The 115343-nt window shown below is 60.7% G+C and carries 102 protein-coding genes and 2 pseudogenes (1 of these 104 only partly in view); 63 read left to right on the top strand and 41 right to left on the bottom strand.

The features are described from left to right. Nucleotides 1-578: the 5' portion of a GNAT family N-acetyltransferase gene (locus tag N2601_RS11900; protein WP_260303096.1), read on the bottom strand. The gene continues 277 nt to the left of window position 1, outside the view; only the first 578 of its 855 coding nucleotides appear in the window; the start codon lies at nt 576-578; its stop codon lies off the left edge, out of view. A 115-nt stretch (nt 579-693) separates the two neighbouring features. Continuing rightward, nucleotides 694-1992, bottom strand: coding sequence for an amidohydrolase family protein (locus N2601_RS11905; RefSeq protein WP_104824030.1), 1299 nt, complete (start codon nt 1990-1992; stop codon nt 694-696). A 245-nt stretch (nt 1993-2237) separates the two neighbouring features. Between N2601_RS11905 and N2601_RS11910 the strand changes: the two genes are divergently transcribed. Both N2601_RS11910 and N2601_RS11915 read left to right on the top strand, forming a co-directional pair. After that, nucleotides 2238-3560, top strand: a complete 1323-nt coding sequence (locus tag N2601_RS11910; RefSeq protein ID WP_260303097.1) for a UDP-glucose dehydrogenase family protein — start codon at nt 2238-2240, stop codon at nt 3558-3560. Between the two features lie 71 nt (nt 3561-3631). Then, complete coding sequence (locus tag N2601_RS11915; RefSeq protein WP_104824032.1) at nt 3632-4636, top strand: NAD-dependent epimerase; 1005 nt, start codon at nt 3632-3634, stop codon at nt 4634-4636. A 48-nt stretch (nt 4637-4684) separates the two neighbouring features. Here the strand turns inward: N2601_RS11915 and N2601_RS11920 are convergent, their stop codons facing one another. Beyond that, the gene (locus N2601_RS11920) at nt 4685-5143 is read right to left on the bottom strand and encodes an Lrp/AsnC family transcriptional regulator (RefSeq protein ID WP_104824033.1); all 459 of its coding nucleotides are present in this window, start codon (nt 5141-5143) and stop codon (nt 4685-4687) included. 40 nt (nt 5144-5183) lie between these two features. Between N2601_RS11920 and N2601_RS11925 the strand changes: the two genes are divergently transcribed. From N2601_RS11925 to N2601_RS11935, 3 genes are read left to right on the top strand one after another with little or no spacing between them, the layout of a single operon-like run. Beyond that, nucleotides 5184-6029 (top strand): AzlC family ABC transporter permease, encoded by an 846-nt coding sequence (locus tag N2601_RS11925; protein ID WP_104824034.1) that lies wholly within the window; start codon nt 5184-5186, stop codon nt 6027-6029. After that, nucleotides 6022-6321: an AzlD family protein gene (locus N2601_RS11930; protein WP_104824035.1), complete on the top strand. Its 300-nt coding sequence runs from the start codon at nt 6022-6024 to the stop codon at nt 6319-6321. The genes N2601_RS11925 and N2601_RS11930 overlap by 8 nt, the downstream gene beginning before the upstream one ends. A gap of 28 nt (nt 6322-6349) precedes the next feature. Next, complete coding sequence (locus N2601_RS11935) at nt 6350-7162, top strand: alpha/beta fold hydrolase (protein WP_104824036.1); 813 nt, start codon at nt 6350-6352, stop codon at nt 7160-7162. Here N2601_RS11935 and N2601_RS11940 read toward each other — a convergent pair. Then, complete coding sequence (locus N2601_RS11940) at nt 7125-7655, bottom strand: flavin reductase (RefSeq protein WP_104824037.1); 531 nt, start codon at nt 7653-7655, stop codon at nt 7125-7127. The genes N2601_RS11935 and N2601_RS11940 overlap by 38 nt on opposite strands. A gap of 319 nt (nt 7656-7974) precedes the next feature. Here N2601_RS11940 and N2601_RS11945 point away from each other — a divergent pair, with 319 nt between their 5' ends. Further along, nucleotides 7975-8772, top strand: a complete 798-nt coding sequence (locus N2601_RS11945; RefSeq protein WP_104824038.1) for a creatininase family protein — start codon at nt 7975-7977, stop codon at nt 8770-8772. On the opposite strand, the gene N2601_RS11950 is transcribed toward N2601_RS11945, so the two are convergent. Next, on the bottom strand, nt 8760-9728 hold the full coding sequence (locus N2601_RS11950; protein WP_104824039.1) for a LysR substrate-binding domain-containing protein: 969 nt from the start codon (nt 9726-9728) through the stop codon (nt 8760-8762). The genes N2601_RS11945 and N2601_RS11950 overlap by 13 nt on opposite strands. A 184-nt stretch (nt 9729-9912) precedes the next feature. Between N2601_RS11950 and N2601_RS11955 the strand changes: the two genes are divergently transcribed. From N2601_RS11955 to N2601_RS11980, 6 genes are all read left to right on the top strand, one after another. Then, nucleotides 9913-10929 carry an ABC transporter substrate-binding protein gene (locus tag N2601_RS11955; protein ID WP_104824040.1) on the top strand — a complete coding sequence of 339 codons (1017 nt, stop codon included), beginning with the start codon at nt 9913-9915 and terminating at the stop codon, nt 10927-10929. A gap of 103 nt (nt 10930-11032) precedes the next feature. Then, nucleotides 11033-11857: an ABC transporter ATP-binding protein gene (locus N2601_RS11960; RefSeq protein WP_104824041.1), complete on the top strand. Its 825-nt coding sequence runs from the start codon at nt 11033-11035 to the stop codon at nt 11855-11857. After that, on the top strand, nt 11857-12723 hold the full coding sequence (locus N2601_RS11965; RefSeq protein ID WP_104824042.1) for an ABC transporter permease: 867 nt from the start codon (nt 11857-11859) through the stop codon (nt 12721-12723). The genes N2601_RS11960 and N2601_RS11965 overlap by 1 nt, the downstream gene beginning before the upstream one ends. Then, nucleotides 12723-14036 carry a cytosine deaminase gene (locus N2601_RS11970; RefSeq protein ID WP_104824043.1) on the top strand — a complete coding sequence of 438 codons (1314 nt, stop codon included), beginning with the start codon at nt 12723-12725 and terminating at the stop codon, nt 14034-14036. The genes N2601_RS11965 and N2601_RS11970 overlap by 1 nt, the downstream gene beginning before the upstream one ends. A gap of 1 nt (nt 14037) precedes the next feature. Beyond that, nucleotides 14038-15447: an FAD-binding oxidoreductase gene (locus N2601_RS11975; RefSeq protein ID WP_104824044.1), complete on the top strand. Its 1410-nt coding sequence runs from the start codon at nt 14038-14040 to the stop codon at nt 15445-15447. Further along, nucleotides 15444-16025, top strand: a complete 582-nt coding sequence (locus N2601_RS11980; protein ID WP_104824045.1) for an NAD(P)H-dependent oxidoreductase — start codon at nt 15444-15446, stop codon at nt 16023-16025. Before N2601_RS11975 ends, N2601_RS11980 begins: the two co-directional genes overlap by 4 nt. A gap of 43 nt (nt 16026-16068) precedes the next feature. On the opposite strand, the gene N2601_RS11985 is transcribed toward N2601_RS11980, so the two are convergent. Together N2601_RS11985 and N2601_RS11990 are read right to left on the bottom strand one after the other, a co-directional pair. Continuing rightward, the gene (locus N2601_RS11985; RefSeq protein ID WP_104825181.1) at nt 16069-16458 is read right to left on the bottom strand and encodes a RidA family protein; all 390 of its coding nucleotides are present in this window, start codon (nt 16456-16458) and stop codon (nt 16069-16071) included. 112 nt (nt 16459-16570) lie between these two features. Further along, nucleotides 16571-17467: a DMT family transporter gene (locus N2601_RS11990; RefSeq protein WP_104824046.1), complete on the bottom strand. Its 897-nt coding sequence runs from the start codon at nt 17465-17467 to the stop codon at nt 16571-16573. Between the two features lie 199 nt (nt 17468-17666). Between N2601_RS11990 and N2601_RS11995 the strand changes: the two genes are divergently transcribed. After that, nucleotides 17667-18104, top strand: a complete 438-nt coding sequence (locus N2601_RS11995; protein ID WP_260303098.1) for a hypothetical protein — start codon at nt 17667-17669, stop codon at nt 18102-18104. Nucleotides 18105-18135: 31 nt separating this feature from the next. On the opposite strand, the gene N2601_RS12000 is transcribed toward N2601_RS11995, so the two are convergent. After that, a complete protein-coding gene (locus N2601_RS12000; RefSeq protein WP_260303099.1) occupies nt 18136-18753 on the bottom strand; it encodes an alpha/beta hydrolase in 618 nt (205 codons plus the stop codon). A gap of 13 nt (nt 18754-18766) precedes the next feature. After that, on the bottom strand, nt 18767-19699 hold the full coding sequence (locus tag N2601_RS12005; protein WP_260303100.1) for a VOC family protein: 933 nt from the start codon (nt 19697-19699) through the stop codon (nt 18767-18769). 232 nt (nt 19700-19931) lie between these two features. On the opposite strand from N2601_RS12005, the gene N2601_RS12010 reads away from it, so the two are divergent. Continuing rightward, nucleotides 19932-20186, top strand: a complete 255-nt coding sequence (locus N2601_RS12010) for a type II toxin-antitoxin system Phd/YefM family antitoxin (RefSeq protein WP_260303101.1) — start codon at nt 19932-19934, stop codon at nt 20184-20186. After that, complete coding sequence (locus N2601_RS12015) at nt 20186-20596, top strand: type II toxin-antitoxin system VapC family toxin (RefSeq protein ID WP_260303102.1); 411 nt, start codon at nt 20186-20188, stop codon at nt 20594-20596. Before N2601_RS12010 ends, N2601_RS12015 begins: the two co-directional genes overlap by 1 nt. Here N2601_RS12015 and ung read toward each other — a convergent pair. The 4 genes from ung to N2601_RS12035 all read right to left on the bottom strand — a co-directional run bounded on the left by ung (nt 20590) and on the right by N2601_RS12035 (nt 25445). Next, nucleotides 20590-21291 (bottom strand): uracil-DNA glycosylase, encoded by a 702-nt coding sequence (gene ung / locus N2601_RS12020; RefSeq protein WP_260303103.1) that lies wholly within the window; start codon nt 21289-21291, stop codon nt 20590-20592. The two genes, N2601_RS12015 and ung, sit on opposite strands and share 7 nt — an antisense overlap. A gap of 89 nt (nt 21292-21380) precedes the next feature. Next, entirely contained in the window at nt 21381-21995 is a 615-nt protein-coding gene (locus tag N2601_RS12025) for an inner membrane-spanning protein YciB (protein WP_260303104.1), read from the bottom strand. 114 nt (nt 21996-22109) lie between these two features. Further along, entirely contained in the window at nt 22110-24557 is a 2448-nt protein-coding gene (locus N2601_RS12030; protein ID WP_260303105.1) for a GcvT family protein, read from the bottom strand. A gap of 9 nt (nt 24558-24566) precedes the next feature. After that, the gene (locus N2601_RS12035; protein ID WP_104824055.1) at nt 24567-25445 is read right to left on the bottom strand and encodes a choline kinase family protein; all 879 of its coding nucleotides are present in this window, start codon (nt 25443-25445) and stop codon (nt 24567-24569) included. 333 nt (nt 25446-25778) lie between these two features. Here N2601_RS12035 and N2601_RS12040 point away from each other — a divergent pair, with 333 nt between their 5' ends. Beyond that, nucleotides 25779-26588 carry a DeoR/GlpR family DNA-binding transcription regulator gene (locus tag N2601_RS12040; RefSeq protein ID WP_104824056.1) on the top strand — a complete coding sequence of 270 codons (810 nt, stop codon included), beginning with the start codon at nt 25779-25781 and terminating at the stop codon, nt 26586-26588. 63 nt (nt 26589-26651) lie between these two features. Here N2601_RS12040 and N2601_RS12045 read toward each other — a convergent pair whose 3' ends face one another. After that, the gene (locus N2601_RS12045) at nt 26652-27533 is read right to left on the bottom strand and encodes a LysR substrate-binding domain-containing protein (RefSeq protein WP_104824057.1); all 882 of its coding nucleotides are present in this window, start codon (nt 27531-27533) and stop codon (nt 26652-26654) included. A 116-nt stretch (nt 27534-27649) separates the two neighbouring features. Between N2601_RS12045 and N2601_RS12050 the strand changes: the two genes are divergently transcribed. Further along, nucleotides 27650-28672, top strand: coding sequence for a YeiH family protein (locus N2601_RS12050; protein WP_104824058.1), 1023 nt, complete (start codon nt 27650-27652; stop codon nt 28670-28672). Here N2601_RS12050 and N2601_RS12055 read toward each other — a convergent pair. The 6 genes from N2601_RS12055 to N2601_RS12080 all read right to left on the bottom strand — a co-directional run bounded on the left by N2601_RS12055 (nt 28635) and on the right by N2601_RS12080 (nt 38903). Then, a complete protein-coding gene (locus N2601_RS12055; protein WP_104824059.1) occupies nt 28635-30473 on the bottom strand; it encodes a putative bifunctional diguanylate cyclase/phosphodiesterase in 1839 nt (612 codons plus the stop codon). The two genes, N2601_RS12050 and N2601_RS12055, sit on opposite strands and share 38 nt — an antisense overlap. Before the next feature lie 139 nt (nt 30474-30612). After that, nucleotides 30613-32397 (bottom strand): IlvD/Edd family dehydratase, encoded by a 1785-nt coding sequence (locus N2601_RS12060; protein ID WP_104825182.1) that lies wholly within the window; start codon nt 32395-32397, stop codon nt 30613-30615. Between the two features lie 7 nt (nt 32398-32404). Then, complete coding sequence (locus tag N2601_RS12065) at nt 32405-33289, bottom strand: NAD(P)-dependent oxidoreductase (RefSeq protein WP_104824060.1); 885 nt, start codon at nt 33287-33289, stop codon at nt 32405-32407. Nucleotides 33290-33496: 207 nt separating this feature from the next. Next, nucleotides 33497-36694, bottom strand: a complete 3198-nt coding sequence (locus N2601_RS12070) for an efflux RND transporter permease subunit (protein ID WP_260303106.1) — start codon at nt 36692-36694, stop codon at nt 33497-33499. Nucleotides 36695-36820: 126 nt separating this feature from the next. Beyond that, nucleotides 36821-38011: an efflux RND transporter periplasmic adaptor subunit gene (locus N2601_RS12075; protein ID WP_104824062.1), complete on the bottom strand. Its 1191-nt coding sequence runs from the start codon at nt 38009-38011 to the stop codon at nt 36821-36823. Between the two features lie 79 nt (nt 38012-38090). Then, a complete protein-coding gene (locus N2601_RS12080; protein WP_104824063.1) occupies nt 38091-38903 on the bottom strand; it encodes an alpha/beta hydrolase fold domain-containing protein in 813 nt (270 codons plus the stop codon). Between the two features lie 231 nt (nt 38904-39134). Here N2601_RS12080 and N2601_RS12085 point away from each other — a divergent pair, with 231 nt between their 5' ends. Then, nucleotides 39135-40046 carry a LysR family transcriptional regulator gene (locus tag N2601_RS12085; protein WP_104824064.1) on the top strand — a complete coding sequence of 304 codons (912 nt, stop codon included), beginning with the start codon at nt 39135-39137 and terminating at the stop codon, nt 40044-40046. Between the two features lie 40 nt (nt 40047-40086). On the opposite strand, the gene N2601_RS12090 is transcribed toward N2601_RS12085, so the two are convergent. Beyond that, the gene (locus N2601_RS12090; RefSeq protein ID WP_104824065.1) at nt 40087-40545 is read right to left on the bottom strand and encodes a carboxymuconolactone decarboxylase family protein; all 459 of its coding nucleotides are present in this window, start codon (nt 40543-40545) and stop codon (nt 40087-40089) included. A 139-nt stretch (nt 40546-40684) separates the two neighbouring features. Here N2601_RS12090 and N2601_RS12095 point away from each other — a divergent pair, with 139 nt between their 5' ends. Next, nucleotides 40685-41569, top strand: coding sequence for a sigma-70 family RNA polymerase sigma factor (locus N2601_RS12095; protein WP_104824066.1), 885 nt, complete (start codon nt 40685-40687; stop codon nt 41567-41569). A 5-nt stretch (nt 41570-41574) separates the two neighbouring features. Here N2601_RS12095 and N2601_RS12100 read toward each other — a convergent pair whose 3' ends face one another. Then, entirely contained in the window at nt 41575-42336 is a 762-nt protein-coding gene (locus N2601_RS12100) for an AraC family transcriptional regulator (RefSeq protein ID WP_104824067.1), read from the bottom strand. A 123-nt stretch (nt 42337-42459) separates the two neighbouring features. Here N2601_RS12100 and N2601_RS12105 point away from each other — a divergent pair, with 123 nt between their 5' ends. From N2601_RS12105 to N2601_RS12120, 4 genes are all read left to right on the top strand, one after another. Next, on the top strand, nt 42460-43431 hold the full coding sequence (locus N2601_RS12105) for a DMT family transporter (RefSeq protein WP_104824068.1): 972 nt from the start codon (nt 42460-42462) through the stop codon (nt 43429-43431). Between the two features lie 97 nt (nt 43432-43528). Next, entirely contained in the window at nt 43529-44257 is a 729-nt protein-coding gene (locus N2601_RS12110; RefSeq protein ID WP_260303107.1) for a GntR family transcriptional regulator, read from the top strand. 101 nt (nt 44258-44358) lie between these two features. Next, a complete protein-coding gene (locus N2601_RS12115) occupies nt 44359-45639 on the top strand; it encodes a cysteine desulfurase-like protein (protein WP_104824070.1) in 1281 nt (426 codons plus the stop codon). Nucleotides 45640-45706: 67 nt separating this feature from the next. Continuing rightward, on the top strand, nt 45707-46477 hold the full coding sequence (locus tag N2601_RS12120; RefSeq protein WP_104824071.1) for an HpcH/HpaI aldolase family protein: 771 nt from the start codon (nt 45707-45709) through the stop codon (nt 46475-46477). Nucleotides 46478-46491: 14 nt separating this feature from the next. Here the strand turns inward: N2601_RS12120 and N2601_RS12125 are convergent, their stop codons facing one another. After that, complete coding sequence (locus N2601_RS12125; RefSeq protein ID WP_104825183.1) at nt 46492-47292, bottom strand: anti-sigma factor family protein; 801 nt, start codon at nt 47290-47292, stop codon at nt 46492-46494. Beyond that, complete coding sequence (locus N2601_RS12130) at nt 47292-47987, bottom strand: sigma-70 family RNA polymerase sigma factor (RefSeq protein ID WP_104825184.1); 696 nt, start codon at nt 47985-47987, stop codon at nt 47292-47294. The genes N2601_RS12125 and N2601_RS12130 overlap by 1 nt, the downstream gene beginning before the upstream one ends. Nucleotides 47988-48047: 60 nt before the next feature. On the opposite strand from N2601_RS12130, the gene N2601_RS12135 reads away from it, so the two are divergent. The 7 genes from N2601_RS12135 to N2601_RS12165 all read left to right on the top strand — a co-directional run bounded on the left by N2601_RS12135 (nt 48048) and on the right by N2601_RS12165 (nt 53465). Next, nucleotides 48048-48350 (top strand): hypothetical protein, encoded by a 303-nt coding sequence (locus N2601_RS12135; RefSeq protein WP_158704488.1) that lies wholly within the window; start codon nt 48048-48050, stop codon nt 48348-48350. Between the two features lie 51 nt (nt 48351-48401). Continuing rightward, a complete protein-coding gene (locus tag N2601_RS12140) occupies nt 48402-49379 on the top strand; it encodes an MBL fold metallo-hydrolase (RefSeq protein WP_104824072.1) in 978 nt (325 codons plus the stop codon). A 19-nt stretch (nt 49380-49398) separates the two neighbouring features. Next, on the top strand, nt 49399-49860 hold the full coding sequence (locus tag N2601_RS12145; protein ID WP_104824073.1) for a tetratricopeptide repeat protein: 462 nt from the start codon (nt 49399-49401) through the stop codon (nt 49858-49860). Between the two features lie 63 nt (nt 49861-49923). Next, nucleotides 49924-50400, top strand: a complete 477-nt coding sequence (locus N2601_RS12150; RefSeq protein WP_104824074.1) for a DoxX family protein — start codon at nt 49924-49926, stop codon at nt 50398-50400. A 210-nt stretch (nt 50401-50610) separates the two neighbouring features. Further along, a complete protein-coding gene (locus N2601_RS12155) occupies nt 50611-51819 on the top strand; it encodes a pyridoxal phosphate-dependent aminotransferase (RefSeq protein WP_245463887.1) in 1209 nt (402 codons plus the stop codon). A gap of 79 nt (nt 51820-51898) precedes the next feature. After that, nucleotides 51899-52696, top strand: coding sequence for an ABC transporter substrate-binding protein (locus N2601_RS12160; RefSeq protein ID WP_104824076.1), 798 nt, complete (start codon nt 51899-51901; stop codon nt 52694-52696). Between the two features lie 94 nt (nt 52697-52790). Next, nucleotides 52791-53465 (top strand): amino acid ABC transporter permease, encoded by a 675-nt coding sequence (locus tag N2601_RS12165; RefSeq protein WP_104824077.1) that lies wholly within the window; start codon nt 52791-52793, stop codon nt 53463-53465. 113 nt (nt 53466-53578) lie between these two features. Here the strand turns inward: N2601_RS12165 and N2601_RS12170 are convergent, their stop codons facing one another. Both N2601_RS12170 and N2601_RS12175 read right to left on the bottom strand, forming a co-directional pair. After that, entirely contained in the window at nt 53579-54094 is a 516-nt protein-coding gene (locus N2601_RS12170; RefSeq protein ID WP_104824078.1) for a MarR family winged helix-turn-helix transcriptional regulator, read from the bottom strand. A 98-nt stretch (nt 54095-54192) separates the two neighbouring features. Further along, nucleotides 54193-55761: a phytoene desaturase family protein gene (locus N2601_RS12175; RefSeq protein WP_260303108.1), complete on the bottom strand. Its 1569-nt coding sequence runs from the start codon at nt 55759-55761 to the stop codon at nt 54193-54195. Between the two features lie 403 nt (nt 55762-56164). Here N2601_RS12175 and N2601_RS12180 point away from each other — a divergent pair, with 403 nt between their 5' ends. The 3 genes from N2601_RS12180 (at nt 56165) to N2601_RS12190 (ending at nt 59145) form a co-directional block, all read left to right on the top strand. Next, nucleotides 56165-56947: a cyclase family protein gene (locus N2601_RS12180; protein ID WP_104824080.1), complete on the top strand. Its 783-nt coding sequence runs from the start codon at nt 56165-56167 to the stop codon at nt 56945-56947. A 74-nt stretch (nt 56948-57021) separates the two neighbouring features. Then, complete coding sequence (locus tag N2601_RS12185; protein ID WP_104824081.1) at nt 57022-58611, top strand: phytoene desaturase family protein; 1590 nt, start codon at nt 57022-57024, stop codon at nt 58609-58611. 27 nt (nt 58612-58638) lie between these two features. Continuing rightward, nucleotides 58639-59145: a MarR family winged helix-turn-helix transcriptional regulator gene (locus tag N2601_RS12190; RefSeq protein WP_104824082.1), complete on the top strand. Its 507-nt coding sequence runs from the start codon at nt 58639-58641 to the stop codon at nt 59143-59145. A gap of 188 nt (nt 59146-59333) precedes the next feature. Here N2601_RS12190 and N2601_RS12195 read toward each other — a convergent pair whose 3' ends face one another. Continuing rightward, nucleotides 59334-60893, bottom strand: a complete 1560-nt coding sequence (locus N2601_RS12195; RefSeq protein ID WP_104824083.1) for an indolepyruvate oxidoreductase subunit beta family protein — start codon at nt 60891-60893, stop codon at nt 59334-59336. 9 nt (nt 60894-60902) lie between these two features. Beyond that, nucleotides 60903-63055 (bottom strand): annotated as a pseudogene (locus N2601_RS12200) (thiamine pyrophosphate-dependent enzyme). A gap of 378 nt (nt 63056-63433) precedes the next feature. On the opposite strand from N2601_RS12200, the gene N2601_RS12205 reads away from it, so the two are divergent. The 5 genes from N2601_RS12205 to N2601_RS12225 all read left to right on the top strand — a co-directional run bounded on the left by N2601_RS12205 (nt 63434) and on the right by N2601_RS12225 (nt 68802). Continuing rightward, nucleotides 63434-64969 carry an ABC transporter substrate-binding protein gene (locus tag N2601_RS12205; RefSeq protein WP_104824085.1) on the top strand — a complete coding sequence of 512 codons (1536 nt, stop codon included), beginning with the start codon at nt 63434-63436 and terminating at the stop codon, nt 64967-64969. A gap of 228 nt (nt 64970-65197) precedes the next feature. Further along, nucleotides 65198-66205 carry an ABC transporter permease gene (locus N2601_RS12210; RefSeq protein WP_104824086.1) on the top strand — a complete coding sequence of 336 codons (1008 nt, stop codon included), beginning with the start codon at nt 65198-65200 and terminating at the stop codon, nt 66203-66205. Beyond that, nucleotides 66198-67088: an ABC transporter permease gene (locus N2601_RS12215; protein WP_104824087.1), complete on the top strand. Its 891-nt coding sequence runs from the start codon at nt 66198-66200 to the stop codon at nt 67086-67088. The genes N2601_RS12210 and N2601_RS12215 overlap by 8 nt, the downstream gene beginning before the upstream one ends. Continuing rightward, complete coding sequence (locus N2601_RS12220; protein WP_104824088.1) at nt 67085-67957, top strand: ABC transporter ATP-binding protein; 873 nt, start codon at nt 67085-67087, stop codon at nt 67955-67957. The genes N2601_RS12215 and N2601_RS12220 overlap by 4 nt, the downstream gene beginning before the upstream one ends. After that, nucleotides 67954-68802 carry an ATP-binding cassette domain-containing protein gene (locus N2601_RS12225; protein WP_104824089.1) on the top strand — a complete coding sequence of 283 codons (849 nt, stop codon included), beginning with the start codon at nt 67954-67956 and terminating at the stop codon, nt 68800-68802. The genes N2601_RS12220 and N2601_RS12225 overlap by 4 nt, the downstream gene beginning before the upstream one ends. 5 nt (nt 68803-68807) lie before the next feature. Here N2601_RS12225 and N2601_RS12230 read toward each other — a convergent pair whose 3' ends face one another. After that, on the bottom strand, nt 68808-70418 hold the full coding sequence (locus N2601_RS12230; protein ID WP_104824090.1) for an AMP-binding protein: 1611 nt from the start codon (nt 70416-70418) through the stop codon (nt 68808-68810). Between the two features lie 301 nt (nt 70419-70719). Between N2601_RS12230 and N2601_RS12235 the strand changes: the two genes are divergently transcribed. The 8 genes from N2601_RS12235 to N2601_RS12270 are packed head-to-tail and all read left to right on the top strand — an operon-like array spanning nt 70720 to nt 79857. Beyond that, nucleotides 70720-73038 (top strand): bifunctional salicylyl-CoA 5-hydroxylase/oxidoreductase, encoded by a 2319-nt coding sequence (locus N2601_RS12235; protein WP_104824091.1) that lies wholly within the window; start codon nt 70720-70722, stop codon nt 73036-73038. A 7-nt stretch (nt 73039-73045) separates the two neighbouring features. Beyond that, entirely contained in the window at nt 73046-73834 is a 789-nt protein-coding gene (locus tag N2601_RS12240) for an SDR family NAD(P)-dependent oxidoreductase (protein ID WP_104824092.1), read from the top strand. Continuing rightward, nucleotides 73831-74682: an enoyl-CoA hydratase family protein gene (locus N2601_RS12245; RefSeq protein ID WP_104824093.1), complete on the top strand. Its 852-nt coding sequence runs from the start codon at nt 73831-73833 to the stop codon at nt 74680-74682. The genes N2601_RS12240 and N2601_RS12245 overlap by 4 nt, the downstream gene beginning before the upstream one ends. Before the next feature lie 4 nt (nt 74683-74686). Next, the gene (locus N2601_RS12250) at nt 74687-75868 is read left to right on the top strand and encodes an acyl-CoA dehydrogenase family protein (protein WP_104824094.1); all 1182 of its coding nucleotides are present in this window, start codon (nt 74687-74689) and stop codon (nt 75866-75868) included. A gap of 14 nt (nt 75869-75882) precedes the next feature. Next, nucleotides 75883-77064 (top strand): acyl-CoA dehydrogenase, encoded by a 1182-nt coding sequence (locus tag N2601_RS12255; RefSeq protein ID WP_104825185.1) that lies wholly within the window; start codon nt 75883-75885, stop codon nt 77062-77064. A gap of 8 nt (nt 77065-77072) precedes the next feature. Further along, nucleotides 77073-77504, top strand: coding sequence for an acyl-CoA thioesterase (locus N2601_RS12260; RefSeq protein ID WP_104824095.1), 432 nt, complete (start codon nt 77073-77075; stop codon nt 77502-77504). Further along, nucleotides 77482-77877: a RidA family protein gene (locus N2601_RS12265; protein ID WP_104824096.1), complete on the top strand. Its 396-nt coding sequence runs from the start codon at nt 77482-77484 to the stop codon at nt 77875-77877. Before N2601_RS12260 ends, N2601_RS12265 begins: the two co-directional genes overlap by 23 nt. Nucleotides 77878-77889: 12 nt before the next feature. Beyond that, nucleotides 77890-79857, top strand: a complete 1968-nt coding sequence (locus N2601_RS12270) for a 3-hydroxyacyl-CoA dehydrogenase NAD-binding domain-containing protein (RefSeq protein WP_104824097.1) — start codon at nt 77890-77892, stop codon at nt 79855-79857. A gap of 6 nt (nt 79858-79863) precedes the next feature. On the opposite strand, the gene N2601_RS12275 is transcribed toward N2601_RS12270, so the two are convergent. The 3 genes from N2601_RS12275 to N2601_RS12285 form a co-directional block, all read right to left on the bottom strand. After that, complete coding sequence (locus tag N2601_RS12275) at nt 79864-81075, bottom strand: adenylate/guanylate cyclase domain-containing protein (protein WP_104824098.1); 1212 nt, start codon at nt 81073-81075, stop codon at nt 79864-79866. A gap of 159 nt (nt 81076-81234) precedes the next feature. Continuing rightward, nucleotides 81235-82137 carry an SDR family oxidoreductase gene (locus N2601_RS12280; protein ID WP_104824099.1) on the bottom strand — a complete coding sequence of 301 codons (903 nt, stop codon included), beginning with the start codon at nt 82135-82137 and terminating at the stop codon, nt 81235-81237. Between the two features lie 44 nt (nt 82138-82181). Next, nucleotides 82182-82922, bottom strand: a complete 741-nt coding sequence (locus tag N2601_RS12285) for an SDR family oxidoreductase (RefSeq protein ID WP_104824100.1) — start codon at nt 82920-82922, stop codon at nt 82182-82184. 124 nt (nt 82923-83046) lie between these two features. On the opposite strand from N2601_RS12285, the gene N2601_RS12290 reads away from it, so the two are divergent. The 3 genes from N2601_RS12290 (at nt 83047) to N2601_RS12300 (ending at nt 85984) form a co-directional block, all read left to right on the top strand. Continuing rightward, on the top strand, nt 83047-83958 hold the full coding sequence (locus N2601_RS12290; protein WP_104824101.1) for a LysR family transcriptional regulator: 912 nt from the start codon (nt 83047-83049) through the stop codon (nt 83956-83958). A gap of 132 nt (nt 83959-84090) precedes the next feature. Continuing rightward, nucleotides 84091-85428 (top strand): LLM class flavin-dependent oxidoreductase, encoded by a 1338-nt coding sequence (locus tag N2601_RS12295; RefSeq protein WP_104825186.1) that lies wholly within the window; start codon nt 84091-84093, stop codon nt 85426-85428. A 13-nt stretch (nt 85429-85441) separates the two neighbouring features. Continuing rightward, a complete protein-coding gene (locus tag N2601_RS12300; protein ID WP_104824102.1) occupies nt 85442-85984 on the top strand; it encodes a carboxymuconolactone decarboxylase family protein in 543 nt (180 codons plus the stop codon). A 22-nt stretch (nt 85985-86006) separates the two neighbouring features. Here N2601_RS12300 and N2601_RS12305 read toward each other — a convergent pair whose 3' ends face one another. Beyond that, entirely contained in the window at nt 86007-86435 is a 429-nt protein-coding gene (locus N2601_RS12305; protein ID WP_104824103.1) for an OsmC family protein, read from the bottom strand. 153 nt (nt 86436-86588) lie between these two features. Here N2601_RS12305 and N2601_RS12310 point away from each other — a divergent pair, with 153 nt between their 5' ends. Together N2601_RS12310 and ggt are read left to right on the top strand one after the other, a co-directional pair. Continuing rightward, entirely contained in the window at nt 86589-87854 is a 1266-nt protein-coding gene (locus N2601_RS12310) for a glycerate kinase type-2 family protein (protein WP_104824104.1), read from the top strand. A 540-nt stretch (nt 87855-88394) separates the two neighbouring features. Further along, nucleotides 88395-90140 (top strand): gamma-glutamyltransferase, encoded by a 1746-nt coding sequence (gene ggt, locus N2601_RS12315; protein ID WP_104824105.1) that lies wholly within the window; start codon nt 88395-88397, stop codon nt 90138-90140. A gap of 3 nt (nt 90141-90143) precedes the next feature. Here the strand turns inward: ggt and N2601_RS12320 are convergent, their stop codons facing one another. Then, nucleotides 90144-91013 carry an NmrA family NAD(P)-binding protein gene (locus N2601_RS12320; RefSeq protein WP_104824106.1) on the bottom strand — a complete coding sequence of 290 codons (870 nt, stop codon included), beginning with the start codon at nt 91011-91013 and terminating at the stop codon, nt 90144-90146. Between the two features lie 486 nt (nt 91014-91499). On the opposite strand from N2601_RS12320, the gene N2601_RS12325 reads away from it, so the two are divergent. Beyond that, entirely contained in the window at nt 91500-92954 is a 1455-nt protein-coding gene (locus N2601_RS12325; RefSeq protein ID WP_104824107.1) for an MFS transporter, read from the top strand. A gap of 126 nt (nt 92955-93080) precedes the next feature. On the opposite strand, the gene N2601_RS12330 is transcribed toward N2601_RS12325, so the two are convergent. Next, nucleotides 93081-93290: a cold-shock protein gene (locus N2601_RS12330; RefSeq protein ID WP_104824108.1), complete on the bottom strand. Its 210-nt coding sequence runs from the start codon at nt 93288-93290 to the stop codon at nt 93081-93083. Nucleotides 93291-93796: 506 nt separating this feature from the next. Between N2601_RS12330 and N2601_RS12335 the strand changes: the two genes are divergently transcribed. Together N2601_RS12335 and N2601_RS12340 are read left to right on the top strand one after the other, a co-directional pair. Next, entirely contained in the window at nt 93797-94024 is a 228-nt protein-coding gene (locus N2601_RS12335) for a hypothetical protein (RefSeq protein WP_199773483.1), read from the top strand. Nucleotides 94025-94167: 143 nt separating this feature from the next. Then, nucleotides 94168-95721 carry a VOC family protein gene (locus N2601_RS12340; RefSeq protein ID WP_104824110.1) on the top strand — a complete coding sequence of 518 codons (1554 nt, stop codon included), beginning with the start codon at nt 94168-94170 and terminating at the stop codon, nt 95719-95721. Nucleotides 95722-95760: 39 nt separating this feature from the next. Here N2601_RS12340 and N2601_RS12345 read toward each other — a convergent pair whose 3' ends face one another. Both N2601_RS12345 and N2601_RS12350 read right to left on the bottom strand, forming a co-directional pair. Next, a complete protein-coding gene (locus N2601_RS12345) occupies nt 95761-97038 on the bottom strand; it encodes an L-fuconate dehydratase (RefSeq protein WP_104824111.1) in 1278 nt (425 codons plus the stop codon). A 42-nt stretch (nt 97039-97080) separates the two neighbouring features. After that, nucleotides 97081-98241: a CaiB/BaiF CoA transferase family protein gene (locus N2601_RS12350; RefSeq protein ID WP_104824112.1), complete on the bottom strand. Its 1161-nt coding sequence runs from the start codon at nt 98239-98241 to the stop codon at nt 97081-97083. Nucleotides 98242-98483: 242 nt separating this feature from the next. On the opposite strand from N2601_RS12350, the gene N2601_RS12355 reads away from it, so the two are divergent. Beyond that, nucleotides 98484-98897, top strand: coding sequence for a carboxymuconolactone decarboxylase family protein (locus N2601_RS12355; protein ID WP_104824113.1), 414 nt, complete (start codon nt 98484-98486; stop codon nt 98895-98897). A gap of 63 nt (nt 98898-98960) precedes the next feature. Here the strand turns inward: N2601_RS12355 and N2601_RS12360 are convergent, their stop codons facing one another. After that, a complete protein-coding gene (locus N2601_RS12360) occupies nt 98961-99353 on the bottom strand; it encodes a hypothetical protein (RefSeq protein ID WP_104824114.1) in 393 nt (130 codons plus the stop codon). A 343-nt stretch (nt 99354-99696) separates the two neighbouring features. Here N2601_RS12360 and N2601_RS12365 point away from each other — a divergent pair, with 343 nt between their 5' ends. The 4 genes and pseudogenes from N2601_RS12365 to N2601_RS12380 all read left to right on the top strand — a co-directional run bounded on the left by N2601_RS12365 (nt 99697) and on the right by N2601_RS12380 (nt 103099). Continuing rightward, entirely contained in the window at nt 99697-100188 is a 492-nt protein-coding gene (locus N2601_RS12365; RefSeq protein WP_104824115.1) for a cupin domain-containing protein, read from the top strand. A gap of 213 nt (nt 100189-100401) precedes the next feature. Next, nucleotides 100402-101246, top strand: a pseudogene (locus tag N2601_RS12370) (MetQ/NlpA family lipoprotein). Nucleotides 101247-101367: 121 nt separating this feature from the next. Further along, nucleotides 101368-102453, top strand: a complete 1086-nt coding sequence (locus N2601_RS12375) for a methionine ABC transporter ATP-binding protein (protein WP_104824117.1) — start codon at nt 101368-101370, stop codon at nt 102451-102453. Beyond that, nucleotides 102443-103099: a methionine ABC transporter permease gene (locus N2601_RS12380; protein WP_104824118.1), complete on the top strand. Its 657-nt coding sequence runs from the start codon at nt 102443-102445 to the stop codon at nt 103097-103099. Before N2601_RS12375 ends, N2601_RS12380 begins: the two co-directional genes overlap by 11 nt. Before the next feature lie 155 nt (nt 103100-103254). On the opposite strand, the gene N2601_RS12385 is transcribed toward N2601_RS12380, so the two are convergent. The 3 genes from N2601_RS12385 to N2601_RS12395 all read right to left on the bottom strand — a co-directional run bounded on the left by N2601_RS12385 (nt 103255) and on the right by N2601_RS12395 (nt 106373). After that, nucleotides 103255-104286, bottom strand: coding sequence for a hydroxyacid dehydrogenase (locus N2601_RS12385; RefSeq protein WP_104824119.1), 1032 nt, complete (start codon nt 104284-104286; stop codon nt 103255-103257). 56 nt (nt 104287-104342) lie between these two features. Continuing rightward, nucleotides 104343-105038, bottom strand: a complete 696-nt coding sequence (locus N2601_RS12390) for a DNA-3-methyladenine glycosylase I (RefSeq protein ID WP_104824120.1) — start codon at nt 105036-105038, stop codon at nt 104343-104345. Nucleotides 105039-105170: 132 nt separating this feature from the next. Then, nucleotides 105171-106373 carry a multidrug effflux MFS transporter gene (locus tag N2601_RS12395; RefSeq protein WP_104824121.1) on the bottom strand — a complete coding sequence of 401 codons (1203 nt, stop codon included), beginning with the start codon at nt 106371-106373 and terminating at the stop codon, nt 105171-105173. A gap of 321 nt (nt 106374-106694) precedes the next feature. Here N2601_RS12395 and N2601_RS12400 point away from each other — a divergent pair, with 321 nt between their 5' ends. The 4 genes from N2601_RS12400 (at nt 106695) to N2601_RS12415 (ending at nt 115059) form a co-directional block, all read left to right on the top strand. Then, entirely contained in the window at nt 106695-107363 is a 669-nt protein-coding gene (locus N2601_RS12400) for a TetR/AcrR family transcriptional regulator (protein WP_104825188.1), read from the top strand. Between the two features lie 141 nt (nt 107364-107504). Next, nucleotides 107505-107765, top strand: coding sequence for a DUF982 domain-containing protein (locus N2601_RS12405; protein ID WP_104824122.1), 261 nt, complete (start codon nt 107505-107507; stop codon nt 107763-107765). A 114-nt stretch (nt 107766-107879) separates the two neighbouring features. Beyond that, on the top strand, nt 107880-108122 hold the full coding sequence (locus tag N2601_RS12410; protein WP_104824123.1) for a DUF982 domain-containing protein: 243 nt from the start codon (nt 107880-107882) through the stop codon (nt 108120-108122). Nucleotides 108123-108600: 478 nt separating this feature from the next. After that, nucleotides 108601-115059: a beta strand repeat-containing protein gene (locus N2601_RS12415; RefSeq protein WP_260303110.1), complete on the top strand. Its 6459-nt coding sequence runs from the start codon at nt 108601-108603 to the stop codon at nt 115057-115059. Nucleotides 115060-115343 lie beyond the last annotated feature (284 nt).

Here is a 115343-nt window from a genome sequence, read left to right on the forward strand (position 1 = left end):
CCGCGAATCTTGCTGCCGCTGCCGACCATGACGGATTTTCGTTTTTCCGGCGCGCCGCACCAGGCCGTGAGGAAGGAGTAGCGCAGCCCTGGAAAGATGGCGGCATCATATCGCAGCAAGCCTTCGAGCTTGTCCTGCGTGACCGGAACGACGTCCACCTTTGCTTCGCCTATATCAGGCATTCTCGGGACACCGCCATAGCGCACGGTGCGATAGGCCATTTCAAAGCCGCTGCTGCGGTAGTTTTCCTGCTGCGCAACGACGCCGTCGAGACCGATGGTACGATTGCCCGCAAACGCCATGCCCTTCTTCCACAGCGCCTTGCCATAACCCTTGCCGCGAAATTCGGGGTGGACGATGTAGAGGCCGAGAAAGGCGAAGCTTTCGCCATAACGCACGACGGAAATACAGCCGACCGGCACTTCGCCGATCGCGCCTATAAAGAAGCCGGAAGGATCCGCCTCCCAAAATGCCAGGGCATCATCGACACCGGGATTCCATCCCTCCTGCCGCGCCCATTCGAGAGCGAGCTCCAATTCCCCAGCCCGCATTGTACGCACGGCAAAATTTGACTTCATGCACCAGCCCTGAACCGCCCCTTATGCATCATCCCCGCCGGAACGATTGCACCCAATTCATCATGCTGCAACGCGATAGCAATCACAAGCGATAAGCGATGCTATGCCTAATGGGTTAAATTCTTGGTGGCATTGGCGCGTAGGCGGCTGGATCGACCGATTGCGGCCGGCCTTCGAGCGACAGTTTCGCGATCCGCGCCGGCGTCTCGCTGATCACCTTGCCGTGCCGAACAACAAAAAGCCTCGCCGCACGCAATCGCACCGCTTCGATCGGATCGCGCGCCTGCAGCACGACGAGATCGCCGTTGCAGCCGACCTCCAGCCCGTAACCGTCGAGCCCCATCACTTTGGCCGGATTGACGGTGACCGCGTCGAAACAGAACCGCATCGCTTCGCGCGACGTCAATTGACCGACATGCAGTCCCATATGGGCGACATCCAGCATGTCGGCGCCGCCGAGCGAATACCATGGGTCCATGCAGCAATCCTGACCGAAGGCGATATTGATGCCGAATTCGCGCATCTCCTTGACCCGGGTCAGTCCGCGCCGCTTCGGATAGGTATCGTGCCGGCCCTGAAGCACGATGTTGATCAACGGATTGGGGATCGCGTGCACGCCCGCCTCAGCAATCAGCGGCAGGAGCTTGGAGACATAATAATTGTCCATCGAATGCATCGACGTCAGATGCGAGCCGGCCACCCTGCCCTGAAGCCCGAGCCTCACCGTCTCGGCGACCAGCGTCTCGATGTGGCGCGACAGCGGATCGTCGGTCTCGTCGCAATGCATGTCGACCATCAAACCGCGCTTTTCGGCGATCTCGCAGAGCGCACGCACCGAATGCGCGCCCTCGTCCATCGTCCGCTCGAAATGCGGGATACCGCCAACAATATCGACACCGAGATCCAGCGCGCGTTCCAGGTTCTGCGCCGCCGTCGGCGAGCGGTAATAGCCGTCCTGCGGAAAGGCGACGAGCTGCAGATCGAGATAAGGTGCGACTTTTCTCTTCACATCCAGCAGCGCTTCGACGGCAAGCAACCGGTCGTCGCAGATATCGACGTGGGTCCGCACGGCGAGCAACCCTTGCGACACGGCAAGATCGCAATAACGCAATGCCCGCTCTGCCACCGCCTCATGCGTCAGCAGCGGCTTCAACTCCCCCCAGAGCCCGATACCTTCGAGCAGCGTCCCCGATGTATTCAGCCGCGGCAGGCCAAGCGACAGCGTCGCATCCATGTGAAAATGGCAGTCGATGAACGGCGGCGAAACCAGTTGCCCATCGGCATCGATCACGCGCTCCGCCTCCCCTTCCATGCCCGGCTGAACAGCCACGATCTTGCCGCCGGCAATGGCGATATCCTGCCCCTCGCGGCCATCGGGAAGGCTGGCATTGCGGACGATGAGATCGAGCACCATGGGAGTTGCCTTTGGATTGGAAGGTCTATGCGGAATGTCTAGCACGACGCGGTGGGCAGGCAAGCCGCTCGTCCGGTGCGCCGGCGGGGTACCCGTCTTTATGACACTTCTGTCTCAACCGCCTGGATAAGCACCGCAACGTATAGGAGTCACCGACGATCCTGTGTATATAAGCGCAGATGGCCGCCAAAGACGGGCGTGCGTTCCGACGCTGAGTCCTGCGCTAGCAAAAGGATTGAAGTTTCATGCACATCACGATGATCGGTTCCGGTTATGTGGGTTTGGTGTCCGGCGTCTGCTTTGCCGATTTCGGTCATGACGTGATTTGTGTCGACAAGGACGCCGGCAAGATCGAGGCGTTGCGCAAGGGTGAAATCCCGATCTTCGAACCCGGCCTTGAACAATTGGTTGCCGACAATGTCCGCGCCGGTCGCCTCTCCTTTTCGACCGAGGTTGAAAGCAGCGTTACCGCAAGTGACGTCGTCTTTATCGCCGTCGGCACGCCGTCGCGTCGCGGTGACGGCCACGCCGATCTCTCCTACGTCTATGCCGCCGCCCGCGAAATCGCCCAGCACGTCAAGGGCTTTACCGTCATCGTCACCAAATCGACCGTGCCCGTCGGCACCGGCGACGAAGTCGAGCGAATCGTGCGTGAGACCAATCCGGATGCCGATGTCGCAGTCGTCTCCAATCCAGAATTCCTGCGCGAAGGCGCTGCCATCGAAGACTTCAAGCGTCCCGACCGCATCGTCATCGGCCTCAACGACGAGCGCGCCCGCGGCGTCATGACCGAAGTCTATCGGCCGCTCTACCTCAACCAGGCGCCGCTGCTCTTTACCTCCCGCCGCACGTCGGAGCTGATCAAATACGCCGCCAATGCCTTCCTTGCGATGAAGATCACTTTCATCAACGAGATGGCCGATCTCTGCGAGAAGGTCGGCGCCAATGTGCAGGAAGTCTCGCGCGGTATCGGTCTCGACGGCCGCATCGGCTCGAAATTCCTGCATGCCGGCCCCGGCTATGGCGGCTCCTGCTTCCCGAAGGACACGCTGGCGCTCGCCAAAACCGCACAGGATTACGACAGCCCCGTGCGCCTGATCGAGACGACGGTTTCGATCAACGACAACCGCAAGCGCGCCATGGGCCGCAAGGTGATCGCGGCCATGGGCGGCGATATCAGGGGCAAGACCATTGCCGTCCTCGGCCTGACCTTCAAGCCGAATACCGACGACATGCGCGACAGCCCTTCGATCTCGATCATCCAGGCGCTGCAGGATGCCGGTGCCTCGGTAGCGGGCTACGATCCGGAGGGTATGGATAATGCTCGCCAGTTGATCGAAAACATCACCTATGCAGACGATGCCTATAGCGCCGCACGCGGCGCCGACGCGCTCGTTATCATCACGGAATGGAACCAGTTCCGCGCACTCGATTTCGGCCGGCTCAAATCCGTTATGAATGCCCCGGTTCTCGTCGACCTCAGAAACATCTATCGCCATGACGAGGTCACAAAGCACGGCTTTGCCTATACAAGCGTCGGCAGACCCTCCAGCGACGACACACTTTAGAGCGTTTACGCATTCCGAACGGAAAACCGCTACGCACTTTTCCTGGAAATGCTTTAAGCAAAGGCCGATCAATGCGTTATCTCATCACCGGCACCGCCGGCTTCATCGGATTCCATCTTGCCAAGCGCCTGCTCGACGAAGGTCATTTCGTCGTCGGCTTCGACGGCATGACGCCCTATTACGACGTCAAGCTCAAGGAGAAGCGCACCGCGATTCTCGCCCGCTCCAATGGCTTCAAGGCGGTCACGGGCATGCTGGAAGACAAGGCGGCGCTGGATCACGCGGCGGAACTGGCGGAACCTGACGTCATCGTCCATCTCGCCGCCCAGGCAGGCGTGCGTTACAGCCTGGAAAATCCGCGATCCTACGTGGATTCCAACGTCACCGGTTCGTTCAATGTGTTGGAGCTGGCGAAAAGCCTGCAGCCGAAACACCTGCTGCTTGCCTCCACCTCCTCGGTCTACGGCGCCAACGAGAAGATCCCCTTTGCGGAAAGCGACAAGGCCGACGAGCAGATGACGATCTACGCGGCGACGAAGAAGAGCATGGAGCTGATGGCGCATAGCTATGCCCACCTCTTCCGCATTCCGACGACCGCCTTCCGTTTCTTCACCGTCTACGGTCCCTGGGGCCGTCCCGATATGGCATTGTTCAAGTTCGTCGATGCCATCAGGAACGACCGGCCTATCGAGATCTACGGCGAAGGCAAGATGAGCCGCGATTTCACCTATATTGACGATCTCGTCGAAGGCATTGTCCGCCTTATCGGCGTCGTACCCTTAGAGGAAAACCGCGTCGTTTCCGAAACGGTCACCGATACGCTGTCGAAACACGCGCCCTTCCGCGTCGTCAATATCGGTGGCGGCCAGCCGGTCGGGCTGATGACCTTTGTTGAGACCATCGAAGCGATGCTCGGCAAGAAGGCGATCCGGCACATGCTGCCGATGCAGCCCGGCGACGTGCACAATACCTATGCCGTGCCGGACCTGCTGGTGGCGCTGACCGGCTTCAAGCCGCAGATCGAAGTCGAAGAAGGCGTGCGCCGTTTCGTCGAATGGTATCAGGAAAACTATTGAGCCGATGCCGCCAAAGGCGGCTCCTTGCCGGAAATCGATACTGCGGCATCAGATTGGCACTTGCCACGACTGCTTGATTTTCTGCATCGGAATTTCGGTCTTGATGTTTCTGACCCCCTTGATGCGGCCAAGATGCTCCATCTGGAACCGTCTGTATCCCTCCAAATCCGATGCTACGACCCGAAGGAGGAAATCGCAGTCGCCCGCCATGAGGTGGCACTCGACCACCTGCGGAAGCTTTTCGGCCGCCTCATAGAAAGCTGTCGTTGTCTCTTCGTCCTGACTTGAAAGCCATATTCGCACAAAAACCGTAAAGCCCATATCGAGCTTTGCGGGGTCCAGGATGGCGACATATTGCTTGATGATACCGGCCTCTTCCAACAATTTGACTCGCCTTAGACATGGAGACGGAGACAGTCCCACCTTTGCAGCCAACTCGGTGTTCTGGATTTTCCCATCCTGCTGCAGGACGCGGAGTATCGCGCGATCTAAGGAATCAAGTTTCATTGGAGTTTTCCGCCGGGAAGTACACAATATTTGGCATAGCATGCCAATTTTTGAAGATTTCAGCCGCAAAACGCAACCAAAATCGCAGACGACTGCGCTATTATCTCACTCCTATGTCGCGCAAGGTGTTGGCAATTTAAGACGAGAAGAGGTTGTGCAGGTGACGGACTGCGTTTCAGGTGATGTCAGCGTCCGGTCGCAGGCACGCTCGGAAGGATGGCGAGGCCTCAAGGATTCGATACCGGTGATGTTGGGCTTCGTGCCTTTTGCACTGGTGCTCGGGGCAAGGGCGACCGCTAAAGGATTCAGTCTCGGGGAAGTGCCCTTGATGACGGGGCTGAACTTCGGTGGCGGATCGGAGTTCGCGGCTGTCGAGCTTTGGACGTCTCCTCCGCACGTTCTCCTCATTGTCGCCATCACGTTTCTGGTCAACAGCCGCCACCTCCTGATGGGCGCGGCGCTAGCTCCCTTTATTCTGCATCTGTCGAAGAAAAAGGCGTTCATGGCGCTGTTCTTCATGTGTGATGAAAGCTGGGCAATAGGTCTCGCCGACGCAAAGAAGTCGAATACGACCTTGAGTCTCGGTTATTTCTTCGGCGTCGCTCTCGGCCTCTATTTCAGTTGGGTCATCTTCACGACGATAGGAGCATTCGTCGGACCTGTTCTTGGCGATGTCACACGATATGGCTTTGACATGGCATTCCCCGCGGTATTTTTCGTAATGCTGGCCGGAATGTGGAAAGGCGCAAAGGCGGCACTTCCCTGGCTGGTCAGTTTGCTCGTCGCAGCAACCACATACCTGGTGTTTCCTGGGGCTTGGTATGTTCCCGCCGGGGCTGTCTCCGGTGTATTCTCTGCATTCCTGCTGGCACGGACCGATGTTTGATCCTTCATTTGTTATTGCCATCATCTGCATGGCGGCGGCCACCTATCTGACGCGTATCGGAGGATACGTCTTCTTGCGCAACCGCACGCTAAGTCCCCGTTTGCGGACTGTAATGGAGAACGCCCCGGGTTGCGTATTGATCACGGTCATCGCGCCAGGCTTCGCCACCGGACGGCCAGCCGATCTCATCACCCTCGCGCTCACCATGTTGGCGGCGACCCGACTACCGGTGCTTCCCACGGTGCTGATCGCAATCGCTTCGGCTGGTATTCTGCGCCACATTCTGGCGTGAATCCCCACTCTCCAGGTAGGCTGGAAAAATGACAGAAATCGTGGAAGCAGAGTACTGGATAGAGAGCCCCGCCGGGCGCCTCTATGCCAAATCATGGGCGCCGCGCGATCTGAATTCCAAATCTCCGATCATCCTGTTTCACGACTCTCTCGGATGCGTCGCACTCTGGAAAGATTTCCCGCAGTTGTTGGCTCGTTCTCTCGGCCGACGTGTGATCGCCTATGATCGATTGGGCTTTGGTCGTTCCGATGCTCGTACGGACATTTTGGAGCGAGACTTCATTGCCCAGGAAGCGGAACACTTCGTTCCCCTCCTGTGCGAGCAATTGGCGGTTGGGGAATTTATCGCCTGTGGGCATAGCGTGGGTGGCGGCATGGCGGTGGAAACGGGGGCCAGGTTTGCCGGCTGCAATGCCGTGATTACCATCGCCGCCCAGGCTTTCGTGGAAGATAGAACCGTGCAGGGTATTAGGACCTCGCAACAGGAATTTGCGTCGGTCGACAATATTGCCCGGCTCGCCAAATATCACGGTGAGAAAGCTGATTGGGTGCTGCGCGCGTGGATCGAAACCTGGTTGGCTCCGGAATTCGCCGAATGGAACCTCGATGCCGCACTTGAGAAACTGGGTTGTCCGGTGATTGCCATTCACGGCGACCGGGATGAATATGGTTCACTTGCCCATCCACGTCGGATCGCGGCTGGGCGCGGATCATTCCATATTTTGCCGGACACCGGACATTCGCCGCATCGTGAACATCCCGCCCTGGTCATCAAGGTAATCGAAGACCTCTTGCTGATCCGGCCTATCCGGCCGGATGATAGGCCCGGTCGAAATAAATGAGCCCCTGCCCTCCGTCGCGCAGACGGATGGCATCGACTTCGCACATCAGAATATCGTGCGTGCCGCCATTGGCGCGGTGCACGATGCGGCAGTCGAACGAGACGAGCGCATCCTCCAATGCCGGCGAGCCGGTCGATAGTTCCGACCATGCGGCGGCGGCAAAACGCTCCGCTACCGGCGTCTTGCCGCCGAAGAGACGCGACAGGTCCTGATGCCCCTCGGAAAGCACATTGACGCAAAGCACGCCGTTTTGCGTGACAGCAGGATGAACCGAAGCGGTGCGATTGAGGCAGACAAGCAGCGTCGGCGGACTGTCGGAGACGCTGCAGACGGCGGTCGCGGCAAAACCGGCAAGTCCCGCCGGCCCATCGGTCGTCACGATGCTGACGGCCGCCGCCATCCGCGCCATGGCGTTGCGGAACTCGGATTTGACCACATCGGGATCGGCGACGGGTACCGCCTTCTCGATCGCCACGGATGTCTTCATGTTCATTCCCATCATCCCCACCGTTTGTGCCGGACCCTGGCAAACTTAGTGGGTCGAGACCTCTGTCTCAAGCAACGATGTTGCTCGCAAACCGTACTTAAGGAGCAATAAGTTCTCTATAAAATCTATATACAAAAAGAAAAACAATTTCCTCCCTGCGTTTCGCGCCTCTCTCCTCCTACCGCACGCCAAGTTCGCCACGCACAGCGGCCAACATCGTAGGTGCACACAAAAAGGCAGCGGCACGCCCGCAAATTGATGCTTTCCCCCGCTATCGTCCTTGCCTTATCCGTTACGGAAGAGAAGCGCATGAGAGGAAATGGCGATGGCGAAGCCCTTCTACTGGAACGAACTGACGACCTACGATTTCGCCGGTCTTTCGCCCGACACCACCATTGCCGTTCTGCCGATCGCCTCGACCGAGCAGCACGGCCCGCATCTGCCGATCGCCACAGACGTGGCTATTGCCAACGGCATGCTGGCCGAACTGAAGGCGCAGCGTCCTGACGATCTCGACTTCCTGGTGTTGCCGACCCAGGAAATCGGCAAGGCCAACGAACATATCTACGGCCCCGGCACGCTCTCACTCGGCGCGGAACTGCTGATCCCCGTCTGGACGGCGATCGGCGCCAAGGTTGCCGAAGCCGGCCTCCGCAAGATGGTTATCGTCAATTCCCATGGCGGCAATCTCGATATCATGGGCATCGTTGCGCGCGAATTGCGCGTACGCCACCAGATGGCGGTCGTTGCCACGCAATGGACGCGCTTCGGCACGCCGGACGGCATGATCAGCGACCATGAACAGCGCTATGGCATCCATGGCGGCGACGTAGAGACCTCGCTGATGCTGCATTTCCGCCCCGAACTGGTCCGCATGGACAAGGCCGAGAATTTCGTCTCCAAGGCGGAATGGATGAAGGAGCAGTCCAACTATCTGCAGCCGCTGCCGCCGCATTCGCTCGCCTGGATCGCCCACGATCTCAATCCGAACGGCGTCGTGGGCAATGCCGCCAACGGCACGGCGGAAAAGGGCTCCCTCATCTGCCGTCATCAGGTGCAGGGCTTCATTGAATTGCTGCGCGATCTCCGGGACTATCCCCTGTCGAACCTCTATTCGAAATAGGCGTCCGGCCGGCGGCGTTCCGGCACCGCCAGAATATGTCCCTTGGCCTGCAGTTCCTCCACCAAGCCGGCCAGTTCGGCGAGCAGATATTCCACGAACAGGCTGGTCGCTGCATCGAGCGGCGCCCGCGTGCGGGCAAAGAGCTTCATTGGCTGATGCCGCGAATGCGGCTCGGCGATCGGCCGGAACACCAGTTCGCCGCGCCGGCATTCGGCGATGACGTCGAGCGGGTTCAACAGCGTCAGCCCTGCCCCGCATTTGACCAATTGCTTCAGCATCTCCGACGCGTTGCTTTCCAGCACCGGCTCGACCTGCACCGATAGCCGCGCCAGCGTCAGATTGATGATCTCGCGCAGGCTGGTGCCCGGCTGCGCCAGCAGCAGCCGCTCTTCCACGACATCGGCGAGATTGATCGGCCCAGATCCGATCAGCGGATGCCCCGGCGGCAGCACGACGCCGATCGGAATGTCGAAATTGCCGAGCGAACGGATGCCGGGTGTCGCCGGGATGTTGAAACCCAGGCCGATATCGACTTCGCCTGACAGCACCGGCGCCATGGTCGTGGAACCGGCATCATTGCGCAATTGGATGAAGACGCGTGGATGTTCCGACAGGAAACGCGCGATGATCTCCGGCAAAGGTCCGGAGGCGAGCCCGACCGTCGTGACGATCCTGACCTTGCCGGCCTGCTGCATCTTGAGACTGCGGATGCGCCCCTCCAGCCGGTCGTAGTTCTTCAGCACCTCGCGGATATGCTCGATGCAGAGCTCGCCTGCCGCCGTCAGCCTGAGCCCGCGCGGCAACCGTTCGAACAGCGGCGCTCCCATCTCTTCTTCCAGCGCCAGGATCTGCCTGTTGATCGCCGAGGATGCCACATTGAGCCTCGCCGCCGCCTTGCGGATCGAACCGCAGCGGGCGATCTCGTTGATATAAAGAAGTCGCCTCGAGTGCAGCATTCGCATCCCCATTGCATAAATTTTGCCCAGGCCGCACAATTTAGGCACGGGCGCAGGCTGAGATGCCTAAAAGGCATCAATGCGCACGAATTTTGATGCTTTTCAAAGCGCAACGCAATCGCTCAAATGCGGAAAATGGGCGTCGCTGGTGGCGTCCCATGGCAGATAAGGGGAACAACCGGCCATGTCCAATGCATTGAAGACCAAAGCATTTCTCGCCGTCATGGGCTTGGTGGCCGCCGTCGCCGCTGCTCAGCCGGCAAACGCCCTCGACAAAGTGACCTATGGAACCAACTGGCTGGCCGAGGCGGAACATGGCGGCTTCTATCAGGCGATCGCCGACGGAACCTACAAAAAATACGGCCTGGATGTTGAAATCGTCCAGGGTGGCCCGAACGCTGCCAACCAGGCGCTGCTGATTTCCGGCAAGATCGACTTCTATATGGGCAGCCCGCAGCAGGAAATCGATGCGGTCAAACAAGGCATCCCGATTGTCGACGTTGCCGCCATCTTCCAGAAGGACCCGCAGGTGCTGATCGCCCATCCGGACGCCGGCGTCGACAAATTCGAGGACCTCGCCAAGCTGCCGACGATCTTCCTCGGCAAGGACGGTTACGTCACGTTCTTCGAATGGATGAAAGCGAATTTCCCGGGCTTCAAGGACGAGCAATACAAGCCTTACAATTTCAGCCCGGCGCCGTTCCTGGCCGACAAGCAATCGGCGCAGCAAGGCTATTTGACCTCGGAACCCTATGAAATCCAGAAGCAGACCGGCTGGGAACCGAAGGTCTTCCTCCTCGCTGACAACGGCTATTCGCCCTATTCGACGATGATCACCACGCAGACATCGCTCGTTCAAAAGAACCCCGACCTCGTGCAGCGTTTCGTCAGCGCCTCGATCGAAGGCTGGTACAACTATCTCTACGGCGACAACAAAGCGGCCAACGATCTGATCAAGAAAGACAATCCCGATATGACGGATGGCCAGATCGCCTATTCCATCGCCAAGATGAAGGAATACGGCATCGTCGAATCCGGCGACGCGCTGGACAAGGGCATCGGCTGCATCACCGACGCGCACTATAAGAAATTCTTCGACGAAATGGTGCAGATCAAGGTGTTTACCGCCGATACGGACTACAAGAAAGCTTTTGACCCGCAATTCGCCTGCAAGGGCGTCGGGATGACGCTGAAGAAGTGACGGCAAGCAGAGCAGCCCCTCTCCCCGCTTGCGGGGAGAGGGTTAGGGTGAGGGGCAATTCTTGCTCCAAAGCCGATTGCTGACATCGACAGAGAGCCGAACTATGAGCATACCCAATGCAACCGCTGTCTCCTCGACAGAAGCGCATAAGCGGCCGCTGGTCGTCATGGAGCAGGTCTCCAAAGTCTTTTCCAACGGCACGCTGGCGCTCTCCGGCATGTCGATGAACGTTCAAAGCGGCGAGTTCATCAGCCTGCTCGGCCCCTCCGGCTGCGGCAAGTCGACGGCGCTGCGCATCATCGCCGGTCTCGGCGGCACTTCCAGCGGCACGATCGACTGGCCGAGTTCACGCATCAACTCCAAGGGCTTGCCGGAGGGCGATATCGGTTTCGTCTTCCAGGAGCCGACACTGCTGCCCTGGAAGACGGTCTTCGGCAATGTCCACCTGCCATTGAAACTGCGCGGCGTTTCCAAAGTGGCCGCCTACGACCAGATCATGGGAACACTGGCGACCGTCGGCCTGCAGGATTTCGCCGACGCCTATCCGCGCGAATTGTCCGGCGGCATGAAGATGCGTGTCTCCATTGCCCGCGCGCTGGTCACCAAGCCGAAGCTGCTGCTGATGGACGAGCCCTTTGCGGCCCTCGACGAGATCACTCGCCAAAAGCTCAACGACGATGTGCTGCGGCTGTGGAAGTCCACCGGTATCACGGTGATCTTCGTCACCCATTCCGTCTACGAGTCCGCCTATCTCTCAAACCGCATCGTCGTGATGAAGGCGCGCCCTGGCCGTGTCCACGCCGACTTTCCACTGGATACCCGCAGCGAACGCGACATTCTCTACCGGTCTTCCGAGGAATACCGACAGGTTTGTGAAAAAGTGTCTCGCTCCCTGATCGAGGCCATTGGTTGGCTGGAGGCCCATTGATGAGCGACAGCACCAGCCTGCCCGCCAACCTCTCCGCAGAGACGACCGAAAAGCCGGCGGAATCGGCCGTGCGCGCGGGAATTACCGAGCGACTCCTCGGAATTTTCGTACCGCTGCTGACCGTCTTCGTCTTGGTCGTCCTCTGGCAGCTTCTCGTCGTCGGCGCCAGCATTCCGCAATATATTCTGCCAAGCCCTCTCGCCGTCGCGAAAGCGCTGGTGTCCGATTGGGGCATCCTCTCGCCGGCGCTCTGGGTAACGACCGAGATCACCTTCATCTCGCTGGCGCTGGCGCTGATCGGCGGCGTCGGCATTGCGATCTTCCTCGTGCAATCGCGCTGGATCGAACTCGCCTTCTATCCGCTGGCCGTCATCCTACAGGTAACGCCGATCGTGGCGATCGCGCCGCTGATCCTGATCTATGCGCCGACCCGCGAAGCCGCGCTGCTGATCTGCGGCTTCCTCGTCGCCTTCTTTCCAATCCTCTCCAACATGGTGCAGGGACTGAAGAGCGTCGACCATAACCTCCTGAATCTCTTCGATCTCTATGGCGCCTCGCGCTGGCAGACGCTGTGGCATCTGAAGCTACCGGCAGCCCAGCCCTATTTCATGACGGGCCTCAGGATTGGCGGCGGCCTGTCGCTGATCGCCTCCGTGGTCGCGGAATTCGCCGCAGGCTCCGGCGGTCCCAATTCCGGCCTCGCCTTCCGCCTGCTCGAAGCGCAATATCGTCAGAACATGCCGCGCCTGTTCGCCGCCCTGCTGCTGCTCTCGGCACTCGGCGTCGCCATCTTCGCCCTCACCTCGTTCATCTCATGGCTGAGCCTGCATCGCTGGCACGAAAGCAGCCTCAAGCGGGAAAACTGATGTCCTATTCCTTCATGTCCCCGCCGAACGCCGCGCGCTTCGTGCTGAGCAACGCCACCGTCCCCGCCGTGACGCTCGTCGGGTTTACCGGTCAGGCAAGCGAAGGTCTTGTCAAGGCCGACATCGTCGTTGCGGACGGCCTCATCAAGGATATCCTGCCGGCGGACAGCGCGCCGGCAGAATTCGCCAAGGCCGACGTGAGGGACGGCATGGTCTGGCCGACCTTCGCCGATATGCATACCCATATCGACAAGGGCCATATTTGGGAGCGCCGCGCCAATCCGGACGGCAGTTTCGTGGGCGCTCTCGACGCCGTGCGCGCCGACCGCGAAGCCAACTGGTCGGCTGCCGATGTCAGGAAGCGCATGGAATTTTCGCTGCGCTCGGCCTATGCCCACGGCACCAGCTTGATCCGCACGCATCTCGACTCGCTGGCGCCGCAGCACCGCATTTCCTTCGAGGTGTTCTCGGAGGTGCGCGAGGCCTGGAAAGACAAGATCGCGCTGCAGGCCGTCGCCCTTTTCCCACTCGATGCCATGGCGGAGGACGCGTTCTTCGCCGATCTCCTGATGGTCATCCGCGATGCCGGCGGCCTCATCGGCGGCGTCACGCAGATGACCCCCGATATCGATCGTCAGCTTGACAAGCTGATCCGAGCCGCGATGGACAACGGCCTCGATATCGACCTGCATGTCGATGAAACAGAAGACAAGCAGGTGCTGACGCTGAAGGCGATTGCCGAGGCCGTACTGCGCAACGGCTTCACCGGCAAGGTCACCGCCGGCCATTGCTGCTCGCTTTCCCGCCAGGATGAGGATGTTGCCGCCGCCACTATCGACCTTGTCGCCAAAGCCGGGATCTCCGTCGTTTCCTTGCCGATGTGCAACATGTATTTGCAGGACCGCCATGCGGGCCGGACGCCCCGCTGGCGCGGAGTCACCCTATTCCATGAGCTGGCAGCCGCCGGCGTGCCAACCGCCGTTGCCTCCGACAACACACGCGATCCCTTCTACGCCTACGGCGACCTCGACCCCGTCGAAGTCTTCCGCGAGGCAGTCCGCATCCTGCATCTCGATCATCCGCTGGATACGGCTGCCCGCGTCGTCACCACCTCGCCTGCCGATATTCTCGGCCGCCCCGATATTGGCCGTATCGTCGTGGGCGGCCCTGCCGATCTCGTCCTCTTCAGCGCCAGACGCTGGAGCGAATTCCTCTCCCGTCCGCAGTCCGACCGCGTCGTCCTTCGCAAAGGCAAAGTGATCGACCGCAGCCTGCCGGATTACCGCGAACTAGATACCGTTATTGGAGCCTGACATGCCGGATTATCAGCTCATCAAGAAAGAACTCGAAGGCATCGCCGTCGAAGACAATCCGGCGCTGGTGCGCCAGAAGAGCCGCGATTTCTACTGGTATTCGCCAATCCTGAAGGCACAGCTCGACAATGTCATCGCCGACCTCGTTGTCACACCGAAGACCGAGGAAGAGGTTATCCGAACGCTGAAGGTGGCCTATGCCCATGATGTGCCGGTCACCCCGCGCGGCGCCGGCACTGGCAATTACGGCCAGGCCATGCCGCTCTCCGGCGGCATCGTGCTGAACCTTGCGGCCATGAACAAGGTCAAGGAAATCCACCCCGGCCGCGTCATCTGCGAGCCGGGCATCGTCATTGCCGAGCTCGACCGCCAGACCAAAGCGCATTCCGGCCAGGAGCTGCGCTTCCACCCCTCCACCGCGCAGACGGCGACCATCGGCGGCTTCATCGCCGGCGGCTCCGGCGGCGTCGGCTCGATCACCTGGGGTGGCTTGCGCGATATCGGCAATATCCTGCGACTACGCGTCGTCACCATGGAATCCGAGCCGCGCGTCCTCGACCTCACCGGCTGGGACCTGACCAAGGTCAGCCACGCCTACGGCACCAACGGCATCATCACCGAGATCGAAATGCCGCTCGCCCCGGCCTATGACTGGGTGGACGTGCTGGTCGGCTACGACGATTTCATGGATGCCGTGCGCTTCTCGGACGCGCTCGCCAAATGCAACGGCATCCTGGTCAAGGAGATCGCGCCGATTGCGGCACCCATCCCTTACGAATATTTCGCCCGCCACAAGCCCTATATCCGCCAGGGCCAATCGATCGTGGCGCTGATGATCGCGCCGCATTCCATGGACCCGTTCCTGGCCTTCGCTAGCCAGCAGAAGGGCGAGATCACCTTCCGCTCCGACAAAGTCGAGAGCATGAAGGGCATTCCGCATGCCTATGAACTCGCCTGGAACCACACGACGTTGCGCGCCATCAAGATCGACCCGACCATAACCTATCTACAGGTACAGTATCCCAGCCCGGATCACGTCGCCAAGGTCCAGAAGATGGTCGAGATCTTCGGCGACGAAGTGCCGGGCCATCTCGAATTCATCAAGTTCGACGGCCAGATCCAGTGCTCCGGCCTGCCGCTGGTGCGCTACACGTCGGAGGCGCGGCTGGAAGAGATCATCCGCATCCATCAGGATCACGGCTGCCCGATCTTCAATCCGCATCGCTACACGCTGGAAGAAGGCGGCATGAAGCAGACGGATACCGTCCAGCTCGCCTTCAAGAAGGAGACCGATCCGAAAGGCCTGCTGAACCCCGGCAAGATGATCGCCTGGGACAATCCCGACTTCGATTTCACGGCCGGCCAGAACTATCTCTTCCCCGGTCTTGCGGCGCTGATGGAGGCCTCATGAGGGTTCTCGTCCTCCATTCGCATCCGGTCGAGGAAAGCTACGGCGCAGCCCTACATCGGCAGACGATCGAGAGCCTGAAAGCGGCCGGCCATGAGGTCGACGACTGCAATCTCTACGCAGAGGGCTTCGACCCCGTAATGTCGCGCCACGATAGGATGATCTATCACGACTATCCGGAGAACACCGAGGCCGTGAAACCCTATGTCGATCGCCTGCAATGGGCAGAAGCGCTTGTCATCGTCACGCCGGTCTGGAACTTCGGCTTTCCGGCGATCCTAAAAGGCTATTTCGACCGCGTCTGGCTGCCGGGTGTCACGTTTGAGCTGGTGAATGGCAAGGTGACCTCGAAACTGCGGCATATCCGCAAGCTCGGAGCTGTGATGACCTACGGCGCCGATCCCTTCCGCGCCTTCATCGTCGGCAACCCGCCGAAGAAGATTATCAAGCGCATGCTCCGCGCCATGATCAAACCTTTCGCTCCGGTAGTCTTCCTCGCCCATTACGACATGAACCGCTCCACCGACGAGACGAGAAAGCGGTTTCTGGAAAGGGTGAAACGGGAAATGGAGCGGTTCTGACCGGCGCAGTCGACAGAGCCACGCTTCGCAGCGAAGACACCACTCACATCACCTTCGCCGCGGTCACCTCGACCTCCACCAGAAACTCCGGCCGCGTAAACCCGTTGACGATGATCAGCGTCGAGGCCGGCTTCGGATCAAGCGTGTAGCGGTCGCGCACGGCCATATAGGCTGGGAAATCCTCGCGTTTGGTGACGAAGCCGGAAATGCGGATGACGTCGGCGAAGCTCATGCCCGCCTCCTCGAGGATCGCCTTGATCGCCTCGAAGCAGAGTTCCGCCTGGCTGGTGATGTCTGGTGGAATGCTGTCGTCGAGGGCAATTCCGAGTTGGCCGGAGGTGACCAGCAGGCTTGCGCCCGGCGGTACGAGCAGCCCGTGATTATAGTTGCCGAAGGGGCCGCGAACGGAGGGCGGGTTGAATGTTTTCTTCATCGGCATCGGTTCCCTATGGTCACGCCGATTTCAGCATTTCACCGTCAGCCGGGCAAGCCGCTTAGAGCATGTCGCGCAAAAGTGTGCAGCGGCTGCGATAACGACACGCGCTTTAGAGCGCTTGCGCCGGCTCTACCGCCCGGTTTCGCCGCACTTCCAGCAGGATATGTCCGAAGAGCGCGGCAAGCACGATCGGGCCGCCGATCAGCGTCGCCTGCGACGGCCGCTCGGCGAGGAACATCCAGACCCACAGCGGCGTCAGCGGCACTTCGAGCGATGTCAGCAGGCTGGCATCGGCTGCCGGTATCAACCGCGAACCGAAGGTATAAAGGCTAAGACCCATCGCGTTCTGGACGATGCCGAAGGCGATGATCAGGCCGAGATCATGTCCCGACACCATCGTCGGCGACGCGAACCAGAAGGTGATGAAGGAGCAGAGCCAGGCAGACAAGGCCATCGCCGGCAGCATTGGCACGTCCCGGTGCTGGCGCATGACGACGGCGAGACCGGCAACTGTGAACGTCATGACGCCGGCCAGGACCTTGCCGAGCCAACCACCGCTGCCAACCGCCTCACCGGAGAGCATGACGATCACGCCGAGGAGTGCCACGGCGCTGGCGACGAGCGTCGCCATGCTTGGACGCTCCTTGATGAAGACATAGGCGACGCCGGCGGTAACGAAGGGCACCGTCGCATAGATGACCATCGCATCGGCGACGGAGGTGTAATAGATCGAGCCGATGCCGCTGATCATGGAGGCGGTGGAAAACACCGTTGCTGCCAGCGACGGCCAACGCATGGAGCGAAGAATGCGCCAGGCCCTGCCGCGCTCGATATAGAAAAACAGCGTAAAGACGCCGAGGCCGGAGACGATGCCCCGACAGAAGAGGATGGTCATCAGATCGGCGTGAATCAAGCGCACGAACAGACCGGACGTCGACCAGGCCAGCGCCGAAAACGCCACATAGATCACACCCAGCCGATATTGCTGCTGCTCCGCCAGCGTCACGACGAATCCTCCCCCAACCTTTTAGGCTTCGACTATTAGCGAGCGCCGGGAGAGCCTACAAGCGAAGCCAGCGGCGCATGATGTCGTTGGTGCAAGAAGTTGCAGAACCGCCACGCCTGCCCAGCCCAAACCAGCTTCCCAGTCTTGCAGATATTCCGGATGCGTTTAGGGTACCAAATATTCGGCAGAGGGAGAATCAATGCAGCTACTGCTGGCAGGCTTGTTTGCATGCGGCTGTGTGAGCTTGGTCGACGGCCCGCTATGGCCGCGTGCCGAAAGCTACATCGATACGACGATGGACTGCAGCCGAAGCGCCGATCCAGGCAATTGCCAGCACGCGCGGGATACGTGGAAGACCGAATATGACGCCGCGACCGCCGGACAGTATCAGAGCCAGCGAAATGTCGCGTTCTGCCTGAGCACAGGCTGCGACAATGCTGTTCAGCCCGACAAGATGCTCGGCTGCGCCTGGCGCATCGTCATCGTGAATTCGAGACACGCGGAACTGGACAACACCGACACCGTGAATCTCAAGCAGTTCTGCGGGTCCACTTATATCGATCAAGCCGGACGGCACGCAGCCGAAGCGCAGGCGCAGAGAATGGTGGAACTCATCGGAAAAGGACTGGGCGCGTAGCGGCCGATAGTCGCCACGCGCCCGATTTCATTTACATTTCAGCATATGGCGCGAAGAAACCTCGGATCGCCTCGATCTCGTTCTGGCGGATATCATGGCCGCCTAGATGCCAATCGAGCGTCACCTCGGCCTTCTGCCGCGTGAAATAATCCGCCAGCGCTTTGGTCACCGGCGCCGGCGAGATCGGGTCGCGTTCACCGGCGGTGATCAACACCCGGCGGCCGTCGAGCCTGGCATTGTCGCGCGGCTGGAACGGAATGAGCGGATGCATCAGCACGGCGGCGTCGAAGAGATCGCCATGCTCGATCAGCACATTGGCGAGAATATTCGCGCCATTGGAGAAACCGAGGCCAAGCACCTGCGAGGCACCGTGGTCGACCGCCAGGCTTTTGACATAGGCCGCCATCTTTTCCGTTGCGCGGGCAAGGTCCGCCATGTCGTAGACGCCCTCGCCCGTGCGCCGGAAAAAGCGCGCCGCACCATGTTCCGAAACATCGCCACGCGGCGAGACGATGGTCGCTTCCGGCAGCAGGCGGCTGCCGAAATCGAAGAACTGGTTCTCGTCACCGCCCGTACCGTGGAAGGTGAATAGAATAGGTTTGCCAGGTGCACCGGGCTTTACCCGGTGCACATAAGTCGTATCCGTCATGATTCCCCCCGCATTAAGCATCCAGCGGTTCGAGATGCTGCTCGAGCAGCGCCCGCAGATGAGCGTGCTGTTCCGGCAGCTTCAGTGCCTCGCCAAGATGGGCCGTATCTTCGTCACGATTGAAACCAGGTTCGTTCGTGGCGACCTCGAATAGCACGCCGCCTGGCGTGCGAAAATAGATCGCCCAGAAGTAGTCACGATCGATGACGGGCGTCACCTGATATCCCGTGTCCAACAGCGCCTTGCGTACTTCGAGCTGCTTTGCGCGGTTTTCGACGGCAAAGGCGACGTGGTGGACCGAGCCCGCACCGGGAAGCGCGCGGCCGATGTTCGGCATGGTTTCAAGATCGACAAAATCGGCACCATTGCCGCCGGGAATGGCGAGCCGCTTGACGCCTTCATGCGTGTCGACCACTTCATAGCCCATATATTTCAACAGCTCAGCCGTGGCGCCCTCGTCCCGCAGCCGCATGGCGACGGAATGAAAGCCTCTGATGGCATGCTCGGCATCGACGCCGCCATGCGTCCAGGGCTCACGACGATCGTCCTTGACCTCGACAAGCGCGAAACCGTCGCCATCCGGGCCGGCGAAATGGAGGCGCTTCTGGCCGAAGGACTCATCGACCTTCAGAGCCTCGACGCCCTGCTTGCCAAGCCGGTCCGTCCAATAGCCGATCGCGCCTTCCGGAACGGAGAAAACCGTATTGCCGACTTCGCCGGTGCCCGGACGGCCGCGAGCCATCTTCGGGAACGGGAAATAGGTCATGATCGTACCGGGCGTGCCGATCTCGTCACCGTAATACAGGTGATAGACATCGGGTGCGTCGAAATTGACCGTCTTCTTGACGCGGCGCAGACCGAGCGTATCCGTAAAGAACTTGTTGTTGGTGCGGGCATCTTCGGCCATCGAGGTAACGTGGTGAAGACCCTTGATCTGATTGAGCATCTCTAACCCCTTGTCTCGCCCGCAACGGCAGGCGTTTCTCATGAGCAGAAGATGGTCCCAGAGGCCGCTTTTCGATAGCCCCCAATAGCCAAACGGATTGTCTCCGATTGTTGAACGATAAATTGCGATCGTTCAATGAAGCCGCTTTGCTCAATGTCCAGCCTGTAGCCTATTGCCTAAGGCGAGCACGCATACTAACTTAATCTAGACAGTCTAGCCAGGAGATCGGTCGATGGATTGGCCATTGCAAGACGCCAAGAATCAATTCTCGAAAGTCGTGCAGAAGGCACGCAGCGAAGGTCCGCAAACTGTGACACTGCGCGGCGAGCGCGCGGCCGTTGTTCTCTCCGCGGAAGACTATGACGCCTTGCGCGCGGGAAAGCCGAGCCTGGTGGACGATCTGCTATCGGGGCCAGCCTGGGATGATGAACTGGCCGACGCGGTGATAACGCGAGACAAGACCCCAAGCCGGGATGTCGCCTTCTGATGTATCTGATCGATACCAATATCATTTCTGAAGCGCGTCGCGGCACTATCGAAGCGATATCCTGGCTGCGCATAGCCGACCCATCGACCGTCTATCTCAGCGTCATCACACTCGGCGAAGTCATGCGCGGGATCGCCCTTAAGCGAAGGACCGATCCACGCGCCGCCGCACATCTGGAAGAATGGCTGCGCAAGCTTCGCCACGATCACAGCGGCCGCATCCTGCCCATCACGGACCAAATCGCCGTCGAATGGGGCCGCATCTCCGCGCTGCGCCCTCGCGGCGATGCCGACGGGCTGATCGCGGCCACTGCAATCGTCCATGATCTGATTATCGTTACGCGCAATGTCAGCGATTTTGACGATGCCGGCGTGTCGGTGATCAATCCTTGGGATCAGGCATCTTACTGACGGCCCGGATCACTCGGCAGGGACCAGTCGATCGGATCCTTGCCATGCTCGGCAAGATAGGCATTCGCCTTGGAGAAATGCCGGCAGCCGAGGAAGCCGTTATGGGCCGAAAGCGGCGACGGATGCGCGGCTTTCAGCACGAGATGCCGCTCTGTATCGACGAAGGCAGCCTTCTTCTGCGCATAGGAGCCCCAAAGCATGAAGACCACGCCGTCGCATTCGTCGTTGACGCGGCGGATGACGGCATCGGTGAAGCGCTCCCAGCCCTTGCCCTGATGCGAGGCGGCTTGGGATTCCTCGACCGTGAGCACGCTGTTGAGCAGAAGCACGCCCTGCTTCGCCCAGCTTTCGAGAAAGCCATGACGCGCCGGCGGGATGCCGAGATCGGTCTCCAGTTCCTTGTAGATATTGACCAGCGACGGCGGGATACGTACGCCGGGGCGAACGCTGAAGCAAAGCCCATGCGCCTGGCCGATGCCATGATAGGGGTCCTGCCCAAGGATCACGACCTGCACTTCATCGAGCGGTGTCAGGTCCAAGGCTCGAAAATATTCGCTGCCCAGCGGAAAGATCACCTTGCCGCGCTGTTTCTCTTCGACGAGAAAGGATTTGAGCTGCTGCATATAGGGGCTGACAAATTCCTGCGACAGCGCCTCTTTCCAGCTTTCCTCCAGCTTGATGCCCGCTTCCGCCATCGTCTCTTGCCTCCATCCTTTGTCAGCATGTCGATTGAGGATGAAAGGGACGGCGTGTCAAGGAAAGGACTTCCATTAGGGTAGGCAGATCACAGCTTTCCGGCGGTGGACGTCGCCAGAGACGGCGATTGCATTCTCTCCCCCGTCGAGATCAGCAAGGCTTCGCGTTCGGCCTCAGGCATGGCACGTACTCGTCGCCTCACCGTGAGGCGGATCGCAGCAAATCCGGCCAGCATCAGCACCACTTTGCTGCCGATCCCGAAGGCCGGCATGACGACCGCCCATATGGATAGATCAAAGGCGATGGCAACGAACATATTGAGCGCAGCGGACAGGAACATCAGGCCAGCCCAGGCAAAGCCCACATAAATAGCGACATCGGGCGCGACTGTGCGGGCGATAGCCGGCAGATACCGATTCATCCAGCCCGGCTTAAGCATCGCCACGCCGACAATCGAGTAGATAATGCTCGGCTTGAATAGCGCGAAACGCGGATCGCCCGTCAGCAGCGTTGCCGCGCCCGCAGCAATGACCAGAAGGAGGCTCAGCCACTCCATGGTATCGATTGGCTTCCGTCGGAGGTATTGAATCCCGATTTGGGCAAGGCCAAACGCTATCGCCGAGCAAGCCGAAAGGGTCGCATTATGCGTGAGGGAAAGCAGAACGACGAAAAATAGGCTGGAGGCCAAATCGGCGAGCAGCAATCTGACCGCATCGAAAAAGCTTTTCACCGCACTTCGGCCCTTGTCGCGACTTCTGTAAGGGTCATAAAGCCACCAGCTATCGCCATCAAGAGATGGCACTCAATCTTTCCGTAATCACCCCTTAACCCGCGCCATCTGCGGATCATAGAGCGGCTCCAATGAAACCTGGCAAGGCACACGGCGTTGGGCAACGTCCAGCTCATATCGGCCGCCAAGCACGAAATCCTCGGTCACGCCATCCGGATCGCGGATATAGCCGTAGCCGATCGGCTTGCCGATCGTGTGGCCATAGCCGCCGCTCGACAACCAACCGACACGCTGGCCGTCACGATAGATCGTTTCGCGGCCAAGCAGCACGGTTTCCGGATCATCAGGCACGAAGCAGGCGAACAGCTTCTTCACCCCCGAAGCCAATTGCCGCTCGATGGCCTCCCGGCCGCGGAAGGCGATATTCTTTTTCATCTTCACCGCCCAGCTCAACCCGGCCTCGACCGGTGTGTGGTCGGGGCCGATGTCGGAGCCCCAGGCGCGATAGCCCTTTTCCAGCCGGCAACTTTCGATCGCGCGGTAGCCGGCATTGACGAGCCCATGGTTGCGACCGGCGGCCATCAGCGTATCGTAGACCGTGGCCGCATATTCCACCGGCACATGCAGCTCGTAGCCAAGCTCGCCGACATAGGTCATGCGCAGCGCTCGCACCGGGCAGCCGGCAATGCCGATGGTCTTCACCCGCAGGAAAGGAAACGCGGCGTTCGAAACATCGTTCGAGGTGACGGATTCCAGCACTCTGCGCGAATGCGGTCCCATCAACGACAGCACGGAATAGGCGGAGGTGACATCCACCAGTTCGGCATGCATGTCGGCCGGAATATTCCGGGCGATCCAGTCGAAATCATGCGTGGCAAAGCCTGTGCCTGTCGTGATGTAGAATTCGTTCTCGGCGACGCGCGCCACGGTGACATCGCATTCGATGCCGCCCCTGTCATTCAGCATCTGCGTATAGGTCAGGGCGCCGACCGGCTTGGCGACGTCGTTGGAGGCGATCCACGAGATCGCCGCTTCGGCGTCTCGTCCCTTCAGCACGAATTTTGCAAAAGACGTCTGATCGAAGATCACGGCTGCCTCGCGCACCGCTCGGTGCTCGCGACCGACCGCATCGAACCAGTTCTGGCGGCCATAGGTATAGATATCCTTCGGCTCCTCGCCGGCAAAAAGATCGGCAAACCAGTTTGGCCGTTCCCAGCCGAGCTTTTCGCCGAAACAAGCGCCTTGCGCCTTCAACCGGTCGTAGAGCGGCGACTTGCGGCAAGGGCGACCGCTTGAATGCTCTTCGAACGGCCAGGCCATGGTGTAATGCTTGCCATAGGCCTCGAGCGTGCGGGTGCGCACCCAATCCGTATCGAAATGCGGGCGGCCGAAGCGCCTGATGTCGACGGGCCAGAGATCGTAGGGCGGCTCGCCCTTCGCGACCCACTCGGCGAGCGCCATGCCGGCCCCGCCGGCCGACGCGATGCCGAAGGCGTTGAAGCCGGCGCCGACGAAGAAGTTCCGGAGTTCCGGCGCTTCTCCGAGGATGAAATTGCCGTCGGGCGTAAAGCTCTCAGGCCCGTTCAGAAGCTGCTTGATGCCCGCCGTCTGCAGCGCCGGCACACGCATCAGGGCCTGCTCCATGATCTGCTCGAAGTGATTGAAATTGCTGTCGAGCAGCGTGTAGTGAAACTCCTTGGGAATGCCGTCGACCGCCCAGGGGATCGGATTGGGTTCATAACCGCCCATCACCAACCCGCCGACCTCCTCCTTGTAATAGGTCAACCTGTCGGGATCGCGCAGCGTCGGCAGGTTGGAGGGGACCCCGAAGGATTCGGTGATGAGATACTGGTGCTCGACGGAGACGAGCGGCACGTTGACACCGAAGCGCGCCGCAAAGCTCCGTGTCCACTGCCCGGCGCAGACCACGACACGCTCACATTCGATGCGGCCCTTGTCGGTGATAACGGCACGAATCCTGCCCTTGTCGATCTCCAGATCGAGAACTTCGGTATCCTCGAAAATCGAAACGCCGGCCATGCGGGCGCCCTTCGCCAGCGCCTGGGTGATATCGGAGGGATTGGCCTGCCCGTCGGTCGGCAGATAGGCGGCACCGACGAGATCGTCTGTATCCATCAGCGGCCAGAGATCGAAGGCCTCCTTAGGCGTCAGCAGATGCATCTGCAGCCCGAAGGATTGCGCCGTCGTTGCCTGCCGCTTCACCTCCGTCCAGCGTTCCTCATTGCAGGCGAGGCGCAGGCCGCCGTTCATCTTCCAGCCGGTAGCAAGCCCGGTCTCGGCCTCCAGCCTCCTGTAAAGATCGACGGAATAGCCGAGCATCTGCGTGATATTGGCGCTGGTCCGCAATTGTCCGACAAGACCGGCCGCATGGAACGTAGTTCCCGAGGTCAGCTTCTTTCGCTCCAGCAAGACCGTGTCTGTCAAGCCGAGCTTGGCAAGGTGATAGGCTGTTGAACAGCCGACGATCCCTCCGCCGATGACGACCGCCTTTGCTGTATGTGGCAGTTCCCTCATCGCATCACCTCAAGAATTCCGGAATGATTGATAGGCACGTTGAAATCGCGCCAGATTTTCGCTCGTATAGGCTGAATAATCGAAATCGATATGGGAATGGATTTCGGAAACCATGCTCCACATCGTCTCGCGCAACAGCGAAGCGCATTTCATCGCCTGGTAGCGCCGACACAGATCCTCGCTCACCGGCGCCTCGAAATAGGCCTCCAACATCGCCGTTTCCTGGCGTTCGGAGAATTCATTGTTGGAGGCAAGCCCCCCGAGATCGAAGAGCGGCGTGTTGAATCCCGCATAATCCCAATCGATCAGCCAGAGCCTTGTCCCATCGTCGAGAAAATTGCCGGCCAGCAGATCATTGTGGCCGAAAGCGATGTCAAAAGGCCCAGCAGCCTGCTCCAATCGCTCGGCAATTTCGAGGAAGGAAGGCAGCAATGCTTCATGCCGGCTGCCGCCTTCTTTGAGAACGGCGGCATAGTCGCGCACGACATGAAAAACCCAGAAGATCATCGCGGCGCCACGAAAATGTTTCGCGACATTCTGGTGGCAGGAACGGACAAGCGGTACAATGCGCTCCAGCATCAAAGGGCCGCGAATATCCTCCGCTGCAAGCGGTTTTCCATCGATGTAGTCCAGCACAAGGATGCCTGGTTCATGGTGAATGACAGCAGGCGACAACCCCGCCGCATGCGCGGCCTTGCTCGCGGCCAGTTCGTTGGCGCGGCTGATATGGTGCACCGGAATGTCCGTCCCGAGCCGGACGACGAAACGTCGGCCGCTATCGGTGACCAGATAATTACGATTGGTGATGCCGCCCACGAGCGGAGCGATCTCGATCGATCCGCGCCAGATACCAAGAGCCTGGATCTTGTCTTCGGGCGTGACGACCATCCCTCCTCCAGCGCAATAATCGCGCGTCTTTTAGATGCAAAAGGTTCCTCACAAAAGGAGAACTGTCAAGAACTACCCACAAAATGAAACGCCCATTTGGTTTTTTGTTGGATTATGCGGGGAATAAGGTCTAATCCGTATTGGGCTATGGATATTTGCAACAGAAAGCTTCACCGTAAGTGAGATTTGACTTAAAAATTCAATCTCGAGGTGATTGGAACGAGATGACTTGCGTTTGAGTCGTTATCCCGCTCTAGATGTTTGATCAGGTATGGTCTTATCCGCAAGCCGCTTCGCACGTTTTGGGACCATGCCTTAGATAGGATCGATACCATGTCGGACATCTCGCAGGTGCCGCTTCATTCGAACCATCGGGAACGCGAGATCCTGGAGGAGCTTCGGCTCGCCGGCGGCGCAAGCCGCATTCAGTTTCTCGCCGAGCGGCTGGCGGTTTCGGAGGAGACCATCCGCCGCAATATCCGCAGCCTGGAGGCCAATGGTCTCGTCACCAAGGTTCATGGCGGTGTCCATATCAAGGACTCCATCATCGAGCAGCCGCTGCATTTCCGGATGAACGAGAATGCCGAGGCCAAACGCATGATCGCGGCCCGCGTCGCGGCAATGATCCAGAACGGCGATACGCTCTTCCTCGACATAGGTTCCACGACGGCCTTCATCGCCGTTGCGCTGCAGAAGCATCAAAACCTGTTCATCGTCACCAATGCCGTCTCGGTCGCCCATGCGCTTGCGACCCGCAACGGCAATCGCGTTTTCTTTGCCGGCGGCGAACTGCGCAGCCACGACGGCGGCGCCTTTGGCATGGAAGCGACCAACTTCCTGCGCCGCTTCAATGTTCGCCATGCCATATTGTCCGTGGGCGCCGTCAACGCCGTCTCCGGCTTCATGCTGCATGATCTGGAGGAGGCGGAATATTCCCGCGAAGCAGCGCGACGGGCCGAAAACCGCATCATCGTCGCCGACAGCGCCAAATTTGGGCGCAGCGCCCCAATCGTCATTGATGATCCCGGCATCTATGACATGATGGTCACCGACGAGCTGCCGCCTCCCGATATCCGTGCCATGCTCGACCGCAACGAGATCGACCTCGTCGTCGCCAGCCAGCGCCGGATGGAGCAGTTCTGACGAGAGCGGTTCAGCCTTCGCGATTCCCAATGGAAAAGCGCTTCCACTATTCGTGTTATTGCTTCAGCTCCGGCACATGGCCTCCAGGGTCAGCGCCGCCTTGCTGGCATGGCGCTCTTTGTGGCGCAGCAGACGGAAGCTGCGGACCGGCAGGTCGAAGGCCGCGCGCACCAGCAATCCCTGCTGTAGATAAGCCATGGCCGCCGCGCTGGAAATCGCCGCCGCGCTCTGCCCGGAGCAGACCGCCGACAGCACGGCCTCGTTCGACGGCAGCACCAGCGCCACACTGAGATCATGCGGTGAAGTGCCGAGCTTGATGATGGCGTTTTCAAATTCGGACCGCGTACCCGAACCTTCCTCCCGCATCACCCACGATGTACCGGTGTCAAGGTCGGCAACAGTCAGCCTCCGGCCATCGGCCCAGCGATGACTTGGCGGCACGACGATGACAAGCGCATCCTGCGCCACGACTTTCATCGACAGAACCGGCGCATCCACCTCCCCTTCGACAAAACCTAATTCAGCAGTGCCTTCGATGACCGCCTCGGTGACCGTACGCGTGTTGCCGATGGTCAAATCGAGCTCGATGCCGGGATAGTCGCGGTGAAAGCGCATCAGCACGGGCGGCAGCCAATAGCTAGCGATGGTCTGGCTGGCGCGCAGGCTGAGCCGGCCGCGCTGCAGTCCGCCGAGTTCGGAAAGCATGAGCTCTGCCGAACGCACGCGGGCCAGCGTCGCCTTCGCTTCGCCGAGAAAGGTCCGGCCGGTTTCCGTAAGCTCGATCCGCCGGCCGACACGATGAAACAGCTCGACGCCGTAATAGGCTTCGAGGTTCTTGATGGCCGCACTGACGGCAGACGGCGTCAGATGAATAGCCTCTGCCGCATGGGTCAGATGCTCCCGCTCGGCGACGGCGACGAAGATAGCGAGTTGCTCGAAAGTCATAGGAAATCATTCTAATTTATCGAATGAAACATAGGATAATATTCGATGGATGTCGACGTCAGGAGGTGAGACTTTCTCGTCATAGCAAAGTCTCTTTATCCGAATGGCGGTTCTGCATGCCCCTTTTCCACCGAGCCAATATGATCCTCCCGGGCCTTGCCCTGACGAGTACCGTCGCCCTTCTCGCCTATGCCGGCGAGCGCATCGAGATCGGTATTCTCGGCGGCAGATGGATCGAGAGCCTGGTGCTCGCCATTGCGCTCGGTATCGTCGTCTGCACCGTAAAGCCACTGAAACCCACCTTGCGCCCCGGGATCGATTTCAGCGCCAAGATCCTGCTGGAAATCGCCATTGTCCTGCTCGGCGCCTCGATCAGCCTCTCGGCGATCAGCGGCGCCGGTGTCTGGTTGATCGCCGGCATCGCCATCGTCGTCGTGCTGTCGATCGTAGCGACCTATGCGATCGGCCGGCTGCTTGGCCTGCCGCCGAAACTGGCGACGCTGATTGCCTGCGGCAACTCCATCTGCGGCAACTCGGCCATCGTTGCCGTTGCCCCGGTCATCGAGGCCGGCTCTGAAGAGATCGCCGCCGCCCTCGCCTTTACTGCCGTGCTCGGCATCGCCGCCGTCTTCCTGCTGCCGCTTCTCTATTTCCACGCCGGCATGAGCGTGCCGCAATATGGCGTGCTGGCGGGATTGACCGTCTATGCCGTGCCCCAGGTGCTTGCCGCCACCGCACCTGTCAGCATGCTTGCTGTGCAGACCGGCACCCTGGTCAAGCTGGTGCGCGTATTGATGCTCGGGCCCGTCATCTTCCTGCTCGGGATCATCACCAAGACCGAAACGGCGGGGATGGACGGCCGCACGGGCCACCGCCACTCGCTGGTTCCCTGGTTCATCTGCGGCTTTCTGGGACTGATGGCCCTACGCTCTTTCGGCCTGATCCCGGACGCACTGGTCGCGCCGATGGCCCTGACCTCCAACATCCTGACGGTGATTGCGATGGCCGCACTTGGCCTGTCGGTGAACATCCGCTCCGTTGCGCATGCCGGCGGCCGGGTGATTACGGCTGCTACGCTGTCGCTACTGACGCTCGGCGTCGTCAGCTATGGGCTGATTGCCGCCCTGCAAATCCAGTAGGCCCGGCATCGCCTTGGGAATTGCCCGAAGCCGGGTGCTGATCTGGCCTCTGTACCGATGTCAACAGCACCGCGATCTCGTTGCCCGGCGAGGGATAACCGATCGCATACCCCTGAAGTCCGTCACAACCGGCGCGCGCCAGGAGCCGCGCATGGTCCTCGGTTTCGACACCCTCGGCGATGACTTCGACGCTGAGCGCCCTCGCAATTTCCACGATCGAGCCAACAAGGCGGCGCTGTTCGTCCGAGACGGTAATTGCGGTCACCAACTGCCGGTCGATCTTCAGCCGCTTCGGTTTCAGCTTCACGAGGCCAATCAGTGAAGCATGGCCAGAGCCGAAATCGTCGATCTCGATCTCGATGCCCATCTGTTTGATCGCGTCGATATTGGCGAGCGTTTTGTCGTCGGGATCGTCGAGGAAGATCGTTTCGATCAGCTCGAAGGTGATGGTGTGAGGCGGTATGTTCAGAGCCCGCAGCCGTTCGATCAGGTTTGGATCGGCCAGGCGGCTCCCCGAGATGTTAACGGCAATGCGCGGCGGCGTCAGGCTCTGCATGGCCCAGTTGGCGCGGTCGAACAATACGCGGTTCAGGATGGCCGCATCGATCTCGGCCGTCAGCCCATATTCCTCGGCCACTTTGAGGAAACCTGCCGGCGCCAGCAGCCCCTTCTCCGGGTGCCACCATCGGGCCAGAGCTTCCAGCCCCACGATCCGTCGGCTGCGCGCGTCCACCTGGATTTGATAGAAGGGCACGATTTCGTGCCGTATCAGCGCCAGTCGCAATTCCTCTGCCAATTGCCGTTCGGCCTGCAGATCGGATTGCAGTTTCGGCGTGAAGAATTCGACGCGGTTTCGGCCGAATTTCTTTGCCTGATAGAGGGCGATGTCGGATTCCGCCAGTAGATTGCCGGCCTCGCCAACGACGCTCCAGGCTGCGCCTATCGAGGCGCCCACCGGCAGCATCTCATGATGGAAGCGGATGTCGCGCCGCAGCCGCCATAAAATATCCTCGGCAATGGTTTTGAGGTCGTCGGCACCATCGATGTCGACCAGCACCACGACGAATTCATCGCCGCCAATGCGGGCGACCATGTCTTTAGCCGTAATCGACCCGGAAATCCGTACCGCCGCATTCTGCAGCGTCACGTCACCGGCTGCGTGCCCCCATTTGTCATTGATCTGCTTGAAGCAGTCGAGATCGATGTGGAGGACGGCCAGCGTCTTGACCGCCGGATCGGCGCGCAGCTCCGCCAAGCGGCGATCGAAGTAGCGACGGTTGGGGAGGCCGGTAAGATAGTCGTGGTCGGCGGCATGTTCGATGCGGGCGCGGCTCTGCTCCAGCGCGATTGCGCGGGCTTCCGCGACCGCCTTCTGATTGGTAAGCTCGCGGTTAAGCAGGACATCGGCCGTGACATCCCACTCCGCGCCGATGAAGGACGGCTCGCCGTCAGGCCCCTCATAGAAATGGGCGCGCGAGCGCAGATAACGTATCTCTCCTTCGGGCAGGATGATGCGAAATTGCGAGTTGTAGAAACCCTTTTCCGCAGTGGCTGCCTCGAACTCGGCGATTGCCCGCTCGACATCGTCGGGATGAAGAGCGTTCAGCCAGACCGCCGAGGACACTTTGCGATCGGTGGCGCCGGTCTGGTAGAGCTTGTGCATCTGCAGATCCCAGAGGATTTCCTCCTGGTTCAGGCTATGCTCCCAGACGCCGATTTGAGACGTCTCCAGTGCCAATTCCAACCTCCTCAAGAGGTCTTGGAACTCCTGTTCGGATCGCCCTGACACCGTCTCTTCCACCGAGTTCGAACCCCTCCTGATATATGGAAAGTTTGCAAGATTTCGGCGGCATCTTTGCACCAGTGCCTTTAGCGATATTTAATAGGCCCTCAATAGTTGCGGGCTTTTGCCCGCAACTCCCGTCGCAATCCATTTGTGGTTAATGATTGTGGCGCGGCGGATTGGCCGCGAGGTCACGGAAATCGGCAGCGCCATCGAGCACCGCGCCATCGGAAAGTTGCGTGACCGAACGGCGATAGATGCGCTGCCACGGCGTCGCGTCCGGCGGAACCGCCGGAATGCCGTCACCCTTGCGCCGCTCGATTTCCGCCTCGTCGACAAGCATGTCACAGCGGCCCTGATTGAAATCAATGCGAATGGTGTCGCCAGTCCTGAGCCATGCCAGGCCACCGCCAGCGGCACTTTCCGGTGAGGCGTTGAGGATCGACGGGCTGTCGGCGGTCCCAGATTGGCGGCCGTCACCGATCGTCGGCAGGCTGCGGATGCCCCGCTTCAGCAACGCATCCGGCGGCTGCATGTTGACCACCTCGGCAGAGCCCGGCCAACCGATCGGCCCTGCCCCGCGAATGACGAGGATCGTATTCTCATCGATACCGAGATCCGCATCGTTGATGCGCTTGTGATAGTCCTCTGATCCGTCGAACACTACCGCCCTGCCTTCGAATACGCCCTTCCTGCCCGGCTCCTGCAGATAGCGGCTGCGGAAATCCTCCGAAACGACGCTCATCTTCATGATAGCAAAATCGAAGAGATTGCCCTTCAGCACCAGGAATCCCGCCCGCTCCTTCAGTGGCTCAGCGAAAGGACGGATAACCTCGCGGTCCGTCGCTTCCCTCCCCTTCAGGTTCTCCGCCATGGTCTTACCGGTGACGGTCGGACAGTCGCCATCGAGCTTGCCCGCCTGCAGCAGCTCCCACATGATCGCCGGCACGCCGCCGGCGCGATGAAAACGCTCGCCCAGGTAGGCGCCTGCGGGCTGCACATTGGCCAGCAGCGGAATGTCGAAGCCGTGCACCTGCCAGTCCTCGGGATGAAGCTCGACGCCCGCATGCTTCGCCATGGCCGCAAGATGCGGTTGCGCATTGGTCGAACCGCCGATGGCAGAATTCACGCGGATGGCATTGAGGAAGGCCTGACGCGTCAGCACGTCCGAAGGCTTGATGTCGGCGAGAACCAGCTCGACCGCACGCCTTCCGGTGCGGTAAGCCATCTGGCCGCGCTCGCGGTAGGCGCCGGGAATGGCGGCACAGCCGGTCAGCGACATCCCAAGCGCTTCCGCCATGGCATTCATGGTCGAAGCAGTTCCCATGGTATTGCAATGGCCGATCGAGGGCGCCGAGGCGAGCGACGCCTCCATGAATTCCTCTTCGTCGATCTCGCCCGCCGCCAGCTTGCGGCGCGACCGCCAGATCACCGTGCCGGAGCCCGCAAGCTCGCCCTCATGCCAGCCGTCGAGCATGGGGCCGCCGGACAGGACGATAGCCGGAATATTGACGGTCGAAGCCGCCATCAGCGCCGATGGCGTGGTCTTGTCGCAACCGGTCGTCAGCACAACGCCATCGAGCGGATAGCCATAAAGCACCTCGACAAGGCCGAGATAGGCAAGATTGCGGTCAAGCGCCGCGGTCGGGCGCTTGCAATTCTCGAAGATCGGATGGGTCGGGAATTCGATCGGAATGCCGCCGGCATCGCGAATGCCGTCGCGGACACGCTTGGCGAGATCGAGGTGATGACGGTTGCAAGGCGTCAAGTCGCTACCGCTCTGGGCGATGCCGATGATCGGCTTGCCGGAGCGTAGCTCCTCGGGCGTGATGCCATAATTCATGAAGCGCTCGAGATAGAGCGCGGTCATGTCGATATGATCCGGATTGTCGAACCAGTCCTGCGAACGCAGGCGGCGTTTGGAGATACCCTTGTCGGTCATGTCTTCCTCAAGTCTTTCCTCGAGCATTCTTGTCTTCGAGATACTGCAGCAAGCCGCTGTGATCGCTTTCACCGCCGCCCTGCTCCACGAATTCGGCAAACTCCGCCCTGACGGCTTCGGTCAACGGCAGATGCAGCGACAGGCTTTGAGCGGCGGCGAGAACGGCATCGAGGTCTTTCAGTTGGTTGCGCGACGTGCCGCCGGGTATGAAATTACGCTCGATCATGCGCTGGCCGTGCAGCTCCAGAATCCGGCTTTCGGCAAAGCCGCCGCGAATGGCGGTGCGAAACGCCTCGGGCGAACCGCCGCCGGCTTCGACCAGCAGCATGGCTTCCGCAATCGCGCCGATGGTGACCGCAACGATCTGCTGGTTCCCGAGCTTGGCAAGCTGGCCGGCGCCGCTGGGTCCCACACGGGTGACGCGGCCGAGCGGGGCCAGCACATCGCGGACGCTATCGATGACGTCGGCGTCACCGCCCGCCATGATCGCCAGCGTCCCGGCGGCCGCGCCGACCACGCCGCCGGAGACCGGGGCGTCGATATGATGAACGCCACGCTCAGCCAACTTTTCGGCATTCTCGCGGGCGAGCGGCGGCGGGATGGAGCTATTGTCGACCACGACGGCACCGGGCTCCAATGCTTCAGCGACACCGCTTCCGAACAGGACCTCACTGACCGCGCCGGCATTGGTCAGCATGGTGAACAAGACAGTGGCGCCCTTGGCCGCCTCCACCGCCGTCGCGGCGACTGTCGCACCATCGGCCGCCAATGCGTCCGCCTTGCTTCGGTCACGGTTCCAGACGGTGACGGCAAAACCGGCAGCGAGCAGCCGTCGCGCCATCGGGGCTCCCATCAATCCGGTCCCGAGAAAAGCTATCTTCCGATCGGTCATGCAAGGCGTCCTTCACTTTGCCTGACTGTTTGATAGACCCATGGCATCCGCATGCAAACGAAATTGGCAGGCCGGAACTAAATCTTCGAAAAACAAATTGGCCGAAATGGAAAATATCGAACCGACGTGAAATAAAAAAAGGGGCGAGACCTTGCGGTCTCGCCCACGACATATCGGGCACTGGGGGTACTGTCCGACACGATATTCCTATTCGGCGGCGATCGGGAGAACCTCTGCCGAATGGTTGTTGTCGTTATGGTGATGCTGCTTCAGCGGACGGTTGCCCGTCAGCCTGCGGATCAGCACGTAAAACACCGGCGTCATGAAGATGCCGAAGAACGTGACGCCGATCATGCCTGAGAACACCGCAACCCCCATAGCAGCGCGCATCTCGGCGCCGGCGCCCGTCGAGGTGACCAACGGCACGACACCCATGATGAAGGCCATGGAGGTCATCAGGATCGGGCGCAGACGCAGACGGCTGGCTTCGACAGCGGCCTGAACCGGGGTGCGGCCCTCGAATTCCAGCTCGCGGGCGAATTCCACGATCAGGATCGCGTTCTTCGCCGACAAGCCCACCAACACCATCAAGCCGATCTGCGTGAAGATGTTATTGTCGCCCCCGATCAGCCAGACACCCGTCAACGCGGCGAGCACACCCATCGGCACGATCATGACGATCGCGAGCGGCAGGCTGACGCTTTCATACTGGGCTGCCAGCACGAGATAAACGAGCAACAGAGCCAGCGGGAAGATGATGACGCCCGAGCTGCCGGCCAGGATCTGCTGGTAGGTCAGGTCCGTCCATTCGAAGCCAATGCCCTTGGGCAGCGTTTCGTTGGCGATGCGCTCCACGGCAGCCTGGGCCTGGCCTGACGAGAAGCCCGGCGCCGGACCGCCGTTGATATCGGCGGCAAGGAAGCCGTTGTAACGCGTCGTCCGCTCCGGACCGGTGCTGGCCTCGACCTTCAACAGCGCCGACAGCGGGATCATCTGGCCCGATGCCGAACGAACCTTCAACTGGCCGATATCGCTTGCGTGAGCGCGGAACTTGGCGTCCGCCTGGACGCGCACGCTATAAGTACGGCCGAAAGCATTGAAGTCGTTGACATAGAGCGAACCCAGATAGATCTGCAGCGTGTCGAAGACATCGGTCACCGAGACACCCAGTTGCTCAGCCTTGGCGCGATCGAGATCGGCAAAGAGCTGCGGCACGTTGATCTGGTAGCTGGAGAACAGCCCGGTAAGTTCCGGCGCCTGATAGGCCTTGGCGAGGAACGCCTTGTTGGCCTCATCGAGCGCCTGGTAGCCGAGACCCGCTCGATCCTCGATCTGCATCTTGAAACCGCCGGTCGTGCCGAGGCCCTGGACGGGCGGCGGCGGGAACATGGCGATGAAGGCATCCTGGATCGCGCCGAACTTCTGGTTCAACTGCATGGCGATGGCGCCGCCTGACAGGTTCGGCGTCGTGCGCTCCTCAAACGCTTTCAAGGTCACGAAGACGATGCCGGCGTTGGACGAGTTGGTGAAGCCGTTGATCGACAGGCCCGGGAAGGCGATCGCATGTTCGACGCCCGGCTGCTGCATGGCGATGTCGCTCATCCGGTGAATGACGTCATCCGTGCGGTCGAGGGTGGCACCGTCAGGCAACTGCGCAAAGCCGATGAGGTACTGCTTGTCCTGCTGTGGCACGAAGCCGCCGGGAACGGCCTGGAACAGATAGTAGGTCGCGCCGATCAGCGCGATATAGACCACCATCACCAGGCTCTTCAGCGACAGGATGCCGCCGACGCCCTTGCCGTAGGCATTCGATCCGCGGTGGAACACCTTATTGAAGCCGCGGAAGAACCAGCCGAACAACACATCCATCACGCGCGTCAGCAGATCCTTCGGCGCATGATGATCCTTCAACAGCATGGCCGCCAACGCCGGAGACAGCGTCAGCGAGTTGAAGGCGGAAATCACGGTCGAGATGGCGATCGTCAGCGCGAACTGGCGATAGAACTGGCCCGACAGACCGGAGATGAAGGCGAGCGGCACGAAGACGGCGACCAGCACCAAGGCAATCGCAATGATCGGGCCGGAGACTTCCTTCATGGCACGATAGGTCGCATCGCGTGGACTGAGGCCGTTTTCGATATTTCGCTCGACGTTTTCGACGACCACGATGGCGTCGTCCACGACAATACCGATCGCCAGCACCAACCCGAAGAGGCTGAGCGCGTTGATCGAAAAGCCGAAGACATACATCACCGCGAAAGTGCCGATGATCGAGACAGGAACGGCGATCAACGGAATGATCGACGCGCGCCAGGTCTGCAGGAACAGGATGACGACGACCACGACGAGCGCGATGGCTTCGAGCAGCGTATGAACGACCTTGTCGATCGAAGCGCGTACGAACTGTGTGGTATCGTAGACGATCTCATACTTGACGCCATCGGGCATCGCCGTCTGCAGCTCGTTCATGGTCTTGATGACCTCGTCCGAGATGGTGATGGCGTTCGAACCCGGAGCCTGGAAGACCGGCACGGCAACTGCGGGCTTGCCGTCGAGCAGCGAGCGCAGCGAATAATCCGATGCACCGAGCTCGACGCGAGCGACGTCGCGCAGACGCGTAATTTCACCGTTGGTGCCGCTCTTGACGATGATGTTGCCGAATTCTTCCGGCGTCGTCAGGCGGCCCTGGGCGTTGACGGAGAGCTGGACGTCGAGACCGGGAACGCTGGGCGAAGCACCGATGATGCCGGCTGCGGCCTGGACGTTCTGCTGGCGGATGGCGGTGGCGATGTCGCTCGCAGCCAGATCACGTTCGGCGGCCTTTTGCGGATCGACCCAGACGCGCATCGAATAGTCGCCCGAACCGAACACCTGAACCTGACCGACGCCTTCGATACGGGCAAGCCGGTCCTTGATGTTCAGCGTGGCGTAGTTACGCAGATAAGTGATGTCATAGCGATTGTCCGGTGAGATGAGGTTGACCACCATCATCAAATCCGGCGAACTTTTGACAGTAGTGATGCCGAGGTCGCGAACGTCCTGCGGCAATCGTGGCTCGGCCTGCGAGACGCGGTTTTGCACCAGTTGCTGCGCCTTGTCCGGATCGGTGCCGAGCTTGAAGGTGACGGTCAGCGTCAGAAGACCGTCCGATGTCGCCTGGCTGTTCATATAGAGCATGCCGTCGACGCCGTTGATCTGCTCTTCCAATGGCGTTGCCACGGTTTCGGCAATGACCTTCGGGTTGGCGCCCGGATATTGCGCGGTGACGACGATCGACGGCGGCACGACTTCCGGATATTCCGAAATCGGCAGCAGCTTCATGCCGATCAGGCCGGCGACCAGAATAAGGACCGACAGAACTCCGGCAAACACCGGACGGTCGACGAAAAATCTTGAGATGTTCATGGCAGAACCCTCTCCAGGGGTAAACGCAAGGACACGAAGTCCAGGCCCGTCGGCGATATGCCGCGAGCATTTCAAAATCAGGGCATTGCATGATCGCCGGGAGACTCGGCCTCCCGGCGAAATCGATTACTGAGCGGCGGCGACTTTTTCTTCCGGCTTCGGATCGACCACGGCGCCCGGGCGAACCCGTTGCAGGCCGTTGACGATGACCCGATCACCGGCATTCAGCCCAGATTCGACGATGCGCTGGCCATCGGCCGTGTCGCCGAGGCTGATCTGGCGATAGACCACCTTGTTGTCGCCATCGACCACGAAGACGAACTTCTTGTCCTGATCGGTGCCGATCGCCCGCTCGCTGACGACCAGCTTGCTCTCGGCCTTCGGCTGGCCCATGCGCACGCGCACGAACTGACCCGGGATGAGACGCCCGCCGGGATTGTCGAAGACAGCGCGTACGGTGACAGTGCCGCTTGCCGCATCGACTTCATTGTCGATCAGTTGCAGCTTGCCGTTGATCGGCGTGCCGCTGTCATTGGCGGTGCCGATCTGCACGGGGATCTGTTCGACCGGCGGAACCGCGCCATTCGTCGTCGGGAGTTGAGCAAGCGCCTGGGTAACAGTCTGTTCGCTCGCATTGAAGCTGGCGTAGATCGGATCGACAGAGACGAGCGTCGTCAGCGCCGGCGAAGCGGAGCCGGCAGCAACGAGGTTGCCGACGGTCACTTCGATCTTACCGACGCGACCGGCGATCGGGGCGCGAACCTCGGTATAGTCGAGGTTCAACTGCGCAGTCTGCAGCGCGGCTTGCGCCGCCTTCAGATTGGCATCGGCCTCGGCGTAGTTGCTGGCGCGCGTGTCCATGTCGCTCTGCGAAATCGTCTTGTTATCGGAGAGCTTCTGGCCACGGTCGACTTCGACCTTGGCGAGATCCAGCTTGGCCTTGGCTGCGCCAACTTCCGCCTGCGCCTGGGCGACGGCCGCCTCATAGGGTGCCTGGTCGATCGTCACCAGCAGGTCGCCCTGCTTGACCAGCGCGCCTTCGCGGAAGTGCACCGACTCGATGGCGCCGGCCACACGCGGACGGACTTCCACACGGTCGATAGCTTCGAGCCGGCCGGAAAACTCCTGCCAGGTCGTGATGTCGCGTGCCTCGACGGCGGCGACGGTGACGGGGATCGCAGGCTTTGCAGCCGGGGCGGCCGTCTCGGTCGCCTGAGCGCCGCGGGGCAAATCCAGATAGAACGCCGCGCCTGCAACGGCCGCAGCAATACCCATGCCAGCGCCCCATAGGGCCCAGCGCTTACCGTTGGACTTCATGTTAGTCTCTCCTGTTGATCCCGGCTTGGGGCACGGGATCGAAAATGCCTATCGGCTCGACATCATCAGACTTAGCCGATCAAGTCTGCACATCCTCGACAAACTGCCTGAAACTACAGCAAACATCCTGCTGCCATGACGGCTTATCCTTAGACTGCCCGCCATAGATGGTGGGCCAGCCCGTCCCGGCGGGAAGGACTTGCTGGCGAACACGGACGCCGGCCCCTTTCAGGCGGCTGCCGTATTCCATGCCCTCGTCGCGGAGCGGGTCGTCCTCGGCCGTGAGCACCAATGCCGGCGCGAGGCCCGAAAGCCGCGAACAGTATCGAGGCGCCGCATAGGGGTGACAGACGCCGCCCAGAAAACCCAGGTAACGGTTCCAACCCTCAGTCCAACGCTCGCGCATGCCGCTTTCCTCCGCCTGGAGGAAAGATTTCGATCCCATGAAGGGATCAAGCAGCGGCGATATCAACACCTGTCCGTCCAGCGAACCGGGCATCTGGTCGCGCGCCTTTAAAGCCACTCCCGCTGCAACATTGCCACCCGATTCTTCACCGGCGACAAAGAGCAGCGATTTTTTCGCCCCGCCCAGCGCAAGCATGTTCCGCTTATTGCCGAGATAGGCGAGAATCCCGTAGGCGCACTCCAGCACCTGCGGAAAGGCATTTTGATTGCCGCTGGTGTAATCGGCAGCAACCACGATCGCACCGGCTTCAGCAAGACTTGCAGCCACCGGTCGGTCAATCGCATGCTCGGTATCGATAAAGGCGCCACCATGCAGGTAAAGCACGATGGGTGCCGCCTTCTTCATACCTTCGCCGTTGTAGATCCGCGCTGCGACCGGCCCGGTGGGCACGTTTTCCAGCATCACATCTTTCCACGGCGCGCTCATGGACCCATATCCTCATCTGTTCGATTGAACATGATTTTTCCGAAAACCGTGTCACACGTTCCAGGATCACGTTCTGAGTTACGCGGCCCAAGCGCCCCATGCCGCGTTGCAACAATCACATCCACAACATATTGTTATTCCGTTCTGAGAATAAGTGGCCTATATTCGATCAGACTATTCACCAGAACAAACAATCGACCTTTTTCGTTTTTGGTCGAAGGGCGCCTTAAGATGGACCAGCTATCAGCGATGCGGGCTTTCGCACGCGTGGTGGAGACGGGCAATTTCACCCGCGCCGCCACGACCCTCTCTATGCCGAAGGCGACGGTAACGACGCTCATCCAGTCGCTCGAGGCGCATTTGCACACCAAGTTGCTGAACCGCACGACTCGCCGCGTGATGGTGACGACAGACGGAGCACTCTATTACGAGCGCGCCATTCAGATCCTCTCCGAAATCGAGGAGCTGGATGGCAGCATCAGCAATTCGCAAAGCCTGCCGAGCGGCCGCCTGCGCGTCGAAATGGCGGGGGCTTTCGCTGACAACATCGTCATGCCGGCGCTTTGCGATTTTCATCAGCGCTATCCGGACATCCGCATCGACCTCGGCGTCGGCGACCGGCTGGTGGATTATCTGGCGGAGAATGTGGACTGTGCCCTGCGTGCAGGCATGCCGAGCGATCAGTCGCTGATTGCCCGGCGCGTCGGAGAGATACATCTCATCACCTGTGCTGCTCCTCGCTACATCGCAAAATTCGGCATGCCCGAACGGCCGGAAGAGCTGGAAAGCAACCACTATGCCGTCAGCTATTTCCGTGCACAGACCGGTCGAACGGTTCCGTTCGAATTCCAACGCGGCAATGAATCGCTGGAGATCAGCCCGCGCTACATCCTCTCGGTCAATGATAGCCGCAGCTACATCAACGCCGCACTGACCGGTCTCGGCATCGCCCAGGCGCCGGCCTTCATGGTTCGTGACGCGCTCGCCAAGGGCGATCTCATCCCCATCCTCCCCGGCTGGACCCACGCCCCTGTGCCGTTGCACATCGTCTATCCTCCGAACCGGCATCTCAGCAACAAGGTGCGCGTGTTCGTCGACTGGCTGGCAAAACTGCTGGTGACGTCGAAGGTTGGAGCGGTTTAACGACCTTCTCCCCGGCGGGGAGAAGGTGATGCTGGTGCTATCAGCTCCAGGAGGCTCCTGCCGGATGCCGGACCGTCGCGTTCAGCCGGTTCCAAACATTGTCCACGGCAACCGAGATGATCAAAGCGGATAGCGCTTTTTCGTCATAATATTTGGCTGCTTCATTCCAGACTTCATCGCTCACCGCGTCCGGCCGGTCGGCAAGCCGGGTCATCGCTTCGCCAAGCGCAAGGGCGGCACGTTCGGCATCGGTGAAATAGGGCATTTCGCGCCAAGCAGAAACGCCGACGATGCGCTCGATCTTTTCGCCTTCCTTCTGCAGCTTACGGAAACCCATGTCGGTGCAGACGCTGCAACCATTGATCTGGCTGACACGCAGATGCACGAGATCCATGGTGTTCTCAGACACGCCGCGATCCTTGATCGAGGCGCTGACCGCCAAGAGAGCTTGCAGGGTTTCAGGCAGGATGACGGCGGGGTTCTTCATGCGGGCTTGCATCATTCTCTCCTTGAGGTGTTTTCAGGTGAACCCAACATGGGCCTGATCTTGACGACACGGCTCCATGTCGATCCTTTGTCACGTCGGCTGGGTTTCGTTCGTCATGGGCATGACGGAGCACACACAAGGAATGTGACCGATGGACGAAAAAAAGTGGCAGGCAGAAAAATTCGAGGCCAACCGGCCGCATTTGCGTGCGGTCGCCTACCGCATGCTCGGCTCGCGGGCAGAGGCGGAGGACGCGGTGCAGGAGGCTTGGCTGCGACTCAGCCGTGCAGATATTTCTGACGTCGAAAATCTCAGCGGCTGGCTGACGACGGTGACCGCCCGCATCTGTCTCGACTGGCTGCGCTCCCGTAAATCCCGGCGTGAAGAGCCGCTGACCATCCGCGTCCCCGAACCGGTCGTCAGCCATGAAGCCGGTACAGGGAGCGACCCGGAGCAGGACGCGCTGCTCGCCGATTCTGTCGGCCTGGCACTGCTGGTGGTACTGGAAAAGCTGACCCCAGCCGAGCGGCTGGCCTTTGTGCTGCACGACATGTTCGACATGCCCTTCGACGACATCGCCCCGATCGTTGGTCGCACGACGATCGCAACACGCCAGCTCGCCAGTCGCGCCCGCCGTCGGGTGCAGGGAGCGCCGGTCGCTGCGGAAGCAGATCTCAGCCGCCAGCGCCATGTGGTCGACGCCTTCCTGACGGCCTCGCGCAGCGGCGACCTGAATGCACTTCTTGCCGCTCTCGATCCCGACGTCATCTTCCGCGCCGATGCCGTGGCAACGAAAATGGGCTCGCTGGCGGAAATCCGTGGTCGGACGGCGGTGGCCGAAACCTTCCGCGGCCGAGCCCAAGGGGCCCTGCCCGCCGTCATCGATGGCGCCGTTGGCGCCGTCGTCGTCCTCGGCGGAAAATTGCGCATCGCGCTTCGTTTTGCCGTTGACGATGGCGGCCGTATTGTCAGCATCGAGGCGATGGCCGATCCCGAGCAACTGCGTAATCTTGATGTGCTGGTCATCGATCGGTGACGGTGTCAGCGCATCTGCGTCGGGCTCGTCCCCGTCAGCCGGCGGAACATCGCGATGAAAGCGGAGGCGTTGCCGTAACCCAGTTGCGCCGCAATCCGCTGTACCGGCTGGCCGGCTTCGATCATCGCCAGCGCCGCAACCAGCTTCAGCCGCTGGCGCCACTCGTTGAAGGAAATGCCGAGTTGATCGTGGCAGCGACGGGAAAGCGTCCGCTCGGTCGTTTTCATCCGATGCGCCCATTCCGCCAGGGAATGGCGGTCGCCAGGATCGGCCTGCAGTGCGCTCAGAACCGGTCCGAGCAACGCGTCGTCTGATAGCGGCAAATAGCTCTCGCTGCGCGGCGCCAGGCGTATCTGATCGACCAGCACCTCGGCCAGCCGCAGGTCCTCCTCGCTCTTCGGCACGGTGATGTCACGAGTGGCGAAGTCGGCAAGGATTGCCTTCAGAAGCGGGCTGAGGCCAAGCGTTGCCGGTGCCGCCGGAAGATTGGCGCAGAGCGAGCGCTCGACATAAACGGTGACATAGCGAACATCGTACTGGTTCCATGCCTCATGCAGCACATCAGGCGGAATCCAGATGGCATAATGCGGCGGCGACAGATAGCGCACGCCCTGAATATCGAAATCGACGACGCCGGCGAGCGCATAATTCAGCTCGCCCCAGGTCTGGCGTTTGGCGGGAAAGATCGTGCCGCCCTTGTAATTCTCCGTCCGGAAGGAGACCGGCTGCGGCGGGTCTCCCTGGATACGTGGTTCGCGCGCACTCATGTCCGTAATCCGCTACCGATGTCTGAAACTCGCTATATACCAGTAATCAGACAGAGCATAAAAGTGGCTTCACCATAATCTCGACCGATCCGGCCAGGCCGACCATCCGACAGGAGGACCGCCATGAGCAGCAGCACGACCCCTCCGGCCAATAGCACGACCTCCATCATGACGAGCGCCGCGCTCGCGCCGCTTTGCACCGTCCTCATCTGGTCCGGCAATACCATCGTCACCAAGGCAGCATCCGGCGTCATCTCGCCCGGCTCGATCTCCTTCTATCGCTGGCTGTTGGCCTTTCTCGTTCTCCTGCCCTTCGTTGGCCGGGCCGCGTGGCAGAACCGTACCGTCCTCAAGCAATATTGGCTGAAGCTCGCCACCCTTGGCGCACTCGGGATGGTCATCTATCAGAGCCTTGCCTATGAGGCCGCCAAGACCACCTCGGCGGTCAACATGGGCGTCATGCTGGCACTGATGCCGCTGCTGTCGACGCTGCTTGCCAGTGCACTCGCCGGCGAAAAGCTGACGGCTGCCAACCTCGCAGGCGGAGCCATCTCACTGATCGGCTTGATTTATCTGACATCCCAGGGGCATCCGGCGACCCTACTGAGTGGCGGCTTCCATATCGGCGACGGCCTCATGATCGTTGCTGTACTGTCAAATTCGCTCTATGGCGTGATGTTGAAACGCTGGGCGATGCCAATTTCCATGTGGCAGCAATTATTCTGGCAGATCGGCTTTTCGACCATTCTGTTGATTCCGGTTTTCCTGATGGGCGACATCTCGCCGATCAACTCGGCCAATCTGCCGCTGGTCCTCTATGCGGCCATTCCGACATCGCTGGTCGCACCGCTCTGCTGGATGATCGGCATCCAGAAACTTGGAGCCGCCCGCACCTCACTGCTCATCAATCTCCTGCCGATCATCGTGGCGGTCCTCGCCTGGGCGATCCTGCACGAGCAGCTATACGCCTATCATGCTATTGGCGGCGCGCTCGCTCTCATCGGCGTCGGACTTGGCCTCCGGCAGGCGAAGATCGCCAAGGGCGAGACAGAGCCGGGCGCGGATCAGGCTGCTTGGGAGACGGAAGAAGTCTGACGGTCCGGTCGTCGCGTCGAAACTCTTTCCATCCGGCCCGCCTTCGTTCTACCATGACTGCTACGACTGGAGTCGCCCGAGCAAGAAGGAAACGAGTGTGCGCATAGCCTTGGAACCGGTGTCTTCGAGAACGACCATCCAGGAGGGCGTTTATCAACAGTTGCGCAACGCGCTGATGGCCGGCAATTTCGATCCCGGCCAGACGCTGACCATCGCCTCGCTGGCCGAAACATTCGGCACCAGCAACATGCCCGTGCGCGAAGCCTTGCGGAGGCTTGCGGCGGAAAATGCGCTGGAGGTCGCGCCGAATGGCTCTGCCCGTATACCAATCGTGACGCTTGCCCGCCTCGATGATCTCTGCCGCGCCCGCATCGCCGTCGAAGGACTGGCCGCCGAGCTTGGCATTCCCAGGTTGACGACCACCGACATTGAGACATTGGAGCGCATCGCCGCCGAACAGCACGCCATCGGCCGCAGCAGCAATGTCTACGAACTCATGGCGAGGAACCAGCAGTTCCATTTCACCATCTACCGCGCCTCCGGTTCGGAGGTGCTGCTGCAACTGATCGAAACCCTGTGGCTGCGTTTCGGCCCCTACATGCGAATGTTGTCGACCTCCGTCGAGCCGCTGATGCGCAGCGGCGAGATCGATCCCGCAGGTCCGCATTTCCCGATCATCGAAGCGCTAAAGGCCGGCGATTTCGCCCGCGCCCGGGATGGCGTCGTCTCTGATATCCGTCGCACCCATGAGATCCTGCGCGATTATTGCCCTGCGACGGAAGATGAACCCCACGCCAAGAGACCGGCCTCAGTGCTGCGGCGGTGAACCGTCCGATATAGGGCGAGGAATTTAGTTGAACCCTCAAATATTTTGTGATCAAATGATCATAACGACATTTTCAATCCCTTTCTGTGAGCGAGATCCTCATGAGCGCTTCCCCTTCGCCATCGAAATTTTCCGGCCATAACAGCTTTCCGGTCGATGAAATCCGCGCCATGTTTCCGGCTATTCAGAAGGCCGGCGATTTCGTGTTTCTCGACAATGCCGGTGGCTCGCAAGTGCCGCAGACGGTGGTCGATGCGGTGGCCAATCATCTGATCGACTACAATGTCCAGCGCATGGCGAAATACCAGCACAGCCAGGGCGTTGACCGCAATCTGGATGAGGCGCGCGAGAGCGTTGCCATGTTGATCAACGCCTATCGTCCCGAAGAAATCTCCTTCGGCCAAAATGCCACGTCATTCATCCGCCTGGTAAGCCTCGGCATCGCCAAGCTGCTCGGCGAGCGCAACGAGATCGTCATTACCGATATGGACCATGACGCCAACATCGCCACCTGGCTGGCGCTGGAGGCCGATGGCGCCAAAATCGTCTGGTGGCGCATGCGCGAAGACGGCACGCTGCACACCGAAGACCTGAAGCCGCTGCTGAACGACAAGACCCGCCTCGTCGCCTGCACCGTGACTGCCCACTCCATCGGCACGATCGTCGATGTCGCCACAGTGGGCAAGCTGACGCATGCGGCCGGCGCCGAAGTCTTCCTCGATTGCGTCCACTATGGCCCGCATGGCCTGATGGACGTGCAAGCCTGGAATTGCGACTATCTCGTCTGCTCGGGCTACAAGAATTTCTCGCCGCACATGGGCTTCCTCTGGGGCCGCTACGACGCGCTGGTCAAGCTGCCGACCTTCAAGGAAGATTTCATACCGGACGTGCCGCCCTACAAAATCGAGGTCGGCACCTTCACCTATGAAAACGTCGCCGGCATGAATGCCGCCGTCAAATATCTCGAAGCCCTCGGCCTCCGCTTCCTGCCGGCGGGCCAACACACCCGCCGCGAGGCGCTCGCCGCTGCCATGGGTGCCATCCGCGAATACGAGCTGATGCTTTCGCGCGAGATGATCGCCGTTCTGAAGCGTCACGGCGCCGTCATCTATGGTATTTCCGACGACGCCCGCCTCGAACAGCGCGTGCCGACCATCTGCTTCAACATGCCGGGGATCACGCCGCAGGAATTCGCTGCGGACATGGGCGAAGCGGGTATCGGGCTGCGCGACGGCCATATGTTTGCCCCGCGCCTGATGAAACGCCTCGGCCTCTCCATGGAAACCGGTGCCATCCGCGTATCTCTCGTGCATTACAATAAGGTCGAGGAAATCGCCCGGTTCGAGAAAGTGCTTACAGAGGTCATGGCGCGGTACAAATAGTCGCTTCGCAGAGATTTGATTTGAGGCTATCCCTCTTCGCAGAGATCGTTGGAGAGGCAGAAAAACCATGGGCAATTTCCGCAAGAACTGCATCGAGAAAAACCTGCTCATCGGCACCTTCGCCGCCATTCCGCATCCCGTCGCCATCGAGGTTACGGCAGCGGCCGGCGTCGATTTCCTCTGCATCGATTGGGAACATTCGCAGATCGGCCGCGAGCGCATCGAGGACCTGATCCGCGCCGCCGATGTCCATCGTGTTCCCGCCATGGTCCGCGTGCCCGGCCATACGCCGGAGTCTATCGCCTCGGCGCTGGATGCAGGCGCGGCGGGCGTTCTCGTGCCGCGCGTGTCAACGGCGGCGCAGGCAAAAGCTGCCGTGCTGGCGACCCGGTATCCGCCGATCGGCGAACGCGGCGTTGGTCCCGGTCGGGCGGCCGCTTACGGCTATCGCATTCCGGATTATCTCGCCAAGGCCAATGCCGAACTCGTGCTTGCCGTTCAGGTGGAGACGGCGGAAGGGCTCGCCAATATTGCGGAGATCGCCGCCGTCGATGGCGTCGACGTCATCTTCATCGGCCCCGGCGACCTCTCCGTCTCGATCGATGCCATGGGTCCTGCAGGGAAAGACAAGCTCAACGCCGCGATCGAAACCATCACGAAAACCGCGCTCGCCGCCGACCGCACGGTCGGCATCTTCCGACCGTCTCCAGACGATATCGGCGCCTGGCTTTCCGCCGGCATTAGCTTCTTCCTACTCGCCAGCGACACCATGTTTCTGGGCGCTGGCATTGCTGATGGGGTTGCCCAGGCACGTCAACAGGGCGCGGCCAAATCATAGAAGTGCCAAGGGCTCTAGAGACCGGCTGCTCGTGAAAAATTATCGCGGAAAGCAGCAAGGTCGGGCGCGCTGACATCCGAAACCGCCCAGAAGACCAGCCCGCCGCCGGACCATTCGGTGAGGTTATAGCCATCATGCATCGTCGCGCTCTGCGCGACCTTTGCGCCCGGCCAGACGAAGAGATTGATGACATGGCCGTGGCGGCGGTAGACGAGCGCCGCTACGACCCGGCCATTGATATAATCCACCCGGCCGCCGATCAGCGGAAAACCGTCCGCGGCAAGATCGACCACCGGCGGCGAGAAATCGATCTTGCCGTTGAACCACGGCTTGACCGTATGCTGGTCGGATGTCTGCACGTCGACCAAATGGTTGGCGAGCATCGAACGCACATGACTGGCGAGCAATTCATTTTGGATAGGCGCATTCACCTGCGGATTGCCAAGCACAAGCATGAGGGTGGCGGCTAGGGCAGCCAGCGACGGTATGAAGCTCCATTGTCCAAACAACTGCAGGCCGCGCCACCACACATTTTCGCGGCGTGTCCCCGGAGCCTGCACCTGGCGCCGGGATTCCTCAAGAGAAATGGCCGTCATAATACGTGCGCGAACCTCATCGGGCGCTTTCCATTTGACACCATCCCGGCCGACGACCCGCTTCATGTCTTTGAGCCCTTCCAAGGCGGCGGTGCATTGCGGGCATGTCGCAAGATGCTGTTCGAATTGTATCGTGTGAACCGCATCGAGTTCATCATCCACGTAGCAATGAAGGATCGATTCCCATTCGGGGCAGCTTTCCGGGGTTTTCTCGCTCATCATGCGGCCCCGCCTTTCTCGCCCAATTGCCATGCCTCGCAGAATTCACGCCTCGCCCTGGCAAGCCGCGACATCACGGTTCCAATCGGCACGTCGGTTATATCGGCGATCTGGCGATAAGACAGATTTTCCAGCTCCCGAAGCACCAGCACTTCCCGCGACAGGTCTGCAAGAGAGTTGATGACTTGCCGGACCCGCTGCGACTCCGACTTGCGGATCAAGGCGGCCTCGGGCGAGTCCTCCTCAGAGGCAACGTCGTGGGCACCGCCGTGTGGCAGATCTTCGTCCCCCACATCGTTTGCCGCCATCGGCGTCTCGAAACGCGCCTGGCGCCGGCCTTCGCTCAGCCAGACGTAGTAACAGTTCCGGACGATGGCAAACATCCAGGCCCGAGGCTCGCCGCCCCGGTAGCTCTCGAAATTGCGATAGGCACGCAGGAACGCTTCCTGCACGATGTCCTGCGCCGCATCGGCATCCCGGCTGAGAAAGCGTGCGAAATTATAGGCGGCATCCAGATGCGGAACGATCGTATTCTGAAACCGTAACATCAGATCGCGCGATGCCGGCGAAAGGCTCCCGACATTCTCGCGGTGCATCGATTGCAGCATCGGACCAACCGCATCGATGGCGACGGCTGGGCGCAATTTCGCGAATGACACCAGGGATTGGCCGACAAAGGCGGCAACGGCACGCATCCGGGTCAATACAGAAACGAAACCCGACGGGGGCCGGTCGCCGAATGCGAAGAAGGCAAAATGGATATCCGTCGTCATGATCCCTGCATTGCTCCAGCGTCGGTTTCGGTCGGGCTAGTCCCTGATGCGAATATTGCTCTTCACTCTCCAGATCGTTTCGGGCGGCATTTTATTCTCGCCGCTCGCAAATATTTTTCGTCGGCGACAATGCCCTGCAGCAGCCTGCCCCACTCTGCACCCGCCTATTCCGCCGCACCAGCAGAATTAGATAAATCATATCAAAACCTTATCAGAAAGATGCCATTAGCCGAGAATAATCCGCCAAGACCGGCGATCTCCTTCGACAGCGGAGGCATTGATTGACCCTTGTCCTCCGCTTCGCGTGGCGATGCCACTCAAAGAGGAGACAAGACAATGTTCAACATGACGCGCCGCACTGTTTTGAGCTCGGCCGCGGCAGCAGCCGCTTTCGGCCTGTCGGCGAAGCTGGAATTCATCCCGTCGCTGGCCAAGGCCGCAACACCGCTTGAACCGGAGGTCGGTTTCTATCGCTACAAGGTCGGGGATGTCGAAGTCACCGCCATTTATGACGGCATATGGCGCAAGCCTCATGATCCCGCCTTCATCAAGAACGCCTCGGTCGAGGATACCAAGCAAGCACTGGCCGCCGCCGGCCAAACGACAGAATTCATGCCTATCCCACTCACAGTCGTCGTCCTGAAGATCGGCGACCGGCTGGTCATGATGGATGCGGGCTCCGGCGTCGGCCAATGGCAGGCCAATGCGACCCATCTGCCCGCCAACATGGCCGCGGCCGGTATCGACTACAAGAACATCGATACGGTGATCATCTCGCATTTCCATCCCGATCATGTCTGGGGCCTGATGGAAAAAGGCACGAATGAACCGGTTTTCGCCCACGCCGAACTCGTTACCAATGCCGACGAATTCAATTGGTGGACTGCGCCCGACCGTGTCGACAAGCTAGCCCCGGGCCGCAAGGACGCCGGAAAACGCATCGGCGCCGTCTTTCCGAAATGGAACAACTGGAAATTGGTCGGCGATGGCGCAGAAGTGGCTCCCGGCGTCCACCTCGTCGCCGCACCCGGCCATACGCCCGGCCATTCCACCTTCCTTGTCGCCTCGGGCAAGGAACAGCTACTCGTCTCCGCCGACGTCATGTACGTGCCGGCGCTGCTCGCTCCCCACCCGGAATGGGAGGGTAGCTACGATCAGGACGGGCCGGCAGCCGTCGTCACGCGCCGCAAGCTGGTCGATCGCGTCATCGCCGACAATATCAAGATCTGCGGCTCGCATTTCCCCTTCCCGGGCTCCGGCACCTTCGTGAAGGACGGCAACGCCTACGGCTTTACCCCGACAACACAGGCCTGAACACTCAAGGAGATCTATCATGTTCAAATACGCAATTTTTGGCGCTGCCAGCCTTTGCGCCGCCACCATCCTTCCCGCGGCCATCGCGCTTCCGGCTTTCGCCGTCGACAACATGGAAACCACGGATGCACCTGACCTGACCTCCGTTCGCGCCAAGATCGACGCGAAGGACTATACCGGCGCATTGGCCGAACTCCGCGGCTTGGCCGAGGATCATCAGCAGGCGGACGTCTACAATCTTCTGGGCTTCACGCTCAGAAAGACCGGCGATTTCCAGACGTCGCTGACCTACTACACTAAGGCGCTGGAACTGCAGCCCAATCACAAGGGCGCCCGCGAATATCTCGGCGAACTCTATGTCGAGACCGGCAATATGGACAAAGCAAAAGAACAACTGGCGACGCTGAAGCAGCTTTGCCCAAGCGGCTGCGAAGAGCTCGAGGACCTGCAAAAGGCGATCGACACCAAGACTGTCAACTAACCCCGAGAAAACAGTGCCTGCGAAGCCGAACGATGCCTCGCAGGCCTATTTGGAGGTGATGAGATGGACCATTTGGAAAATGCAAATGTCATACATCCAATGGACATGACGCTGCTGGCCGGACGGCTGTTGATGGCCTGGATATTCCTACATGAGGGCATGGCGTTGGCGCTCAATTTCGACGCCGCTGTCATCGCCATGGCGAAGCTTGGTGTTTTCGAGCTGCTGGTGGTTGCCGTAATCGCGTTGCAGCTTGGCGCGGGCCTTTCGATCGCGCTCGGCTTGCTGACTCGCCTCGGCGCCTTGTCGCTCGGGCTGTTCTGCCTGTCGACAGCGCTGATGTTCCATACGGATTTCGCCAACCACAACGAAATCCTGCATTTCGAAAAGGACCTAGCCATCGCCGGCGGCATGTTCGTTCTGGTCACGACGGGTGCCGGCACACTCTCCGCGGATCGCTTCCTCGAGCGCCGCATCATGGCTTCGGATGACAAGTCCCGCAAACCGCTGCGCCGCGCGGTCGAGAGAGGCATTCTTTGAATGCCTCAGAAATATCCATCGACGTGAAATCCTTGTCGAAAACAGCCTGTCACGAGCTGTTTTCGACATTCTGACAGATTTTTTAAGCTTAAAACTTTTTCCTTGAAATACGTCTCGTTTTGGATAACCATCCCACGATGAAGGGCAAATCCGAGCGCCGTCATTCGCGACGGAACGACCCGTTGACATCAGGATTTCAGGAAAAGTTCTTTGTCTCCTCCGCCATCGCACAGCTTGTCCGAAACCGCACGCAACCGAAACGCCTTCGAAGGCATTCGCGCCCAGATCCGTGATCTGCGAACCGACAATATCGCCGTGCTTGCCAAGCGCGCTCGCGAGCTCGGCGGTGTTATTCCGCTATGGTTCGGCGAAGGCGACATGGTGACACCAGCCTTCATCCGCGACGCAGCCAAGAAGGCGCTGGACGAGGGCCAGACCTTCTACGTGCCGAACATGCGCGGCCTTCCGGCCCTGAACGAAGCCCTCTGCGACTATCAGACCCAATGGCATGGCCGCCCCATCCCGATCGAGCGCACCACCGTCGCGCCCGGCGGCATGCAGGCGCTCTACATGGCCCTGGAGCTGCTGGTCGATGTCGGCACCAATGTCGTCTATGTCGCGCCGCAATGGCCGAATATCCACAATGCCATCCATCTAATCGGCGGTGAGCCACGCCCGGTGTCGCTCGATTTCGACACAGATTGGCGGCTCGACATCGACAAGCTCTTCGCGCGCTGCGATGCCCGCACCCGCGCCATCTTTCTGTCGACGCCTGCCAATCCAACCGGATGGACGGCAACACGCGAGGAGATGCAGGCGCTGCTCGATTTCAGCCGCCGTACCGGCATCTGGATCATCTCCGATGAAGTCTATGCCCGCCTCTATTTCCACGGAGAGATCGCACCGTCGATCCTTCAGGTGGCCGACGATGGCGACCGGGTGATCGCCGTCAACAGTTTCTCCAAGGCCTGGGCGATGACCGGCTGGCGCATCGGCTGGCTTACACACCCCTCGGCCATTGCCGATCAGCTCGGCGCCATGACGCAATACGTAAACAGCGGCACCTCGGCGATGGTCCAGGCGGGCGGCGTCGCGGCGATCCGCGAGGGCGAGCCGCTGATCGCCGAAATCCGCGCCAGGATCAAAGCCGGCCTCGATCTCGCCTATGAAAAGCTGCCGCAGATACCTGGCATCATCCTGCCGGAAAAGCCGCGCGGCGGCATGTATGCTTTCTTCGCGCTTGAAGGCGAAGCCGATGCGACGGCAGTCTGCGAGCGCATTCTCGAAACAGCGCGCGTTGGCCTCGCGCCCGGCTATCACTTCGGGGAATCCGCGCGCGCATTCCTGCGCATGTGCACATTCCGGGACACCGAACAGATGCGTGTCGCACTCGATCGCATGGTCGACGCGATGAAATGACGGCCCCGCCCATAGCGGCGGACCGGCAATACCCGCGGGCAGATGGCGCCGGCGGTCATAACCAGAGGGAGACAATCAAATGAATTTTACCCGTCGTAATCTACTGGTCCTTGCGACCGTCGTCGGCATGGCCGGCGGCAGCCACTTCGCCTATGCCGCCGACGTGCTGAATGTCGGCTCCTATCCGAACAATCCGCCATTTGAATACAAGACCGACAGCGGTACCTTCGAAGGCTTCGAGGTCGATATCGTCAACGAGGCTGCCAAGCGCGCCGGCATGACGACCAACATAGCCGACTATGGCTTCCAGGCCCTGTTTGCCGCCACCAGCTCCAAGCGCATCGATGTGGCGATCTCCTCGATCACCATCACGCCGGAGCGTCTGAAATCGCAGTCCTTCACCCAGCCCTATTACGATTCCGACATGGGTATCGCCACCAAGGACGGTAGCGCGATCAAAGGGCTCGCCGATCTCAAGAGCAAGACCATCGGCGTCCTTTCCGGCTCGACCGGCGAGAAGTGGGTCAACGACAACAAGGCCGCCAACGGTTTTGCCGACGTCAAGGGTTACAACGCCCAGCAAGATATGTTCCTCGATCTCGGCGCCGGCCGCATCGATGCCGTCGTCAGCGACATTCCCGGCATGCAATATCTCTTCGTCAAGACCAAGGGCTTTGCCATCAAGGATCGCATCAAGACCGGCGAACAATACGGCCTGATGATGGCCAAGGATTCGCCGCTCGTCGCCAAGATCAACGACGCCATCACTGCGATGAAGAAGGACGGTACGCTCGAAAAGATCCACGAAAAGTGGTTTGGCAGCAAGGCGCCCGCCGGCTCCTCCACCGTCACCGAAATGCCTATCCCCAAGGCGTGATCAAAAGATCATTTTCGTTGAAATCTCTACGCCGGCCCTCTCGGCCGGCGTAATTGTGCTAGACCTTCATTCTGTTCGCCTGATGGGAGTGCCAATGTCGCTCGTCGATACTTTCTTCAATTCCGACGTCATGATTTCGGCCTTCCCCCAATTGCTGCGCGGTCTCTGGATGACGCTGGCGCTCGGCGTGGTCAGCATCCTCATCGGCGTTTCCGGCGGGCTCGTCGTCAGCCTGATCCGCCTTTATGCGCCGAAGCCCTTCCGGCTGCTGACGGTCGCCTATATCGACATCATGCGCGCCATGCCGATGCTCGTGGTGCTGATCCTGATCTACTACGCCCTGCCCTTTGTCGGCATCAGCTTCTCGGCCTGGTGGTCTGCGATCCTGGGCTTCTCGATCGTGCTGGCCGCCTATTCCGCGGAAGTCTTCCGGTCCGGCATTGAGAGCGTACCGCGCGGTCAGTTCGAAGCCGCCGCCGCTCTCGGCATTCCCTTCCTGGTAACGCTCTATAAGGTCGTGCTGCCGCAGGCGATCCGCATCGTCATTCCGCCGACCACGAGCAATTGCGTCTCGATGTTCAAGGATACGTCGCTCGCTTCGACCGTGGCTTTGCCGGAACTCTTGAAGGAGGGACAGAATGCGCAGGGCTTCTATGCTAACCCCTCGCCGCTGATCATGGCCGCGCTGATCTATATCATCCTGCTCTGGCCGATGGTGCGGCTTGTGAGTGTGCTCGAAAAGAGATTCAAGAGCGAGAAGGCGCGGTAGAGCAATTCCAGGAAAAGTGCGTAGCGGTTTTCCGTCCGGAATTGCGAAAGAACAAAGAGATAGAGCGGTTCTGCAATTCCGTGAAAAGCTGAACCGGTAGGCGGTAATAGCCATCAATCGAAGGCAGCACCGGAAAGGTGATTGTTAACGGACGCCTTCACTCCGCCAATATCCTTCCAGACTTCGGCGATTATGGCGGGATCGACATCGGCCATCATGTCCCGCAACCAGCCCTCATGGGCGGCGGCCATGGCGGTGAACAGCTCCTCGCCCTTCTTCGTCAGCCTGGCGACCGTCACGCGCCGGTCACCGTCGGGCGTCGCACGCAGAACCAGGCCATCCGTTTCCAGCCGCTCGACCAATCCCGTCACATTGCCGTTGGTGACCATCGTACGCTTGGAAAGTTCGCCAAGCCGCAGGCCCTCGCGCTCACGATAGAGCTGGGCCATCAGGTCGAATTGCGGCAAGGTCGCGCCGAACTCGTTGCGAAGGCGGCGGCGGATTTCCTGCGATATCAGCTTTGTGGTCGACAGCATGCGCAGCCAGAGCCGCAGCTCCTGCTTTTTGCCCTCTTGTGTCCCCTGGACGATGATTTCCAGATCGACGGTTTCACTTTCGGACTCAGCCATGATGTCAGCTCAAATCACCGCGTTGCAATTTCATACACGAACGGTCTACGGAGCAATATTTCAAATGTCAAAGGTTTACGCGTCAAGCTCGAAGACAGTCATTTCGCCAGCATTTTCCCCAGCATGAAGCCGGAGCCGGCGCCCGTACCCGCGCCCGGCCAGGTAGACGCGCCGCACATATAGAGCGAGCCGACAGGCGTCTTATAGCGCGAATAGCCGGCGACCGGGCGAAACAGGAAATTCTGGTCGAGGTGGTGGCTGCCGGAAAGATTATCGCCGCCGATCAGATTGGGATTTTCACGTTCGAGATCGAGGGGCGAAAACACCGACCGGCCCAATATCTTCGTCCGCAAACCCGGCGCATAGCGCTCGATGATGTCGAGCACACGCTCGGCATAGGCGTCTTTCACCTCGTCCCAACTTCCTCCATTGATCTCACCAGCCGCATCGCGACTGAACTCCGCCGGCAGAACACGAACCTGTATCCAGAGCACATGCTGTCCATCCGGCGCACGCGACGGGTCGATCGCCGTCGGCTGGCCCACCACCAATGCCGGCTCGACCGGCAAAAGCCCGCCCATTGCCTCGGCATAGACACGCGACATCATCTCCAGATCCGGCGCAATGTGGATATAGGCGAATGTCTTGAGCTCCTTGCCGGCCGTCCAATCCGGCAGACCAGAGAGCGCCAGATGGATCATCATCGCACCGGGTCCGGCGCGGAAGCGGGCAAGCCTGCGGTCGAACTCCTGGCGCGAAGCATCCTGATCGAGAAGCTTTCCGAACAGGATCTGCGGATGGACATTGGCGATGACAGCGCGCTTGGCTTCATAACGGCGCCCATCGGCAAGCACGACACCAGTCGCCTTGCCGCCGCTGGTGACGATCTTGTCGACGCGCGTGCCTAACATCAGCTCGCCACCTTTGGCCTTGAGCACGCCGACCATCGCCTTCACGATCGTATCTGCACCCCCTTTGCCGATCACCATGCCGAATGCCTGGTTGGCCATCGATTCAAGATAGGGAAAAAGCGCGCCGCCGGCGACATCGGGAGCGAAATCGAGATGCAGCCCCCAGGCGGCCATCATCGTCTTGAGCTTGGCATTCTGGAATCGCGCATCGAGAAAATCGCGTGGCGAGGCAAACAGCATCCGCGCGGTGTCATAGAGCCAGCCGGCCCCCTTTGCCCGCCACGCCTTCCAGACGACTCCTGCCGCAGCCACCGACGGCATCGGTGCACCGAGCAGGCCGAAAATATGGGGCGCATCCGAACCAAATTCCGACAGCATGGCCCGCCAGGCAGCAGCATCCTGCGGCGAAATATCGGCGATCGCACCCGTGGTCTTTTCCAGATCGGTGCTGACACCGAGATAGGTGCCGTCGCGGAAGACGCTGGCAAAACAATCGACCGCCGGCACAAAGCCGAGGCCCTCGGCGATCAATTCGTTCTTGTACTGCGCGAAAAAGGCGGAGCCGGCGAACATCGAGAGATTCATGGCGCAAAGGTCATGCCGAAAGCCCGGCAGCGTCACCTCGCGGGTTTTCACGGCACCGCCCGGCTCGGCATTGCCCTCGATGACGGCAACCTTCCAGCCTTTCGCCGCCAGATGCACCGCCGCCGCCAAGCCATTATGACCGGCGCCTACAATGATCGCATCATAGCTCATTGATTTGATCCCTCTTATGTCGTGATTATTATTGGCATATGCATACATTTTGAGCTTTAAGCTTCAAGTACCGGCGACGGAAAATTGCCGTGAACAACCACAACCAAATGTCGTTTCCGCAGGAAAATAGCGCATAAATAGCCTTTATTTTCCGGCGATTGCGTGCGTTGCAGGTGACGGCCCACCTGTGCCGTTTTTGGTCCTTGAACCACCGGCGGAATGCTTGCAATATCATATATTGTAACATAGGCTCGCCATCATCCAGCCGCCGCTGGACGGGCCCTTTGCGATGTGAGGAACGCGGCCGCGCTCTCGGCGGCAACGGCTTTCGAGCTTGGTCCTGAACCGAAGGCTCCAGCAGGGTTTTCGGAACAAGACCATACCAAACCACGGGGAACCCAACATGACCACCAATACTCTTGCCAGCTTAGCCACGGCCCTTGTTTCGGGCTCTATCAAGGTCGTCGATCTGACCGCGCCGCTCGGCCCCGAAACCCCGGTGCTTTACCTGCCGCCGCAGTTCGGCAAGAACACGCCGTCGGTCAAAGTACACAAGATTTCCGAATATAATCAGGACGGTCCGTTCTGGGCCTGGAACTGGCTGGAACTCGGCGAACACACCGGCACGCATTTCGACGCGCCCTGCCACTGGATCACCGGCAAGGACAATCCGAACAATACGACCGACACCATCCCGCCGCAGAACTTCGTCGCTCCAGTCAACGTCATCGACCGTTCGAAGGAAGCCGCGGCCAATCCGGACTATCTGCTGACGGTCGACAGCATCAAGGAATGGGAAGCCGAGCATGGCGCTATCGAAGCCGGCACCTGGGTGGTCCTGCGCACCGATTGGTACAAGCGCAACGGCTCAACCGAAGCCTTTCTCAATGCCGATGAAAACGGCCCGCATTCGCCGGGCCCGACCGCCGAGGCGATCGAATATCTACTGACGAAGGGCATCATCGGCTGGGGTTCGGAAACGATAGGCACCGACGCCGGCTCCGCGGGCGGCATGAACCCGCCTTTCCCGGCCCATAACCTGATGCACAAGAACAATCGCTACGGCCTCGCCAGCCTCTCCAACCTCGATCAGCTTCCGCCCAAGGGCGCCGTGCTGATCGCCGCACCGCTGAAATTCGTCAAGGGCACGGGCTCTCCGGTGCGCGCGCTGGCCTTGATAGCCTGATGGACTGGGAGGGTCGAAGCGTGGGGATGCTTTGACCCTCTTCTTCGAAACTCCTCTTTGCCTGGGGCGGCGGCATGAGCGACCATGACTACATTATCGTCGGCAGCGGCATCAACGCGCTGGTCGCGGCCGCCATACTCGGCAAGAAGGGACGCAAGGTGCTCGTCCTCGAGCGCAACGATCGCATCGGCGGTTGCCTGCGCAGCGAGGAAATCACCGAACCGGGCTTCATCCATGATGTCATGGCAACGACGATGGTGCTGTTCCTGACGTCGCCGGCCTATGGCGCCATCGGAAAGGATCTGGAGGCCCGCGGCCTCGAATTCGCCCACGCCGATCTGCCCACCGGCGTGCTGAGGCCGGATGGTTCGCACGTCATCTTCTCGAAGGACCGACGCCGCAACATCGCCACCTTCGACGAGCTGTCGCTCGGCGATGGCCAGACTTTCTTGCGCGAGATGGATGCGCTTGCCGCCGACGCTCCCTTCCTGTTTGCGCTGCTCGGTGGAGCACTTTGGTCAGGCTCCACGTTAAGGACTGTCGTAAAACAAGGCTGGGGCCGCGGTTTGCGCAAACTCGCCGCCTGGTTCGGCAACGCCCTGATGCCGGCCCGCAGCTATCTGGAAACCACCTATCGCTCGGAAGATATTCATGCGCTCTGGGCGCCCTGGGTGCTGCATTGCGGCCTCGGGCCGGAAAGCGCCTATTCGGCCGAGATGCTGAAGGTCATCGGCTTTGCCATAGAGCTCGCGGGCACTCCCGTCGTCAAAGGCGGCGCGGACGCGCTGCTGACGGCCTTCGAACGGCTGATCACGGACAATGGTGGCGAGATCCGTACCGGCGCCGATGTCGAAAGTGTCACCCCCGGTCCTGGCGGACGCGCCGGCGGCGTCAAGCTTGCCAGTGGCGAAACCCTGAACGCCAATGCCGGCGTCATCTGCTCCGTGACACCAAACCAGCTCTACGAGCGGCTGATAAAGGACTGGCCGTCGCCCCTCCCTCCGGACGTCAAAACCAGCGTTGCCCGCTATCGTTACGGCAAAGGCAATATGCAGATACACTACGCCCTATCCGAACCGCCACGCTGGAAGGCTGATGACGAACTTGGCAAGGTCGCTCTTCTTCATTTGACACCCGGCCTCGACGGCGTTTCGCGCGCCGCCAACGAATGCGAACGCGGGCTGCTGCCGGCTGAACCAACCGTCTGCATCGGCCAGCCGGTTTCCTTTGATCCCAGCCGTGCGCCGGAGGGTAAATCGATCCTCTGGCTGCAGCTTCCCGAAGCGCCGCGGCACATCAAGGGCGATGCGGCTGGCGAGATCGCCATACCGCCGGACGGCCGCTGGACAGAGGAAGTACGAGAGCGCTATGCCGACCGCATCGAGTCCTTGCTCGAAAGCCATATCGAAAAATTCTCCGGCATAAAGCTCGCGCGGCGCAGCTATTCGCCCGCCGATCTCGAAGCCATGAACATGAATCTCGTTGGCGGCGACCCCTATGGCGGCTACTGCGGCATCGACCAGTTTTTCCTCTGGCGCCCCTTCAAGTCGTCTGTTAACCACCGCACGCACGTAGCAGGTTTATACCACATTGGTGCTTCGACGCATCCCGGCCCGGGTCTTGGCGGCGGCTCCGGTTTCCTGCTCGCGTCATCATTAAAATAGCAGGATTCCACAGGGAGATATCGTCTAATGGAGGAGCGGTTTTCAGGCACCGTTTTGCGGCGTAGCCGAGAGAATACCGAGAAGCGTCCGACCATGGGCGAAATAGGGCTCAATCATTTCGCCCCCTATCTGATGAACCGGCTGATGGCCCGCTGGAACATCAACATGTCGGAAGAGCTGCGCGAATACGACATGACGACCGCAAAAATGCGGGCGCTCGCCGTTCTCAGCGTCTCTTCCTCGGTCACCATCAACGAACTCTCCGTCTTTGCCGTCACCGAACAATCGACAATGAGCCGCACGCTGGACTCCCTGGAGCAACAGGGTTTCATTCGCCGCCAGCCCCGCACCGAGGACATGCGCATCCGTGACGTCTCCATCACCGAAGAAGGCCGCACCGCCTTCGAAAAGGTGTGGCCGACCATGTATGACCTGTTTCTGCAGATGTTCGATGGCGTGGAGGAAACGGAATACCGGGCGTTCATCTCGACGCTGCATAAGGTGCTGCACAATATCCGCAAGCATGAGATTTGAGGCAAGGCAGGGGTGACGCCTGTGGCCGCCCCGTCCTTCGAGGCATCTTTCCGCTACACGTTAAGATGCACCTCAGGATGAGGCGGAGCGAAATTCGCAATTGGCGCGAAGGCTAGCCCTCATGGTGAGGTGCGGAGGACCGAAGGCTCGGAGCCTCGACACGAGGGCGGGTGGCTGAAACACACCTATCACAGCGTCGCCACCGTCTTCAGCGCACCGTCCAACGCAATCCCCTTCTCGTCCATCAGCGCCGCCTGTCTCAGCCGACGCATCCACGCAGCTCCGTCGTCACGATCGCGCAGCATCGATAGCGCCGACATCACGCGATCGAATTTCGACAGACCGCGCGCATGCGTGTCCGAATAGCCCTTTACCAGACGGCGATTGTTCAGCACTTCGACCGCGAGATCATAGTTGGTGCCGAGGAGATTGGTGGCAACGGAAAGCCAGGCCTCCCGATGCTCGACTTCGCGCGCATGCCGAAGCGTACCTCGACGCGTGCGGCGCAGCGCTGAAACGACATAAAGTCCGAGGAACCAAAACAGCGTGCCCGTCTGCACACGGCGGCCCTTGTTGACGATGCGATCGAGACGACCGAAAAGCTTGGGCCGGCTCTCGATCCAGAGGCCGAGACGTTTCGGCAGGGTGCCGCAGACCTCTTCCATGCGCGGATGCATATATTCGGTCATATAGACGATCTGGTCGTCCTTGGCGCCCACTTCCTTGCGCACGCGATCGAAGCGCGAAGCGCGCACCTTCAAATCGGCGACGCGGATGACATCGTCATAGGCCATGGCGACCGCGGTGTATTTCGCCGCCTGCACCGTGAAAGCGAAACCCTTCGCCTCACCGCCGGCTTTACGATCGAACGCGTAGAGCGCTGCGACCCGGGTCAGATATTCATCGGCATAGGCCGGGTCCTGATAGTCTGTGAGTTTCTTGATGCCGGCAAACAACAGCGGCCAGGCTTCCTCCGGAAACTCGGAACGGATGCGATGCACCAGACCGTCGAGCGCCGGGTGACCGGCCGTTTCCGGCAAGGCATCGAAATGCTTTGTTGGCGTCGCGGAAACAGCATCGCGCGGCTTGTCCTTGGCGCGATCGAAAGCGGCGTTGAAGGCCTTCAGGCTGGGTTCGATACCTTTGCCCCCGGCGCGGATCATCGCCTCGAAAGCCTGCTTGGCGAAAGGCAATGCTCCGGAAGCTGCGAGTGCACCGAACATCGAGGCGGAAATCACGCTGCCGTTCTTAACCGCCAGCGTCTCCATATCGAAGGCGATAGTGCGCTTGGCAGCAAAATCCGTGGCGTCGACTACCACTTCCGGATTGCCGATGCCATCGCCCGGCTTTTCCTTTTCGCCGACGGCGAAGGAACGATGCGTCGAGGCGATCAGCACGGTCTTGTCGGGCGTGACGAGACCCCGCAGCACGGACCGGCCGGCTTCCATCAGCTCGGCAGCCATAACGACATCGACATCGCCCGGCGTCGGCATCAGCGAAAAGATCGGCGCGTGACCATCGCGGGCCGGCAACATCTCGATATAGTAGATCGTCGCGCCCGTGCGCTGCGCCACGCCGGGAACGGAGGTGGTCTGCGCCATCCAGCCTTCGGCTTCGGCAAGCCCGACGATCCAGTCGGCCAAGACCCCGCCGCCCTGCCCGCCCATGGCAAGGACGGCCAGCGACAGCGGCTTGTCGGTCGACAGACGTTGGGTGCCTATGTCGGTCATGCTGACATGCTCGTTCATATCGATCCCTCAATCCGCAAAGACGATGCGGCCGGCCTGGCGGCGGGCCTGCAGCCAGCCGATGACGGCGGCACGCATGCGGGCGAGGAAGCGATCCCAGCCGGTTGGATTATGGATGATATCGGCGCGGTAGAAGGAGGGACAGAGCACCGCCGCCTCCGCCACTTCGCCGCAATTGCCACAGCCGACGCAATTATTGTCGACTGCCGCCACCGGATCGTCCTTCAGTGGATCGTCGGTATGCTTGACCGACAGTGACGGACAGCCGGAAAGACGGATGCAAGCGTGATCGCCCGTGCACACATCCTCATCGACGCCAAAGCGCTCCTTGACCATACGCTTGCCGTCCTTCACCGCCTTGGCGAATTGCGGCTTTACGCGCCGCTGCTTATTCAGCATGCATTCCGACGAGGCGACGATGATCTTCGGTCCTGGCTCCTTCGACGTCAGCGCCTCGCGCAACGTGTCGCGCATCTTGCCGACGTCATAGGTCCGGTCGATTTGGCGGACCCAGGTGGCGCCGATGCCCTTGACGGCGTTGACGATCGAATTGTTGGTCTTGCGGCGCGGGTTCAGCGCGCGCGAAGATGGAATGTCCTGGCCACCGGTCGCCGCCGAATAATAGTTGTCAACGACGAGGATGACGCCATCCTGTTTGTTGAAAACGGCATTGCCGACCGACGTCGCCAGGCCGTTATGCCAGAAACCGCCGTCGCCCATCACGGAAATGGCGCGCTTATCGGCGGCGACATTGAAGGCGGAGGGCGCGCCGGGCCGAGGCCGTAACCCATTGTGGTGCTGCCGATATTGAACGGCGGCAGGATCGAGAACAGGTGGCAACCGATATCGCCGGAGATGTGATGTTGGCCGAGTTCGTTCTCGACCAGCTTCATCGCCGCGAAAATCGGCCGCTCGGGACAGCCGATGCAGAAACCCGGCGGGCGCGGCGGCACGACTTCGGTTAGCGCCTTGACCTTCGGGTCGTTGAGAACAGGCGTCGGGTCCGGCAATGGCGGCTGGTTGCCGAGCAAGATGCGCTGATGCGTTTCCAGGAAATTCTTGATGCCTTTCACCAGCACAGGCGGGGTATATTCACCGCCCATCGGCAACACATCCTTTCCAGAGACCTTGGTCTGAATGTCGCGACGGCGCAGGATGGTGTTGAGCGATTGCTCGATATATTCCGGCGCGCCCTCCTCGACCATCAACACGGCCTTCTTGTTCGCGCAGAATTCGGCCATCTGATCGTCAACCAGCGGATAGGCGACATTGAGGACATAAAGCGGCACCGAGGAGTTGCCGTAGACATCAGCGAGGCCGAGCTGCTGCAGCGCGCGCATGACACCATTATACATGCCGCCAAGCAGGATGATGCCGACTTCGCCTTCGGACGGGCCGAAATACTCGTTGAGCTGGCGCTTCTTGATGAAGTCGACAGCCGCCGGCCAGCGCTTCTCCAGCTTCTCCTTCTCATGCAGGAAGGAAGCCGGTGGCAGCACGATGCGGTTGACATCACGCACGGGATTTTCCAGCGCCTGCTTGAGCGTATAGTTCGGCCGCTTGTTGTCCTTGGCTTCAAACTGGCCGTGAACATGGCAGCTACGGATGCCGACCTGCAGCATGACCGGCGTGTTGGAGGCTTCCGACAATTCGAAGCCCTCTTCGACCGCCTGTACGATCGACGGCAGGTTCGGGCGTGGATTGAGCAGCCACATCTGCGACTTCATGGCGTAGGCATGGCTGCGCTCCTGCATGATCGAGGAGCCTTCGCCATAGTCTTCGCCGATGATGATCAGCGCGCCGCCGGTGACACCGCCGGATGAGAGGTTGGAGAGCGCATCGGAGGCTACGTTGGTGCCCGCCGTCGATTTCCAGGTAACGGCGCCGCGCACCGGATACATGACCGAAGCCGACAGCATAGCGGCGGCAGCAGCTTCCGAAGCGGACGTCTCGAAATGGACACCCAGGTCCTCCATCACGTCCTTGGCATCCGCCAGCACATCCATGAGATGGGAAATCGGTGATCCCTGGTAGCCACCAACATAGGAAACACCGGATTGCAACAGCGCCTTGGTGATCGCGAGAATGCCTTCGCCGCGGAAAATATCGCCTTCTCCGAGCTTCAGATCCTCGACTTCGCGCACAAACGACCGTTCGGCCATCGAAGCTACCCCTTTGCCCTATCGGGCTTGCTCTTAAATCATTTGCAAAATCATATTTTGAACGCCGTCTGGCTGTCAATGAACAAATGGGAAACCCCAAAACCCGCCTAATTGCCAGAGCCATACATAGGGTTGAGGTTCGGAAAAATACTATTTTGAGTCATAAATGACGAACGTACATATATGTGTATGCATAAATTATGAGCTTCACCGCCTAAATCATCGCTCAAAAAGCTAAGCCGGAATCTGCGGAATGCCCAGAGAAAGCGCTTGCCGGTTCGGGAGGCTTATTTTAAGATTAAAACATTCCGAAAATAAATCGCCAGCGGCAGGCGGGCGTCACGCTTTTCTGCCGCTTAACAGGGGAACGGAGTGACCATGACAACGCTTACTCGGCGCGAGGCATTGAGCCTCGGCGCGGCCGCTTTTATTGCTGGAATTCTCGCGGGCAGGACGAGCGTGGAAGCCGCCGAAGCCGGCACGCTGACCATTGCCTTCAACGTCAATTTGCCCTCTTTCGACCCGACCACCGGTCCATCGGCGGTCAACCCCACAATCCAGGCGATCTATCGCTCGGTCTTCGACCAATATATCGGCCAGGGCCCGGATCTGAAATTCCAGCCGGGCTTGCTCACCGCCTGGGGCTGGAACGACGACAAGACCAAGGTCTGGATGGATGTTCGCGAAGGCGTCACCTGGCACGACGGCTCTAAATTCACGCCCGACGACATCGTCTGGTCGCTGGAGCGCGCCGCCAAACAGGAAACCGGCAATCCGATCCAGTTCATCTGGTCGACGGCCAACAATTACAAGGTGGAGGGCAATCGCATCACCGGCGATGTCGTCCGTTTCGAGCCGACCTATTTCAAATGGATGGCCTTCCTGACTGGCTATGTCCTGCCCAAGGACTACTACAGCAAAGTTGGCGCGGAAGGCTTCGAAAAGAAGCCTGTCGGCACCGGCCCCTACATGGTCGACGCCTATGAAGGCAATTCCTACCTGCGGCTGAAGGCAAACCCGAACTATTTCGGCGGCAAGCCGGCCTTCGATACCGTCATCTTTAAATTCGTGCCCGATACGACTAGCCGGGTCGCCGAGATCGAGTCCGGCTCCTCCGACGTGACGCTCGAAATCCCCTATGAGGATTTCGATCGCCTGAAAAAGAAATCCGGCCTTGCCGGCGTCGCCACGCCGATCTCCGATATCGGCATGATCTTCATCAGCAATGTCGATCCGATGTTGGACAAAAATGTCCGCCTTGCCGCCAACATGGCGATCGACAAGGAAGCGATCATCAAACGACTACTGCGCGGCTACGGCAAGCCGCTCTCGACGCTGGAAGCGCCGGAATATGACGCCTACGATCCTTCCATCAAAATCCCCTATGACCCTGCGCAGGCCAAGAAACTCTTGGCAGCCAGCGGCTATTCGCCGGAAAAGCCCGTCAAATTTGGCATCAAGACCACCCGTGGCTTCAAGCCGAAGGATTACGAGATGATCCAGGCGATCGTCGGCATGTGGCGCAAGGTCGGCATCGAAGCCGACATCGAAGTCTACGAAATCGCCAAGCACTACGAGCTACGTGCCGCCCACAAGCTCGGCCCGGCCGCCTTCTATAATTGGGGCAATGCCATCGGCGATCCCACGACCTCGACCGGTTTCGCCATGTTCGGTCCCTCGCCGCACTCGGCCTGGAAGACCAAGGATGTCGACGACATGCTGGGGCCGCTCTGGGTGGAAAAGGATGAGGCCAAACGCATCGCCGGCTGGAAGGCCGCGATCAAATACATCGCCGAACAGGGCTATGTGATCCCGCTGCTGCAATATGTCCAGCCGATCGTCTACAAGTCGAGCCTGAAGGTGACGCCGAATGTTTCCGGCGCCTTGCAGCCGACGCTGGTATCAAAGGCTTGATGTTTGGCTCCGCTTTTGCGGCGCTGCCCCTCACCCTAGCCCTCTCCCCGTTATGACTGGGAGAGGGAACGACCCCCGGTTCCCTCGCGTGAACACGTCGTTAGGGCTAGGCTGCGGGTGCCTCCTTCCCCTTCTCCCCGTCAGAACGGGGAGAAGGTGCCCGACAGGGCGGATGAGGGGCTTGGGGCTCTCATCACCACCAGCGGATGCCATCGGAATCCTGAACACATGATAGCAGTCTCCATTCTCAATCGCCTGCTCATGGCCGCAGCTACGCTATTTGGCGTGGCGTTGATCGTCTTCGTACTGCTGCGCGTCGTTCCGGGCGATCCGATTGCGATGATGATATCGCCGGGGGCAAGTCCCGCCGATATCGCCGCCCTGCGTGCCCATTACGGCCTCGACGCCAGCCTACCGGTGCAATTCGGCATCTGGCTGAAATCGGTTCTGACGGGCGATTTCGGCACCTCGATCTCCTTGAAGCGTGACGTTCTCTCCTTGCTCGGCGAACGCCTGCCGGCGACGCTGGAACTTGCTTTTGCAGCCCTCATCCTTGCTGTTCTCTTGGGCGGCGCCGTGGCGATAACAGGCACACTTGTCCGGCGCACGCCGCTGGAACCCGTCATCGACAGCCTCAACGGGCTCTTTCTCGCCGTGCCGGATTTCGTCTGGGCACTCGCCCTCGTGCTGGTCCTCGGCGTCCTCTTTCCGCTTTTCCCGCTCTCCGGCCGCATCGATCCGAGTATCGATGCGCAATTCGCGACACCTTTCTATCTCATCGAAAGCCTGGTGACTTTCCGCTTCCAGATATCAGCCGATATCGCGTCCCATATGGTCATGCCGGTGCTGGCGCTCGGCCTGCCGCTCGCCGCCATTATCGCCCGCGTGCTGAAGGCAACGCTCTCGGAGGCAATGGTGCAGGACTATATCCTGCTCGCCAAACTCAAAGGCATGTCGAACCTGCGCCTGGTGCTGCAAGAAGCGCTCCGCAACGCTGTTGGCCCGACGATCGCACTCACCGGCGTGCAATTCACCTTCCTGATCGGCGGCACCGTCATCGTCGAGCGCATCTTCGCCTATCCCGGCATCGGCAATATGGCGATCGACGCCGTCATCAATCGCGACCTGCCGCTGATCCAAGGTCTTGTGCTGGTCTTCGGCGCCCTCTTCATTCTCATCAATCTGGCCGTCGACCTGTTGGTGGCTGCGTTCAATCCGAGGCTCGCCCATGGCTGATGTCGCCGCGACTGCCTCCCCCAAACCGTCGCGCACCGCCATGCGGCTGCGCGCGCTGCTGTCGGAACCGAAGGTGATCTTCGGCGGCGGCTTCATCCTGATCCTGATCATCCTTGCGATCTTCGCGCCCTATATCGCGCCGAAAGACCCGCTGGAGCAGGATCTGATGTCCGGCACCCTGCCGCCCGTTTGGCTCAATGGCTCCGATCCGGGCTTTCTCCTTGGCACGGACGATCTCGGCCGCGACGTGCTGTCTCGTGCCATCTTCGGTTCGCGCGTCGCCCTTACCGTCGCTTTCGTTGCGGCGGGCTTGGCAGCCCTAATCGGCACGCTGCTCGGCCTCGTCGCCGGCTGGTATGGCGGCTGGATCGACAAGGTGATTTCCCGCCTCGTCGATATCTGGATGGCCTTTCCGCCGGTGTTGCTATCGATCCTCTTGGTCGCGGTCTTCGGCTCCGGCGTGCATTCGGTCATCGCTGCCATCGTCATCATCGACTGGACGCGCTTCTGCCGCGTCATACGCTCAGAAACCCAGGCTCAGGCACAGATGGACTATGTCACCGCCGCTCGCACGATCGGCTTCTCGCGCGCAAAAATCCTGTTCAGCGAAATCCTGCCGAATGTCGCGCCGGTGCTGATCGCCCTCGTCAGCCTGGAGATGGGCATCGCCGTCATCGTCGAGGCCATCCTTTCCTTCGTCGGCCTGTCGGTTTCGTCAGACACGCCTACCTGGGGTGGCATGATCGCCCAAGGGAGGCAGATCATCTATGACGGCTGGTGGGTGCTCGTCGTGCCGCTCATTGCCCTCTTTGCCACGGTGCTGGCCTTCAACCAGCTCGGCGACGGCCTGCGCCGCGCCCTTGATCCGGTCATGCGCCGATGACCGAACCGCTCCTCTCCATCACCGGCTTGAACGCCATCTCCGACCGCGACGGCGGCGCACCGATCCTGCGCAATGTCTCGCTGACATTGGAGCGCGGCGAAGTCCGCGGCCTCGTCGGCGAAAGCGGTGCCGGCAAATCCACGATCGCCAAGGCCCTGCTCGGCATCCTGCCGCGCACCGTGCGCGTTACCCATGGCTCCATTCTGTTCGAAAGCCGCGATCTGCTGAAGCTGCCAGCGAGGGACCTTCGCGACATCATGGGCAACGAGATTTCCCTGATCCCGCAGGACCCGCAAACCGCCCTCAATCCCGGCCGCCGCATCGAGGCACAACTGACCGACGGCTTGCGGCTGAAGCGCGGCCTGTCTTCGCGCGATGCCAGGCTGAAGGCTCTAAAGTTGCTGGAGGAGGTGCATATCCGCGATCCCGAACGCGTGTTGCGCGCCTATCCGCACGAACTTTCCGGCGGCATGCGCCAGCGCATATTGATCGCCGCCGCCTTCGCGCTGGAGCCGAAATTGGTGGTCGCCGACGAGCCGACTACGGCCCTCGATGTCACGGTGCAGAAACAGATCCTGCGGCTGATCCGTGGCCTGCAGGAGGCACACGGCACCGCCGTCATCTTCGTCACCCATGATCTCGGTGTCGTCGCACAGATCTGCGATACTGTCACCTTGCTCTATGCCGGCAAGGTCATCGAGGAAGGCCGCACCGCCGATGTGCTCGGCAATCCGCAACACGTCTATACGAAATCCCTCATCGCCGCCGGCCCGCGCTATGATCGGCCCGATGCCGGGCTGACGCCGGTGCCGCAAGCGGTCTTCGAACAATTGCGCCGTGAGATCGGCATTCGGGAGGGCGGAAGATGAGTCAATCCGACATCCTCCTTTCCGCAAAAGGCCTCGACGTCATCTACGGCGCCAAACGCCATCTGTTCGGCCCGGGTGACAGCGGCAACAAGGTGCTGCACAGCGTCGATATCGATATCCGCCGCGGCGAGACCGTCGGTATCGTCGGCGAAAGCGGTTCCGGCAAGACGACGCTCGGTCGGGCGCTGCTGCGGCTGGTCGACCCCTCCGCCGGCAGGATCCATTTCGACGGCAAGGACATCACCCATATGCCGGATGCCGAGATGCGGCCGCTGCGCCGGCGCATGCAGATGATCTTCCAGGACCCGATGGCGTCGCTCAATCCGCGCCATACGATCCGCCGTATCCTGGTTGAACCGCTGCTGCTGCATGGACTGGCAACCGACCGGCAGGCCGCCGAACGCCGCGTCGCGGCGATCCTCGACCGGGTGACGCTGCCGCATGCCTGTCTCGACCGCAATCCGCATGAACTTTCCGGGGGCCAGCGTCAGCGCATCGGGATCGCCCGCGCCGCCCTGCTCGAGCCGGATTTCGTGCTTGCCGACGAAATCGTCTCAGGCCTCGATGTCTCGACGCAGGCGCAGGTGCTGAATTTGCTGAAGGAGCTTTCCCGCGACCTCGGCCTGTCCATGGCCTTTATCAGCCACGACCTCTCCGTCATTCGCGCTGTTTGCGATCGCGTCTATGTGATGCGCCGCGGCCGCGTCGTAGAGGAAGGAGATTGCGAACGTGTCTTTGCGGCGCCAGCCTCTGGCTACACCCGCATGCTGCTCGACGCCATACCATTGCCGGAGATCGACCCGACCTGGCTCGGCCGCGCAACCGCGCAGGAGGATGCGGCGTAAGCCAGCTATTTAAGTCGGAAGCGCTGGATCTTGCCCGATTCCGTTTTCGGTAAAGCGTCCACGAAGACGATCGACCGTGGATATTTGTAGGGCGCGATCACTGCTTTGACGTGATTCTGCAGCGTCTTCACCAGCAAATCCGAGCCGGCGATGCCGGGCATCAATACCACATGTGCCTGAACGATATGGCCACGATCTTCGTCCGGCTTACCGATGACGGCGCATTCCAGCACGTCGGCATGCGATAGAAGTGCCGCCTCCACTTCCGGCCCGGCGATATTATAGCCGGCGGAAAGAATAATATCGTCGGAGCGTGCGGCGAAATGGAAATAGCCGTCTTCATCCTCGATGAAGCTGTCGCCGGTCAGGTTCCAGCCATCCCTGACATAATTGGCCTGCCGGTCGTCGGCGAGATAGCGGCACCCGATCGGGCCGCGAACCGCGAGCTTGCCGATCGTGCCGCGCGGAACTTCGTTCATGTCATCATCGACGACGCGCGTCTCATAGCCGGCAAGCGGCTTGCCGGTGCAGTTGGGCTTGGCGTCGTCGACCCGGTTGGAAATGAAAATATGCAGCAACTCGGTCGAGCCGATACCGTCGAGGATCGGCTTTCCGGTCTTTCGCGTCCATTCTTCGAAGATCGGCCCCGGCAGCGTCTCGCCGGCGGAAACCGCAATGCGGAGGGAGGAAAGGTCCGCCCCGTCCTCCATCGCCGTCAGCATGGCGCGATAGGCGGTCGGCGCGGTAAAGCTGATCGTCGCGCCATATTCCTGAATAATCTCGATCATATTCTTCGGCGAGGCGTTTTCGAGAAGCGCCGTCGACGCTCCGAACCGCAACGGGAACACGACGAGACCCCCAAGCCCGAAGGTAAAGGCGATCGGCGGCGAGCCGATGAAAACATCCTCTGGCGTGACCTGCAGGACTTCTTTGGCATAGGCATCGGCGATGATAAGGATGTCCCGATGGAAATGCATGGTGGCCTTGGGAACGCCCGTCGACCCCGAGGTGAAACCGAGCAGTGCGACATCGTCCCGCCCTGTCCTTGCCGCCTCGAAACGCACCGGTTTGTTGAGCGCGATACGGTCAAGCTCGGCATCGTGATTGGCGGTGCCGTCGAAGCCGACGACCTGCTTCAGAAACCGGCTATCCTTCGCCGCCGCAACGAGTTCTTCCAGCAACCTCGTGTCGCAGAGAGCGAAGAAGATTTCCGCCTTATCGATGATCTTCGAGAGTTCGCCTGCTCTCAGCATCGGCATGGTGTTGACCGCGACAGCGCCGACCTTAGTCACCGCCAGCCAGCAGGCAATCATCGCCGGATTGTTGCCCGAGCGGATCAGAACGCGATTGCCGGGCTTGATACCGAAATTCTCGACGAGCGCATGAGCGATGCGATTGGTCCAGTCCGCCAGTTCCTTGTAGGTACGCCGGCGGCCGTTGCCGATCAGCGCGACGTGATCGCCGAAGCCGCGCTCGACCATGCGGTCGCTGAGCTCGACACCCGCATTCAACCAGTCGGGATAGTCGAAACCATCCAGCAACAGCTCCGGCCATTCCCCCGCCGGCGGCAGGTTGTCCCGCGTGAATGTATCGGCATGACCGGTCGGTCCAAGCATGGTTCGCTCCCGCATTCCTCTCGACCCAATTGCCACCCAACACCCAATCTCCCGGCAGCGCGTGCGGCATTGTCGAAAATGATTGCACCGAAGACACAAATGTTCAAGCAAGAAATTTTAAGCCTAAAATAATTTCTAATGAGCATTGATTCCAAAGCATATTTCGATCTTATTGCACCGTCGGGATCGGATTTCGTGCGGGAAATCCCGCAAGACAACTCTTGACGAATGATGGCGACAAGATATTTTAAACTTAAATAATTCGAGTGACCCGACTTCGGCGTCACAGGAGGGATAAGCGATGCAAATCGTCTGTATCGGCGGCGGACCCGCGGGGCTCTATTTCGGGCTTCTGATGAAGAAGCTGCATCCCGAACATTCGATCAAGGTCGTCGAGCGCAACCGTCCTTACGACACCTTTGGCTGGGGCGTCGTCTTCTCCGATGCCACCATGGTGTCGATGCGCGAATGGGATCCGGAAAGCGCCACCGAAATCGAGGACGCCTTCAATCATTGGGACGATATCGAGGTCTGGTTCAAGGGCACGCGCCAGCGCACCTCCGGCCACGGCTTCGTCGGCATCGGCCGCAAGAAGCTGTTGAATATCCTGCAGAAACGCTGCGAAGCGCTGGGCGTCGAGCTGATCTTCGAAACGGAGGTCACCTCCGACCTCGATTTCCCCGACGCCGATCTGATCATTGGTTCGGACGGCCTGAACTCGAAGATCCGCAACCACTATCCCGACGTTTTCCAGCCGGACATGATCACCCGTCCGAACCGCTATATCTGGCTCGGCACCAACAAGCTCTTCGACGCCTTCACCTTCGATTTCCGCAAGAGCGAGCATGGCTGGTTCCAGGCGCATATCTACAAATTCGACGACAAGACCTCGACCTTCATCGTCGAAACCACCGAGGAAGCCTATCTCGCCCACGGTCTCGACAAGATGGAGCAGGACGGCTCGATCGCCTTCTGCGAAAATCTGTTTTCCGAAGTGCTCGACGGCGCGTCGCTGATGACCAATGCCCGCCATATCCGCGGCTCGGCCTGGCTGAACTTCAGCCGGCTGATCTGCGGCAAGTGGAGTCATTTCAACGGCAATTCGCATGTCGTGCTAATGGGCGACGCCGCCCACACCGCCCATTTCGCCATCGGCTCCGGCACCAAACTTGCGATTGACGACGCCATCGAGCTGACCCGGCAATTCCAGATTCACGGGCACAGCAGGGACAAGATACCGGCTGTTCTCGAAACCTATGAGGAGATCCGCCACGTCGACGTCGCCCGCATCCAGAATGCGGCGCGCAACGCGATGGAATGGTTCGAAGTGGTCGGACGGCGCTATGCCGACACGCTCGAACCCGAGCAGTTCATGTATTCGATGCTGACCCGCTCCCAGCGCATCAGCCACGAGAATCTGCGACTGCGGGATAAGAGCTGGCTGGAGGGCTACGAGCGTTGGTTCGCCAGGAAATCGGGCCTTGCCGTCGGCAACGACCGCTGCCTGCCACCGATGTTCACGCCCTATCAGCTACGCGACGTGACGCTCATCAACCGTATCGTCGTCTCGCCGATGGCGATGTATTCGGCGGAAAACGGCGTCATGAACGATTTTCACATCATCCATCTCGGTTCGCGGGCGCTCGGCGGCGCCGGCCTCGTTTTTGCGGAAATGACCTGCGTCACGCCGGATGCCCGCATCACCCCCGGCTGCCTTGGCCTCTGGAACGAAGAACAGGCGGCACAATGGAAGCGGCTTGTCGATTTCGTGCATTCAAACAGCGCCGCCAAAATCGGCATCCAGCTCGGCCATGCCGGCCGTAAAGGCGCAACGAAAGTGGCTTGGGAAGGGATCGATCAGCCGGTCGCCGAAGGCGAATGGCCGCTGATCTCAGCCTCCGCTGTCCCCTACCTCAAGAACAGTCAGACACCGAAGGCCATGGACCGTGCCGACATGGATCGCGTCAAGGCCGATTTCGTCCGCGCGACGGAGCTAGCGATCACCACCGGCGCTGACTGGCTGGAGCTGCACTGCGCCCACGGCTATCTCCTGTCGAGCTTCCTGTCGCCGCTCACCAATCTGCGGGAAGATGAATATGGCGGCAGCCATGAAAACCGCGCCCGTTACCCCCTCGAAATCTTCCGGGCCATGCGTGCAATTTGGCCGGAGGACAAGCCCATGTCCGTCCGTCTTTCCTGCCATGACTGGACCGATGGCGGCAACACGCCGGAAGATGCGGCAATTTTTGCGGCCATGTTCAAGAATGCCGGTGCCGACCTGATCGATTGCTCATCCGGTCAGGTGTCGAAGGAGGAAAAGCCGGTCTATGGCCGCCTGTTCCAGACGCCGTTCTCCGACAAGATCCGCAATGAAATCGGCATTCCGACCATTGCCGTCGGCGCGATCTCGGAGGCCGACCACGCAAATTCGATCATCGCGGCCGGCCGCGCCGATCTCTGCGCCGTCGCCCGTGCGCATCTGGCCGATCCCGCCTGGTCGCTGCACGAAGCCGCCAAGATCGGCCTGACCTCGATCCCCTGGCCGAAGCAATATCTCTCCGGCAAGACGCAATACGAAACCAATCTTGCCCGCGCGGCCGCCACCGCGCCGGCGAAGTGAGGCACGCATGACGACGTCTGGCAAACTCGCGAACCGTCACGCCCTCGTCACCGGCGCCGGGAGCGGCATCGGCGCGGCGATCGCGCGGGCGCTCGCGGCGGAGGGCGCACGCGTGACGCTTGCTGGGCGAAGAAAGGAACCGCTGGAGGTCGTCGCCGCCGAGATCGGCGCGAATGCCATCGTCGTCGACGGTTTCGACGTCACCAGCGTCGAAGCGATCGCGAGTGGGCTGAACATTGCGCGCGAAAAATTCGGTCCTGTCGATATTCTCGTCAACAATGCCGGCGAAGCACCGACTGCGCCTTTCGAAAAAACCAGCCTGGATATGTGGAACCACGTCCTGACGGTCGATCTCACCGGCGTTTTCCTGGTGACGCAGGCCGCCCTACCGGACCTCAAAGCGCATGGCGCCGGCGCGCGCATCATCAACATTGCCTCGACGGCGGGCCTGACCGGCTACGGCTACGTATCCGCCTATGTTGCCGCCAAGCACGGCGTCGTCGGCCTGACGCGGTCACTGGCGCTGGAGCTTGCAAAGACTGGCATCACCGTCAATGCCGTCTGCCCCGGTTTCACCGATACACCGATCATCGAACGCTCGATCGCCACCATCGCCGCCAAGACGGGACGCACGGCGGAACAGGCGCTTACGGAATTCACCAAATCCAATCCGCAGGGACGGCTCGTCAAACCCGAGGAGGTTGCGGACACCGTTCTATGGCTGGCATCGCCGGCGGCGGCATCGATCAATGGACAGGCAATCGCGGTTGCCGGTGGGGAGGTTTTAGCGGGATGAGCGATCGGGACATGACGATGCAGGGCCATCTCAAGCCCTTCAAAGATTACAAGCCGCAACATTTCCTCTGGGAGGTCAGCGATGACGGCCGCGTCGCTACGATCCGGCTGAACCGGCCGGAACGTAAAAACCCGCTGACCTTCGACAGCTATGCCGAGCTGCGCGATCTCTTCCGTGATCTCACCTATGCATCGGATATACGCGCCGTGGTGTTGACCGGAGCGGGCGGCAATTTCTCTTCCGGCGGCGATGTCTTCGAGATCATCGAGCCGCTGACCCGCATGGCGATGCCCGAGCTTCTCGCCTTCACCCGCATGACCGGCGATCTGGTGAAGGCCATGCGCAAGTGCCCTCAGCCGATCATTTCCGCCGTCGACGGTATCTGCGCCGGTGCCGGTGCCATCCTCGCCATGGCCTCCGACTTGCGCTTGGCGACGTTCGAAGCCAAGACGGCTTTCCTCTTCACCCGCGTCGGCCTCGCCGGCGCCGATATGGGCGCATGCGGCATCCTTCCCCGCATCATCGGCCAAGGCCGTGCCGCCGAACTGCTGTTCACCGGCCGCTCGATGACATCGGCTGAGGGCCATGCCTGGGGTTTTTACAACAGCCTGCATGTGAGCGCCGATCTGGAGCAGGAAGCCGTCAAGCGCGCCCGCTCGCTGGCCGATGGGCCATGGTTCGCCCATGGCATGACCAAGACCATGCTGAACCAGGAATGGGCAATGGGTATCGACGAGATGATCGAATCCGAGGCGCAAGCCCAAGCGGTTTGCATGGCAACTCAGGATTTCCGCCGCGCCTTCGAGGCCTTCGCCGCCAAGCGCAAGCCTGAATTCCAGGGGAATTGAGGCGATGTCCGCGATATCAAGCCTCTCCGGTCCGAACCGGGATCATCTGGATTGGCCGTTCTTCGATGAACGCCACGGTGAATTCGCGGCTGAAGTGGACGCTTTCGCCAAATCTCCGGTTATGGCCGCCATCGACCACAGGGATGTCGACGGCGCTTGCCGCAAGCTGGTCAAGGCGCTTGGCAGTGCCGGCCTCCTCGCGGCAGCAACCGGCACCTCAGATAGTGATCCGCTGATCGATTGCCGCCTCGTCTGCCTCGCCCGCGAAACGCTCGCATGGCACGATGGTCTTGCCGATTTCGCCTTCGCCATGCAGGGCCTCGGCACCAGCGCAATCGGCCTTTCCGGCTCACCGGAACTGCGTGCCGCCGTGCTCCCGAAAGTTCGCGCCGGCGACTGGCTTTCCGCCTTCGCATTGTCGGAAAAGGATGCCGGCTCGGATGTTGCGGCGATGAGCTGTGCGGCCCGCGTCGATGGCGATCACTATGTCCTCGACGGTGAAAAGACCTGGATCTCCAATGGTGGCATCGCCGACGTCTACACCGTGTTTGCCCGCACCGGCGAGGCGCCGGGCACGCGCGGCATTTCCGCCTTCGTTATCTTCGCTGACGATCCGGGCTTCTCGATCGCCGAACGCATCGAAGTGATCGCGCCGCATCCGCTGGCGACGATCCGGTTCGAGAATTGCCGCATTCCCGCCTCGCGGCGTCTCGGCGCGCCGGGCGAAGGCTTCAAGATTGCCATGCGCACGCTCGATATCTTTCGCGCCTCCGTTGCCGCCGCCAGCCTTGGCTTTGCGCGGCGGGCGCTGGATGAATCGCTGGCGCATGTCCGCACGCGACCGATGTTCGGCGCGACGCTCGGCGACCTTCAGTTGACGCAAGCAGCCCTCGGCGATATGGCGACCGGCATCGACGCGGCGGCCTTGCTCACCTATCGGGCGGCCTGGCGTCGCGACGTGCAGCATCTGCCGACGACGCGCGAGGCGGCCATGGCCAAGATGGCGGCCACGGAAACCGCGCAAGCCGTCATCGACCGCGCCGTCCAGCTTTTCGGCGGACGCGGCGTCAAGGCAGGAGAAATAACGGAAAAACTCTATCGGGAGATACGCGCACTTCGTATTTACGAAGGTGCGACGGAGGTTCAGAAACTGATCGTTGCGCGCGAACTTCTGAAGACAAATTGATGGAGATTGAGAGCATGAGCCGCGAGATTTTCGACTGGGCCGACCCGTTCCGGCTGACGGAGCAGTTGAGCGACGATGAACGCATGGTGCTTGATACCGCACATTCCTACGCGCAGGAGAAACTGGCGCCCCGCGTCCTCGAAGCCTTCCGCCATGAGAAGACCGACCCGTCGATCTTCCGTGAAATGGGCGAACTCGGCCTGCTCGGTCCGACGATCGCGCCGGAGCACGGCGGCGCCGGCCTTGGCTATGTCGCCTATGGCCTGATCGCCCGTGAGGTCGAGCGCGTCGACAGCGGCTACCGCTCGATGATGAGCGTGCAATCCTCGCTCGTCATGGTGCCGATCAATGCCTTCGGTTCAGAAGAACAGAAGCAGAAGTATCTGCCGAAGCTCGCCACCGGCGAATGGATCGGCTGCTTCGGCCTCACGGAACCTAACCACGGCTCCGATCCCGGCTCGATGGTGACCCGCGCCAAAAAGGTCGATGGCGGCTATAGCCTGACCGGTGCCAAGACCTGGATTTCTAATGCACCGATCGCCGACGTCTTCGTCGTCTGGGCCAAGACTGAAGACGGCGTTATCAGAGGCTTCATCCTGGAAAAGAGCTGGAAGGGCCTGTCAGCCCCCGCAATCCACGGCAAGGTGGGCCTGCGCGCCTCCATCACCGGCGAAGTCGTCATGGACAACGTCTTCGTGCCGGAAGAAAACCTGCTGCCGAACGTTTCCGGCCTCAAAGGCCCCTTCACCTGCCTGAACTCGGCCCGCTTCGGCATTGCGTGGGGCGCTCTCGGCGCGGCCGAGGATTGCTACGCCAAGGCGCGGCAATATGTGCTCGACCGCAAACAGTTCGGCCGGCCGCTCGCTGCCAACCAGCTCATCCAGAAGAAGCTTGCCGACATGGTGACCGAGATCACCCTCGGCCTGCAGGGTTGCCTGAGGCTCGGCCGCTTGAAGGAAGACGGCCATCCGCCGGTGGAGCTAACCTCGATCCTGAAGCGCAATAGCTGTGGCAAGGCGCTCGAGATCGCCCGCGCCGCCCGCGACATGCTCGGCGGCAACGGCATTTCCGACGAGTTCGGTATCGCCCGCCATCTCGTCAACCTCGAAGTCGTCAACACCTACGAAGGCACGCACGACATCCACGCCCTCATCCTCGGCCGTGCCATCACCGGCATCGCCGCTTTTTCGAACTGAGGCCGGCCTTGGCATTCAAAACCACCAGACCCCTGCGCTTCGGAGACTGCGATCCCTCGGGGATCGCCTATTTCCCGTCGTATCTGAACATCCTCGTCGGGGTGCTGGAGGATTTTTTCGGCTCGTTGGGTTTTCCCTGGAAGGCGCTGGTCAACGACCGCCGCATCGGCGTGCCGACCGTACGGCTCGACTTGACCTTCGTGCGCCCTGGCTTTCAGGGCGATGAGCTTGATTTCATGGTGGCGGTGCGCGGCATCGGTCGTTCCTCGCTCGATCTGGAACATCAGGTTTCGGCGAATGGTCAAGTCCTATGGACCGCCCGCCATCGTGTCGTTTCCACCTCCCTCGACACTCATCAATCGCTTGCGTGGCCGGACGATATCCGCGCTGCGCTGACCTCTCATCTGGAGATGACCGATGCACACCATCCTGCAACCTGAAGGCTGGGCCAAGCCGATCGGCTATGCCAATGGCATGGCGGCGACCGGTCGCATGGTGTTCGTCGGCGGACAGGTCGGCTGGAACGCCGCTTGCGAATTCGAGAGCGACGATTTCGTCGAGCAGGTGCGCCAGACGCTGAAGAATGTCGTCGCCATTCTCGCCGAGGGCGGCGCCAAGCCGCAGCACATCACCTCGATGACCTGGTATTTCACGGACAAGAGCGAATATCTCGCCAATCTCAAGGGCATCGGCCAGGTCTATCGCGAGATCATCGGCCGGCATTTTCCGGCCATGGCCGCCGTGCAGGTCGTCGCCCTCGTAGAGGACCGCGCCAAGATCGAGATCCAGGCGACCGCCGTTATTCCGGAATAGGGTGGGCTCACCATGTCGGCATCGCGCTTTTCGGATACTGTTTCGGCGACGCTGACCGATGACGTTCTCGTCGTCACCATCGACAATCCGCCCGTCAACGCGCTCTCGGCCGATGTCCGCGCCGGTTTGATGGCGGCACTCGATCATGCCGAAAAGGATAGTGCAGTCGTTGCCGTCATATTGACGGGGACCGGAAACACCTTCATCGGCGGCGCCGACATCAAGGAGTTCGGCAAGCCGCCGATCGAGCCGCTGCTGCCGCTGGTTATCGCCCGCGTCGAAAAGTTTGCCAAACCCGTTGTCGCCGCCATCAACGGTGCAGCCTTGGGGGGCGGCCTGGAAGTGGCGCTTGCCTGCCATGAGCGTATTGCCAGCCCTTCCGCGAAAATCGGCCTGCCGGAAGTCAAGCTCGGCATCGTTCCCGGTGCCGGCGGTACGCAACGCCTGCCACGCCTGATCGGCACCGTCGCAGCCATCGAACTGATCGCCAACGGCCGCATTGTCTTGGCCAATGAAGCGGACAAGCTCGGTATCATCGATAGCCTGATCGAAAACTCGCTGATCGACTCAGCTATTGTCAGCGCCAGAAGCGCAGCCGATGTCCCTTTGAGACGTACCGGTACATTGCCCGTCCCGCCAGGCTCTCAGGAAGCCATCGACAAAGCGGCCGCGGAAGCGCTTCGCAAGGCGCGTGGTCAGCGAGCGCCCGCCGAAGCCGTCCGTCTTATTCGCATAGCCGCGACGACATCGCTGGCGGAAGGGCTCGCCGAGGAACGCCGCACGTTCGTCACCCTTCGCGATAGCGATGAGGCAGCGGCGCTACGCCACGTCTTCTTTGCGGAACGCGCCGCCGGCAAGGTCGACGGCCTGGAAAAGGTCTCGCCGCGCAAAATCAAAACCGTAGGTATCGTCGGTACCGGCCTGATGGGGTCCGGCATTGCGGTGGCCGCGCTGAACGCCGGCTATGGCGTCATCGGTATCGAGCAAACCCGCGAAGCTGCAGACAAGGGCCGTGAGCGCATAGCCGGCATCCTCGACAAGGCCGTGCAATCAGGCCGCCTCGATACCGCAGGCCGGGACGATCGCCTGAGCCGGCTGACGGTCGCCGCCGATGCGGCAGAACTCGCGCAAGCCGATCTGGTCATCGAGGCCGTCTTCGATGATCTGACCGTCAAGACCGAGCTTTTCCAACGCCTCGACGGTATCCTTCGCACCGACGCCATCCTTGCAACCAACACAAGCTATCTCGACCCTGATGCCATTGCCACCGCAACCGCCCATCCCGAGCGGGTCGTCGGCCTGCACTTCTTCTCGCCCGCCAACATCATGCGGCTGCTGGAGGTCGTGAACTGCAAAAGGACTGCGCCGGATGTGCTCGCCAGCGCGCTGGCCTTCGCCAAGCGGCTTGGCAAACTTCCCATCGTCTGCGGCGTCACCGAAGGCTTCATCGGCAATCGCATTTTTTCCGCCTATCGCCGAGAGGCCGAATTCATGGTCGAAGACGGCGCGCTGCCGCATGAAATCGATGCGGCGCTGGAGGTCTATGGCTTCCCCATGGGCCTCTTTGCCGTCTACGATATGGCCGGCCTCGAAATCGCCTGGGCGCGGCGCAAACGCCAGGCGGCAACGCGCGATCCCGCCGCCCGCTATGTCGTCATCGCCGATCGCCTCTGCGAAGCCGGTCGCTTCGGCCAAAAGGTTGGGCGCGGCTGGTACAGCTATCCGGATGGCAAGCGCACGGTGGACGCCGAAGTCACGGCGCTGATCAAAGCCGCCCGCGCGGAAAAGGACATAACACCAAAGAGCTTTACCGCAGATGAGATCGTCACCCGGCTGTTGAAGGCCATGGCGGATGAAGGCGATGCACTCCTGGCCGAGGGGATCGCCGCCCGCGCCAGCGATATCGATCTGGTGATGATCAACGGCTACGGCTTTCCGCCTCACAAGGGCGGCCCGATGTTCGCGGCTGGGCGTCGCTGAAAATCATCAAGCCGCCGATGAGAGCAGCGTGAACAGCTCCTGCGGCCGGTTGACGCCGCGTAGCGCATAGCGGCCGACGGAGACAAGATCGTTGCTCTGGCTGGATGACAGCGCCTCAACGAAATTCGACGACATCAGGATGTTGCGGTCGGCCGAACGGCACATGGAGGCGATGCGGCTGACCTCGTTGACGGCGGGGCCGATGACGGTGAAATCCAGCCGGTCCATGCTGCCGATATTGCCGTAGAAGACATCGCCGATATGCAGGCCGAGATAGACGTCGGTTACCGGCCTGCCCTCAATCTGCCGCTGGGCATTGAGATCACGCAGCCGCTGGCGCAGCAGCGATTCCGCCATCAGCGCCGCAGCGCAGGCATCGCCTGAATCGCGCGCCTTGAAGATCGCCAGCGTGCCATCGCCGATCAGTTTCAGCACGTTGCCGCCCGCTTCGTGGATCGAGGAAATCACGGCGTCAGCATACGCGTTCAGCATCGGAATAATTTCGTCGGGCTCGGCCGTGTCCGAAATGCGGGTATAGTTCGCGAGGTCGGAGAACCATAGCGCCGCCGAGATGCGCTCGGCCTTACCGCGTGTGATCTTGCCTTCGAGGACATGCCGAGCGGCATCTTCGCCCAGATAGACCTCGGCGATGGTGCGGGCAATGCGTCCCATGGCGGTGCATTTGATCGCCAAGGCCAGCGCGGGTGTAAGCTTGCGCAGAACGCGCAGGTCCTCGTCAGGGAAACCCACTCCGGCGGTGGTGGCGAAATGAGAATAGAAACAATCCATCTCGCCGATGGTGCCCCCTTCCTCGAACCGGTGCACCAGAGCGAGGTAGTCGGTATGACCATCGGTCTTCAGCGTATCGAGTCCGAAGAAATCGATCGGGTCGCCGAAGCCGATGCGGCGACGCACCTCGTCCCCGCCTGTCGTCAGCAAATGATAGAAGGAGGAACGCTGCCAGTTCTCGGCGGCGATCCCCTGATGCGACGGGCCATATTCGAACTCGCGTTCGACCACCTGGTTGCCGTCCCAGCGGAAGGCGCGGCCTTCATAGACCGGGTGCAGCGTATCCATCAGCGCCATGGCTCGGTCGACATTGAGGCCACGCTCGCGGCATCCCTCGCAGAAACCTGCCAGGATGTCGGCTTCCCCCATGCCCTTAAGGCCGCTCTGCATGAGCCAGGAGGCGATTTCGCCAATGTCCTTATCGTTCATGGATATCTCCCGACCCAGAATAGATTCGGTTTAATACGAAATAGGCAGCCTTGGAACGCCGCACAACGCAAATAGGCCAATAGAAAACAAACGATCGCCGCTCCTGTGGCACAGAGGCGGCGATTCGACTCATTGAGATGGTGTAGCAGGACGACCGATTCAATCTTTCACATGCGGCTTCAACAGATCTTCCAATCCGATGTGGCGGAAGAGTTCGGCGCGGACGCGGTCGGCGACGCCGTTGACGATTTCCGCGCCGTCTTCAGAGGGATCGATATGGGTGCGGAACGGACGCGTCCCGAAGGGCATGTTGACGACATCGACGATGGCGGTGGCGACCGAGGCGGCATCCGCATCGGCGGGCTCCAGCGAAGCCAGACCCCTCAGCGCGCGGTCCGGAACGCCGGCATAGGGACCATTGTCGTATTCGGCTGCGCGAGCCTTGTCGGCGGGGGCGCCGGAATGGGCAAAGTGATTGGTGCCCTTGGTAAAGGCGCCGGGTACGATGATGGCGGTCTCGATGCCCCAGCGGGTCAGTTCGGAGGCGTAGGAGACGGCAAGCGAATCCATGGCGGCCTTGGCGGCGAAATAGGGCGAAAGATACGGCGGAGTGCCGCCGCGGGCGCTGGACGATGATACCCAAACCACCAGGCCCTTGCCCTGCTTGCGCAGATGGGGAAGTGCCGCACGATTGACGCGCTGAGTGCTCAGGACATTGATGTCGTAGAGCTGGGCGAACTGTTCCGGCGTGAAGGCTTCCGCTGGACCGAAGGACATATGGCCGGCATTGTGAATGATGACGTCGATACGGCCTTCTTGCTCAATAACCCTAGCGATACCAGCTTCGACGGAGGCATCCGAGGCGACGTCGAGTTCGACCGCCTTGAGGTCCATGCCATTCTCCTTGGCGAAGGCGGCGACCTCGGCCACTCGCGGCGAATTGCGCCCTTCTGTTTCGCGCATACTGGCATAGACGGTGTGGCCAGCCTTGGCGAGGGCACGGGCAGTGAGCGCGCCGAAGCCGCTCGATGCACCGGTGATGACGATAACTTGCTTGCTCATGATCCTGTTCCTTTCGAGGTGGCTATGCTGCGACTGGGGGAGGCTCAGATCATGCCGCCGTTGGCGCGCAACGTCTGGCCGTTGATCCATGCGCCATCGGGACCGGCGAGGAAGGAGACGGCAGCGGCGATGTCTTCCGGCGTGCCCAACCGTTCCAGCGGGTTCATCTTGGCCATGCGGTCGATCAGTTCATCGCTCTTGCCGTTGAGGAAGAGGTCGGTAGCTGTCGGGCCAGGGGCGACGGCGTTGACGGTGATCGAGCGGCCGCGCATTTCCTTGGACATGATGCCGGTCAGCGTTTCGACGGCGGCTTTGGTGGCGGCGTAGACGCCGTAAGTCTCAAGCTTGAGCCCGACGATGCTGGTGGAAAGATTGATGATGCGGCCGCCGTCGCGCAGACGCTTGCCGGCTTCCCGCAGCGTGTTGAACGTGCCCTTCAGATTGATGGCGATATGCCGGTCGAAATGGCCATCGTCGGCATCGGCGATCTTGGCGAGCTGCATGATGCCGGCGTTGTTGACGAGGACGTCGACACCACCAAAAGCGGCTTCGGCGGCATCGAACATGCGACGCACGGCTTCGGCATCGGAAACATCGGCCTTGACGGTCAGCGCCTTACCGCCCTTCTCCTCGATTTTGCGGGCCAGCTCCTCGGCGGCGGCTTCGCTGCCGGAGTAGTTGATGACGACGGTGAAGCCGTCCTTTGCGAGGCGTTCCGCAATCGCGGCGCCGATGCCGCGTGACGCGCCGGTAACGATCGCTACCTTGTTGGAATTATTGGTCATTGTCTTCATCCTTTGCTGTGAGTGCGCCGCAGCGCGTTTCGATGAGAGGAAGATGCCTCTTTTCAGTCGACGGATAATCAGCCATTATTCGGCATCACTATCCGAAATTGCCGAACAAAGAAAAATGGACAGATTCGATGCCATGCGGGTGTTTTCCCGCGTCGTAGAGCGGCGCAGCTTCACTCTGGCGGCCGAAGACACCGGTCTGCCGCGCTCCACCGTTACGGATGCCGTCAAACAACTGGAGGCGCGGCTCGGCGTTCGCCTGCTGCAGCGAACGACACGGCATGTCAGCCCGACACTGGATGGCGAGGCCTATTATCAACGCTGTCTGCGCATTCTATCCGACATTGAAGATGCCGAGGGTGCCTTTGCGGGCGCCAAGCCGAAGGGCCTCCTGCGCGTCGATGTGCACGGCACGCTGGCTCGGCATTTCGTATTGCCGAACCTGCCGTCTTTCCTTGCGACCTATCCGGAAATCGAGCTCTATATGACCGAGGGCGACCGCTTCGTTGACCTCGTTCGCGAAGGCATCGATTGCGTGCTGCGCGTCGGCACGCCACAGGACAGCGACATGATCGCCCGCCGCGTCGCCCTGCTGGAGGAAATCACCCTGGCCGCGCCTGCCTATATCGAGCGCTTCGGCATGCCTCTGCATCCAGAAGCTCTCGACGGCCACCGCATGGTCGGCTTCCGCTCCTCGGCGACGGGTGGATTGCTGCCGCTGGAATTCATCGTCGACGGGGCGGTGCGCGGCATTACCCTGCCCGCGACGGTCTCGGTCAATGCCGCCGAAAGTTATTTTTCAGCGGCCAAGCTCGGCCTGGGCCTGATCCAGGTGCCGCGCTATCACGCCGAACATGCCTTGAAATCCGGCGAGCTGGTTCATGTCCTCAAGGACTTTCCACTCACGAAGACACCCGTCTCCATGCTCTATCCCCGCAGCCGCCAACTCTCCCCACGCGTACGCGTCTTCATCGACTGGCTCGTCAAGGTTTTTGCCAGACAGAGCGACACGGAAAGCGGGGTCGGATGAATATTCCCTCGAACCGATCAAATAAATGAAATCGGCTCTTTGAATGCGCCGACAGGGCTCCTACGTCGAAAGGGATATTCTCGCCGGCGCCAGGCCGCCAGGAACCAGTGATGTTCGAGAGGGATGGACCCCATGACTGAACAGAAGCAACTGAAGCTTGGGGCCTTCATGCGCCCCGTCAGCCTGCATACGGGCGCATGGCGCTATCCCGGCTCCTATCCGGATGCGAATTTCAATTTCAAGCACATCAAGAGTTTTGCGCAGGCGCTGGAACAGGCAAAATTCGATGCCTTCTTCATGGCCGATCACCTCGCCGTGCTGAACATGCCCGTCGAGGCGTTGAAGCGCAGCCATACCGTGACCTCCTTCGAGCCCTTCACGCTGCTGTCGGCGCTTGCCGCCGTCACCGAAAAGATCGGCCTTGTCGCCACGGCCTCCACCACCTTCGACCAGCCCTATCACATCGCCCGCCGTTTCGCCTCTCTCGACCATATCAGCGGCGGTCGCGCCGGCTGGAATATCGTCACCACATCCAATCCGGACGCGGCGCTGAATTTCGGCCTTGAAGAGCACATGGAGCATGGCGAGCGCTATCACCGCGCCCGCGAATTCTACGATGTCGTCACCGGCCTCTGGGACAGCTTCGCCGACGACGCTTTCCTCCGTGATGCCGAAAGCGGCATCTTCTTCGACCCGCAAAAGATGCATGTGCTTGCCCACAAGGGCGAGGAGCTGAGCGTCCGCGGGCCGCTCAACATTGCCCGCCCGCCGCAGGGCTGGCCGGTGATCGTCCAGGCCGGACAATCGGATGCCGGCCGCCAGCTTGCCGCCGAAACGGCGGAAGCGGTTTTCGCCGCTCCTCGCAATCTCGCCGACGGCAAGGCGATCTTCGCCGACATCAAGGGCCGGATGCGGCGCATCGGCCGCAACCCGGATCACCTGAAAATCCTTCCTGCCGCCTTCATCGTCGTCGGCGATACCGTCGAGGAGGCGAAGGCCAAGCGTGCCAAGCTCGACAGCCTCGTCCATTACGAAAGCGCCATCGCCTCGCTGTCGATCGCTCTGGGCCACGACGCCTCTGGTTTCGACCCTGACGGCCCGCTGCCAAAAATCTCGGAAACCAATGCCAGCAAGAGTGGCCGCGAGCGCGTCATTGCATTGGCGGAGGAGGAGAAGCTGACCGTGCGCCAGCTTGCCCAGCGCCTTGGCGGCTATGCCGGCCTCGCCTTCATCGGCACGCCGCAGGCGATCGCCGACGAGATGGAACAATGGCTGCACGAGGAAGGCTCCGACGGCTTCAATGTCGTCTTCCCCTTCCTGCCGCAGGGCCTGCAGGACGTAACCACGCGTGTCGTTCCGGAACTGCAGCGCCGCGGTATCTTCCGTCGCGAATACGAGGGCACGACATTGCGTGATCATCTCGGCTTGCCGCGCCCGCAGAACCGGTTCTTCTCCAAAGCGGCGCAGTGAAAGACAACAGCCGATGAGCCATATCACACCAATCGATTACGATACCGCCTCCGACGCCGTCCGCGCCGAACATGACCGCGAAGTGCAACTGCGCGGCCGCATGACCAATATGAAGCGGACGCTGCTGCATTCGCCGGTGGCACACCGCATCTATGCCGAATGGTTCACGCTGCGCGAAGAGCTCCGCCCGGCGCTGGACGACCGCGCGGTCTGGCTTTTCTGCCATGCGATTTCGCTGGAAAGCCGCTCGATCATCCCGGTCGGCTTTTTCCGCCGTGCGCTGATCAATGCCGGCCTGGCGCCGGAAACCATCGTACCCACCGAAGACGAGGCATTATTGATCGATTTCGGCAAGGCCATCGTCAGGGATTCCAACGCCGTGCCGGAAGAATTATGGGACCGGCTGAAGGCGCGTTATGACGAACCCACGCTCGCAAACCTCGTCGCTTTCGCCGGCATCATGATCGCCACCGCGATCTACAACAATGTGGTGAAGGTGGATATCGATCCGGAGCTTGGGCCGTATTTGGAGGGATTTGAGCTACCCTCGAAGTAACGAAAAGCCATTCAATCCAATCTCACCCCGAAATCACCGTCTCGAACTTGGGATTCCCCCGGATCGTATTGCTGACCGTGCAGATCTCGTCCTCGGCGGCATGCGCGATGGCGTTACGAATCTCGTCGCCGAAATCGCCCTTGATGGTGAAGGCGATGTTGAATTTTTCGACGCGCGTCAGCCCTTCCGTCGCCTTTTCGCCAGTCACGACGGCGGTGACCTCCGTCAGCTTGTCGAGCACGCCGAGGCTGCTCGCAGCCATACGGGCGCTGAGCACGAGGCAGGCGGACAAAGAGGAATAAAGCAGGTCGAGCGGATTGAAGCCCGGCTGCGACGGCGAGGTGACGATATCGATCTCACCGCCTGTCACCGTCGTCACATGCGGAAGGCCGGTGCGGCCGACCGTCGCCGTCGCGCCGGTCTGTCTCGTCTTCACCTTCAGTTCGGCCATCTTGAAAATCCCTCGGATATAATCGTTGAAACTGCTCCCCAAAACATAGGGATTCCCCTCACAGGACACAATTGGCGTTCCCTGCCCTTGCGCGTTCGCGTCAGTTGAGTCACCAAATGGTTACTAGCCCATCGCAGACAGGCAGATTTCGACATGACCGTTTCCGATCCCCGCGCCTTCCTCACCTCCCTCTTCGATGCCGCCGTCCGCGCCGCCGATCCCTTGACCGGCATCCGCGCCCATCTACCGGCAAAACCGAAAGGGCGGACGATCGTCATCGGTGCCGGCAAGGGCTCGGCGCAGATGGCAGCCGCCCTGGAGCAATGCTGGGACGGACCGCTGGAAGGGCTGGTGGTGACGCGTTATGGCTTCGCCACCCCATGCCGCCACATCGAAATCATCGAAGCCGCTCATCCCGTGCCTGACGAGGCCGGCCTCGTCGCCTCCGGTCGACTGTTGAAACTGGTTGAGGGATTGACCGAGGATGACCTGGTGATTGCGCTGATCTCCGGCGGCGGTTCGGCGCTGCTGCCCTCTCCGGCGGGCGCCCTTACCCTTGCCGACGAGATCGCCGTCAACAAGGCACTGCTCGCCTCCGGCGCGCCGATTTCGGCGATGAACGTCATCCGCAAGCATCTATCGACCATCAAGGGCGGCCGCCTCGCGGCATCGGCCTATCCGGCAAAGGTCGTCTCGCTGGTGGTCTCAGACATTCCGGGCGACGATCCGGCCCTCGTCGCCTCCGGTCCGACCGTTCCCGGCGCCGGCACGCGCGCCGAAGCGCTCGACCTCATCCGCCTCTACCGCATCGAGCTGCCCGCCGCCGTTCTGGCACATATCGAAAAGCCGGAAGCTGATGCACCGCGGCCAGATGACCCGCGCTTTGCAGCCAACGAGGTGCATGTCATCGCCTCGGCCGGTGTCTCGCTGGAAGCCGCGGCCAAAGCGGCGCGCGAGGCCGGCATCGAGGCAGCGATCCTGTCCGATGCGATCGAAGGTGAAGCGCGGGAGGCAGCGCATGTACATGCCGCCGTCGCCCGCGAGATCCTGCATCGCAACCGGCCTTTCACCAAGCCGATCGTGTTGCTGTCGGGTGGTGAGACGACGGTAACGCTGACCGGCAAGGGCAAGGGCGGCCGAAACTCTGAATTTCTGCTATCGCTCGCGATCGACATCGACAGTCACGCCGGCATCCACGCCATGGCGGCCGATACCGATGGCATCGACGGCAGCGAGGACAATGCCGGCGCCTTTGCTGATGCAAGCACGGTGGCGCGGCTGCGCAAGGCTGGGCTGGTACCCGCCGAAATGCTGAGAAACAACGACGCCTGGTCGGCGTTCAACGCGATCGGTGACCTCTTCGTACCCGGACCGACGGGAACGAATGTCAATGATTTCCGAGCCATCCTGATCGCTTGATCGAAAGGACCGGACGATATCAGTGATTGGTGGGGCAATCCTCGCAGCGCCAGTAGGCCGGCGCTGTCGATGTCCACCGAAAGAAATGGCGATGACAATGGACGCATTCGATTTCGACGACATGCGTTTTTTGGGCAATGACGAACGGCTTAGGTTTGCTGTTGCGCTCGTTCTTCCATTGCTCAAGCTTCGTGACGGCCATCATTTTCCCCCAACTCATTACTTTCCGCCTCGATTATGACTTACCTAAAGTAGACTGCCCTTATGAAAGAATTATTGCGAGCGTGAGAAGGCACTTATCCCGCACATTTTCAAAGCGCTAATACGAAAGATCGAACAAACAGCTTCACTCTAATCCTTTCGGATTAGCCCGGATCGACTGAAGCACGAGTTGCTCGTCCCGATACGGATTGCCTTCTTTCGCCCGGTTCGGATTTCGGAGCCGCGACCCAGTCGGGATTCGGCAGCAGAAATTATCTCTGCGGCACTAGACGCAGCGAAAGGCTCTCTTACCTAAAATATGATTTTGGAGGGACCATCATGTACCATTTCCGCCAGCGGATAATATCCGCGGCCACTATCTTTGCCTTCGGGCTCTTTTCCATTACTACCGTTCAAGCCGCAGCACCGCAGCCGGTCGAAGCCGAGCATGGGATGGTGGTGACTGCCCAGCATCTCGCGACCGATGTCGGCGTCAACGTACTGAAGAGCGGCGGCAACGCCGTGGATGCTGCAGTTGCGGTCGGCTATGCCTTGGCTGTGGTCTATCCGGTCGCAGGCAATATCGGCGGCGGTGGCTTCATGACCATCCGGCTGAAGGACGGCAAGACAGCCTTCCTCGATTTCCGCGAGCGCGCGCCACTCGCCGCGACCAAGACCATGTATCTCGATGACAAAGGCAATGTCGTCAAAGGCGCAAGCACGGACGGCTATCTCGCCGTCGGCGTGCCGGGTTCCGTCATGGGCTTCGAGACCGCGCGTGAGAAATATGGCACGAAATCCCGCCAGGAACTGATGGCGCCCGCAATCCGGTATGCCAAGGAAGGTTTTACCCTGAACCAGGCCGATGCCGCGGAGCTCAACCACGGCAAGAAATGGCTGGCGCGCGATCCGGCCACCGCCGCAATCTTCGTCAAAGGGGACGGCAAACCCTTCGCCACCGGCGATACATTGATCCAGCCGGAGCTTGGCGCGGCCCTCTCCAGCATTTCGGAACAAGGTCCTGATGGCTTCTATAAGGGCTCGACCGCCGATGCGATCGTCAAGGCCAGCCACGATAAGGGTGGCATCCTGGCCAAGGAGGATTTCGAGCAATACAAGGTCCGCGAACTCGACCCGGTGAAATGCAATTACCGGGGCTATGAGATCATCTCCTCACCACCGCCCTCTTCCGGCGGCGTGATCATCTGCGAGATCCTCAACGTGCTGGAAGGCTATCCGCTTTCCTTTACCGGCTACGCTTCGGCTGACACCGTGCATCTCATGGTCGAGGCCATGCGCCATGCCTACGTCGATCGCAATTCCGCGCTCGGCGATCCCGATTTCGTCGACAATCCCGTCAGCAAGCTGCTGGATAAGGACTACGCAAAGAAGATCCGCGACAGCATCGATCCCTATCGCGCCGGCGTCTCCAAGGATCTGATGCCGAAGGGCCTCGGCGAGAGCCATGAGACGACGCATTATTCGATCATCGACAATGACGGCAATGCGGTTGCCGTCACCTATACGCTGAACGGCTCCTTCGGGGCCGGCGTGGTCGCACCCGGCACCGGCATCCTGCTCAACAACGAGATGGACGACTTCACCGCCAAGCCGGGTGTACCGAACCTCTACGGTCTGGTTCAAGGCGAGGCCAACGCCGTCCAGCCGAAGAAGACACCGCTTTCCTCCATGAGCCCGACGATTGTCGCCAAGGACGGCAAGCCCTTCATGGTGATCGGCAGCCCCGGCGGCGCGCGCATCATCACCATTACGCTCGAAGCGATCGTCAACGTCATCGATTTCGGCATGGATATTCAGCAGGCGATCGACGCACCGCGGATACATCATCAGTGGCTGCCGGATAAGGTCTATACCGAGCCCTACACGCTGTCTCCCGACACGATCAAACTGCTGACCGGCATGGGCTATAATGTCCAGGTCGGCGGCGATTGGCCGGTCTGGGGTCAGGCCGCCGGCATCCTCGTCGGCGGCAAGAGCCTCGGTCAAATCGCCGAGGGAGGCGGCGCGCGCTATAACGGCGCAATGGATAGCCGCGCCGGCTCGGGCTTGGCTGAAGGGTACTGATCTTCAGGCGATCTTGGCGAGTTCGGCCAGGACAGTTTCAAAGGGCCTCGGCGCAACCACATGTTCGTTGACGCCTGCTGGCTCGAAATCGATCCAGCCGGAGTTGAAGTTTTCGATCATCTCGATGCGCGGCTCCGGCCAGGCAGCCCCCTGTGCCCTGAAACGCTCTTCCCACTCGGCGCGCGGGACAGGCTTGGCAACGACCGGACGACCGATGGCCTGGCCGATCAGGGTTGCGATTTCGATCTGGCTATAGCGCTTCGGCCCTTCGATCTCGATCACCCGGCGGTCGGTCCAGTTCTCGGCCATCGTCCTGGCGGCGATGGCGCCGATATCGGCGGTGGCGATCATCGGATAGGGCTTGTCGAGCGGTGCCAGATAGCTCGGCATTTCACCGGTCGCGCGCGCCGGCGCTATATCCCACAATGAATTCTCCATGAACCAGGTCGGCCGCAGAGTGGCAACCGGCATGGTCAGTGGCGCCAGCGCCTCTTCCAGCATGTGAACCTGAGTGATGAGCCCGAGGCCGGAGGTACGCTGGCCACCGATCGACGACAACATCACGACCTTGCCCGGCTGCGCGCGCTGGATGGCGGCCGCCTGCGCCGCCGCATCCCTGCGGGCGCTCGGGAAGCCCGGATCGGGCGCGAAATTCGGCGAGGCCATGACGAAGACGCCTTCGGTACCGTCGAAAGCTCGCGCCAGCGCATCGGCATCATCGAAGGTGGCGACGGCGACTTCAGCGCCGAGCTTTTCCCATTCCGCGCCCTTCGCCCGATCGCGAAGGACGGCCCGGACCCTATGCCCAGCGCTAATGAGCGCGCGTGCGGTCGTACCACCGACCTTGCCAGTGACGGCAGTGATTGCAAACATGATCTTCTCCTTGAAGATGTTGTTAGGTTTTGGAAGTCAGGCGGGCCGGTACGCCGTCAAAAATCGCCCGCATCACGCGGCGCGGCGACGAATGCAACACTTCCTGAGAATGTTCATGGCAGGCCCCGCTTTGGCTTCGTAAACATCATGCAATAGGATAGCTCATGACTTAAGTGCCGTTATGTCAGCTTATTCATGACGTAGAATCAACAATCGAGACACACCATCTTACGCGGGAAAACAGACTGTGATCGATGCAACCGCCGCTGCCGCCATCACCTGTTCATCTGGCATTCATCGGCTGTGACATTCCTGCCCGGCTGCGACGTTTTTTCCATTTCGATCAATAAGATTTGCAAATTCGGATATAGTCATCCCGCGTGAGCGGGAGTATACCGGGCCCCGTTCCAATCGGCCTTTGCGCCGTCACCAGACTTGCGGTTCTGTCTTTGGACCCCACCGCGCCATCGAGAGCGATCCCCGACAATGTCGGACCAGATTTTCCAGGCCGCCCCAACCCGGCGGGCCGTACCTAATTTTCGTGTAATCGCGCTTATCGTAGCAAGCGCCATGTTCATGGAGCAGCTTGACGCGACCGTGCTCGCCACAGCGCTGCCGACCATGGCGAGAGACTTCGGCGTCAGCGCGCCAGCGATGAGTATTTCGCTCACGTCCTATCTGCTCAGCCTCGCGATCTTCATTCCCGCCAGCGGCGCCATTGCAGACCGCTTCGGATCGCGCACCGTCTTCCGATCCGCCATCGCGGTTTTCGTTGTCGGCTCGCTTCTGTGCGCGCAGGCGCCGAACCTGTTCTTCCTCGTGATCGCGCGATTGCTGCAGGGTCTCGGCGGCGCGATGATGCTCCCGGTCGGACGTCTCGTATTGATGCGCAGCGTCGCTCGCAAGGACATGGTCAACGCCATGTCCTGGCTGCTAATCCCGGCGCTTGTCGGTCCAATTCTCGGCCCGCCCGTCGGCGGCATGTTCGTGACCTATCTCGACTGGCGCTGGATCTTCTACATCAACGTGCCGATCGGCGTTATCGGCTTTATCCTGGTGTCGATGTTCATCGAAGAGGTAAAAGGGCCGCGCAATGGCCGCTTCGACCTTTCCGGCTTCATCCTGTCAGGCATCTCGCTTGGCTCGCTGCTCTTCGGTTTCGAAATGTCGAGCCGCGAAGGCGAAGGCTTTCTGGCCGTCTTCCTGATCTCGATTGGCCTACTGTTCGGCATCGCCTATCTGCGACATGCCCGCAAGCATCCGTCGCCGATCATGGATTTCTCGCTGATGAAGGTGCCGACTTTCCGCACCTCGGTCATCGCCGGCTCGCTGACGCGCATCAGCCAGGGCGCCCATCCCTTCCTTATCCCGCTGATGCTGCAGCTCGGCTTCGGTCTTTCGGCCGCTACAGCCGGCCAGATCGCCATTGCGACCGCGCTCGGCTCCATGGCCATGAAGCCTTTTCAGGTCCGCATCCTGCGCACGCTCGGCTTCCGCACCGCCCTTATCGTCTTCGGTCTGATTGGCACGCTCGGCTATGGAATGTGCGCCATTTTCCAGCCGAATTGGCCGTTGCCTGTCATCTTCGTGATCCTGTTCTTCTGCGGCTTCTTCATGTCGTTCCAGTTCACGGCCTACAACACGATCGCTTATGACGAGATCGAACGTGACCGGATGAGCATCGCGACCAGCTTTTATTCGACCTTCCAGCAGTTGATGCTCTCGCTCGGCATCTGCGTCGCCGCTCTTGCCCTGCATGGCTCGATGCAGTTCGGCGGCCATGCGAAGGCCGAGATGATCGACTTCTCCGTCGCCTTCATCGTCGTCACGGCCATTGCGCTGCTCGCGGTGATCTGGAACGCCAGCTTTTCGCGCACCGCCGGCACGGAGATCAGTGGCCACCGCAAGAAATCGCCCGAGGATTCACTCGGGGGACACTGATTCCCCGAGTGTCGAAAAGCTCGCCAGGAACAAGATACAAAAAAGGCCGGGCTAACCCGACCTCTTCCTTCATCGCCTCAACGATCTTTGCCAGTACATCCATGGTCAAAGACCGAAAGCAATGCCTTACAGGGATTCGAGCTGGTCAGCCGACATCTTGCCCGAGCGCTTGTCCTTGACAAGCTCGTAGGAAATCTTCTGGCCGTCACGAAGAGTGCTCATTCCAGCGCGTTCAACCGCGGAAATATGCACGAAGACGTCCGTCGCGCCGTCATCAGGCTGAATGAAACCAAAACCCTTGGTAGCATTGAACCACTTTACAGTACCTGTGCTCATAACAATGACCTTTCAATCACTCATGTAGAGATCGCATCCAGACAACCGTCTGGTGCAGTAGACCGATTTTGAGAGGGAAGTTCGTCAATGTCGCGCAGAGTGCGTCGAGGCAAAGTTCGTTCACCAATATCGATGCACAGCTTATAGCTGAGGGCTGGATACCCCACAAGGCGAAATATCAGAAATATCGAAAATGACTAGATATTTCGCATAAATCGACTCGCGTGACATAAAACTATCGTTTATCGAGGATCAAATTCGAATAGTCTTTTTGTAGCTATTTCCGAGTTTTTTGCGTCGTCCTATATAAGATTCATCGGCACTTTTCTTTTTACGTCCCCCCGGCTTCATTGCGGCAATTCCGCCTTATTTCCGGGGAGCGCTGGAATTCCCAGCAATACGAATGCCACCCGATACAGGATGGATCTCCCTCCTTGTGGGCGCGGATGCTTACCCGCTCAAACCCACAGGAAACGCCAACGCCGACACAAACCCTGGAGGCCAAGATGGCGCCGCCCAATAAAGACAATCTTTTCGGGTCCAAGAGAGAGGCAGCGCTGGTCAAGTCCAGCCAGCTCGACTCCACCGTCAAGGAAATCATCGCCAGCGAACAGATGACCCGCGAACGCAAAACGGCACGCCTGAGGGAACTGCGCCTCGAGAAAGAGGCGCTTCAGCCGCCACCGGAGCCGAAGACAAAGGCCAAACGAAAGACGGCCAAGGCAGCCAAATAGGCAAAACTTGATCCGTGCCTGGCACGGTTCAGAGGCGGACGTTGCGCTTTTGGTGAACACAGCCTCCACGGACTGCGCATTGAACTGGCGGAGGCTTCCGCCCTAAATAGCGACCAATTGCACAATCCATCTGGAGCATCGTCATGGTCGCCGGCATTCACCACATCACGCTCATCACTCGCAAGGTGCAGGCGAATGTCGATTTCTACGCCGGCTTTCTCGGCCTACGGCTGGTCAAACGCACCGGCGGCTTCGAAGACGCCACGCAGTTGCACCTCATCTATGGCGACGCGATCGGATCGCCGGGCTCGCTGGTGACCTTCCTTGTCTGGGAGGACGGCTCTCCGGGACGTCCCGGCGTCGGACAAGTCGGCGAAATCTCGCTGGCCATCGATCCCATGAGCATCGGTTTCTGGCTGACGCGCGCCTTGAGCGCAGGGCTGAAACCCGAAGGCCCTTCCGAGGAATTCGGCGAACCGGTTCTACGGCTGAAAGACCCGGATGGCGTTGTCATCAAACTTGTCGGCGTAGGTGAATTACAATCGGCCGCACCTTGGGCAAGCGACAAAATCCCGCCAGAACATGCCATCCGGCGCATTCGCGGCGCGACGCTATTCAGCGAGACGCCCGAGGAGACGCAAAAGCTTCTCTTGGAGCATTTCGGCTACCGGCTGCAAGCGGTCGATGGGGCGATCAGCCGCCTCATTTCCGAACCCGGTGATATCATCGACATCCGCGATGCCCGTGGTTTCTGGGCAAGTGCGCCGGGAACCGGCACGGTCGACCACGTGGCGTTTCGTGCCTCCGACGATGCCGAACTGCAAGCGGTGCGTACGGCGCTGCAGGCGATCAATTCCTGGCCGACAGCGATGCATGATCGCAAATATTTCCGCTCGCTCTATGTCCGGGAACCCGGCCGCATCCTGTTCGAACTCGCAACCGATGCGCCGGGCATGCTGATCGACGAAGACGAGGCAACACTCGGCACGCGCCTGTTCGCCCCCGATGACAAACCGGAACGGCTGGCGGAGCTGAGCGTGATCCTGCCGCAATTCTCAATGCCCGGCGAGCCGCGCGTCATCTATCGCGATCTGCCGTTCGTGCATCGCTTCTTCACGCCGGAGGAGCCGGACGGTACCGTCTTCATCTTGCTGCATGGCTCGGGCGCCAGCGAAACGTCACTGATGCCGATTGCCCATAAGATCGACCCGCGGGCAACGTTGCTCGGCGTGCGTGGCCGCGCGCTCGAGGAAGGCTCGCCGCGCTGGTTCCGCCGCATCACGCCCTTCTCCTTCGATCAGGCCGACATCGCCAGCGAAGCCGAAGCCTTCGCCGCCTTCATCGATGGCGCGATCCGCGCCTACGACCTCGATCCCGAGCGTATCGTCTATATCGGCTATTCGAACGGCGCGAACCTCATCAATGCCATGCTGTCGCTGCAGCCGCATCTCATCCGCCGCGCTGTGCTGCTACGCTCCATGGCCGCGCTGACCGATCCGCCGCCGGCGGACATGTCGAACGCCGATGTACTGATCATCGCTGGCGAGAAGGACGACTATGGACACCACGCGCAACCGCTCGCCGAACGGCTTAATGCCGGCGGCGCGACGATGAACCAGCAAACGATCCCCTACGGCCACGAATTGACAGACGCGGATGTGCCGATCATCCAGGCATGGTTGAAGCGCTCGAACTGAGCGCTTCAACTCTTGTAATTGGAACCTTCAGGTGACGGATCACCCCTTGAACGTATAGGCGGCGATCGACTCAGGCTTCATCTCGATCGAGAAGCCAGGCAGACTTGGCGGCATGTAGGCGGCGTCGCGGATCACGCAAGGGTCGATGAAATGTTCATGCAGGTGGTCGACATATTCGATCACGCGACCATCCTTGGTGCCGGAGACGGCGACGTAGTCGATCATCGACAGGTGCTGCACATATTCGCAGAGGCCGACGCCGCCGGCATGCGGCCAGACAGGCAGGCCGTATTTCGCGGCAACGAGAAGCACGGACAGGACTTCGTTCAGCCCGCCCATGCGGCAAGAATCGATCTGCACGATGTCGATGGCGCCTTCGGCGATGAACTGCTTGAACATGATGCGGTTCTGGCACATCTCGCCGGTCGCGACCTTTACCGGCCCGATCGCCTGGCGGATCTTGCGATGGCCGGCAACATCATCGGGGCTGGTCGGCTCCTCGATGAAGAAGGGCTTCGCAAAGGCGAGCTTTTGCACCCAATCAATCGCCTGGCCCACTTCCCAGACCTGGTTGGCATCGATCATCAAATAGCGATCGGGACCGATCACTTCGCGGGCGATGGTGAGACGCCGGATATCGTCCGCAAGATCGCGGCCGACCTTCATCTTCACATGATTGAAACCGGCATCGATTGCCTCCTGGCAAAGACGGCGCAGCTTGGCGTCATCATAGCCGAGCCAGCCGGCCGAGGTCGTGTAGCAGGCATAACCTTCACGCTCCAGGGTGGCGATACGCTCCGCCTTGCCGGCCTCGGCCTTCTTCAGGATAGCGACGGCTTCGTCGCGGGTTAAAACGTCGGTCAGGTAGCGGTAATCGACGATATCGGCAATGTGCTCCGCATCCATCTCCGCCACCAGCCGCCAGACCGGCTTGCCAGCCTCCTTGGCGAGCAGGTCCCAGACAGCGTTTACGACGGCGCCGGTGGCCAGATGCATCGCGCCCTTCTCCGGGCCGATCCAGCGAAGCTGGCTGTCGCTGGTCAGATGCCGCCAGTATTTGCCGGGATTTTCCAACACGCCGGCAAGCTCCGTGCCGACGACCAGATGGCGCATCGCCTCGATCGCCATGCAGCAGATGTCGTTGCCGCGACCGATGGTAAAGGTAAGGCCGTGACCTTCGAGGCCCGGCTTGTCGGTATCGAGGATCACGTAGGCAGCCGAATAATCCGGATCGGGATTCATCGCATCGGAGCCGTCGAGGCTCTGCGAAGTCGGAAAGCGCAGATCGAATACGCGGAGGTTGGTGATGCGCGTCATGGGAAAACTCCTTCTAATTCCGTCGGGCGATCTCTCCGACACTCACCCGAGGCCGAACTCTTCCCAGATCGCCGCATTATGCTCGCCGACATGCGGGGCTGCACGTTCGAATTTTGGCCGCTGCCCGTCAATACGAACCGGCGAGCGCGTGGTGCGTACAGAAACGCCGTCGTCGCGGGCAACCGTCTGCAGCATGTCCAGCACGCCAAATCCCTCGCTCTGCAACAGTTCCGGCCAGTTCAGCACCTTGGCACACCAAATGTCTGCCGGTTCCAGAATGGCCAGCCATTCATCCACGGTGCGGGTGGCTATGCGCGCCGAGATCAGCGCTTTTATATCGTCGCGCGCCGTAAACCAGCTTTTCGGATCGTCGCGGTAGGGCGCGAGCTCCTCCATGCCGAGCAGGTCGGCGAGCTTCGAAATCGGCGTCATAGCGATGGCGAGATAGCCGTCGGTGGCGGGATAAACGCCATATGGCGCGGAAAGATAGGCATGCGCACTGCGGAACCCGGAGCGCTGGGGCAGCTTGTTGCCGCTGTTCATGTGGACAGTCAGCACCTCCACCTGCAGATCGACCAGTGCCTCCAGCAGGCTCGTCTCCACCAGCCCGCCCTCGCCGGTGACGCCGCGGCGCACCAGCGCCGCCAGAATACCCTGGGCGGCGGCCGCACCCGCCAGCATATCGCCGATCGCCAAGCCGAACGGCACCGGCCCCTGCCCCTCATCGCCATTCAGCCACATGACACCAGAGCGCGATTGCGCCAGCAAATCCTGCCCCGGACGCGACACCCAAGGACCTTCGCCGCCATAGCCGCTGATCGAGCAATAGACGAGCCGCGGATTGATCTTCTGCGCAGCCTCATAGTCCAGCCCAAGCCGCTCGATGACCCCCGGCCGAAAATTCTGTACCAGGACGTCGGCCTTGGAGATCAGCTTGCGCAGCGCCTGTATGTCGCGCTCGTTTTTCAAGTCGATCGCCAGGCTTTCCTTCGAACGGTTGATCGCGTGGAAAATGGTCGAATCGCCGCTCTCACTATCGCTCAGATAAAGCCGCCGCGAGAGATCGCCCCCCTCCGGCCGCTCGATCTTGATGACCCGGGCGCCGAGATCCATCAGTCTCAGGGTGCAATAGGGGCCGGACAGGAACTGGCTCATATCCACGACCACCAGGCCGGCCAGCGGCAATTCCTTCTCCACCACCATGACTATTTCCGCTTCCCTCGCATCAATCCGGCAGGTCGCCAACCTCCGCTTCGACAGAGATTTCCCCCGCCGAATCCCCTGCGTCCCGCACCGCATTTTTCTTATGTGAATAGTATTTTCACATATGGATGATTTTTGCAAATGAAAAGAGTTGCCGCGATCACGCGATCCTTCAGCGAAGCCCACGCGAAAATGCGCTATAGCGTTCGCATCCATGCGGATTGTTGGAAGGAGATTTGGGAATGACGACAGTCAAATTGCTCGACGATGCGGAAGCCGAGGCGATCCCGGCGGTGAAGGCCGTTTTCGATGACATCCGCGCCGTCAGAAAATCCGATTTCGTCAATAATTTCTGGCGTGGCCTCGCCAATGATCCGGCATTATTGAAGCGTACCTGGGAGGGGCTTAAGGCGGTGATGATGGCGGACGGCGCACTCGATCCGCTGGTTCGCGAGATGATCTATATCGCCGTGTCCACCGCCAACGGCTGCACCTACTGCGTTCATTCCCATACCGCCGCCGCCAGGGCAAAGGGCATGACAGACGCACAGCATGGCGAATTGCTGGCCGTCATCGGCCTTGCCGGACAGACGAACCATCTGGTGACGGCAATGCAGATCCCCGTCGATCCGGAATTTGACGTCAGCCGCCGCTGATATCGCATAAAAGAACCCGCTGGCGCGAACCAGCGGGTTCCCCAATAAATCATGCGCCGTTTCTTACCGGTCTGACTGTTCCGCCGCCTGAGTCTCGGCAGCAACAACGGCGGCGACATCGACACCATTGTTGACGACCAGAAGACGCTTGCGAACGAGAACGCCCATGACCCGGGCAGCGGTCGAAAAGGTCATTGTATCGAGAGGACCTTCGCCCTCCCAGGGCTTGGTCAACCGTTCGGTGACGGCCGAAACGATGTTGTTGGGCACGATATCGGTGCATTCACGCATGGCTTCGAAAACGACGCTCACGGGAACGACCTTCCCTTCGAACATCACGATCGGTTCAGTGACTTCTGTGTCCCATTCCTCGAAAGCATAGAGCGCTTCCCTGAAGAGCTGCTGCAAAGTAATGGGGGCATGACCCTCATGAAGGGGCGGCAAGGCATTGCTCATGTCTGTCTCCTTTCAAGTGGAAGTCCGGCGCATAATTTGAAAAACTATCCGGTCTCTCGCGGAGAGGCCTACGCGCTGCTTCTGAATCTGGCGCGCCCCGAACGCATTTGATCGGACGAGCGGCGCGGCAAACCATTTTCCGACCGGCGCAACGCGGGATAACACGAAATGTTCCCACCGGTCATTTAACTTGATAGAGTCTATAGATTAATCTCGACTTGAAAAGCCTCTTTCGAAAGTTTCTGTGATTCCCTATATTTTTGAAGGGTTTCGCCATAGGCTGGCAGAATACTTCACCTTTGGAAGAGGCTCGACTCGCCTCTTCCGTAGCGAAAGGACAGCCATGAGCAACGATCATGGACACGATCACGGCCACCACCACGAACCTGTCGATTGGCGCGAACATGGTGTCAAGATCATCCCCGGAAATGCGCTCGATCCGAATACGGCGCAGACGCCGGGCATGAACCGGGCCACCGCTATCAATCATGCCCGCGCGGGCGCCGAGAAGATCTGGGCCGGAACGGTGACGATCCACGCCAACGCCAAGACCGGCGCCCATCATCACGGCGATCTCGAAAGCATCATCTATGTCGTCAAGGGCAAGGCGCGGATGCGTTGGGGCGAAAACCTGGAATTCGTCGCCGAAGCCGGCCCCGGCGACTTCATCTACGTGCCGCCCTTCGTGCCGCATCAGGAGATCAACGCCAGCCGCGACGAAACGCTGGAATGCGTGCTTGTCCGCTCCGGACAGGAGCCCGTCGTCGTCAATCTCGATATCGAACCGGTGGAAAAGCCGGAAGAAGTGCTCTGGAAAGATCCAATCCACCGCTGATTTGCACAATTTCGATGCAGTTGGAATCGTCGTGGCACAAAAATCGACTATCTCTATAGAAAATTAGTTCTAGATCTGCGGTGCGCCAAAAAGAGTTTTTCAGAAGTGCGGCGCACAACAAATGATCCTGCTTCGCGTGACCCACAACCGTCTGAGATGATCCATACGGTCAACGAGACAATGGCGTCTCAATCACATGGAACAGGATTTCCCATGACGAAAAAGTCTTCTGAAGGTCTCGCTGCCTTGCGCTTCTCGCGCCGGACCGGCCTTGCGGCTCTCATTGCCTCCGCTGTCGCCGTTTTCGGCCTGACGGCAGCCGCCCCCTCCTTTGCCGCCGACAAGACGATCAAGGTCGGCATCATGAGCGGCGAAGATGAAGATGTCTGGCGCGTGGTCACTGCGGAAGCCGCCAAGAAGGGCCTGAAGATCGAAACCGTGGCCTTCAACGACTATACCCAGCCAAACGAAGCGCTGGAGCGCGGCGAGGTCGATGCCAATGCCTTCCAGCACAAGCCTTATCTCGACAACCAGATCAAGCAACACGGCTATCATATCGTCCGCGTCGGCTATACCGGCGTCTGGCCCATCGGCCTCTACACCAAGAAATACAAGGCGGTTGCCGACCTGCCGAAGGGCGCGGTCATCGGCGTGCCGAACGATCCGTCCAACGAGGGCCGCGCTTTGCGCGTGCTGCAGAATGAGGGCGTCATCAAGCTCAAGGACGGCACCGGCATTCTCGCCACCACCGCCGACATCGTCGAGAACCCGAAAAATGTCGAAATCAAGGAGCTCGACGCCGGCATCGTCGGTCGCTCGATCGACGATCTCGACGCCGCCGTCGTCAACACCGACTGGGCGCTGAAGAGCGGGCTTTCGCCGAAGGACCGCATTGCACAAGAGCCGATCGACGGCAATCCCTATCGCAACTTCATCGCCGTCAAGCAGGGTAGCGAAAGCGAGGCCTGGGTGAAGACGCTGGTCGCCTCCTATCAGAACGATAGGTCAAGACCGAGTTCGACAAGGTCTACAAAGGCACCGGCCTCAGCGCCTACTAACACCAATTCGGCGCCGGGGGCAGCGCTGAGCACCAAGGCGGCTGGGGCATTTTTTGCTCGGGCCGCCTTCGGTGTTCCAGGATATCAATGCCCGACGACGCAAAGCCGAAAGAAGATTGATATGAATTCCTTCGTTTCCGCCACTGCCATCAAAGGACATGCCCCGCCCGGCACGTCGCAGGGCGATGAGATCGTCCGCCTCGTTGATGTCAGGCGCCGGTTTGGCACGAACCCTGCGCTCGACGGTATTTCGCTCACGGCCCGCCGTGGCGAGATCGTCGGCATCATCGGCCGCAGCGGTGCCGGCAAGTCAACGCTGATCCGCTGCCTGAACGGGCTGGAACGTGCCGACAGCGGCGAAATCCATATCGAAGGACGCAATATCGTCGGCCTGTCGGAAAACGAACTGCAGCCGCTGCGCCGCCGCATCGGCATGATTTTCCAGCATTTCAATCTGCTTTCGGCAAAGACCGTCGAAGACAATGTCGCCCTTCCACTGAAGATCGAAGGTATCGCCAAGGCGGAGCGGCTGGCGCGTGCCCGCGAGTTGCTCGAACTCGTCGGTCTTGCCGACAAGGCGAAGGCCTATCCCTCGGCTCTCTCTGGCGGGCAGAAGCAGCGCGTCGGCATCGCCCGGGCACTGGCCGCCCGCCCCGCCCTTCTCCTTTCCGACGAAGCGACCTCCGCCCTCGATCCCGAGACGACACGCTCGATCCTGACGCTGCTGAAGGATATCAACCGCAAGCTTGGCCTGACGATCCTGCTCATCACCCACGAGATGGAAGTGGTGCGCGCGATTGCCGATCGTGTGGCCGTCATCGATGCGGGCCGCATCGTTGAGAAAGGCCCGGTCTGGCAGATTTTCGCCAATCCGCAGACTGAGATCACCGCAAGCCTGCTCAGCACCATCCGCCCGCAGCTTCCGGAACATATCGCCGAGCGACTGTCGCAGGCACCGGGCACCGAGGCGATTTTAAGCGTCGATCTCGCCGGCCCGGCCGCGCAGGGCGCGCTCTTCGCCGAGCTTTCGGCAGCGCTGCCGCATTCCTTCCGCCTGGTGCATGGCGGCATCGACCATATTCAGAACCAGCCCGTCGCCCGCTTCTTCATCGCCGTGCCGACCCGCGACGCAACGCTGCCGGCGCAGGTGACTGATTTTCTGACGGCTCGGTCCGCCCGGGTGGAGGTTTTAGGCTATGACAACTGACATCATCCTCGGCCTGCTCTGGCGCTCCTTCTGGGAAACGATCTGGATGACCGGAGCATCCGGCCTGATCTCGCTCGTCATCGGCCTGCCGCTCGGCCTCGCGCTGGTCGTCACGGGCCATGACGGCATCGCCGAACAGCTCACCGTCAACCGCATCCTCGCGGCGTTGGTCAACGGCTTCCGCGCCGTGCCTTTCATCATCCTGTTGATCGCATTGATCCCTCTGACGCGGCTGCTCGTCGGCACCGCGCTTGGCACGACTGCGGCAATCGTGCCGCTTACCATCGCGGCGATACCCTATTACGCCCGCATCGCCGAAGTTTCGCTGCGCGAGGTCGATCGCGGCCTGATCGATGCCGTACGCGCCATGGGTGGCAACCGCTGGACCATCATCCGGGAAGTGCTGGTGCCGGAAGCACTGCCCGGGATTGTCGCAGGCTTTACGGTGACGCTGGTCACCCTAATCGGCGCCTCGGCCATGGCCGGCACCATCGGCGGCGGCGGCCTCGGCGACCTCGCGATCCGCTACGGCTACCAGCGCTTTGAGACCGGCGTAATGATCGCCGTCGTCATCGTGCTGATCATCCTCGTCTGCGGCATGCAATGGCTCGGCGACCGCCTGATCGCAAAGCTCGATCATCGTTGATACTCATCGGTCAAATCCGATGACGGAATGCGGCTGCCGGATGGTTCGACGGCAGCCGCCCATCAGCTTGGATGAACAACTTCTCCTGCAACGTCGCCGGCTCATAGGCGTCGGCGCAAATTCACCCGCTGCCGTCTGCATGGCAACCTGCAACTTCAGTTTCGAGTGACCGGCTTCGAGCGCATCCGTGACACCGTTTCGCGCTCCGCCCGCTTGCAGCGCATCGGCGGCAGGCCCCGGTCCATCAGGTCCATATCTTCCAGCACCATGTCGCCCATTTTCTTGAAGGCGCTGTCGAGGGCACCGGCGCGATGCGCCGAGCGGATGAAGCCTTTGAGGCCGCGCACCGGATGATCCTTGCCAAGCGGCTCCTCCGGATAGACATCGCTCGCCGCAACGATATGGCCGGAGGCGACCGCAGCCATCAATGCGTCGAAATCCACGACATCGGCGCGGCTAAGCAGGATGAAGGCCGCGCCCTTGCGCATACGTGCAAAAGCTTCTGCGCCGAGGAAGCCCTTGTTTTCGCTGGTGACGGAGGCGACGACGAAAACGAAATCGCTGCCCGAAAGCACCTCGTCGAGGCTGGCCGGCTGGACGCCGTGTTCCCTGAGGATCGACGGCGGCATCCAGGGATCGAACACCCTGATCGTCGCGCGAAAGCCCGACAGCACCCGGTTCAGCGCCTTGCCGAGATCACCGAACCCGACGATACCGATATCGCTGCCAGAGAGCAGACGGGCCTTGGCATTGCCGTCACCGCCCCAAAGCTCTCTGCCCTCGCGAAAATCGAGATCGGCGTCGACGATGCCGCGCGCCAGGCTGAGCGCAAATCCAAGCCCGATCTCCGCCACCGGCTCGGCGAAGACTTGTCCGGTGGTAACGACATGGATGCCGCGCTCGAACAGCACATCATAGGGCATGTTGTTGATGAGATTGCTTTCGACATTCAAAATGCAGCGCAGGCGCGGCATGCGGTCGAGCGTATCCTTCGAAAGCGGCGGCTGGCCGATGATATAGCGCGCCTCGCCGAGTACGTCGTCGCCAAGCCCAGCAATATTCTCCGGATCAGCCTCGACGATCCGGTATTTCGAATGAAGGAGCGACAGCGCATCCTTGGTGAAGATGAGCTCAAGCGAACGCGGCTCAGGCGCACTGATGGCCAAAGGCCTGTTGTCGGTCGACATAGAAGTCTCTCCCTATTCCCAAAGACGATCCAATATCATCCGACCAGCCAAATCAATCAGAGCTCTTCCTCTTCCCCCGGCATGCCCACAGAGAAGGCGCAGATGCGCGAGAGATAGGTTTGCGGCAGGCCCGTTTCGGCGCCCCAGGCATTGAACTGATCCTGGATCAGGCGCAGCTCCTTCTTGGCCGGCTTCGGCTCCGAGATCGGCAGGCCGGAAAGACGCAGGCAGACGAGTACATCGTGGCTCATGACGAAACTATCGCGCCCGATGGCGCGCAGGAAATATTGGCCGCTCATGCCCCCAAGCCGGTTGGCGCGCTTATCGAGCACGGCGAGCAAGCCGATATGATCTTCCACCGGCCAATCGGCAAAGAAGCGCCCGGCGCTGCCATGCTCCTCGGCAAGTTGGCGAATGAAATGGGCATTGTCCCGCACGGACATGATCTTGGCGCCGTTGCGCACGATGCGCGCGTCGGAGGTCAGATCATGCCAGTAGTCGTCGGGTGCGAGGTTGAGGAAAGCCGGGTCGAAGCCGGAGAAAGCCGCCTCGAAACCCGGCCATTTGGAATCAATGACATTGCGCACGAAGCCGGCATAGAAGACGTAGCGCGTCATTTCCGACAGCAACCTGTCGTCCGGCATGGCGCGCAAGGCATCGTGATCGGGCACTTTTGGCATGAGTGCCTTCAGAGCTTCCGCCCCACCCTTGCGCTTTTGCGCCCGCTCCAGAATTTCCGTGAAGCTGCCCACCTTTCTCTCCCCTTCGATGACCGCTCAAAGTCTTTTACGATCTTGTGCTTGCGCGCAAGATGATGCGCGACAGCCGGAACGCAAAAGGCCGGGGCAAAGCCCGGCCTTTTGAACCCACGTGGGAGATAGTCGCTATTCCGCGGCCGCTTCCGCAGCCGGCCGGCGGGCGATAGTCGCCTGCGTCAGCAGGAGTGCGGCGACGGCGCAGAGTGCGACGCAGCCGACCATGGGCAGCGCCGAGCCATCGAAAAACAGTCCGGCAATGATCATCGCGACGGCGGCGGCAGCAAACTGCAGCGTGCCCATCAGCGCCGAGGCCGTACCGGCAATCTCGCCATGATCTTCCAACGCCAGCACGCCCGTCGTGGGAATGACCAGACCCAGAAAACCGAAACCGATAAAGAGAAACACGATGAGAACCGGCAACTGGTTGAAGCCGAGGCTCATGACCACCGCCAGCAGTGCCGTGGTCGTGGCAAAAGCGGTAACCGCGACGCGCATCACCCGCACCAGACCGAAACGCTCGCCGAGCCAGCCGGTGAGCTGCGACACCGAGAAGAAGGAGACGGCGTTGATCGAGAAAGCAAAGCTGTATTGCGTCGGCGTCAGGCCGTAATGGTCGATCAGCACGAAGGGCGAATTGGCGAGGTAGACGAGAAAGCTCGATATGCCGAGGCCGCCAATAAAGGTGAGCGTCAGGAAATTGCGGTCACCGAGCAACAGGCGATAGGCCGCCATCGCGCTGCGAAGGCCGCTTTGCGAGCGCTCTGCTTTCGCCCGGGTCTCCTCGAGTTGGGTAGACAGCAGGATCAGCCCCATCACCGCCGCGATCGTCACCGCCCAGAACACGCCGCGCCAACCGTAGAAGGCGATGACGGCACTGCCCGTCAGCGGCGCGAGGATCGGCGAAATGCTGAAGACGAGCATCAGCAGCGACATCAGCCGCGCCGCCTGAACGCCAGTATGCATGTCGCGCACGACGGCGCGCGGCACCACCATGCCGGCCGCGCCGCCGATGCCCTGCAGGAAGCGGAAAGCGATCAGCGTCTCGATATTGCCCGCCGTGGCCGCACCTATGCTCGCCACTGCGAACAGGCCGATGCCGAGATAAAGTGGCGCCTTGCGTCCCCACATGTCCGAAAGCGGCCCATAGAGCAATTGAAAGACGGCGAAGGGAATGAAGAAGAACAACAGGCTCAACTGAACGACACTGTTCTCCGCCGCAAGATCCTTGCCGATCGATGGCAAAGCGGGAAGATACATGTCGATCGCGAAGGGACCGATGGCCGAAAGCAGGCCAAGGATGATCGCATAGCGAAGGAAAGACGTCGTCATGATGATGATCTTTCAGAAAATTTGAGCGTGAAGACCGGATTGCCTTCGCGCCGCGTCTCCCGCAGGAGACGTTGAAAACAAAATGCTGCATCCGCCAATCGAGCCCGACAAAGGCTCAACTGCCTTTTCTTCGAAGAGCAAACCACCCGAAAATCGACGGAATGCTCAACGAATTCTTGGGTTGGGTTTTAAGAACGCCGCACGGTCTTGGGAGGAAAGCGCGGGCCTGAGATACGCTTAACAATCATGTCCATCGTTTTGGACATTATTGTAAAAATAGACACTATTGTCCAAATCGTCAATACGGATTATCTTGATCCCATGAAAAGCCGAAGCACCGCCGCCTCGCAGGCAAAGACCGTAAGACCCACCCAATGCCTGAAGCGTATTTCCATCCTCGACGCTGCGGCGGAAGTTTTTTGTCGCGAGGGTTTTTCCGGCGCGAGCATCGACGAGATCGCCGAGGAAGCCTGCGTCTCCCGGCAGACCATTTACAATCACTACCGTGAGAAAGAGGCATTGTTCATCGCCGTCATCGCTGACGTGAGCGGGCGCGCCAATACGGCTCTGTTCTCCGCGCTGGCCGCCTTCCCTGACAGACCGGAAAACCTTCGGGAGGATCTGATCGCCTTCGCTGTCGATATCAACAATAATTGTCTTTATAATCAGGACGGAAAATTCTTGCGTAAGCTCGTCCAGTCCGAAGGCCCCCGCTATCCGCACCTTTTCGAAGCCTGGCGCGAACACGGCCCTTGCAGGATCGGCAAGGCATTGGGCGCCATCTTCGCCCGCCTCCACCACCAGGGCCTCCTTAACATTCCCGACTGCGACCTCGCCGCTCGCCAATTCAGCGCGCTGATCAACGCCGACCTGCAGATGACCACACTCTTTGGTCAAACGCCGACGGAGGCAGAGATTCGGGGATCGGCGGAACAAGCCGTAGATATGTTTTTGCGGGGGTACGGAGTTCGGGCAGAAGCCGGACTCTGAGCCCTGAGTCTACAGCGTTTCTCAAGCCCTTTTTACAACGATCGCAGCGCCTCAAACGCGCGCCAGACACCTTATCTAATTTTGCTTGTGCCCTTGCCATCCGCAGCGTTAACGTGAGTGCGTGGGGTCGGAGCTTGTACGATGAGCAATAGACATTGGAATTTCCCGGTGATGGTCATCTGCAAGCGAACGGGGAAAATCTATACCGTTGGCACCACGAAAGAGGCATTGGACATGCTGCTGAATGCATGGCCCGTTGCCGAAGGCAAGGCGTTCATGATGGCCCTGCAGATATGTGCGGATGTTGAAAGCGGGATCAGGCAGCCGCTGGACGCGCGCAACAGCTTCGTCGCCGCGGCCAGGGAAGCTGGCGTACCGATCGAAGCCACAATGGTCGAATAAGTCGCCTGCGTCCCCCGATCCTCCTCTCGCGCCTTGGCTTCGTGCCGCTGTCCGCAACAATGCTTGGAACGAAACCGTCGCTATCCCGTTTTAAAATGCCAAACGAGGAGCGCGATGTTTCAAACCGCCTGGAGAAAGCCTGTCGTCGTACGCCTGCCGAAAAATATCCGCATCATCCGGACGGCAGCCGAGGCCACGGATTGCTTGACCGCGGATTGGCCGGTACGCCACGGAAACGCCTACGAGGCGGCCTTGCGCGCCTGCATTGATTGTTTCGAAGGCTATACGACCGCGAACGAAACCCGCGTGGCTTTCGTCGCCGCCTGTCGCGAGGCGAATGCTCTGATAAGCGCGTGATACCGAAAGGCCGCCTTCGAGGTGCGAACAAGTATTGGGCTAAATCCGTTGCTGGAAAAAACCTGAGCTTGCCGGTCGTTAATTCAAAATTAAAAGCAACCGAATAAAAGCGTTCTTGGGTCGCTAGAATTCTGCTGAAAAACGCGATTCGCCCATGAGTAAACGACAGATCTGGGCGAACCGGAATTTGCAGGCAGGACGTCAGCGTCCAATGGCGTAGGGATCAGGGCCATGCATGGCTCTGGAAGCATGATGCCCTTCCAACGCGCCGGCTCGTCCGAGCCATGTTCCGTGTAACTTCATTCTCTTCCGACAGGACGCCCGAATTGTCGACGCCGGTATTGGTGTCTGATTACGAGGGTAAGCTGCCAGCAAACGTGCGCCCGGGGGCGCCGTAAAAGGACTTTGCTGGTCTTCGCGCGCGGCCGACGGCAGAGGAATGATACTCGCAGTCAGCTAACACACTAGGGGCGCGTCCATGACTTCAGTTATTTCTTCTCTGAGCATCAATCAGATTAAAGCTCTTACCACCTCAACGATTAAGCAGTTGACGACCGACGACGTCGCGGCACTGAGCACCACCCAGATCAAGGCGCTAAGCTCGACGCAGATTTCCGCTTTTGAAACGCAGGATATCTCCACCTTCACCTCCACGCAGATGGGCGCCGTATCGACGAGCGCCATTCTCGGTTTGAGCCTAGACCAACTGGCAGTTCTCTCCACGACCCAGTTGGGTGGCCTTTCCGGCGAGCAGGTCGCCGCGCTTACCACAGCCGATGTTGCAGGCCTCTCCACCGATCAGACCAAGGGTCTGACCACCACCCAAGTTGCGGCTCTCACCTCGAAGCAGGTTGCAGTCCTCTCCACTGACGACGTTGCTGCTCTCTCCACCGATCAGATCGGTGTCCTGAAGACCGCACAGGTCGCAGCCCTCAAGTCCACGCAGATCGCAGCCCTCTCCACGGATCAGGCTGCCGCGCTGAGCTCGACCCAGATCGCAGCCCTGACGGCCTCCGAAGTTGGCGCCCTTTCCACTGCTGACCTCGCAACCTTCTCCACCGACGAAGTCGCAGCCCTCTCCACCGCAGCCCTCTCCGGCCTGACCACCGATCAGGTCGCAGCGCTCTCTACGGATCAGGTTGCTGCTCTCAAGACCACCCAGATCGCCAAGCTCAGCACCAGCCAGATTGGCGCACTCTCCACCGACCAGGCCAAGGTTCTGACCACTGACCAGGTTGCCTCTCTGAGCTCGACCCAGATTGGTGCGCTTTCCACCGATGACGTCGCCGTCCTCTCCACCACTCAGATTGGTGCGCTGAAGACCGCGCAGATCGCAGCCCTCAAGTCCTCGCAGATCGCAGCCCTCTCCACGGATCAGGCGGCCGCTCTGAGCTCGACCCAGGTCGCAGCCCTGACGGCCTCCGAAGTTGGCGCCCTTTCCACGGCTGACCTCGCAACCTTCTCCACTGACGAGATCGCGGCAATCAACACCGCAGCTCTGTCGGGCCTGTCCTCCGATAAGGTCGCAGCGCTCTCCACCGATCAGGTTGCCGCTCTGAAGACCAGCCAGATCGCTAAGCTCAGCACCAGCCAGATCGCTGCGCTCTCCACTGACCAGGCGAAGGTCCTGACCACCGACCAGATCGGCGCTCTGACAAGCTCGCAGATCGGCGCCCTCTCCACTGACGATGTTGCCGCTCTCTCCACCGCTCAGATCGGTGTCCTGAAGACTGCACAGATCGCTGCTCTCAAGTCCTCGCAGATCGCAGCTCTCTCCACCGACCAGGCTGCCGCTCTGAGCTCGACCCAGGTCGCAGCCCTGACGGCCTCCGAAGTTGGCGCCCTCTCCACAGCTGATCTCGCAACCTTCTCCACCGACGAAATCGCAGCAATCAGCACCGCGGCCATCTCCGGCCTGACGTCCGATAAGGTCGCAGCGCTCTCCACCGATCAGGTGGCTGCTCTGAAGACCAGCCAGATCGCTAAGCTGAGCACCACCCAGATCGGCGCTCTTTCGACCGACCAGGCCAAGGCTCTGACCACTGACCAGGTTGCCTCTCTGAGCTCGACGCAGATCGGTGCGCTCTCCACCGACGACGTCGCCGTCCTCTCTACCGCTCAGATCGGTGCGCTGAAGACCGCTCAGGTCGCCGCTCTCAAGTCCTCGCAGATCGCAGCCCTGTCTACAGACCAAGCTGCCGCTCTGACGAGCTCGCAAGTCGCTGCCCTGACAGCTACTGAAGTTGGCGCCCTCTCCACCGCTGACCTCGCAACCTTCTCCACCGACGAGATCGCAGCCCTCTCGACCGCAGCCCTCTCCGGCCTGTCCTCTGAAAAGGTTGCCGCCCTCTCCACCGATCAGGTGGCCGCTCTGAAGACCAGCCAGATCGCCAAGCTGAGCACCACCCAGATCGGCGCTCTTTCGACCGACCAGGCTAAGGTTCTGACCACCGACCAGGTCGCGGCTCTGTCCTCGACCCAGATCGCCGCTCTCTCCACCGACGACGTCGCTGTCCTCTCCACCGCCCAGATCGGTGCGCTGAAGACCGCTCAGGTCGCAGCCCTCAAGTCCTCGCAGATCGCAGCTCTCTCCACGGACCAGGCTGCTGCTCTGACGAGCTCGCAGATCGGTGCCCTGACGGCCTCCGAAGTTGGCGCACTTTCCACCGCTGACCTCGCAACCTTCTCCACCGACGAGATCGCAGCTCTCTCGACCGCAGCCCTCTCCGGCCTGTCCTCTGAAAAGGTTGCAGCGCTCTCCACCGACCAGGTTGCTGCTCTGAAGACCAGCCAGATCGCCAAGCTCAGCACCAGCCAGATCGGCGCGCTTTCGACCGACCAGGCCAAGGTTCTCACCACCGACCAGGTCGCCGCTCTGAGCTCGACCCAGATTGGTGCGCTCTCCACCGACGACGTGGCTGTCCTCACCACCGCCCAGATTGGTGCGCTGAAGACCGCACAGGTCGCAGCTCTCAAGTCCTCGCAGATCGCAGCACTCTCCACCGACCAGGCCGCCGCTCTGACGAGTTCGCAAATCGGTGCCCTGACGGCCTCCGAAGTTGGCGCACTTTCCACCGCCGACCTCGCAACCTTCTCCACCGACGAAATCGCAGCAATCAGCACCGCGGCCATCTCCGGCCTGACGTCCGAAAAGGTTGCAGCACTCTCCACGGATCAGGTTGCCGCTCTGAAGACCAGCCAGATCGCCAAGCTCAGCACCAGCCAGATCGGCGCACTCTCCACCGATCAGGCTAAGGTTCTGACCACCGACCAGGTCGCGGCTCTGTCCTCGACCCAGATCGGTGCGCTCTCCACCGACGACGTCGCCGCTCTCTCCACCGCTCAGATCGGTGTCCTGAAGACTGGCCAGGTCGCCGCGCTGAGCTCTTCGCAGATCGCCGCCCTCTCGACCGACCAGGCTGCCGCTCTGAGCTCGACCCAGATCGCAGCCCTGTCGGCAACCGAAGTTGGCGCCCTTTCCACCGCTGACCTCGCAACCTTCTCGACCGACGAGATTGCAGCCCTCTCGACCGCAGCCCTCTCCGGCCTGTCCTCCGAAAAGGTTGCAGCGCTGTCCACGGATCAGGTGGCCGCTCTCAAGACCAGCCAGATCGCCAAGCTCAGCACGAGCCAGATCGGCGCACTCTCCACTGACCAGGCGAAGGTCCTGACCACTGACCAGGTCGCCGCTCTGAGCTCGACCCAGATTGGTGCGCTCTCCACCGACGACGTCGCGGTCCTCTCCACTGCCCAGATTGGTGCGCTGAAGACTGCACAGGTCGCCGCTCTGAAGTCCTCGCAGATCGCAGCTCTCTCCACCGATCAGGCTGCCGCTCTGAGCTCGACGCAGGTCGCAGCCCTGACGGCAACCGAAGTTGGTGCACTTTCCACCGCTGACCTGGCGACCTTCTCCACAGATGAGATCGCAGCTCTCTCGACCGCAGCTCTGTCGGGCCTGACTTCTGAAAAGGTCGCAGCGCTCTCCACCGATCAGGTTGCGGCTCTGAAGACCAGCCAGATCGCTAAGCTTAGCACCACTCAGATCGGCGCTCTTTCGACCGACCAGGCCAAGGTTCTGACCACCGAACAGGTCGCGGCTCTGACAAGCTCGCAGATCGGTGCACTCTCCACCGACGACGTCGCCGTCCTCTCCACCGCTCAGATCGGTGTCCTGACGACCGGCCAAGTCGCCGCCCTGAAGTCTTCGCAGATCGCAGCCCTGTCTACTGATCAGGCTGCCGCTCTGACGAGCTCGCAGATCGGTGCCCTGACAGCGACCGAAGTTGGCGCTCTCTCCACCGCCGACCTCGCAACCTTCTCCACCGACGAGATTGCAGCCCTCTCGACTGCAGCCCTCTCCGGCCTGTCCTCTGAAAAGGTTGCTGCTCTCTCCACGGATCAGATTGCTGCTCTCAAGACCACCCAGATCGCCAAGCTGAGCACCAGCCAGATCGGCGCTCTCTCCACCGACCAGGCTAAGGTTCTGACCACCGACCAGGTCGCGGCTCTGTCCTCGACCCAGATCGGTGCGCTCTCGACCGACGACGTCGCCGTCCTCTCCACCGCTCAGATTGGTGTGCTGAAGACTGGCCAGGTCGCCGCGCTGAGCTCTTCGCAGATCGCCGCCCTCTCCACGGATCAGGCTGCCGCTCTGAGCTCGACGCAGGTCGCAGCCCTGACGGCAACCGAAGTTGGCGCCCTTTCCACCGCCGACCTCGCAACCTTCTCGACCGACGAGATCGCAGCGATCAGCACTGCAGCCCTCTCCGGTCTCTCCTCCGAAAAGGTTGCAGCGCTCTCCACGGATCAGGTTGCCGCTCTGAAGACCAGCCAGATCGCCAAGTTGAGCACCAGCCAGATCGGCGCGCTCTCCACCGACCAGGCCAAGGTTCTGACCACCGACCAGGTCGCTGCTCTGACCTCGACCCAGATCGGTGCGCTCTCAACCGATGACGTCGCCGCCCTCTCTACCGCTCAGATCGGTGTCCTGACGACCGGCCAAGTCGCCGCCCTGAAGTCCTCGCAGATCGAAGCCCTGTCTACTGATCAGGCTGCCGCTCTGACGAGCTCGCAGATCGGTGCCCTGACAGCGACCGAAGTTGGCGCTCTCTCCACCGCCGACCTCGCAACCTTCTCCACCGACGAGATTGCAGCCCTCTCGACTGCAGCCCTCTCCGGCCTGTCCTCTGAAAAGGTTGCTGCTCTCTCCACGGATCAGGTTGCTGCTCTCAAGACCACCCAGATCGCCAAGCTGAGCACCAGCCAGATCGGCGCTCTCTCCACCGACCAGGCTAAGGTTCTGACCACCGACCAGGTCGCGGCTCTGTCCTCGACCCAGATCGGTGCGCTCTCGACCGACGACGTCGCCGTCCTCTCCACCGCTCAGATTGGTGTGCTGAAGACTGGCCAGGTCGCCGCGCTGAGCTCTTCGCAGATCGCCGCCCTCTCCACGGATCAGGCTGCCGCTCTGAGCTCGACCCAGGTCGCAGCCCTGTCGGCAACCGAAGTTGGCGCCCTTTCCACCGCCGACCTCGCAACCTTCTCGACCGACGAGATCGCAGCGATCAGCACTGCAGCCCTCTCCGGTCTCTCCTCCGAAAAGGTTGCAGCGCTCTCCACGGATCAGGTTGCCGCTCTGAAGACCAGCCAGATCGCCAAGTTGAGCACCAGCCAGATCGGCGCGCTCTCCACCGACCAGGCCAAGGTTCTGACCACCGATCAGGTTGCCGCTCTGAGCTCGACCCAGATCGCAGCCTTGTCCACCGACGATGTTGCGGCTCTGTCCACCACTCAGATCGGTGTCCTGAAGACTGCACAGGTCGCCGCTCTGAAGTCCTCGCAGATCGCAGCCCTCTCCACGGATCAGGCTGCCGCTCTGACGAGCTCGCAGATCGGTGCCCTGACGGCCTCCGAAGTCGGCGCCCTCTCCACCGCCGACCTCGCAACCTTCTCCACCGACGAGATTGCAGCGATCAGCACCTCGGCTCTGTCGGGCCTGACATCCGATAAGGTTGCAGCGCTCTCGACTGACCAAGTGGCCGCTCTGACCACCGGTCAGATCGCCAAGCTGAGCACCAGCCAGATCGGCGCTCTTTCGACCGACCAGGCCAAGGTTCTGACCACCGACCAGGTCAGCGCTCTGACAAGCTCGCAGATCGGTGCGCTCTCCACCGACGACGTCGCCGCTCTCTCCACCGCTCAAATCGGTGTGCTGAAGACTGGCCAGGTCGCCGCCCTGAGCTCCTCGCAGATCGAAGCCCTCTCCACGGATCAGGCTGCCGCTCTGAGCTCGACGCAAATCGGTGCCCTGTCGGCAACCGAAGTCGGCGCGCTCTCTACCGCCGACCTCGCGACCTTCTCGACGGACGAGATCGCAGCGATCAGCACTGCAGCCCTCTCCGGTCTCTCCTCCGAAAAGGTTGCAGCGCTCTCCACGGATCAGGTGGCCGCTCTGAAGACCAGCCAGATCGCCAAGTTGAGCACCAGCCAGATCGGCGCGCTCTCCACCGATCAGGCTAAGGTTCTGACCACCGACCAAGTTGCGGCTCTGTCCTCGACCCAGATCGGTGCGCTCTCCACCGATGACGTCGCCGCTCTGTCCACCACTCAGATCGGTGTCCTGAAGACCACGCAGGTCGCCGCCTTGAGCTCTTCGCAGATCGAAGCGCTCTCCACCGATCAGGTCGCCGCTCTGACGAGCTCGCAGATCGGTGCTCTGACGGCAACCGAAGTCGGCGCTCTCTCCACCGCCGACATCGCAACCTTCTCCACCGACGAGATTGCGGCGATCAGCACGGCGGGTCTGGGCGGACTGTCCACCGATGACATCGCTTCGCTCTCCAGCGCCCAGCTCTATGCCCTCACCACGACACAGGTGCAGGCACTAGATGAAGGACAAGTCGCGGCGGTCATCTCTGCCTACGCGGCCTACAACTAAAATCTGACGGATTGCGGCGCGGTTTCACCCGCGCCGCAAAAGACCTCGGCGCCGCGCGAGAAATTGCGCGGCGCTATTCTTTTGCGAGACACTCCGAGAATCCGGGTTCGTTTGCGATTCGACCGTCATGACGGCGAGCGGCAGAGCGGCACAGCGGCCGCCACTCCCCATTTTTTAACCGTTCGCCACTCTCATGGCCGGAAAACACTACGCTCCCTGCCCTGTGCCTCCTTCAGAAAACAATCAGTCCGACGCAAGCTAGCTGCACTAGAAGGGATGACGCT

It is taken from the genome of Rhizobium sp. CB3060, from assembly GCF_025200735.1.
GTDB lineage: Bacteria > Pseudomonadota > Alphaproteobacteria > Rhizobiales > Rhizobiaceae > Rhizobium.

Coding starts and splice junctions, on each gene's coding strand:
- N2601_RS11970 (WP_104824043.1), top strand. CDS start 12,723: ATGTCCTATTCCTTCATGTCCCCGCCGAACGCCGCGCGCTTCGTGCTG.
- N2601_RS12320 (WP_104824106.1), bottom strand. CDS start 91,013: ATGTTTGCAATCACTGCCGTCACTGGCAAGGTCGGTGGTACGACCGCA.
- N2601_RS11985 (WP_104825181.1), bottom strand. CDS start 16,458: ATGAAGAAAACATTCAACCCGCCCTCCGTTCGCGGCCCCTTCGGCAAC.
- N2601_RS12330 (WP_104824108.1), bottom strand. CDS start 93,290: ATGAGCACAGGTACTGTAAAGTGGTTCAATGCTACCAAGGGTTTTGGT.
- N2601_RS11930 (WP_104824035.1), top strand. CDS start 6,022: ATGTTTGATCCTTCATTTGTTATTGCCATCATCTGCATGGCGGCGGCC.
- N2601_RS12115 (WP_104824070.1), top strand. CDS start 44,359: ATGAGCGCTTCCCCTTCGCCATCGAAATTTTCCGGCCATAACAGCTTT.
- N2601_RS12125 (WP_104825183.1), bottom strand. CDS start 47,292: ATGAGCGAGAAAACCCCGGAAAGCTGCCCCGAATGGGAATCGATCCTT.
- N2601_RS11920 (WP_104824033.1), bottom strand. CDS start 5,143: ATGAAACTTGATTCCTTAGATCGCGCGATACTCCGCGTCCTGCAGCAG.
- N2601_RS12405 (WP_104824122.1), top strand. CDS start 107,505: ATGAGCAATAGACATTGGAATTTCCCGGTGATGGTCATCTGCAAGCGA.
- N2601_RS12190 (WP_104824082.1), top strand. CDS start 58,639: ATGGAGGAGCGGTTTTCAGGCACCGTTTTGCGGCGTAGCCGAGAGAAT.
- N2601_RS12380 (WP_104824118.1), top strand. CDS start 102,443: ATGACAACTGACATCATCCTCGGCCTGCTCTGGCGCTCCTTCTGGGAA.
- N2601_RS11905 (WP_104824030.1), bottom strand. CDS start 1,992: ATGGTGCTCGATCTCATCGTCCGCAATGCCAGCCTTCCCGATGGCCGC.
- N2601_RS12280 (WP_104824099.1), bottom strand. CDS start 82,137: ATGAGCAAGCAAGTTATCGTCATCACCGGTGCATCGAGCGGCTTCGGC.
- N2601_RS12415 (WP_260303110.1), top strand. CDS start 108,601: ATGACTTCAGTTATTTCTTCTCTGAGCATCAATCAGATTAAAGCTCTT.
- N2601_RS12225 (WP_104824089.1), top strand. CDS start 67,954: ATGAGTCAATCCGACATCCTCCTTTCCGCAAAAGGCCTCGACGTCATC.
- N2601_RS12130 (WP_104825184.1), bottom strand. CDS start 47,987: ATGCGTGCCGTTGCCGCCTTTGTCGGCCAATCCCTGGTGTCATTCGCG.
- N2601_RS12045 (WP_104824057.1), bottom strand. CDS start 27,533: ATGACTTTCGAGCAACTCGCTATCTTCGTCGCCGTCGCCGAGCGGGAG.
- N2601_RS12150 (WP_104824074.1), top strand. CDS start 49,924: ATGGACCATTTGGAAAATGCAAATGTCATACATCCAATGGACATGACG.
- ung (WP_260303103.1), bottom strand. CDS start 21,291: ATGGCGGAAGCGGGCATCAAGCTGGAGGAAAGCTGGAAAGAGGCGCTG.
- N2601_RS11925 (WP_104824034.1), top strand. CDS start 5,184: ATGCCAATTTTTGAAGATTTCAGCCGCAAAACGCAACCAAAATCGCAG.
- N2601_RS12300 (WP_104824102.1), top strand. CDS start 85,442: ATGAGCCATATCACACCAATCGATTACGATACCGCCTCCGACGCCGTC.
- N2601_RS12195 (WP_104824083.1), bottom strand. CDS start 60,893: ATGAACGAGCATGTCAGCATGACCGACATAGGCACCCAACGTCTGTCG.
- N2601_RS12270 (WP_104824097.1), top strand. CDS start 77,890: ATGTCGGCATCGCGCTTTTCGGATACTGTTTCGGCGACGCTGACCGAT.
- N2601_RS12325 (WP_104824107.1), top strand. CDS start 91,500: ATGTCGGACCAGATTTTCCAGGCCGCCCCAACCCGGCGGGCCGTACCT.
- N2601_RS11960 (WP_104824041.1), top strand. CDS start 11,033: ATGAGCATACCCAATGCAACCGCTGTCTCCTCGACAGAAGCGCATAAG.
- N2601_RS11965 (WP_104824042.1), top strand. CDS start 11,857: ATGAGCGACAGCACCAGCCTGCCCGCCAACCTCTCCGCAGAGACGACC.
- N2601_RS12185 (WP_104824081.1), top strand. CDS start 57,022: ATGAGCGACCATGACTACATTATCGTCGGCAGCGGCATCAACGCGCTG.
- N2601_RS12120 (WP_104824071.1), top strand. CDS start 45,707: ATGGGCAATTTCCGCAAGAACTGCATCGAGAAAAACCTGCTCATCGGC.
- N2601_RS12345 (WP_104824111.1), bottom strand. CDS start 97,038: ATGACGCGCATCACCAACCTCCGCGTATTCGATCTGCGCTTTCCGACT.
- N2601_RS12085 (WP_104824064.1), top strand. CDS start 39,135: ATGGACCAGCTATCAGCGATGCGGGCTTTCGCACGCGTGGTGGAGACG.
- N2601_RS12030 (WP_260303105.1), bottom strand. CDS start 24,557: ATGAGGGAACTGCCACATACAGCAAAGGCGGTCGTCATCGGCGGAGGG.
- N2601_RS12310 (WP_104824104.1), top strand. CDS start 86,589: ATGACCGTTTCCGATCCCCGCGCCTTCCTCACCTCCCTCTTCGATGCC.
- N2601_RS12205 (WP_104824085.1), top strand. CDS start 63,434: ATGACAACGCTTACTCGGCGCGAGGCATTGAGCCTCGGCGCGGCCGCT.
- N2601_RS12220 (WP_104824088.1), top strand. CDS start 67,085: ATGACCGAACCGCTCCTCTCCATCACCGGCTTGAACGCCATCTCCGAC.
- N2601_RS12385 (WP_104824119.1), bottom strand. CDS start 104,286: ATGTCGACCGACAACAGGCCTTTGGCCATCAGTGCGCCTGAGCCGCGT.
- N2601_RS12245 (WP_104824093.1), top strand. CDS start 73,831: ATGAGCGATCGGGACATGACGATGCAGGGCCATCTCAAGCCCTTCAAA.
- N2601_RS12210 (WP_104824086.1), top strand. CDS start 65,198: ATGATAGCAGTCTCCATTCTCAATCGCCTGCTCATGGCCGCAGCTACG.
- N2601_RS12410 (WP_104824123.1), top strand. CDS start 107,880: ATGTTTCAAACCGCCTGGAGAAAGCCTGTCGTCGTACGCCTGCCGAAA.
- N2601_RS12355 (WP_104824113.1), top strand. CDS start 98,484: ATGACGACAGTCAAATTGCTCGACGATGCGGAAGCCGAGGCGATCCCG.
- N2601_RS12000 (WP_260303099.1), bottom strand. CDS start 18,753: ATGACGGATACGACTTATGTGCACCGGGTAAAGCCCGGTGCACCTGGC.
- N2601_RS12140 (WP_104824072.1), top strand. CDS start 48,402: ATGTTCAACATGACGCGCCGCACTGTTTTGAGCTCGGCCGCGGCAGCA.
- N2601_RS11945 (WP_104824038.1), top strand. CDS start 7,975: ATGGCGAAGCCCTTCTACTGGAACGAACTGACGACCTACGATTTCGCC.
- N2601_RS12275 (WP_104824098.1), bottom strand. CDS start 81,075: ATGAACGATAAGGACATTGGCGAAATCGCCTCCTGGCTCATGCAGAGC.
- N2601_RS12375 (WP_104824117.1), top strand. CDS start 101,368: ATGAATTCCTTCGTTTCCGCCACTGCCATCAAAGGACATGCCCCGCCC.
- N2601_RS12105 (WP_104824068.1), top strand. CDS start 42,460: ATGAGCAGCAGCACGACCCCTCCGGCCAATAGCACGACCTCCATCATG.
- N2601_RS12340 (WP_104824110.1), top strand. CDS start 94,168: ATGGTCGCCGGCATTCACCACATCACGCTCATCACTCGCAAGGTGCAG.
- N2601_RS12040 (WP_104824056.1), top strand. CDS start 25,779: ATGTCGGACATCTCGCAGGTGCCGCTTCATTCGAACCATCGGGAACGC.
- N2601_RS12075 (WP_104824062.1), bottom strand. CDS start 38,011: ATGAAGTCCAACGGTAAGCGCTGGGCCCTATGGGGCGCTGGCATGGGT.
- N2601_RS11955 (WP_104824040.1), top strand. CDS start 9,913: ATGTCCAATGCATTGAAGACCAAAGCATTTCTCGCCGTCATGGGCTTG.
- N2601_RS12170 (WP_104824078.1), bottom strand. CDS start 54,094: ATGGCTGAGTCCGAAAGTGAAACCGTCGATCTGGAAATCATCGTCCAG.
- N2601_RS12090 (WP_104824065.1), bottom strand. CDS start 40,545: ATGCAAGCCCGCATGAAGAACCCCGCCGTCATCCTGCCTGAAACCCTG.
- N2601_RS12135 (WP_158704488.1), top strand. CDS start 48,048: ATGGATATCCGTCGTCATGATCCCTGCATTGCTCCAGCGTCGGTTTCG.
- N2601_RS12095 (WP_104824066.1), top strand. CDS start 40,685: ATGGACGAAAAAAAGTGGCAGGCAGAAAAATTCGAGGCCAACCGGCCG.
- N2601_RS12365 (WP_104824115.1), top strand. CDS start 99,697: ATGAGCAACGATCATGGACACGATCACGGCCACCACCACGAACCTGTC.
- N2601_RS12050 (WP_104824058.1), top strand. CDS start 27,650: ATGCCCCTTTTCCACCGAGCCAATATGATCCTCCCGGGCCTTGCCCTG.
- N2601_RS12070 (WP_260303106.1), bottom strand. CDS start 36,694: ATGAACATCTCAAGATTTTTCGTCGACCGTCCGGTGTTTGCCGGAGTT.
- N2601_RS12035 (WP_104824055.1), bottom strand. CDS start 25,445: ATGGTCGTCACGCCCGAAGACAAGATCCAGGCTCTTGGTATCTGGCGC.
- N2601_RS12230 (WP_104824090.1), bottom strand. CDS start 70,418: ATGCTTGGACCGACCGGTCATGCCGATACATTCACGCGGGACAACCTG.
- N2601_RS12360 (WP_104824114.1), bottom strand. CDS start 99,353: ATGAGCAATGCCTTGCCGCCCCTTCATGAGGGTCATGCCCCCATTACT.
- N2601_RS12065 (WP_104824060.1), bottom strand. CDS start 33,289: ATGACCGATCGGAAGATAGCTTTTCTCGGGACCGGATTGATGGGAGCC.
- N2601_RS12395 (WP_104824121.1), bottom strand. CDS start 106,373: ATGACGACGTCTTTCCTTCGCTATGCGATCATCCTTGGCCTGCTTTCG.
- N2601_RS12255 (WP_104825185.1), top strand. CDS start 75,883: ATGAGCCGCGAGATTTTCGACTGGGCCGACCCGTTCCGGCTGACGGAG.
- N2601_RS12160 (WP_104824076.1), top strand. CDS start 51,899: ATGAATTTTACCCGTCGTAATCTACTGGTCCTTGCGACCGTCGTCGGC.
- N2601_RS12165 (WP_104824077.1), top strand. CDS start 52,791: ATGTCGCTCGTCGATACTTTCTTCAATTCCGACGTCATGATTTCGGCC.
- N2601_RS12285 (WP_104824100.1), bottom strand. CDS start 82,922: ATGACCAATAATTCCAACAAGGTAGCGATCGTTACCGGCGCGTCACGC.
- N2601_RS11950 (WP_104824039.1), bottom strand. CDS start 9,728: ATGCTGCACTCGAGGCGACTTCTTTATATCAACGAGATCGCCCGCTGC.
- N2601_RS12295 (WP_104825186.1), top strand. CDS start 84,091: ATGACTGAACAGAAGCAACTGAAGCTTGGGGCCTTCATGCGCCCCGTC.
- N2601_RS12100 (WP_104824067.1), bottom strand. CDS start 42,336: ATGAGTGCGCGCGAACCACGTATCCAGGGAGACCCGCCGCAGCCGGTC.
- N2601_RS12005 (WP_260303100.1), bottom strand. CDS start 19,699: ATGCTCAATCAGATCAAGGGTCTTCACCACGTTACCTCGATGGCCGAA.
- N2601_RS12175 (WP_260303108.1), bottom strand. CDS start 55,761: ATGAGCTATGATGCGATCATTGTAGGCGCCGGTCATAATGGCTTGGCG.
- N2601_RS11940 (WP_104824037.1), bottom strand. CDS start 7,655: ATGAACATGAAGACATCCGTGGCGATCGAGAAGGCGGTACCCGTCGCC.
- N2601_RS12080 (WP_104824063.1), bottom strand. CDS start 38,903: ATGAGCGCGCCGTGGAAAGATGTGATGCTGGAAAACGTGCCCACCGGG.
- ggt (WP_104824105.1), top strand. CDS start 88,395: ATGTACCATTTCCGCCAGCGGATAATATCCGCGGCCACTATCTTTGCC.
- N2601_RS12350 (WP_104824112.1), bottom strand. CDS start 98,241: ATGGTGGTGGAGAAGGAATTGCCGCTGGCCGGCCTGGTGGTCGTGGAT.
- N2601_RS12015 (WP_260303102.1), top strand. CDS start 20,186: ATGTATCTGATCGATACCAATATCATTTCTGAAGCGCGTCGCGGCACT.
- N2601_RS12290 (WP_104824101.1), top strand. CDS start 83,047: ATGGACAGATTCGATGCCATGCGGGTGTTTTCCCGCGTCGTAGAGCGG.
- N2601_RS12250 (WP_104824094.1), top strand. CDS start 74,687: ATGTCCGCGATATCAAGCCTCTCCGGTCCGAACCGGGATCATCTGGAT.
- N2601_RS12335 (WP_199773483.1), top strand. CDS start 93,797: ATGGCGCCGCCCAATAAAGACAATCTTTTCGGGTCCAAGAGAGAGGCA.
- N2601_RS11995 (WP_260303098.1), top strand. CDS start 17,667: ATGCAGCTACTGCTGGCAGGCTTGTTTGCATGCGGCTGTGTGAGCTTG.
- N2601_RS12265 (WP_104824096.1), top strand. CDS start 77,482: ATGCACACCATCCTGCAACCTGAAGGCTGGGCCAAGCCGATCGGCTAT.
- N2601_RS11910 (WP_260303097.1), top strand. CDS start 2,238: ATGCACATCACGATGATCGGTTCCGGTTATGTGGGTTTGGTGTCCGGC.
- N2601_RS12215 (WP_104824087.1), top strand. CDS start 66,198: ATGGCTGATGTCGCCGCGACTGCCTCCCCCAAACCGTCGCGCACCGCC.
- N2601_RS12180 (WP_104824080.1), top strand. CDS start 56,165: ATGACCACCAATACTCTTGCCAGCTTAGCCACGGCCCTTGTTTCGGGC.
- N2601_RS11915 (WP_104824032.1), top strand. CDS start 3,632: ATGCGTTATCTCATCACCGGCACCGCCGGCTTCATCGGATTCCATCTT.
- N2601_RS12400 (WP_104825188.1), top strand. CDS start 106,695: ATGAAAAGCCGAAGCACCGCCGCCTCGCAGGCAAAGACCGTAAGACCC.
- N2601_RS11980 (WP_104824045.1), top strand. CDS start 15,444: ATGAGGGTTCTCGTCCTCCATTCGCATCCGGTCGAGGAAAGCTACGGC.
- N2601_RS11935 (WP_104824036.1), top strand. CDS start 6,350: ATGACAGAAATCGTGGAAGCAGAGTACTGGATAGAGAGCCCCGCCGGG.
- N2601_RS12235 (WP_104824091.1), top strand. CDS start 70,720: ATGCAAATCGTCTGTATCGGCGGCGGACCCGCGGGGCTCTATTTCGGG.
- N2601_RS12060 (WP_104825182.1), bottom strand. CDS start 32,397: ATGACCGACAAGGGTATCTCCAAACGCCGCCTGCGTTCGCAGGACTGG.
- N2601_RS12240 (WP_104824092.1), top strand. CDS start 73,046: ATGACGACGTCTGGCAAACTCGCGAACCGTCACGCCCTCGTCACCGGC.
- N2601_RS12145 (WP_104824073.1), top strand. CDS start 49,399: ATGTTCAAATACGCAATTTTTGGCGCTGCCAGCCTTTGCGCCGCCACC.
- N2601_RS12305 (WP_104824103.1), bottom strand. CDS start 86,435: ATGGCCGAACTGAAGGTGAAGACGAGACAGACCGGCGCGACGGCGACG.
- N2601_RS11975 (WP_104824044.1), top strand. CDS start 14,038: ATGCCGGATTATCAGCTCATCAAGAAAGAACTCGAAGGCATCGCCGTC.
- N2601_RS12010 (WP_260303101.1), top strand. CDS start 19,932: ATGGATTGGCCATTGCAAGACGCCAAGAATCAATTCTCGAAAGTCGTG.